The 114364-nt window shown below is 72.8% G+C and carries 106 protein-coding genes (2 of these 106 cut by a window edge); 47 read left to right on the top strand and 59 right to left on the bottom strand.

Annotated features, from left to right (window positions below; genetic code table 11):
• Nucleotides 1-670, top strand: the 3' portion of a protein-coding gene (locus ACK8HX_RS12835) for a HipA family kinase (protein WP_411941100.1). The gene continues 95 nt to the left of window position 1, outside the view; 670 of the gene's 765 nt are visible here — the last part of the coding sequence; its start codon lies beyond the left edge, outside the window; the stop codon is at nucleotides 668-670.
• A complete protein-coding gene (locus tag ACK8HX_RS12840) occupies nucleotides 667-1044 on the top strand; it encodes a DUF3037 domain-containing protein (protein ID WP_411941101.1) in 378 nt (125 codons plus the stop codon). The genes ACK8HX_RS12835 and ACK8HX_RS12840 overlap by 4 nt, the downstream gene beginning before the upstream one ends.
• 13 nt (nucleotides 1045-1057) lie before the next feature.
• On the opposite strand, the gene ACK8HX_RS12845 is transcribed toward ACK8HX_RS12840, so the two are convergent.
• The 6 genes from ACK8HX_RS12845 to glgA all read right to left on the bottom strand — a co-directional run bounded on the left by ACK8HX_RS12845 (nucleotide 1058) and on the right by glgA (nucleotide 6439).
• The gene (locus ACK8HX_RS12845; RefSeq protein WP_411941102.1) at nucleotides 1058-1870 is read right to left on the bottom strand and encodes a TrmH family RNA methyltransferase; all 813 of its coding nucleotides are present in this window, start codon (nucleotides 1868-1870) and stop codon (nucleotides 1058-1060) included.
• A 7-nt stretch (nucleotides 1871-1877) separates the two neighbouring features.
• Nucleotides 1878-2654, bottom strand: a complete 777-nt coding sequence (locus tag ACK8HX_RS12850) for a sulfite exporter TauE/SafE family protein (protein ID WP_411941103.1) — start codon at nucleotides 2652-2654, stop codon at nucleotides 1878-1880.
• Nucleotides 2655-2657: 3 nt separating this feature from the next.
• The gene (locus ACK8HX_RS12855; RefSeq protein WP_411941104.1) at nucleotides 2658-3857 is read right to left on the bottom strand and encodes an SPFH domain-containing protein; all 1200 of its coding nucleotides are present in this window, start codon (nucleotides 3855-3857) and stop codon (nucleotides 2658-2660) included.
• A gap of 34 nt (nucleotides 3858-3891) precedes the next feature.
• Entirely contained in the window at nucleotides 3892-4356 is a 465-nt protein-coding gene (locus tag ACK8HX_RS12860; protein WP_411941105.1) for an NfeD family protein, read from the bottom strand.
• A 72-nt stretch (nucleotides 4357-4428) separates the two neighbouring features.
• Nucleotides 4429-5211 (bottom strand): ABC transporter ATP-binding protein, encoded by a 783-nt coding sequence (locus ACK8HX_RS12865; RefSeq protein ID WP_411941106.1) that lies wholly within the window; start codon nucleotides 5209-5211, stop codon nucleotides 4429-4431.
• A 19-nt stretch (nucleotides 5212-5230) separates the two neighbouring features.
• The gene (gene glgA, locus ACK8HX_RS12870) at nucleotides 5231-6439 is read right to left on the bottom strand and encodes a glycogen synthase (protein ID WP_411941107.1); all 1209 of its coding nucleotides are present in this window, start codon (nucleotides 6437-6439) and stop codon (nucleotides 5231-5233) included.
• 63 nt (nucleotides 6440-6502) lie between these two features.
• On the opposite strand from glgA, the gene glgC reads away from it, so the two are divergent.
• The 5 genes from glgC to cphA all read left to right on the top strand — a co-directional run bounded on the left by glgC (nucleotide 6503) and on the right by cphA (nucleotide 13622).
• A complete protein-coding gene (glgC, locus tag ACK8HX_RS12875; RefSeq protein ID WP_411941108.1) occupies nucleotides 6503-7756 on the top strand; it encodes a glucose-1-phosphate adenylyltransferase in 1254 nt (417 codons plus the stop codon).
• Nucleotides 7753-8577: an LLM class F420-dependent oxidoreductase gene (locus ACK8HX_RS12880; RefSeq protein WP_411941109.1), complete on the top strand. Its 825-nt coding sequence runs from the start codon at nucleotides 7753-7755 to the stop codon at nucleotides 8575-8577. Before glgC ends, ACK8HX_RS12880 begins: the two co-directional genes overlap by 4 nt.
• 10 nt (nucleotides 8578-8587) lie before the next feature.
• Nucleotides 8588-9823: a phosphoserine phosphatase SerB gene (serB, locus tag ACK8HX_RS12885; RefSeq protein ID WP_411941110.1), complete on the top strand. Its 1236-nt coding sequence runs from the start codon at nucleotides 8588-8590 to the stop codon at nucleotides 9821-9823.
• 4 nt (nucleotides 9824-9827) lie between these two features.
• Nucleotides 9828-10685, top strand: a complete 858-nt coding sequence (locus ACK8HX_RS12890; protein WP_411941111.1) for a cyanophycinase — start codon at nucleotides 9828-9830, stop codon at nucleotides 10683-10685.
• A gap of 75 nt (nucleotides 10686-10760) precedes the next feature.
• On the top strand, nucleotides 10761-13622 hold the full coding sequence (cphA, locus tag ACK8HX_RS12895; protein ID WP_411941112.1) for a cyanophycin synthetase: 2862 nt from the start codon (nucleotides 10761-10763) through the stop codon (nucleotides 13620-13622).
• Nucleotides 13623-13635: 13 nt separating this feature from the next.
• Here the strand turns inward: cphA and ACK8HX_RS12900 are convergent, their stop codons facing one another.
• The 3 genes from ACK8HX_RS12900 to fabG all read right to left on the bottom strand — a co-directional run bounded on the left by ACK8HX_RS12900 (nucleotide 13636) and on the right by fabG (nucleotide 17426).
• Nucleotides 13636-15843, bottom strand: a complete 2208-nt coding sequence (locus ACK8HX_RS12900) for a tetratricopeptide repeat protein (protein ID WP_411941113.1) — start codon at nucleotides 15841-15843, stop codon at nucleotides 13636-13638.
• Nucleotides 15844-15883: 40 nt separating this feature from the next.
• The gene (gene fabI / locus ACK8HX_RS12905) at nucleotides 15884-16642 is read right to left on the bottom strand and encodes an enoyl-ACP reductase FabI (protein ID WP_411941114.1); all 759 of its coding nucleotides are present in this window, start codon (nucleotides 16640-16642) and stop codon (nucleotides 15884-15886) included.
• Between the two features lie 70 nt (nucleotides 16643-16712).
• Nucleotides 16713-17426, bottom strand: coding sequence for a 3-oxoacyl-ACP reductase FabG (fabG, locus tag ACK8HX_RS12910; protein ID WP_411941115.1), 714 nt, complete (start codon nucleotides 17424-17426; stop codon nucleotides 16713-16715).
• Nucleotides 17427-17486: 60 nt separating this feature from the next.
• Here fabG and ACK8HX_RS12915 point away from each other — a divergent pair, with 60 nt between their 5' ends.
• Nucleotides 17487-17816 (top strand): DUF3099 domain-containing protein, encoded by a 330-nt coding sequence (locus ACK8HX_RS12915; RefSeq protein WP_411941116.1) that lies wholly within the window; start codon nucleotides 17487-17489, stop codon nucleotides 17814-17816.
• A gap of 8 nt (nucleotides 17817-17824) precedes the next feature.
• Here ACK8HX_RS12915 and moaA read toward each other — a convergent pair whose 3' ends face one another.
• Nucleotides 17825-18826 (bottom strand): GTP 3',8-cyclase MoaA, encoded by a 1002-nt coding sequence (gene moaA, locus ACK8HX_RS12920; RefSeq protein WP_411941117.1) that lies wholly within the window; start codon nucleotides 18824-18826, stop codon nucleotides 17825-17827.
• 32 nt (nucleotides 18827-18858) lie between these two features.
• Between moaA and ACK8HX_RS12925 the strand changes: the two genes are divergently transcribed.
• Together ACK8HX_RS12925 and ACK8HX_RS12930 are read left to right on the top strand one after the other, a co-directional pair.
• Nucleotides 18859-19650 (top strand): SURF1 family cytochrome oxidase biogenesis protein, encoded by a 792-nt coding sequence (locus tag ACK8HX_RS12925; RefSeq protein WP_411941118.1) that lies wholly within the window; start codon nucleotides 18859-18861, stop codon nucleotides 19648-19650.
• An 82-nt stretch (nucleotides 19651-19732) separates the two neighbouring features.
• Nucleotides 19733-19900 (top strand): hypothetical protein, encoded by a 168-nt coding sequence (locus tag ACK8HX_RS12930; protein WP_411941119.1) that lies wholly within the window; start codon nucleotides 19733-19735, stop codon nucleotides 19898-19900.
• Nucleotides 19901-19912: 12 nt separating this feature from the next.
• On the opposite strand, the gene ACK8HX_RS12935 is transcribed toward ACK8HX_RS12930, so the two are convergent.
• Nucleotides 19913-21817, bottom strand: coding sequence for an ABC transporter ATP-binding protein (locus ACK8HX_RS12935; RefSeq protein WP_411941255.1), 1905 nt, complete (start codon nucleotides 21815-21817; stop codon nucleotides 19913-19915).
• A gap of 156 nt (nucleotides 21818-21973) precedes the next feature.
• Between ACK8HX_RS12935 and ACK8HX_RS12940 the strand changes: the two genes are divergently transcribed.
• Entirely contained in the window at nucleotides 21974-23359 is a 1386-nt protein-coding gene (locus ACK8HX_RS12940; RefSeq protein ID WP_411941120.1) for a TrpB-like pyridoxal phosphate-dependent enzyme, read from the top strand.
• 4 nt (nucleotides 23360-23363) lie between these two features.
• Nucleotides 23364-24242: an alpha/beta hydrolase fold domain-containing protein gene (locus tag ACK8HX_RS12945; protein ID WP_411941121.1), complete on the top strand. Its 879-nt coding sequence runs from the start codon at nucleotides 23364-23366 to the stop codon at nucleotides 24240-24242.
• 28 nt (nucleotides 24243-24270) lie between these two features.
• Here ACK8HX_RS12945 and ACK8HX_RS12950 read toward each other — a convergent pair whose 3' ends face one another.
• Complete coding sequence (locus ACK8HX_RS12950; protein WP_411941122.1) at nucleotides 24271-25869, bottom strand: ABC-F family ATP-binding cassette domain-containing protein; 1599 nt, start codon at nucleotides 25867-25869, stop codon at nucleotides 24271-24273.
• A 130-nt stretch (nucleotides 25870-25999) separates the two neighbouring features.
• Here ACK8HX_RS12950 and ypfJ point away from each other — a divergent pair, with 130 nt between their 5' ends.
• Nucleotides 26000-26914: a KPN_02809 family neutral zinc metallopeptidase gene (gene ypfJ, locus ACK8HX_RS12955; protein ID WP_411941123.1), complete on the top strand. Its 915-nt coding sequence runs from the start codon at nucleotides 26000-26002 to the stop codon at nucleotides 26912-26914.
• 24 nt (nucleotides 26915-26938) lie between these two features.
• Here ypfJ and ACK8HX_RS12960 read toward each other — a convergent pair whose 3' ends face one another.
• The gene (locus ACK8HX_RS12960) at nucleotides 26939-27388 is read right to left on the bottom strand and encodes a phage tail protein (RefSeq protein WP_411941124.1); all 450 of its coding nucleotides are present in this window, start codon (nucleotides 27386-27388) and stop codon (nucleotides 26939-26941) included.
• Between the two features lie 1116 nt (nucleotides 27389-28504).
• Here ACK8HX_RS12960 and ACK8HX_RS12965 point away from each other — a divergent pair.
• On the top strand, nucleotides 28505-29524 hold the full coding sequence (locus tag ACK8HX_RS12965; protein ID WP_411941125.1) for an HNH endonuclease signature motif containing protein: 1020 nt from the start codon (nucleotides 28505-28507) through the stop codon (nucleotides 29522-29524).
• 68 nt (nucleotides 29525-29592) lie between these two features.
• Here ACK8HX_RS12965 and ACK8HX_RS12970 read toward each other — a convergent pair whose 3' ends face one another.
• The 12 genes from ACK8HX_RS12970 to ACK8HX_RS13025 all read right to left on the bottom strand — a co-directional run bounded on the left by ACK8HX_RS12970 (nucleotide 29593) and on the right by ACK8HX_RS13025 (nucleotide 38478).
• Nucleotides 29593-29787 (bottom strand): hypothetical protein, encoded by a 195-nt coding sequence (locus tag ACK8HX_RS12970; protein ID WP_411941126.1) that lies wholly within the window; start codon nucleotides 29785-29787, stop codon nucleotides 29593-29595.
• 26 nt (nucleotides 29788-29813) lie between these two features.
• Nucleotides 29814-30335, bottom strand: coding sequence for an acVLRF1 family peptidyl-tRNA hydrolase (locus ACK8HX_RS12975; protein WP_411941127.1), 522 nt, complete (start codon nucleotides 30333-30335; stop codon nucleotides 29814-29816).
• A gap of 1 nt (nucleotide 30336) precedes the next feature.
• Nucleotides 30337-30669 (bottom strand): metal-sulfur cluster assembly factor, encoded by a 333-nt coding sequence (locus ACK8HX_RS12980; RefSeq protein WP_411941128.1) that lies wholly within the window; start codon nucleotides 30667-30669, stop codon nucleotides 30337-30339.
• Nucleotides 30669-31100: a Fe-S cluster assembly sulfur transfer protein SufU gene (gene sufU / locus ACK8HX_RS12985; RefSeq protein WP_411941129.1), complete on the bottom strand. Its 432-nt coding sequence runs from the start codon at nucleotides 31098-31100 to the stop codon at nucleotides 30669-30671. The genes ACK8HX_RS12980 and sufU overlap by 1 nt, the downstream gene beginning before the upstream one ends.
• Complete coding sequence (locus tag ACK8HX_RS12990) at nucleotides 31100-32395, bottom strand: cysteine desulfurase (RefSeq protein WP_411941130.1); 1296 nt, start codon at nucleotides 32393-32395, stop codon at nucleotides 31100-31102. Before ACK8HX_RS12990 ends, sufU begins: the two co-directional genes overlap by 1 nt.
• 1 nt (nucleotide 32396) lies before the next feature.
• A complete protein-coding gene (gene sufC / locus ACK8HX_RS12995) occupies nucleotides 32397-33170 on the bottom strand; it encodes a Fe-S cluster assembly ATPase SufC (RefSeq protein ID WP_411941131.1) in 774 nt (257 codons plus the stop codon).
• Nucleotides 33171-33178: 8 nt separating this feature from the next.
• Entirely contained in the window at nucleotides 33179-33520 is a 342-nt protein-coding gene (locus tag ACK8HX_RS13000) for a non-heme iron oxygenase ferredoxin subunit (protein WP_411941132.1), read from the bottom strand.
• Nucleotides 33517-34692 (bottom strand): Fe-S cluster assembly protein SufD, encoded by a 1176-nt coding sequence (sufD, locus tag ACK8HX_RS13005; protein ID WP_411941133.1) that lies wholly within the window; start codon nucleotides 34690-34692, stop codon nucleotides 33517-33519. The genes ACK8HX_RS13000 and sufD overlap by 4 nt, the downstream gene beginning before the upstream one ends.
• Nucleotides 34692-36113, bottom strand: a complete 1422-nt coding sequence (sufB, locus tag ACK8HX_RS13010) for a Fe-S cluster assembly protein SufB (protein WP_411941134.1) — start codon at nucleotides 36111-36113, stop codon at nucleotides 34692-34694. The genes sufD and sufB overlap by 1 nt, the downstream gene beginning before the upstream one ends.
• Entirely contained in the window at nucleotides 36110-36826 is a 717-nt protein-coding gene (locus ACK8HX_RS13015; protein WP_411941135.1) for a helix-turn-helix transcriptional regulator, read from the bottom strand. Before ACK8HX_RS13015 ends, sufB begins: the two co-directional genes overlap by 4 nt.
• Before the next feature lie 66 nt (nucleotides 36827-36892).
• Complete coding sequence (gene pssA, locus ACK8HX_RS13020) at nucleotides 36893-37810, bottom strand: CDP-diacylglycerol--serine O-phosphatidyltransferase (protein WP_411941136.1); 918 nt, start codon at nucleotides 37808-37810, stop codon at nucleotides 36893-36895.
• Entirely contained in the window at nucleotides 37807-38478 is a 672-nt protein-coding gene (locus ACK8HX_RS13025; RefSeq protein ID WP_411941137.1) for a phosphatidylserine decarboxylase, read from the bottom strand. Before ACK8HX_RS13025 ends, pssA begins: the two co-directional genes overlap by 4 nt.
• Before the next feature lie 25 nt (nucleotides 38479-38503).
• Here ACK8HX_RS13025 and ACK8HX_RS13030 point away from each other — a divergent pair, with 25 nt between their 5' ends.
• From ACK8HX_RS13030 to ACK8HX_RS13045, 4 genes are all read left to right on the top strand, one after another.
• Entirely contained in the window at nucleotides 38504-39214 is a 711-nt protein-coding gene (locus ACK8HX_RS13030; RefSeq protein WP_411941138.1) for an ABC transporter ATP-binding protein, read from the top strand.
• Nucleotides 39211-39954 carry an ABC transporter permease gene (locus tag ACK8HX_RS13035; protein ID WP_411941139.1) on the top strand — a complete coding sequence of 248 codons (744 nt, stop codon included), beginning with the start codon at nucleotides 39211-39213 and terminating at the stop codon, nucleotides 39952-39954. Before ACK8HX_RS13030 ends, ACK8HX_RS13035 begins: the two co-directional genes overlap by 4 nt.
• Nucleotides 39955-40125: 171 nt before the next feature.
• Entirely contained in the window at nucleotides 40126-41391 is a 1266-nt protein-coding gene (locus ACK8HX_RS13040; protein ID WP_411941140.1) for a glycoside hydrolase family 6 protein, read from the top strand.
• Nucleotides 41392-41468: 77 nt separating this feature from the next.
• Nucleotides 41469-42395, top strand: a complete 927-nt coding sequence (locus tag ACK8HX_RS13045; RefSeq protein ID WP_411941141.1) for a COX15/CtaA family protein — start codon at nucleotides 41469-41471, stop codon at nucleotides 42393-42395.
• 6 nt (nucleotides 42396-42401) lie between these two features.
• On the opposite strand, the gene ACK8HX_RS13050 is transcribed toward ACK8HX_RS13045, so the two are convergent.
• The 3 genes from ACK8HX_RS13050 to ACK8HX_RS13060 all read right to left on the bottom strand — a co-directional run bounded on the left by ACK8HX_RS13050 (nucleotide 42402) and on the right by ACK8HX_RS13060 (nucleotide 46711).
• Complete coding sequence (locus ACK8HX_RS13050; protein ID WP_411941142.1) at nucleotides 42402-45257, bottom strand: helix-turn-helix transcriptional regulator; 2856 nt, start codon at nucleotides 45255-45257, stop codon at nucleotides 42402-42404.
• A 38-nt stretch (nucleotides 45258-45295) separates the two neighbouring features.
• Nucleotides 45296-45520, bottom strand: coding sequence for a hypothetical protein (locus tag ACK8HX_RS13055; RefSeq protein ID WP_411941143.1), 225 nt, complete (start codon nucleotides 45518-45520; stop codon nucleotides 45296-45298).
• Between the two features lie 261 nt (nucleotides 45521-45781).
• Nucleotides 45782-46711, bottom strand: a complete 930-nt coding sequence (locus ACK8HX_RS13060; protein ID WP_411941256.1) for a heme o synthase — start codon at nucleotides 46709-46711, stop codon at nucleotides 45782-45784.
• Nucleotides 46712-46869: 158 nt separating this feature from the next.
• Between ACK8HX_RS13060 and tkt the strand changes: the two genes are divergently transcribed.
• From tkt to ACK8HX_RS13095, 7 genes are read left to right on the top strand one after another with little or no spacing between them, the layout of a single operon-like run.
• A complete protein-coding gene (tkt, locus tag ACK8HX_RS13065) occupies nucleotides 46870-49155 on the top strand; it encodes a transketolase (protein ID WP_411941144.1) in 2286 nt (761 codons plus the stop codon).
• Nucleotides 49156-49162: 7 nt separating this feature from the next.
• On the top strand, nucleotides 49163-50275 hold the full coding sequence (tal, locus tag ACK8HX_RS13070) for a transaldolase (RefSeq protein ID WP_411941145.1): 1113 nt from the start codon (nucleotides 49163-49165) through the stop codon (nucleotides 50273-50275).
• Nucleotides 50272-51900, top strand: coding sequence for a glucose-6-phosphate isomerase (locus tag ACK8HX_RS13075; protein WP_411941146.1), 1629 nt, complete (start codon nucleotides 50272-50274; stop codon nucleotides 51898-51900). The genes tal and ACK8HX_RS13075 overlap by 4 nt, the downstream gene beginning before the upstream one ends.
• A complete protein-coding gene (gene zwf / locus ACK8HX_RS13080) occupies nucleotides 51897-53441 on the top strand; it encodes a glucose-6-phosphate dehydrogenase (protein ID WP_411941147.1) in 1545 nt (514 codons plus the stop codon). Before ACK8HX_RS13075 ends, zwf begins: the two co-directional genes overlap by 4 nt.
• On the top strand, nucleotides 53438-54583 hold the full coding sequence (opcA, locus tag ACK8HX_RS13085) for a glucose-6-phosphate dehydrogenase assembly protein OpcA (protein ID WP_411941148.1): 1146 nt from the start codon (nucleotides 53438-53440) through the stop codon (nucleotides 54581-54583). Before zwf ends, opcA begins: the two co-directional genes overlap by 4 nt.
• On the top strand, nucleotides 54580-55326 hold the full coding sequence (gene pgl / locus ACK8HX_RS13090; RefSeq protein WP_411941149.1) for a 6-phosphogluconolactonase: 747 nt from the start codon (nucleotides 54580-54582) through the stop codon (nucleotides 55324-55326). Before opcA ends, pgl begins: the two co-directional genes overlap by 4 nt.
• 1 nt (nucleotide 55327) lies before the next feature.
• Nucleotides 55328-55813, top strand: a complete 486-nt coding sequence (locus ACK8HX_RS13095; protein ID WP_411941150.1) for a DUF3806 domain-containing protein — start codon at nucleotides 55328-55330, stop codon at nucleotides 55811-55813.
• A 1-nt stretch (nucleotide 55814) separates the two neighbouring features.
• On the opposite strand, the gene ACK8HX_RS13100 is transcribed toward ACK8HX_RS13095, so the two are convergent.
• The 10 genes from ACK8HX_RS13100 to ACK8HX_RS13145 form a co-directional block, all read right to left on the bottom strand.
• A complete protein-coding gene (locus ACK8HX_RS13100; protein WP_411941151.1) occupies nucleotides 55815-56165 on the bottom strand; it encodes an RNA polymerase-binding protein RbpA in 351 nt (116 codons plus the stop codon).
• 13 nt (nucleotides 56166-56178) lie between these two features.
• Nucleotides 56179-56421: a preprotein translocase subunit SecG gene (gene secG / locus ACK8HX_RS13105; protein ID WP_411941152.1), complete on the bottom strand. Its 243-nt coding sequence runs from the start codon at nucleotides 56419-56421 to the stop codon at nucleotides 56179-56181.
• Nucleotides 56422-56500: 79 nt separating this feature from the next.
• Nucleotides 56501-57298, bottom strand: coding sequence for a triose-phosphate isomerase (tpiA, locus tag ACK8HX_RS13110; RefSeq protein ID WP_411941153.1), 798 nt, complete (start codon nucleotides 57296-57298; stop codon nucleotides 56501-56503).
• A gap of 3 nt (nucleotides 57299-57301) precedes the next feature.
• Complete coding sequence (locus ACK8HX_RS13115; protein ID WP_411941154.1) at nucleotides 57302-58507, bottom strand: phosphoglycerate kinase; 1206 nt, start codon at nucleotides 58505-58507, stop codon at nucleotides 57302-57304.
• Between the two features lie 24 nt (nucleotides 58508-58531).
• Complete coding sequence (gene gap / locus ACK8HX_RS13120; RefSeq protein WP_411941155.1) at nucleotides 58532-59536, bottom strand: type I glyceraldehyde-3-phosphate dehydrogenase; 1005 nt, start codon at nucleotides 59534-59536, stop codon at nucleotides 58532-58534.
• A 134-nt stretch (nucleotides 59537-59670) separates the two neighbouring features.
• Complete coding sequence (gene whiA, locus ACK8HX_RS13125; protein WP_411941257.1) at nucleotides 59671-60651, bottom strand: DNA-binding protein WhiA; 981 nt, start codon at nucleotides 60649-60651, stop codon at nucleotides 59671-59673.
• 20 nt (nucleotides 60652-60671) lie between these two features.
• Nucleotides 60672-61628, bottom strand: a complete 957-nt coding sequence (locus ACK8HX_RS13130; RefSeq protein ID WP_411941156.1) for a gluconeogenesis factor YvcK family protein — start codon at nucleotides 61626-61628, stop codon at nucleotides 60672-60674.
• Complete coding sequence (rapZ, locus tag ACK8HX_RS13135) at nucleotides 61625-62515, bottom strand: RNase adapter RapZ (RefSeq protein ID WP_411941157.1); 891 nt, start codon at nucleotides 62513-62515, stop codon at nucleotides 61625-61627. Before rapZ ends, ACK8HX_RS13130 begins: the two co-directional genes overlap by 4 nt.
• Nucleotides 62516-62549: 34 nt before the next feature.
• A complete protein-coding gene (gene uvrC, locus ACK8HX_RS13140) occupies nucleotides 62550-64559 on the bottom strand; it encodes an excinuclease ABC subunit UvrC (RefSeq protein WP_411941158.1) in 2010 nt (669 codons plus the stop codon).
• Between the two features lie 57 nt (nucleotides 64560-64616).
• On the bottom strand, nucleotides 64617-65120 hold the full coding sequence (locus tag ACK8HX_RS13145; RefSeq protein ID WP_411941159.1) for a Rieske (2Fe-2S) protein: 504 nt from the start codon (nucleotides 65118-65120) through the stop codon (nucleotides 64617-64619).
• A gap of 261 nt (nucleotides 65121-65381) precedes the next feature.
• Here ACK8HX_RS13145 and ACK8HX_RS13150 point away from each other — a divergent pair, with 261 nt between their 5' ends.
• From ACK8HX_RS13150 to ACK8HX_RS13170, 5 genes are all read left to right on the top strand, one after another.
• On the top strand, nucleotides 65382-66611 hold the full coding sequence (locus ACK8HX_RS13150; RefSeq protein WP_411941160.1) for a branched-chain amino acid ABC transporter substrate-binding protein: 1230 nt from the start codon (nucleotides 65382-65384) through the stop codon (nucleotides 66609-66611).
• 208 nt (nucleotides 66612-66819) lie between these two features.
• On the top strand, nucleotides 66820-67767 hold the full coding sequence (locus ACK8HX_RS13155; protein WP_411941161.1) for a branched-chain amino acid ABC transporter permease: 948 nt from the start codon (nucleotides 66820-66822) through the stop codon (nucleotides 67765-67767).
• Nucleotides 67764-69443 carry a branched-chain amino acid ABC transporter permease gene (locus ACK8HX_RS13160; RefSeq protein ID WP_411941162.1) on the top strand — a complete coding sequence of 560 codons (1680 nt, stop codon included), beginning with the start codon at nucleotides 67764-67766 and terminating at the stop codon, nucleotides 69441-69443. Before ACK8HX_RS13155 ends, ACK8HX_RS13160 begins: the two co-directional genes overlap by 4 nt.
• A complete protein-coding gene (locus tag ACK8HX_RS13165; RefSeq protein WP_411941163.1) occupies nucleotides 69440-70270 on the top strand; it encodes an ABC transporter ATP-binding protein in 831 nt (276 codons plus the stop codon). Before ACK8HX_RS13160 ends, ACK8HX_RS13165 begins: the two co-directional genes overlap by 4 nt.
• Before the next feature lie 5 nt (nucleotides 70271-70275).
• Entirely contained in the window at nucleotides 70276-70980 is a 705-nt protein-coding gene (locus ACK8HX_RS13170) for an ABC transporter ATP-binding protein (protein WP_459349935.1), read from the top strand.
• Nucleotides 70981-71092: 112 nt separating this feature from the next.
• Here the strand turns inward: ACK8HX_RS13170 and uvrA are convergent, their stop codons facing one another.
• Nucleotides 71093-74077, bottom strand: a complete 2985-nt coding sequence (uvrA, locus tag ACK8HX_RS13175; protein ID WP_411941165.1) for an excinuclease ABC subunit UvrA — start codon at nucleotides 74075-74077, stop codon at nucleotides 71093-71095.
• A gap of 62 nt (nucleotides 74078-74139) precedes the next feature.
• On the opposite strand from uvrA, the gene ACK8HX_RS13180 reads away from it, so the two are divergent.
• The 3 genes from ACK8HX_RS13180 to ACK8HX_RS13190 are packed head-to-tail and all read left to right on the top strand — an operon-like array spanning nucleotide 74140 to nucleotide 75994.
• Nucleotides 74140-74835, top strand: a complete 696-nt coding sequence (locus tag ACK8HX_RS13180) for a maleylpyruvate isomerase family mycothiol-dependent enzyme (RefSeq protein ID WP_411941166.1) — start codon at nucleotides 74140-74142, stop codon at nucleotides 74833-74835.
• Nucleotides 74832-75497 (top strand): MBL fold metallo-hydrolase, encoded by a 666-nt coding sequence (locus ACK8HX_RS13185; RefSeq protein ID WP_411941167.1) that lies wholly within the window; start codon nucleotides 74832-74834, stop codon nucleotides 75495-75497. The genes ACK8HX_RS13180 and ACK8HX_RS13185 overlap by 4 nt, the downstream gene beginning before the upstream one ends.
• A complete protein-coding gene (locus tag ACK8HX_RS13190) occupies nucleotides 75494-75994 on the top strand; it encodes a hypothetical protein (protein ID WP_411941168.1) in 501 nt (166 codons plus the stop codon). The genes ACK8HX_RS13185 and ACK8HX_RS13190 overlap by 4 nt, the downstream gene beginning before the upstream one ends.
• Nucleotides 75995-75999: 5 nt before the next feature.
• Here the strand turns inward: ACK8HX_RS13190 and ACK8HX_RS13195 are convergent, their stop codons facing one another.
• Together ACK8HX_RS13195 and ACK8HX_RS13200 are read right to left on the bottom strand one after the other, a co-directional pair.
• On the bottom strand, nucleotides 76000-76650 hold the full coding sequence (locus ACK8HX_RS13195; protein ID WP_411941169.1) for a hypothetical protein: 651 nt from the start codon (nucleotides 76648-76650) through the stop codon (nucleotides 76000-76002).
• A 444-nt stretch (nucleotides 76651-77094) separates the two neighbouring features.
• The gene (locus tag ACK8HX_RS13200; RefSeq protein ID WP_411941170.1) at nucleotides 77095-78231 is read right to left on the bottom strand and encodes a phage major capsid protein; all 1137 of its coding nucleotides are present in this window, start codon (nucleotides 78229-78231) and stop codon (nucleotides 77095-77097) included.
• 259 nt (nucleotides 78232-78490) lie between these two features.
• Here ACK8HX_RS13200 and ACK8HX_RS13205 point away from each other — a divergent pair, with 259 nt between their 5' ends.
• The gene (locus tag ACK8HX_RS13205) at nucleotides 78491-78787 is read left to right on the top strand and encodes a DF family (seleno)protein (RefSeq protein ID WP_411941171.1); all 297 of its coding nucleotides are present in this window, start codon (nucleotides 78491-78493) and stop codon (nucleotides 78785-78787) included.
• 279 nt (nucleotides 78788-79066) lie between these two features.
• On the opposite strand, the gene ACK8HX_RS13210 is transcribed toward ACK8HX_RS13205, so the two are convergent.
• From ACK8HX_RS13210 to ACK8HX_RS13250, 9 genes are all read right to left on the bottom strand, one after another.
• Nucleotides 79067-79552: a phage terminase small subunit P27 family gene (locus tag ACK8HX_RS13210; RefSeq protein ID WP_411941172.1), complete on the bottom strand. Its 486-nt coding sequence runs from the start codon at nucleotides 79550-79552 to the stop codon at nucleotides 79067-79069.
• A gap of 121 nt (nucleotides 79553-79673) precedes the next feature.
• Nucleotides 79674-79934 (bottom strand): hypothetical protein, encoded by a 261-nt coding sequence (locus ACK8HX_RS13215; protein ID WP_411941173.1) that lies wholly within the window; start codon nucleotides 79932-79934, stop codon nucleotides 79674-79676.
• Nucleotides 79935-80212: 278 nt separating this feature from the next.
• The gene (locus ACK8HX_RS13220) at nucleotides 80213-81556 is read right to left on the bottom strand and encodes an AAA family ATPase (protein ID WP_411941174.1); all 1344 of its coding nucleotides are present in this window, start codon (nucleotides 81554-81556) and stop codon (nucleotides 80213-80215) included.
• Nucleotides 81553-81837, bottom strand: a complete 285-nt coding sequence (locus tag ACK8HX_RS13225) for a hypothetical protein (RefSeq protein WP_411941175.1) — start codon at nucleotides 81835-81837, stop codon at nucleotides 81553-81555. The genes ACK8HX_RS13220 and ACK8HX_RS13225 overlap by 4 nt, the downstream gene beginning before the upstream one ends.
• Nucleotides 81834-81974 (bottom strand): hypothetical protein, encoded by a 141-nt coding sequence (locus ACK8HX_RS13230; protein WP_411941176.1) that lies wholly within the window; start codon nucleotides 81972-81974, stop codon nucleotides 81834-81836. Before ACK8HX_RS13230 ends, ACK8HX_RS13225 begins: the two co-directional genes overlap by 4 nt.
• Nucleotides 81975-82108: 134 nt before the next feature.
• Entirely contained in the window at nucleotides 82109-82348 is a 240-nt protein-coding gene (locus ACK8HX_RS13235; protein ID WP_411941177.1) for a hypothetical protein, read from the bottom strand.
• A gap of 244 nt (nucleotides 82349-82592) precedes the next feature.
• A complete protein-coding gene (locus tag ACK8HX_RS13240; RefSeq protein WP_411941178.1) occupies nucleotides 82593-84095 on the bottom strand; it encodes a recombinase family protein in 1503 nt (500 codons plus the stop codon).
• A 222-nt stretch (nucleotides 84096-84317) separates the two neighbouring features.
• A complete protein-coding gene (locus ACK8HX_RS13245; RefSeq protein WP_411941179.1) occupies nucleotides 84318-85517 on the bottom strand; it encodes an NAD(P)-binding domain-containing protein in 1200 nt (399 codons plus the stop codon).
• Between the two features lie 89 nt (nucleotides 85518-85606).
• Complete coding sequence (locus ACK8HX_RS13250) at nucleotides 85607-86386, bottom strand: GNAT family N-acetyltransferase (RefSeq protein ID WP_411941180.1); 780 nt, start codon at nucleotides 86384-86386, stop codon at nucleotides 85607-85609.
• A gap of 157 nt (nucleotides 86387-86543) precedes the next feature.
• Between ACK8HX_RS13250 and ACK8HX_RS13255 the strand changes: the two genes are divergently transcribed.
• Entirely contained in the window at nucleotides 86544-87419 is an 876-nt protein-coding gene (locus ACK8HX_RS13255; RefSeq protein WP_411941181.1) for an EamA family transporter, read from the top strand.
• 24 nt (nucleotides 87420-87443) lie between these two features.
• Here the strand turns inward: ACK8HX_RS13255 and ACK8HX_RS13260 are convergent, their stop codons facing one another.
• Nucleotides 87444-88484 (bottom strand): TerC family protein, encoded by a 1041-nt coding sequence (locus ACK8HX_RS13260; RefSeq protein WP_411941258.1) that lies wholly within the window; start codon nucleotides 88482-88484, stop codon nucleotides 87444-87446.
• An 82-nt stretch (nucleotides 88485-88566) separates the two neighbouring features.
• On the bottom strand, nucleotides 88567-90678 hold the full coding sequence (gene uvrB, locus ACK8HX_RS13265) for an excinuclease ABC subunit UvrB (RefSeq protein ID WP_411941182.1): 2112 nt from the start codon (nucleotides 90676-90678) through the stop codon (nucleotides 88567-88569).
• A gap of 111 nt (nucleotides 90679-90789) precedes the next feature.
• On the opposite strand from uvrB, the gene ACK8HX_RS13270 reads away from it, so the two are divergent.
• The 6 genes from ACK8HX_RS13270 (at nucleotide 90790) to ACK8HX_RS13295 (ending at nucleotide 100114) form a co-directional block, all read left to right on the top strand.
• On the top strand, nucleotides 90790-92073 hold the full coding sequence (locus tag ACK8HX_RS13270) for an ROK family transcriptional regulator (RefSeq protein WP_411941183.1): 1284 nt from the start codon (nucleotides 90790-90792) through the stop codon (nucleotides 92071-92073).
• A gap of 157 nt (nucleotides 92074-92230) precedes the next feature.
• Nucleotides 92231-93589, top strand: a complete 1359-nt coding sequence (locus tag ACK8HX_RS13275; protein ID WP_411941184.1) for an extracellular solute-binding protein — start codon at nucleotides 92231-92233, stop codon at nucleotides 93587-93589.
• 1 nt (nucleotide 93590) lies between these two features.
• A complete protein-coding gene (locus tag ACK8HX_RS13280; protein WP_411941185.1) occupies nucleotides 93591-94535 on the top strand; it encodes a carbohydrate ABC transporter permease in 945 nt (314 codons plus the stop codon).
• Nucleotides 94535-95455 (top strand): carbohydrate ABC transporter permease, encoded by a 921-nt coding sequence (locus tag ACK8HX_RS13285; RefSeq protein WP_411941186.1) that lies wholly within the window; start codon nucleotides 94535-94537, stop codon nucleotides 95453-95455. The genes ACK8HX_RS13280 and ACK8HX_RS13285 overlap by 1 nt, the downstream gene beginning before the upstream one ends.
• 16 nt (nucleotides 95456-95471) lie before the next feature.
• The gene (locus tag ACK8HX_RS13290; protein ID WP_411941187.1) at nucleotides 95472-98537 is read left to right on the top strand and encodes an alpha-mannosidase; all 3066 of its coding nucleotides are present in this window, start codon (nucleotides 95472-95474) and stop codon (nucleotides 98535-98537) included.
• Nucleotides 98538-98578: 41 nt separating this feature from the next.
• Nucleotides 98579-100114 carry a pyridoxal phosphate-dependent decarboxylase family protein gene (locus tag ACK8HX_RS13295; RefSeq protein WP_411941188.1) on the top strand — a complete coding sequence of 512 codons (1536 nt, stop codon included), beginning with the start codon at nucleotides 98579-98581 and terminating at the stop codon, nucleotides 100112-100114.
• On the opposite strand, the gene ACK8HX_RS13300 is transcribed toward ACK8HX_RS13295, so the two are convergent.
• The 4 genes from ACK8HX_RS13300 to ACK8HX_RS13315 are packed head-to-tail and all read right to left on the bottom strand — an operon-like array spanning nucleotide 100056 to nucleotide 103903.
• On the bottom strand, nucleotides 100056-101057 hold the full coding sequence (locus ACK8HX_RS13300) for a magnesium transporter CorA family protein (RefSeq protein ID WP_411941189.1): 1002 nt from the start codon (nucleotides 101055-101057) through the stop codon (nucleotides 100056-100058). The two genes, ACK8HX_RS13295 and ACK8HX_RS13300, sit on opposite strands and share 59 nt — an antisense overlap.
• A gap of 11 nt (nucleotides 101058-101068) precedes the next feature.
• Nucleotides 101069-102265, bottom strand: coding sequence for a dephospho-CoA kinase (gene coaE, locus ACK8HX_RS13305; RefSeq protein WP_411941190.1), 1197 nt, complete (start codon nucleotides 102263-102265; stop codon nucleotides 101069-101071).
• A 10-nt stretch (nucleotides 102266-102275) separates the two neighbouring features.
• A complete protein-coding gene (locus tag ACK8HX_RS13310) occupies nucleotides 102276-103430 on the bottom strand; it encodes a serine hydrolase domain-containing protein (protein ID WP_411941191.1) in 1155 nt (384 codons plus the stop codon).
• Nucleotides 103431-103435: 5 nt separating this feature from the next.
• Nucleotides 103436-103903, bottom strand: coding sequence for a PPOX class F420-dependent oxidoreductase (locus ACK8HX_RS13315; RefSeq protein ID WP_411941192.1), 468 nt, complete (start codon nucleotides 103901-103903; stop codon nucleotides 103436-103438).
• A gap of 77 nt (nucleotides 103904-103980) precedes the next feature.
• Between ACK8HX_RS13315 and ACK8HX_RS13320 the strand changes: the two genes are divergently transcribed.
• Nucleotides 103981-105153: an acyltransferase family protein gene (locus tag ACK8HX_RS13320; protein ID WP_411941193.1), complete on the top strand. Its 1173-nt coding sequence runs from the start codon at nucleotides 103981-103983 to the stop codon at nucleotides 105151-105153.
• A complete protein-coding gene (locus ACK8HX_RS13325) occupies nucleotides 105150-106337 on the top strand; it encodes an acyltransferase family protein (RefSeq protein ID WP_411941194.1) in 1188 nt (395 codons plus the stop codon). Before ACK8HX_RS13320 ends, ACK8HX_RS13325 begins: the two co-directional genes overlap by 4 nt.
• An 82-nt stretch (nucleotides 106338-106419) precedes the next feature.
• Here the strand turns inward: ACK8HX_RS13325 and rpsA are convergent, their stop codons facing one another.
• A complete protein-coding gene (rpsA, locus tag ACK8HX_RS13330) occupies nucleotides 106420-107913 on the bottom strand; it encodes a 30S ribosomal protein S1 (RefSeq protein WP_411941195.1) in 1494 nt (497 codons plus the stop codon).
• A gap of 169 nt (nucleotides 107914-108082) precedes the next feature.
• Between rpsA and ACK8HX_RS13335 the strand changes: the two genes are divergently transcribed.
• Nucleotides 108083-108883, top strand: coding sequence for a class I SAM-dependent methyltransferase (locus ACK8HX_RS13335; RefSeq protein WP_411941196.1), 801 nt, complete (start codon nucleotides 108083-108085; stop codon nucleotides 108881-108883).
• 10 nt (nucleotides 108884-108893) lie between these two features.
• On the opposite strand, the gene ACK8HX_RS13340 is transcribed toward ACK8HX_RS13335, so the two are convergent.
• Nucleotides 108894-109832, bottom strand: coding sequence for a PorA family protein (locus ACK8HX_RS13340; protein WP_411941197.1), 939 nt, complete (start codon nucleotides 109830-109832; stop codon nucleotides 108894-108896).
• Nucleotides 109833-110036: 204 nt separating this feature from the next.
• Here ACK8HX_RS13340 and ACK8HX_RS13345 point away from each other — a divergent pair, with 204 nt between their 5' ends.
• Nucleotides 110037-111212, top strand: a complete 1176-nt coding sequence (locus ACK8HX_RS13345; protein WP_411941198.1) for an acyltransferase family protein — start codon at nucleotides 110037-110039, stop codon at nucleotides 111210-111212.
• 18 nt (nucleotides 111213-111230) lie between these two features.
• Here the strand turns inward: ACK8HX_RS13345 and ACK8HX_RS13350 are convergent, their stop codons facing one another.
• Nucleotides 111231-112073 carry a 2OG-Fe(II) oxygenase gene (locus ACK8HX_RS13350; protein WP_411941199.1) on the bottom strand — a complete coding sequence of 281 codons (843 nt, stop codon included), beginning with the start codon at nucleotides 112071-112073 and terminating at the stop codon, nucleotides 111231-111233.
• A 108-nt stretch (nucleotides 112074-112181) separates the two neighbouring features.
• Between ACK8HX_RS13350 and ACK8HX_RS13355 the strand changes: the two genes are divergently transcribed.
• Together ACK8HX_RS13355 and ACK8HX_RS13360 are read left to right on the top strand one after the other, a co-directional pair.
• Nucleotides 112182-113639 carry a bifunctional glycosyltransferase/class I SAM-dependent methyltransferase gene (locus tag ACK8HX_RS13355; protein ID WP_411941200.1) on the top strand — a complete coding sequence of 486 codons (1458 nt, stop codon included), beginning with the start codon at nucleotides 112182-112184 and terminating at the stop codon, nucleotides 113637-113639.
• Nucleotides 113636-114364: the beginning of a hypothetical protein gene (locus ACK8HX_RS13360; protein ID WP_411941201.1), read on the top strand. The gene runs 1323 nt beyond the window's last position; only the first 729 of its 2052 coding nucleotides appear in the window; it begins with the start codon at nucleotides 113636-113638; its stop codon lies off the right edge, out of view. Before ACK8HX_RS13355 ends, ACK8HX_RS13360 begins: the two co-directional genes overlap by 4 nt.

Raw genomic sequence — 114364 nt, forward strand, 5'->3', positions numbered from 1 at the left:
CGTCGTGAAGTTCTCCGGCGCGGGGCAGGGCCGCAAGGTCCTCGTGGCCGAGGTCCTCGTCGGCGAGATCGCGCGGCGCGTGGGCATCCACACGCCCCGGCTGGCGGTCGTCGACCTCCCCGCCGCCATCGCCCGCTACGAGGCCGACGAGGAGGTCCAGGACCTGCTCAACGCCTCCCCGGGCCACAACCTCGGCGTCGACTTCCTCCCCGGGTCCTTCGGGTACGACGGCTCCCGGCCGCCGTCGACGGAGGAGGCGGGCGCCATCCTCTGGCTCGACGCGTGGACCGCCAACGTCGACCGCACCTGGGCCAACCCGAACCTCCTCGTCTGGCATGGGCGCACGTGGGCCATCGACCACGGTGCCTCGCTGTGGTTCCACCACTCGTGGCCGAGCCGCCCGCCGGACGTCCGCCGCTTCGTCGGCCAGCCGTTCGACCCGACGGGACACGTCCTCGCCGCCGTCGCGGAGCCGGTCGCGGCCACGCACGAGCGGCTCGGCCCGCTCGTGACACCGGAGGTGGTCGAGGAGGTCGTGGGTCTCGTCCCCGACGAGTGGCTCGAGCCCACGGCGAGCCTGCCCGACACCGCGAGGGTGCGGGCCGCGTACGTGGAGCACCTGACCCTCCGCCTCGAGAACCCCGCCGCATGGGCCGGAGGTGCCGCATGAGCCACCCGTACCAGTACGTCGTGCTGCGCTTCGTGCCCCGGGTCGACCGCGGCGAGTGCCTGAACGTCGGCGTCGTCGTCCACTCGCAGTCGGCAGGCGTCCTCCGGTGCGCCTGGCACGTCGACGACGACCGCATCCGCGCGGTGGCGCCCGACGCCGACCTCGACGGCCTGCGGGCCGCGCTCGAGGCGGTCGGCACGATGTGCGACCGTCCGCCGTCCGAGGTCGACACCTCTCTCTCGACGCCCGGGAAGCGGTTCGGCTGGATCACCGCGCCGCGCTCGACCGTCCTCCAGCCGGGTCCGGTGCACGGTGGGTCTGTCGCCGACCCCGCCGCCGAGGTCGAGCGCCTCCTCGACCGCCTCGTCCGCTAGGGAAGGTCGGCCCTCACGGGGCTCGGAGCGCCCAGGCTGCGACCGCGCCCGCAGCCGCGACGTTGAGCGAGTCGACGCCCCCGGCCATGGGGATCCGGACGGTGAGGTCGACCGCCGCCAGGGTCCGCCGGGAGAGGCCGTCGCCCTCGGTCCCGAGGACGAGGGCGAGCCGCTCGGGCGGGTCCGCGGCGAGCTCGTCGAGGCCGACCGACTCGTCGGTGAGGGCCAGGGCGGCCGTCGTGAAGCCGAGCGAGCGCAGCACCTCCACTCCCCCCGGCCACGGGTCGATCCGGGTCCACGGGACCTGGAACACCGTGCCCATCGAGACGCGGATCGACCTGCGGTACAACGGGTCCGCGCACCGCGGGGTGACGAGCACGGCATCGACGCCCAGCGCCGCGGCCGACCGGAACACGGCTCCCACGTTGGTGTGGTCGACGACGTCCTCGAGGACGAGGACTCGCCGCGCCCCCTCGAGGACGGCCGCGACGGGGGGCAGCTCGGGTCGCTGCATCGACGCCAGCGCGCCACGGTGCAGGTGGAACCCGGTGAGCGCCTCGATGACGTCGTGCTCGCCCACGTACACGGGCACCCCGTCGGCGGCTGCCGCCTCCACGAGGTCGGCGAGGTCCGTGAGCCACCGCTCGGCCATGAGGTAGGACCGCGGACGGTGGCCGGCCCGCAGCGCGCGCCGGATCACCTTCTCGGACTCCGCCAGGTAGAGGCCGCGCTCGGGCTCGGTCCGGCGCCGGAGGGCGACGTCGGTGAGCCCGACGTAGTCCTCGAGCCGCGGGTCTTCGGCGGCGGTGACCCGCTCGACGCTCATCGCCCGTTCACCCCGCCACGACCATCCGCGTCACGGCCACGAGCCCGATGGCGACGATGACCGCGCGCAGCACCGTGGGGTGCAGCCGGCGCCCCACCGTCGAGCCGATGACGCCGCCGATCGTCGACCCGACGGCGATGAGGACGACGACGACCCAGTCGATGCGCCCGAACGCGACGAGGACGAAGACGAGCGCCGCGACGGCGTTGACGACCGTGGCGAGGACGTTCTTGTAGCCGTTGAGCCGCTGGAGGGGCTGGGGTGACAGGGCGCCGAGGATCCCCATGAGGATGATCCCCTGTGCCGCACCGAAGTAGCCCCCGTAGACGCCGGCGCCGAACGTCCCGGCCTGCATCGCCGCCCGGTGGTTCGGCTCGCCCTCGTGACCGGCCTCCTCGCGTCGTCGCACGGTCCAGGCGTTGATCCGCGGGCCGAGGACGACGAGCACGATCCCGACGACGATGAGCACGGGGACGACCGCCTTGAACACGGCCGGGTCGAGGACGAGCAGCAGGACCGCACCCAGGGCGCCCCCGGCGAACGACATCGGGGCGAGCCGGCGCAGCTCGGGACCGGCGCCCTCGAGCTCCTTGCGGTAGCCGATGGCGCCCGTCAGCGAGCCGGGGACGAGGCCGATGTTGTTCGAGATGTTCGCCGTCACCGGCGGCACGCCGAGGAGCAGCAGGGTGGGGAAGGTGATGAGCGTGCCCGACCCGACGATGGTGTTGATGGTCCCTGCGCCGATCCCGGCCAGCAGGACGAGGAGGGCGTCGGACCACGGCACCCGTCAGCGAGCCGCCGGCGGGGCCGGCGGCTCGGTGCCCGGGACCGGAGGGGGCGGCGGGGCGTCCTCGGCCGGCGGGGCCGGCGGCGCGGGCGGCGGGGTCGTCGAGGGCCGCGGCGGCACGGCGTCGGCGGGCGGCTGGATCGGCGGCTGGACCCGCGAGGCGGGCGAAGCGTGCTCCTCGGCCTCCTTGCTCGCGAGGCCCGCCTGGCCGCGTGCCCGGGCCAGCGCCTCGGCCGGGTCCTCGAGCGTCGTCTCCTCGAAAGCGTTGCCCAGCCCGTCCCCCGGGTCGACCCACTCGTCGCCGCCGTCGTCGAAGCCGCCCTGGCCGCGGCCGAGCATCCCGCCGATCCCCTTGAGGGCGTCGGTGAGCTCGCTCGGGATGATCCACATCTTGTTCGCGTCGCCTCGCGCCAGCTGCGGGAGCACCTGGAGGTACTGGTAGGCGAGCAGCTTCTGCGTCGGGCGGCCGCGGTGGATGGCGTCGAAGACCTGCTGGATGGCGCGCGCCTGGCCCTGCGCCTCGAGGATGCGGGCCTGGGCCGAGCCCTCGGCGCGCAGGATCTGGCTCTGCTTCTCGCCCTCGGCCGTGAGGATCTGGCTGGCCTTGATGCCCTCGGCGTTGAGGATGGCGGCGCGGCGGTCGCGCTCGGCCTTCATCTGCTTCTCCATCGACTCCTGCACCGAGTGCGGCGGGTCGATCGCCTTGAGCTCGACGCGGTTGACGCGGATGCCCCACTTGCCCGTGGCCTCGTCGAGGACGCCACGCAGCTGGGCGTTGATCTGGTCGCGGCTGGTCAGCGTCTGCTCGAGGTCGAGGGAGCCGATGACGTTGCGCAGCGTCGTGACGGTCAGCTGCTCGATGCCCTGGATGAAGTTGGCGATCTCGTAGACCGCCGACTTCGGCTCGATCACCTGGTAGTAGATGACCGTGTCGATGCTGACGACGAGGTTGTCGCTCGTGATGACCGGCTGGGGCGGGAAGGAGACGACCTGCTCGCGCAGGTCGATGTTCGCGCGGACGAGGTCGACGAACGGGACGAGGATGTGCAGCCCGCCCTCGAGCGTGCGCGAGTAGCGACCCAGCCGCTCGATGATGAGGGCGGTCTGCTGCGGGACGATCCGCACGGTGCGGACGAGCACGAGGATCGCGAACGCCGCGAGCAGCAGCAGGACGATGATGGCGAAGGTTCCGTCGGGCATGGGTTGGGCCTTTCACGCGGCGCCGGGGCGCAGGTCAGCTGGACGGGTCGTGCTGGACGGGCTCGACGACGGCGGTCGCGCCGTGGATCGCGATGACACGGACCTCCTCGCCCGGGGCGATCGGGGTGCTGCCCGCGGCCAGCCGGGCCGACCACGTCTCCCCCGCCAGCTTGATGCGGCCGTCCGTGTCCGTGACGGCCTGGATGACGCGGGCGTCGCGCCCGACGAGCCCCGCCGGGCCGATGTGGTGGTCGACGAGCCCGTCGGTGAACTGCCGCTTGATCATCGGCCGCACGACGACGAGGAGCAGCAGGGCCACCGCCACCGCGACGACGACCTGGAGCGGGAACGGCACCCCGAACCCGGCCGAGACGGCGCCCGCGACGGCCCCTCCCGCGAGCATGAGGAAGACGAAGTCGACCGTCGCGACCTCGATGGCGCCGAGGACGAGGGCGACCCCGAGCCAGAACAGCCACCAGTTCTCCGTCAGCCAGTCCATGGGCTGCTCCCCTTCCCTCCGTGGGTCCTCACCGCGTCGACGTCCGACCGGCGCGGCCAGTTCCGCGCGGCCTCAGCGCGCGCGGGCTGCATAGCGGTCCCCCCGGACCTCGAGCTCGAGCGGGAGGCCGAAGGTGGCCTCGAGGTTCTCGGCCGTCAGTGTGATCTCGAGCGGTCCCTGGGCGACGACCCGGCCCTCGCGCAGCAGGAGCACGTCGGTGAAGTGCGGCGGCACCTCCTCGACGTGGTGGGTGACGAGGACCATCGCCGGTGCGGCGAGGTCGGCGGCGAGCGTGCCGAGCCGCCGCACGAGGTCCTCGCGGCCGCCGAGGTCGAGGCCCGCAGCCGGCTCGTCGAGGAGCATCAGCTCGGGGTCGGTCATGAGGGCGCGGGCGATCTGCACCCGCTTGCGCTCGCCCTCGGAGAGCGTGCCGAACCGGCGACCGGCGAGGTGGCTGGCGCCGAGGGCCTCGAGCAGCTCGGTCGCGCGGCCCTCGTCCATCCGGTCGTAGGCCTCCCGCCACCGGCCGATGACGCCGTAGGAGGCGGTGACGACGACGTCGCGGACGACCTCCTGGGGCGGGATCCGGTCGGCGAGCGCGGCCGACGCGAGGCCGATCCGCGGACGCAGCTCGAAGACGTCGACGGCGCCGAGCACCTCGCCGAGGACGCCCGCGACCCCGGTGGTCGGGTGGATGCGTGCCGACGCGAGCTGGAGCAGGGTGGTCTTCCCGGCGCCGTTGGGGCCGAGCACGACCCAGCGCTGGCCCTCCTCGACCTCCCAGGTGACGTCGTCGAGGATCGTGGTGTCCCCGCGCACGACGCTCACACCCGCCAGCGCCAGGACGTCACTCATGTCCCGAACCCTAACGGAGTCAGGGCGAGAGCATCCGGCGCCGCAGGACGTCGAGGTACACCTGGTGCGTCTGCTCGCCGATCCGGCTCCACGAGAACGACTCCACGGCCCGCTTCCGCCCCGCGAGACCCATCCGGTCGGCCCGCGCGGGGTCGCTCACGGCGTCGGTGAGGGCGGCCGCGAGGTCGGCGACGAAGCGGTCGGGGTCGACCGGCGTGCCGGTGCCGTCCTGGACCTGCTCGATCGGCACGAGCCACCCGGTCTCGCCGTCGACGACGACCTCCGGGATGCCCCCGGTCGCCGTCGCGACCACCGGCAGCTCGCATGCCATCGCCTCGAGGTTGACGATGCCGAGGGGCTCGTACACCGAGGGGCAGACGAAGACGGTGGCACTGGAGAGGAGGGCGACGACCTCGCCCCGGGGCAGCATGGTCGGCACCCAGACGACCCCGTCGCGCGTCTGGCGCAGGCCGTCGATGAGGGACTCGACCTCGGCGAGGATCTCGGGCGTGTCCGGCGCGCCGGCGAGGAAGACGAGCTGGACCTCGGGCGGCAGCTCGGCCGCCGCGCGCAGGAGGTAGGGCAGGCCCTTCTGCCGCGTGATGCGGCCGACGAAGATGACGCTCGGCCGGTCCGGGTCGACGCCGTGCCGCCGGACGACGTCCTCGTCGCGCTCGCGCTGCCAGAGCTGGCTGTCGATGCCGTTGTGGACGACCTTGACCTTGTCCGGGTCGACCTGCGGGTAGGAGCGCAGGATGTCCTCGCGCATGCCGGCGCTGACCGCGATGACCGCGTCCGCGGCCTCGTAGGCGGTCTTCTCGACCCACGAGGACAGGCGGTACCCGCCGCCCAGCTGCTCGGCCTTCCACGGGCGCATCGGCTCCAGGCTGTGTGCCGTGAGGACGTGCGGGACGTCGCCCAGCAGGCTCGCGACGTGCCCGGCGAAGTTGGCGTACCAGGTGTGCGAGTGGACGATGTCGGCCCCGTCGCAGGCCGCCGCGATCGACAGGTCGACCCCGAGCGTGGTCAGCGCCGCGTTGGCGCCGGACAGCTCGGCGAGGTCGGGGTGCCCGGTCGTGCCGTCCTCGTCCCTCGGGTCGCCGAAGGCGTGGACGCGCACGTCGAGGTCGCCGCGCCCGCGCAGTGCCCGGACGAGCTCGGCGACGTGGACTCCGGCACCGCCGTAGATGGCCGGGGGGTACTCCTTGCTGAGGATGTCGATGCGCACGAAATTCACCCTAGTGACGACACGGTCTCCCGGCGAGGGTGCGGAGCCAATAGCGTGGGGGCCATGGCGTACCGCAGCGGAGGTCCCAAGGTCCTGGCAATCGTGCTCGCGGGGGGTGAGGGGAAGCGCCTCATGCCACTCACGGCCGACCGCGCCAAGCCCGCCGTGCCCTTCGGGGGCATCTACCGGCTCGTCGACTTCGCCCTGTCGAACGTCGTCAACTCCGGCTACCTCAAGGTCGTCGTTCTGACCCAGTACAAGTCGCACAGCCTGGACCGGCACGTGACGAAGACGTGGCGGATGTCGACGATGCTCGGCAACTACGTCGCGCCGATCCCGGCCCAGCAGCGCATCGACAAGTCCTGGTACCAGGGCAGCGCCGACGCGATCTTCCAGTCGCTCAACACGATCACCGACGAGAAGCCCGACATCGTCGTCGTCGTCGGGGCCGACCACGTGTACCGGATGGACTTCTCCCAGATGGTCGACCAGCACATCGAGTCGGGAGCCGGGGTCACGGTCGCCGCCATCCGGCAGCCGATCGACATGTCCGACCAGTTCGGCGTCATCGAGGTCGCCGACGACGACCACACGAGGATCAGCGCGTTCCGCGAGAAGCCGACCGACCCCGCCGGGCTCCCCGACTCCCCCGACGAGATCCTCGCGAGCATGGGCAACTACGTCTTCTCGGCCGACGCCCTCATCGAGGCGGTGACGAAGGACTCCACGCTGGAGGGCAGCAAGCACGACATGGGCGGCGACATCGTCCCGGCGCTCGTCGAGCAGCGGGCGGCCTACACCTACGACTTCCAGAAGAACGTCATCCCGGGCGGTACCGAGCGGGACATGGGCTACTGGCGGGACGTGGGGACCATGGACTCCTACTTCGACGCGCACATGGACCTCGTGTCGATCCACCCGGTGTTCAACCTCTACAACTACGACTGGCCGATCTACACCTCGCACGGGCCGTACCCGCCGGCGAAGTTCGTCCACGGGTCGCACGGACGGTTCGGCGAGGCGCTCAACTCGGCCGTCTCCCCCGGCGTCGTCATCTCCGGGGCGCGGGTCAACGGCTCGGTCATCTCACCGGACGTCAGGGTGCACAGCTACACCGAGGTCGACAGCAGCGTCATCCTCGACGGCGTCGAGATCGGCCGGCACTGCGCCATCCAGCGTGCCGTCATCGACAAGAACGTCGTCGTCCCCGACGGGGCGAAGATCGGCTTCGACCGCGAGCACGACCTGGAACGGGGGTTCTCGGTCACCGAGTCGGGCATCACCGTCGTCGGCAAGGGCCAGACGGTGGTCGCGTGACGGACCGGCCCATCCGCATCGGCGTCCAGCTCCAGCCGCAGCACGCGTCGTACACCGACATCCGCCGCGCCTGCGCCCGGCTGGAGGAGATGGGCGTCGACATCCTCTTCAACTGGGACCACTTCTTCCCGCTCTACGGCGACGCCGACGGTGCGCACTTCGAGTGCTGGACGATGCTCGGCGCCTGGGCCGAGGCCACCGAGCGCGCCGAGATCGGTGCCCTCGTCACGTGCAACAGCTACCGCAACCCGCAGCTGCTCGCCGACATGGCCCGCACCGTCGACCACATCAGCGCCCGCGACGGCGGCACGGGCCGGCTGGTCCTCGGCATCGGGTCGGGCTGGTTCGAGCGCGACTACGACGAGTACGGCTACGAGTTCGGGACTGCCGGTGACCGGTTGGACGACCTCAGGCGCGACCTGCCCCTCATCAAGGACCGGTGGGCGAGGCTCAACCCGGCGCCGACCCGCCGGATTCCGGTGCTGATCGGCGGCGGCGGCGAGCGCAAGACCCTGCGGATCGTTGCCGAGCACGCCGACATCTGGCACGGCTTCGGGCGCCCCGAGTCCATCGCCCACAAGCACGCCGTCCTCGACGAGTGGTGCGCGAAGGTCGGACGCGACCCCGCCGACATCGAGCGCTCGGCCGGGGTCTCCCCCAAGCCGGGGCGGCTGCCCGAGGACGTCGCCGACTACGCGGGCGGGGCGGAGGCGCTGCACGAGGTCGGGACCCGGCTGTTCACGGTGGGCCTCGACGGCCCGCGCTACGACCCGGGACCGATCCGCGACCTCGTCGCGTGGCGCGACGCCCGGCAGGGTTAGCCTGCGAGGCGTGCCCGACACCTTCGAGCCCGACCTTCCCCCGCTGCCGGACCCCGAGCAGCGCACGCTCCTCGTCACCCTCGACGGACCCGACCGTCCCGGCGTGACGAAGGCCGTCTTCGAGGCCGCGTCGACCGTCGGTGCCGAGGTGCTCGACCTCGAACAGGTCGTCGTCCGTGGGCACCTCGCGCTCTCGGTGCTCCTCGGCCCCACCCATGACGAGAACGTCCTCACCGACCGCCTCACCCGCGCCGGCGAGGCCCTCGGCCTACGGGTGGGGCTCCAGGCGGGACGGGGCGACAACGCGCGGCGGCGCACCGGGCGCGCGGCCGTCGTCGTCATGGGATCCCCGCTCGAGACCCGTCACGTGGCCGGCGTGGCCGGGGCCGTGGCCGCGCACGGCGCCAACATCGACCGCATCAGGCGTCTCTCGCGCTGGCCGGTGACGACGGTCGAGCTCGACATCTCCGGCGCCGACGTCCCCGCGCTGCGCGCCGACCTCGCCCTCGTGTCGGCCGAGAGCGGCGCCGACATCGCGGTCGCGCCGGCGGGGCTGGCGCGTCGTGGGGGCCGGCTCGTCGTCATGGACGTCGACTCCACGCTCATCCAGGACGAGGTCATCGAGCTCCTCGCGGACCACGCCGGCCGCGGTCCCGAGGTCGCCGCGGTCACCGAGGCCGCGATGCGCGGCGAGCTCGACTTCACCGAGAGCCTCCACGCGCGCGTCGCGACCCTCGCCGGGCTGCCGGCCTCGGTGCTCGACGACGTGCGCGCCGCGGTCCGGCTCACCCCCGGTGCCCGGACCCTGGTCCGCACGCTCAAGCGGCTCGGGTTCACCGTCGCCCTCGTCAGCGGTGGCTTCGAGGAGGTGGTGGCCCCGATCGGTGCGGACCTGGGGGTCGACCACGTGCGCGCCAACCGCCTCGAGGTGGAGGACGGCCGGCTCACCGGTCGGGTCGTCGGCGAGGTCGTCGACCGAGCGGGCAAGGCCGCTGCCCTGCGCGAGTTCGCCGCCGTCGAGGGTCTCCCCCTGACCCGCACGGTCGCGATCGGCGACGGCGCCAACGACCTCGACATGCTCGCCGCTGCCGGGCTCGGCGTGGCGTTCAACGCCAAGCCCCTCGTGCAGCGCCAGGCCGACACCGCCCTGAACGTCCCGTACCTGGACGCGGTCCTGTTCCTGCTCGGCGTGTCGCGGGAGGAGGTCGAGGACGCCGATGCCGCGGGCGACGCCCCACTAGGCTGACGGCGTGCCGCGCTACCCCACGACCACGCCCACCCTGTTCGTCATCGGAGGGGCCGAGGACCGGGTCGGCAAGGCCTCGCTCCTGCGCCACTTCCTCAAGCTCGCCGGCGGCCGGCGGGCCGCCATCGTCGTCGTGCCGACCGCGTCCTCCTTCCGCGAGGAGGTCGCCGCCTCCTACACGGAGGTGTTCACCCGCCTCGGGGCGCGCGAGGTGACCGTCGTCGACCCGGAGACGCGCGACGAGGCCCACGACACCCGGCTCGTCGACGCGGTCGACGCGGCCACGGGCGTGTTCATGAGCGGGGGCAGCCAGCTGCGCCTGTCCCAGCTCCTCCCCGGCACCCCCCTGGGCGACGCGATCCACCGCGCGCACGACCGTGGCGCCGTCATCGGCGGGACCTCGGCGGGGGCCTCGATCGTGTCCGACTTCATGATCTCCATGGGCGACGAGGGCGTCACCCCACGTCAGCGGGCCAGCCAGGTCTCGGCGGGACTGGGCCTGCTCCGCGGCGTCGTGGTCGACCAGCACTTCGACCAACGGGCACGCTACGGTCGCCTGATGTCCGTCATCGCCCCGTCGCCGCACCTGCTCGGGGTCGGGATCGACGAGGACACCGCGATGGTCGTCTCCGACGGACGCACCTTCGAGGTGCGCGGGTCCGGCGCCGTGTTCGTCCTCGACTGCCGCCGGGCCGTCACCGATGCCGCGGACGCGCGCGCGGGTGCCCCCGTCCTCGTGTCCGGCGCGACCGTGCACACCCTCCCCGCCGGGGCCACGTTCGACCTCGCCGAGCGCCGGCTCACCGGCTTCGTCGAGCAGCACCCCGACCTGCTCGTCTCGGTCGCCGCCGCCAAGGCCTGACCACCCGGTCGGGCCCGGCCCGCCCGGCCCTCCCGCCCCACCCGTCCCCGCCCGAGCCCTCCAGGAGAAGCGCCGATGGACCGCCCCACCCCGACCGGACCCGCCGCCCCCGAGCTCCGCATCGTCGAGTCACGGGTCTACCGCGGCGGCAACATCTGGTCGTACGACCCGTCGGTCCACCTCGTGGTCGACCTCGGCGTCCTCGAGGGCTACCCCACCGACACCCTGCCCGGCTTCACCGACCGCCTCCTCGAGCTGCTCCCGCGCCTGGAGAACCACACGTGCAGCAAGGGGGTCAGGGGCGGGTTCGTCCAGCGGCTGCGCGAGGGCACCTGGCTCGGACACGTCACCGAGCACATCGCCCTCCAGCTCCAGCAGGAGGCCGGCCACGACCAGCGCCGCGGCAAGACGCGCATGGTCAAGGGCCGGCCGGGTGTCTATAACGTCATCTACGGCTACACCAACGAGGACGTCGGCGTCGCCGCGGGCCGGCTCGCCGTGCGGCTCGTCAACCACCTCGTGCAGGAGGAGGAGGGCTTCGACTTCGCCGAGGAGCTCGAGGCGTTCCTCACCCGCGCCGAGCGCACCGCCTTCGGGCCGTCGACCGCCGCGATCCTCGAGGAGGCCGTGAGCCGGGACATTCCGTTCATCCGCCTCAACACGGGCTCGCTCGTCCAGCTGGGGCAGGGGGTCCACCAGCAGCGGATCCGCGCGACGATGACGTCGAAGACCGGTGCGCTGGCCGTCGACATCGCCGGCGACAAGGACATGACGACCCGGCTCCTGGGGTCGGCCGGCCTGCCCGTGCCGAAGCAGGAGACGGTCCGCTCGGCCGACGGGGCCGCGGCGGCCGCCCGCCGGATCGGCTTCCCCGTCGTCGTCAAGCCGCTCGACGGCAACCACGGACGCGGTGTCGTCCTCGACCTGCAGTCCGAGGACGCGGTCCGCGAGGCGTTCGTCGTGGCCGAGGAGCAGTCGCGGCGCGGCTACGTCATCGTCGAGTCGTTCGTCACCGGGCGCGACTACCGCTGCCTCATCGTCGGCGGGAAGATGCAGGCCATCGCCGAGCGCGTCCCGGCGCACGTCATCGGCGACGGCGCGCACACGGTCCGCGAGCTCGTCGACATCACCAACGCCGACCCGCGGCGCGGCGTCGGCCACGAGAAGGTGCTCACGAAGATCAAGGTCGACGCGGCGGCGGAGGAGCTCGTGCGCGATCAGGGGCTCGCGCTCGACGACGTGCCGCCGGCCGAGCAGATGGTCAAGCTCGCCCTCACGGGCAACATGTCGACCGGCGGCATCTCGATCGACCGCACCTTCGACGCCCACCCGGACAACATCGAGATCGCCGAGGAGGCCGCGCGCCTCATCGGCCTCGACGTCGCCGGCATCGACTTCATCTGCCCCGACATCGCCTCCCCCGTCCGCGAGACCGGTGGCGCGATCTGCGAGGTCAACGCCGCCCCGGGGTTCCGGATGCACACCCATCCGACGGTCGGCGAGCCGCAGTTCATCGCCAAGCCGGTCGTCGACCTGCTCTTCCCGCCGGGGACGCCCTCGCGCGTGCCGGTCGTCGCCGTCACCGGCACGAACGGCAAGACGACGACGTCGCGGATGATCGCGCACATCATGAAGGGCCTGGGCCGCCAGGTGGGGATGACCTCCACCGACGGCATCGTCATCGACGAGCGCCTCGTCGTGCGCGCCGACGCCTCCGGCCCCCGCTCCGCCCGGATGGTGCTGCAGAACCCGCGCGTCGACTTCGCGGTGATGGAGGTCGCCCGCGGCGGCATCCTGCGCGAGGGGCTCGGCTACGACCGCAACGACGTCGCGGTCGTCACGAACATCGCCCCCGACCACCTCGGGATGCGGGGCATCGACACCCTGGAGCAGCTCGCCGACGTCAAGGCGGTCATCGTCGAGGCCGTCCCGCGCGACGGGTTCGCGGTCCTCAACGCCGACGATCCCCACGTCCGGCGGATGCGGCGGCGCTGCTCCGGGTCGGTCGTCTGGTTCTCCCTCGAGGAGGCCGGGACCCCCGTCCGCGACCTCATCGACGACCACTGCCGGCGCGGCGGGCGGGCGGTCGTCCTCGACCGCACCGACCGCGGCGACATGATCGTCATCCGGCACGGGCGCCGCTCGATGCAGCTGGCCTGGACCCACCTGCTCCCCGCGACCTTCGGCGGCACGGCGCTGTTCAACGTCGCCAACGCGATGGCCGCCGCCGGCGCGGCGTTCGCGAGCGGCGCCGGGCTGCACGAGATCCGCCAGGGCCTGCGCACCTTCACGACCTCGTACTACCTCTCCCCCGGGCGCATGAACCAGGTCAACGTCCACAACGTCGACGTCATCGTCGACTACTGCCACAACGCCCCCGGCATGAAGGTCCTCGGCCAGTTCGTCGAGCGCTACGCGGCCTCGAAGTCCGGGGCCACCGACCTCGGCAAGATCTCGCGGATCGGCATGATCGCCACCGCGGGCGACCGCCGCGAGGACGACATGCGCGAGCTGGGCGCCGTCGCGGCCGAGCACTTCGACGTCGTCGTGGTCCGTGAGGACGCCCGGCTGCGCGGGCGCGAGAAGGGCTTCACGGCGGAGCGGGTCGCGGAGGGCGTCCGGTCGCGGATCGGCCAGGAGGGGGTGCGCTGCCGCCAGCTCGAGGTCGTGCTCGACGAGGCCGAGGCCGTGCGCCACGTCATGGCCCGCGCCAACCCCGGCGACATCGTCGTCCTGTGCGTCGACCAGCACGCCGAGACGATGGCCGAGCTCGAGCGGATGACGAAGCAGGCCCAGCCCGGGACGCACAGCGGCAACACCGTCGGCGACCCCGACCTCGACCCCGAGGCGCTCACGGTCGAGGCGGCCGAGACCGGGGACGAGGCGGCCCGGGAGGTCGAGGCGGCAGAAACCCCCGCGGCGACCTCCGCCGGCTGAGGCCGACGGCCCGTCAGCGACCGAGGTCGGCGGCGTACGCCGTGAGGGCGCGCCGGTAGCGCTCGACGTCGGGGTCGGTGCTCGTCGCGACGACGGCCGAGAGCAGGTCGCGCAGCGCCTCGCTCGGGTGACCGGCGTCGTGTCGCACCAGGGCACGGAAGGCGGCGACCCCGAGTGACTCCGGATGGCGCGCCGCGACCTCCTCGATGACGGCCTCGGCCTCCTCGTGGCGGCCGAGGACCCGCAGGCTGGAGGCGAGCTGGACCTGGGCCCGCGCCCGCAGCGGGTCGCGCAGCCCGCCCGCGAGGGCCTCCTCGTACAGCGGCACCGCCGCGGCCTCGTCGCCGGCGGCGTCGAGGGTGCCCGCGTACTCGAAGGTGATCCGCGGGTCGCCGGGGTGCGCGGCATGGAGCGCCGCGCCGCGGCCCACCCGCTCGGTGGCGTCGTCGGCCTCCCAGAGCGCGGTGATCTCGTCCTCGGCCTCGTGCTCGCCCCGGGCCCGGACGACCTTGCGCCGCACCGTGTCGGGGTCGTCGGACACCGCGCCGCGCTCGGCGAGCCAGGCGGCGATCTCGGCCCGCTCGGCGTGGCACATGACCGCGCAGACGTCGCCGTCGCCGGCGGCCTCGACGAGGGCCTCGAGGCCGGACAGCTCGGTCGGGTACGAGGCGATGTCGCTGACGCCGGCGCGAGCGAGGCCGATCCGCAGGTGGTGCTCGAGGTCCTCCATCGAGCGCCCGCGCAGGTAGTGCGCCTTGTGCGCCGCGACGACGTGGTCGGCCCGGAGGCCTGCCATCTCCCCGAGGGTCTCGAGGATGTCGTCGGTGCGGTCGCCGCCGGTGCCGAGACCCAGGTGCACGCGTCCCCACGGGGCCACGAGGCCCCGGCAGACGTCGAGAAGCGCTTCGAGCCCCGCCTCGTTGTGGGCGAGGTCGACGATGACGGTGGCCGAACCGCCTTCCACCGCAACGGAGTACGTGTTCATGCGGCCGGGGTTGTCGACGTCGTCGGGGCGGAACGTCCGCAGGCCCTCGACGACGTCCGACCGGTCGAGACCGAGCCCGAGCGCGGCGGACGCTCCTGCGAGGGCGTTGAGGACGTTGTGGTGCGACAGGCCGGAGAGCGCCATCGGGAGGTCGACGACCTTGAGCAGCCGGTCGGGGGCGCCGTCGGGAGTGAGGACGGTGACGTGCCCGTCGAGGATCGTCGTGGCCCTGCCGCCCGCCCCGAGGGCCTCGCGGACGGCGGGGGCGTTCGGGTCGGCGGCGAAGACCCACGGGCGTCCGCGGGCGCCGGCCCGCATCGCCCACACGCGCGGGTCCTCACCGTTGAGGACGACCCACCCCGAGGGCTTCGTCACCCTGGTGATGATCGCCTTGACCTCGGCCAGCTGGTCGACGGTGTCGATGCCGTGGAGGCCGAGGTGGTCGGCCGAGACGTTCGTGACGACCGAGACGTCGTTGTGGGTGACTCCCATGCCGCGCAGCAGCATCCCGCCGCGAGCGGTCTCGAGGATGCCGATCTGCACGCCGGGTGACTCGAGCACGGCGCGCGCCCCGGCCGGTCCGGAGTAGTCGCCGGTCTCGACGACCTCGCCCTGGACGAGCACGCCGTCGGTGGAGGACCACCCGGTGCGGAACCCCGCCGTCATCGCGATGTGTGCGAGCAGCCGGGTCGTCGTCGTCTTGCCGTTGGTGCCGGTGACCGACACGACGGGGATCCGCGGCGTCAGGAGCCGCGGTGGGCCACCCGGCTCGGCCTCGGACACGGTCGCGGCGTGCACGGCGACGGCCTCGTCCCAGGGTCGGCCGTCGTGGACGTCGGCGAGGAGACGCCCGAGGGCCGCACCCAGCGCCTCCGCCCGACCACGACGGCGCCACACGAAGGCGCACACGACGACGTCGGGCTCGGCCGCGGCCCGGGTGCGGACCCCGAGGCGGCGGGTCCCGGCGGTGACGGCGAGGGCGCGGACGGCGCGCTCGACGACGCGGAGGAGGACGCGTTGGCGCTGCTCGCTGCCCGGCGCCCCGACCTGTCCCCCGCGGCGCAGGCCGGCCGCCGAGGCGAGCGCCCTCATCGAGTCCTCCGGGGCGCTGCTCAGCCCCGGCAGGGCGAGGGTCACCTTCGCGGCGGGCCGCGGGAAGTAGAGGTTGGGCCCTTCGAGAAGGCGGACCTCGCGGGTCTGCACGCCGGGCTCGGGGGCGGCGGTGTCGCTGGTCACGATCGGCGAGCCTAGTGGGCAGGGCGCTGCGACCCGGAGGTCAGACCCCCATCGCGTGGAAGCCGCCGTCGACGTGGACCATCTCCCCGGTCGTGGCCGGGAACCAGTCGGACAGCAGCGAGACGCACGCGCGAGCCGTGGGGACGGGGTCGTTGACGTCCCAGCCGAGTGGGGCGCGGGTCCCCCACTCCTCCTCGAACCGCTCGAAGCCGGGGATCGACTTCGCGGCCGTCGTGCGGATCGGGCCCGCCGCGACGACGTTGCAGCGCACGCCCTTCGGCCCGAGGTCGCGGGCGAGGTAGCGGTTCGTGGACTCGAACGCGGCCTTGGCCACGCCCATCCAGTCGTAGACCGGCCAGGCGAAGCGGGCGTCGAAGGTGAGGCCGACGACGCTGCCGCCCTCCGACATCAGGGGCAGTGCGGCCTTCGCCAGGGCCGCGAGGGAGTAGGCGGACACGTGGACCGCCGTCGAGACGTCCTCCCACGAGGCCTCGAGGAAGGTGAACGCCCCCTGCGGCGCGAAGCCGATCGAGTGCAGCACGCCGTCGAGGTGCGGGACGTGCTCGCGGACGCGGTCGGGCAGTGCGGCGAGGTCCTCCTCGCTCGTGACGTCGAGCTCGATGACCGGGGGGGTCTGCGGGAGGCGGCGCGCGATGGCGGACGTGATCTTCATCGTCCGGCCGAACGAGGTGAGCACGACCTCGGCGCCCTGCTCCTGCGCGAGCTTCGCGACGTGGAAGGCGATCGAGGAGTCCATGAGGACCCCCGTGATGAGGAGCTTCTTGCCCTCGAGCAACATGACGGGCCCTTTCGCCGGGGTGGTGGGTCGGTCGGTGGTGCGAGCCGGTGGTGCGAGCTGGTCGTGCGGGTCAGTGGCCCATGCCGAGGCCGCCGTCGACGGGGATGACGGCGCCGGAGATGTACGCGGCCTCCGGGCTCGCGAGGAAGCGGACGGCGGCTGCGACCTCCTCCGGGCTGGCGAAGCGGCCGGCCGGGATGGCGGCCTTGTAGGTCTTCTGGGTGTCCTCGGGCAGCGCGGCGGTCATGTCGGTCTCGATGAAGCCCGGGGCCACGACGTTCGCCGTGATGCCGCGACCGCCGAGCTCGCGGGTGATCGAGCGGGCGAGCCCGACGAGTCCGGCCTTGCTCGCCGAGTAGTTGGCCTGGCCGGGTCCGCCGTAGAGGCCGACGACGCTGGAGATGAGGATGATGCGTCCGCGGCGCAGGCGGATCATGCCCTTGCTCGCGCGGCGGGCGCAGCGGAAGGCCCCGGCGAGGTTGGTGTCGACGACGGAGTTCCAGTCGTCGTCGGTCATCCGCATGAGGAGCGTGTCCTTGGTGATCCCGGCGTTGGCGATGAGGACCTCGACCGGACCGCCCAGCTTCTCCTCGGCCTCTGTGAACGCGGCGTCGACGGAGGCGGTGTCGGTGACGTCGCAGCGCACGCCCTCCAGGCCCTTCGGTGGCTCCCCCGAGCGGTGGGTGACGACCACCTTGTCGCCGGAGTCGGCGAAGGAGCGCGCGATCGACAGGCCGATGCCGCGGTTGCCACCGGTGACGAGGACGGTGCGTGGCTCGCTCATGCCGTCGAACCTAGTGGACTACCGCTGGGTAGCCGGAAGCGGGCGACATACAGTGGACGGGTGCCCTTGACCCGCCACCGCCACGACTCCCCGCAGTCGGTGACCAGCGCCGCGGAGTCGCGCACCGAGGACCAGGCGCGCCGCCTCAGGCAGTACCTGTTCACGATGTCGATCCGCACCCTGTGCTTCATCCTGCTCGTCGTCATCGACCACCCGATCCGGTGGCTCTTCGCGGTGCTCGCCGTGTTCCTGCCGTTCATCGCGGTGGTCGCGGCCAACGCCGTGCTGCCGCGTGTCCCGGGGCGGGTGCGGCCCGTCGTGCCGACCGTCGACGACACGCGGCAGATCACGCCGGCGCCCCACGAGGACGACCGCCCGACGACGCCCTGAGCCCGCGGTCAGCCGCCGATGGCGGACATCGGGCGCTCGGGCTGCTCGAAGTCGGGGCGGTCGATGCCGTGGCCGGCGGCCTTGGCCCACATCTCGTCGACCACGAGGTCGGCGAGCTCGGTGTCGGTGGCGCCGGCGCGCAGGGGTCCGCGGAGGTCGACCTCGCGGCGGGCGAACAGGCAGTTGCGCAGCTGGCCGTCGGCGGTGAGGCGAACCCGGTCGCAGGCGGCGCAGAACGGCGCCGAGACGCTCGCGATGACGCCGACCGTCTCGGGGCCCCCGTCGACGAGGAACAGCTCGGCGGGGGCGCTCCCCCGCTCCTCCACCGGCGTGAGGCGGAACCGCTCGCCGAGCCGCTCGAGGATCTCGGCCTGGGACACCATCTGCGACCGGTCCCACGCGTGCTGGGCGTCGAGGGGCATCTGCTCGATGAAGCGCAGCTCGTAGCCGCGGTCGAGGCACCACCCCAGGAGGTCGGCGACGCCGACGTCGTTGACCCCGCGCATCGCGACGGCGTTCACCTTCACGGGCGCGAGCCCGGCGTCGGCGGCGGCCTTGAGCCCGGCCTCGACGTCGCCGAGCCGGTCGCGCCGGGTCAGCTCGCGGAAGCGCTCGCGGTCGATGGTGTCGAGGCTGACGTTCACGCGGTCGAGCCCGGCCGCGGCGAGGGGCGCCGCCAGGCGGTCGAGGCCGATGCCGTTCGTCGTCATCGCGATCCGGGGACGTGGCTCGAGCCCGGCGATGCGGCGCACGACGTCGACGAGGCTGCGGCGCAGCAGCGGCTCCCCGCCCGTGAGCCGGACGTTGGTGACCCCGAGGCCGACCATGATCCCGACGAGACGGACGAGCTCGTCGTCGGTGAGCATCTCCGGCTTCGCGAGCCAGTCCAGGCCCTCCTCCGGCATGCAGTAGCTGCAGCGCAGGTTGCACCGGTCGGTGACCGACACCCGCAGGTCGCGGCCGACCCGACCGAAGCGGTCGAGGAGGCGCGGGACGGGGAGGTCGGTCACAGTGCCCAATGTACGACGGCTACGGTGACCGCGTGACCAGGCGCGTGCTCACCCCCCGGTGGCTCGGCGCCCTCCTCCTCGCGGCGCTGTTCGCCGTGGCCTGCTACCACCTGGGCTGGTGGCAGTACCACCGGCACGAGGCCAAGGCCGAGCGCAACGCCCGGCTCGACGCCCACTACCGGGCCGACCCGGTGCCGGTCGAGTCCGTCCTCACCCCGGCGGGACTGTCCGTGGAGGACGAGTGGACCCGCGTGCGGGTTCGTGGCACGTACGTCGGCGGGCCGGTCTACGTGCGCGGGCGGGTCAACGAGCGCCAGAACGGGCTCGAGGTGCTGTGGGCCCTCAGGCCCGACAGGGGTGGCCCGGACCTCGTCGTCGACCGCGGGTGGGTCCCGCCGTCCGACCGGGGCGCGAGCACGCTGCCGCCCGTGGCCGCCGCCCCCTCGGGTCCCGTCGAGGTCACCGGCTGGGTCCGCCGCGGTGAGGCGTCCCGCGACAAGCGGATGCCTCCGGGCCAGGTCGCGAGCCTGAACGTGCGCGAGGCCGCGGCCGCCCTGGGCGCGCCGTCGGTGCTCCCGGGCTACGTGCTGCTCCAGTCCGAGCGGCTGCCCGACGGCTCCTCGCCCGAGCGACCCCAGCCGCTGGGCCCGCCCGACCGCAGTCTCGGCCCGCACCTCGCGTATGCGTACCAGTGGTGGCTCACGACGGTCGTGGGCTTCGTCCTCGTCTGGTTCGGGGTCCGCCGCGAGCTGCGCGCCGAGGACCCGGTGCGCTACCCGCCGAAGCGGAGGAAGACCCGGATCTGGGACGAGGAGGACGGGTGACGCGGATGGTCACGACGGGCCATGGACCGCGGGCCGGGTCCGCAGGACACTGGGAGGAGCCGAGGGGTCGGGAGGTCGTGTCATGCCATGGGGAGCCGCCGCTGCGGGAGCCGCCGCCGCGCTCGCACTGATCTACGGGCTGAAGTGGCTCAAGGAGCACTCCTCGCACGAGGAGCACGCGCCGGCGCCGCACGAGCCGCCACCGCAGCCGGTGGACCTCGGCGGCGACGCCGGGGCGCCGCACGGCTGAGCCGCGCCGACGTCAGCCGCGGGCGGGCTCGTCGACCGGGTCGGCGGTGTCGAGGACCTCGGTGAGCTCCTCGGAGAACTGGGTGCGGTACAGCTCGGCATAGAGCCCACCCGCGGCGACGAGCTCGGCGTGGGTGCCGCGCTCGACGATGCGACCGTCGTCGACGACGAGGATGAGGTCGGCGTGCCGCACGGTGGACAGCCGGTGCGCGATGACGAGCGCCGACCGGTCGCGCAGCGCCTCGTCGAGCGCCCGCTGGAGCGCGTGCTCGGACTCGCTGTCGAGGTGCGCCGTCGCCTCGTCGAGGACGATCAGCCCCGGCCCCTTGAGGAGCAGGCGGGCGATCGCCAGGCGCTGCTTCTCGCCGCCGGACAGGCGGTGGCCGCGGTCGCCGACGACGGTGTCGAGGCCGGACGGGAGCGCCTCGACGAGGGACCAGACCTGCGCGGCGCGCAGGGCGGCCTCCATCTCGGCGTCGCTCGCCCCCGGCGCGGCGTAGTCGAGGTTGGCGCGGATCGTGTCGTGGAAGAGGTGCGCCTCCTGGGTGACGACGCCGACGACGTCGTGCAGCGAGGAGAGCGTCGCGTGGCGCAGGTCGACGCCGTTGATGCGGACGACCCCGCCGGTGGGGTCGTACAGGCGGGCGACGAGCGAGGTGATCGTCGTCTTGCCGGCACCACTGGGCCCGACGAGCGCCACGAGCGAGCCGGGCTCGACCGAGAAGGACACGTCGCGCAGGACCGGGCCGCTCGCCCGCCGGTCGCCGTTCGCGGTGGACTCGAGGGAGGCCAGCGACACCTCGTCGGCGGAGGGGTAGGAGAACGCCACGTGCTCGACGTCGACGCGGACCGGACCGCCGGGTACGTCACGGGCGTCCGGCGACTCGGCGACGAGCGGCTCGAGGTCGAGGACCTCGAAGACCCGCTCGAAGGAGACCAGGGCGGTCATGATGTCGACGCGCACGTTGGACAGCGCCGTGAGCGGGCCGTAGAGGCGGGCCAGCAGGGCCGTGAGGGCGAGCAGCGTCCCGACCGTGAGGGTGCCCCCGACCGCCATGACGCCGCCGACGCCGTAGACCATCGCGGTGGCGAGCGAGGCGACGAGGGTGAGCGCGACGAAGAAGACCGAGCGCGTCATCGCGATGCGGATGCCGATGTCTCGGACCCCGGCCGCACGCTCGGAGTACTCGGCGTCCTCGGTCTCGGGTCGGCCGAAGAGCTTGACGAGGAGGGCTCCGGCGACGTTGAAGCGCTCGTTCATGCGGGTGCCGAGGTCGGCGTTGAGGTTCATCTGGTCGTGGGCGAGGCCGGCGAGGCGCTTGCCCATCCAGCGGGCGGGCACGAGGAAGAACGGGACGAGGGCGAGGCAGGCGAGGGTGAGCGGCCACGACAGGGCCAGCATGGCGCCGACGATGAGGACGAGGGAGACCGCGTTGCTCACCGTGCTGGACAGGACGGAGGTGAACGCCTGCTGGGCGCCGATGACGTCGTTGCCGAGGCGGGTCACGAGCGCGCCGGTCTGCGCCCGGGTGAAGAAGGCGATCGGCTGGCGCAGCACGTGGCCGAACACCTGGGTGCGGAGGTCGTAGATCAGCCCCTCGCCGATGCGGGCCGAGAACCACCGCTGGACGAGGGTGAGCACCCCGCTCGCCACGGCGATCAGCGCGACGAGGAGGGCGAGGCGGACGACGACGCCGGAGTCGCGCGGGATGACGCCGTCGTCGACGAGGGACTTCAGGAGCAGCGGCGTGGCGACGACGAGGCAGGCGTCGACGACGACGAGGACGAGGAACGCCGCGATCGAGCGCTTGTAGGGGCGCGCGTAGCCGAACACGCGCCGGGTGGTACCCGGCGCGAGGCGTCGCTGCTTGACGTCGCTGTCGCGGCTGAGGCTGTGCATCGCCTGCCACGTTGACATGCTCACTGGTGTGGTCCTCCTGGGTTCCCCGCAGTCAACCACCGCCCACCGACAGGTGTTCCACATCGCGTGGGACCCCCTTGTGACCGGCCCGCGCCCGCCGCGAGGATGGCGACGCACCCGCCGACGAGGGCGGGCCCACAGGGAGGAACACGCGTGCCCGCACCGCTGCGCCACAAGGTCCTGCTCGACGAGGACGAGATGCCGACCCGGTGGTACAACATCCTCCACGACCTGCCCGTCCCTCCCCCGCCGCCGCTGCATCCCGGCACCGGGCAGCCCGTCGGTCCCGAGGACCTCGCCGCGATCTTCCCGATGGACCTCATCGCGCAGGAGGTGACGACCGAGCAGTACGTCGACATCCCGCAGGAGGTCCAGGACGTCTACCGCCTCTGGCGGCCCTCCCCCCTGTTCCGGGCACACCGCCTCGAGAAGGCGCTCGGCACGCCGGCCCGCATCTACTACAAGTACGAGGGCGTGTCCCCCGCAGGCTCGCACAAGCCGAACACCGCCGTGCCGCAGGCCTACTACAACGCCAGGGCCGGCGTGCGGAAGCTCACGACGGAGACCGGCGCGGGTCAGTGGGGCACGGCACTGGCCTTCGCCTGTGCGCAGTTCGGTCTCGAGTGCGAGGTGTGGCAGGTGCGCGCCTCGTACGACGGCAAGCCCTACCGCAGGATCATGATCGAGACGTTCGGCGGCACGATCCATCCCAGCCCCTCCGACCTCACCGAGGCGGGACGGGCGGCCCTCGCCGCCGACCCGGACTCCCCCGGCAGCCTCGGCCTGGCCATCAGCGAGGCCGTCGAGGTCGCCGCCCAGGACCCCACCGCCAACTACGCGCTCGGCTCGGTCCTCAACCACGTCCTGCTCCACCAGACGGTCATCGGCGAGGAGGCGCTGCGCCAGCTGGCCAAGATCGGCGAGAGCGTCGACCTCGTGGTCGGCTGCACCGGCGGCGGCTCGAACTTCGGCGGGCTCACCTTCCCCTTCCTCCGCGAGAAGCTCGCCGCGGGCGGCGCCGGGCCCGTCATCCGGGCCGTGGAGCCGGCCTCGTGCCCGTCGCTGACCCAGGGCACGTACGCGTACGACTTCGGCGACGTCGCGGGCCTCACCCCGCTGCTCAAGATGCACACGCTCGGGCACGACTTCATCCCGGACCCCATCCACGCCGGCGGCCTGAGGTACCACGGGATGAGCCCGGTCATCAGCCACCTCTACGACCAAGGGCTCATCGAGGCGGCAGCCAAGACCCAGAAGGACTGCTTCGCGGCCGGGGTGCTCTTCGCGCGCACCGAGGGCATCGTCCCGGCTCCGGAGCCGACGCACGCCATCGCGGCGGCCGTCGAGGAGGCGATCCGGTGCACCGAGACCGGTGAGGAGAAGGTCATCCTCACCGCGCTCTGCGGTCACGGGCACCTCGACCTGCCGGCCTACGACGCCTACCTGCGCGGCGGGCTCGTCGACCACACGTGGGAGGACAGCGAGCTGCGCGAGTCGGTCGCCGCGGCCCTGACCCGGCTCCCCGCCATCCCGGGCTGAGCCGGTGGCGAGCTGGCAGACGCACGTCGTCTGCGCCTACCTGCGGGCCACCCGCAAGGGTCGGTACCGAACGGAGGAGCGAGGACGCCACAGCCTCGCCCACGGGCTCCCGGCGGTGCCGCCGCCCGAGGCGCTGGCGGGACGGTTCCGCTCGGAGCCGCTCGGCACCGGCGAGCTCGTGACCGTGCGCCCGGTCGAGGGAACGGCGCCGGAGCCGGGCGCACTGGTGTACCTGCACGGTGGGGCGTTCGTCAACGGGACGATGCCGCAGCACTGGGACCTCGTCGGGCAGCTGGCCGACCGGACGGGCCGAGAGGTGCACGTCGCGCGCTACCCCCTGGCCCCGGCCCACGACGTCGGTGAGGCGCACGCCTTCCTCGCCGCACTCCACGAGCGACTCGGGGCCTCGGCCCCCCTCCACGTCCTCGGTGACTCCGCGGGCGGCAACCTCGCCCTGCTCCTCGCGCAGGCCCGGGCGGGGGCCGGCACGATCGCGGGCCTCACGCTCATCGCCCCGTGGCTGGACCTGTCGATGGCCAACCCCGAGATCGCGCGGGTCGAACCCCGCGACCCGTGGCTGACCCGCGCGGGCATGCGGCCCATCGCCGCGCACTGGCTGGCCGGACGTGACCCCCGTGACCCCGGGGCCAGCCCGCTGTTCGGGGACCTGTCGTCACTGCCCCCGACCCTCGTGCTCGTCGGCTCCCGCGACATCTGCCGCCCCGACTGCGACCGGCTCCTGGAGCTCGCGCCCGACGGGGCCGAGCTCGTCCTCCACGTGGAGGAGGGCTCGCCGCACGACTACCCGCTGCTGCCGACGCCGGAGGGCGGCCGTGCGCGGGACCGGATCGTCGACCACGTCCGGGCGACGCTCGCCGGCTGATGCCGAGAGGGCCGGCGCTGACCCGGGCTCAGGCGAGCGTGACGAGGTCGCGGTAGTCCGCGCCCCAGAGGTCCTCGACACCGTCGGGCAGCAGGAGGATGCGCTCGGGCTCGAGGGCGTCGACCGCCCCCTCGTCGTGCGTGACGAGGACCACCGCGCCCTCGTACGTGCGCAGCGCCCCGAGGATCTCCTCCCGCGACGCGGGGTCGAGGTTGTTCGTCGGCTCGTCGAGGAGGAGGACGTTCGCGGACGACACGACGAGCAGGGCCAGCGACAGACGGGTCTTCTCCCCTCCGGAGAGCACCGCGGCGGGCTTGTCGACGTCGTCGCCGGTGAAGAGGAAGGACCCGAGCACCCTGCGGACGTCGGTCTCCCCGAGGTCGGGCGCCGCCGACTTCATGTTCTCCAGGACCGTCCGCGCGACGTCGAGGTTCTCGTGCTCCTGCGCGTAGTAGCCGATCTTGAGGCCGTGCCCCGGCTCGACCTGCCCGGTGTCGGGCTCGTCGACGCCCGCGAGCATCCGGAGCAGGGTCGTCTTCCCGGCCCCGTTGAGCCCCAGGACGACGACGCGCGACCCGCGGTCGATGGCCAGGTCGACGTCGGTGAAGACCTCCTGCGACCCGTACGACCGTGAGAGCCCGGTGGCCCGCAGCGGCGTGCGGCCGCACGGGGACGGCTTCGGGAACCGCAGCCGGGCCACGCGGTCGTGCCGGCGCTCGGCCTCCAGGCCCGACAGGAGCCGCTCGGCCCGACGGGCCATGTTCTGGGCGGCCACGGTCTTCGTCGCCTTGGCGCGCATCTTGTCGGCCTGAGCCATGAGGGCGGAGGCCTTCTTCTCCGCGTTGGCCCGCTCGCGCCTGCGGCGCCGCTCGTCGGTCTCGCGCTGCTGGAGGTAGGCCTTCCACCCGAGGCTGTACTGGTCGAGCTCGCCCCGGTTGGCGTCGAGGTGGAAGACCTTGTTGACGACGGCGTCGAGCAGGTCGACGTCGTGCGAGATGACGACGAGCCCGCCCTTGTAGCCCTTGAGGTGGTCGCGCAGCCACGCGATGGAGTCGGCGTCGAGGTGGTTCGTCGGCTCGTCGAGGAGCAGGGTCTCGGCGCCCGAGAAGAGGATGCGGGCGAGCTCGATGCGCCGGCGCTGACCGCCGGAGAGCGTCCCGAGCTCCTGCCCGAGGACGCGCTCGTCGAGCCCGAGGGCGGCGGCGATGGCGGCGGCCTCGGACTCGGCCGCGTACCCCCCGGCGGCGGTGAACTCCGCGTCCAGCCGGGCGTAGCGACGCATCGCCCGCTCGTGCTTCGAGGGGTCCTCCGAACCCATGGCGACCTCGGCGGCCCGCAGGTCCCGGACGATGGTGTCGAGTCCGCGGGCGGACAGGATGCGGTCGCGCGCGAGCACGGAGAGGTCGACACCGCGCGGGTCCTGCGGCAGGTAGCCGACGTCGCCACCACGGGTGATGGTGCCGGCGGCGGGCAGGGTCTCCCCCGCGAGCGCCTTGGTCAGCGTGGTCTTCCCGGCGCCGTTGCGGCCGACGAGCCCGATGCGGTCGCCGGGAGCGACCCGGAAGGTCGCGTCGTCGAGGAGCAGGCGGGAGCCCGCGCGCAGCTCGACGGCGGCAGCGGTGATCACGGTGGTTCCTTCGATGGGGGGCGGACACGCACGCTGACGTGCAGGGGGAGGGCCTGGTCCGCGGCGGTGCCCCCTAGTCTAGGTGCGCCGCGGGGTGCACGGTGCACCCACCCGGACGACGGAGGCCCGCATGAGCTTCAACGACAACGTCACGCTCGACACCTCACAGGTGCGCTCGGGCGGCGGCGGCAGGGGCGGCCCGGGCGGCATCGCCGTCGGCGGCGGGATCGGCGGCATCATCATGCTCATCCTCGCCCTGATCTTCGGGATCAACCCCGGCGAGCTCCCCGGCGGCGGAGGGAGCATCGACCAGGGGCAGGTCGAGCCCGGTGGTCAGACCGACCCCAACGCGTTCTCCGAGTGCAGGACCGGCGCCGACGCCAACCGGTCCGTCGAGTGCCGGATCATCGGCACGGTGAACTCGGTGCAGGCCTACTGGGCAGCCGAGCTCCCCCGCCACGGCAAGCAGTGGCGCGAGACGCAGACGGTCCTCTACAGCGGCTCCACCCAGTCCGCGTGCGGCACGGCGAGCAACCAGGTCGGGCCGTTCTACTGCCCCCTCGACCAGAGCGTCTACATCGACGCGACCTTCTTCGACATCCTCGAGAGCCAGTTCGGGTCCAGCGGCGGGCCGCTCGCCCAGGAGTACGTCGTCGCCCACGAGTACGGCCACGCGCTGCAGGACCAGCTCGGCCTGCTGGGTCGGGCCCAGCAGGACCCGCAGGGCCCGGAGTCCGGCGCGGTGCGGATCGAGCTGATGGCCGACTGCCTGGGCGGCGTCTGGGCCAAGCACGCCAGCACGGTCCCCGACGAGGACACCGGCCAGCCGTTCCTGAAGCCGCTCACGGAGACCGACATCAAGGACGCCCTCTCGGCCGCTGCATCGGTCGGTGACGACCGGATCCAGGAGAAGACCCAGGGCCGGGTCACCCCCGAGAACTGGACGCACGGGTCGGCGGAGGCGCGGCAGCGCTGGTTCCTCCAGGGCTACTCGTCCGGCGACCTCAACCGCTGCGACACCTTCGCCGTCGACTCGGTCAACTGACCGGCGGACCTGCTCACCCGGCGGTCAGGTCGTGTCGGTGAGGCAGACGTCGTACGACACCGTGAGGACCTCGAGCAGCCCACCGCCGCCCGCGACGGTCGAGCCGGTGATCTCGAGGGCGCGTGCCCACGCCCCGACGAGGCGGTAGCGGCGCACCGGTGCGCCGTGCACGTCGAAGAACCGCACGCGCAGGTCACGGGTGGCCACCGCGACCCCGTCCGGACCGGGACCGCGCACCCACGCCTCGAAGGTGGGGTCGGTCCTCAGCGCCCGGGTGAGGCGCAGGTCGCCACCCTCCTGTCGACCGGGCAGCCGCCGGGTGGCGCCGAGGGGGTCGTTGCCCTCACGGAGCTCGACGACCTCGCGGCCGAACCCGAGCCCCGCGACGCCCGTGACCCCGGGGACGGTCGCACCGTCGAGGAGGACGACGAGCGTGTGCGCCAGCCCGGCGTCATGTCGTCCTCCGGTCGGCACGGCGGCACCTCCTCGACATGGCGGGGCTGCCAGCCTCCCAAGAGCGCGGGTGGGCGGTCAATGGCCGAGTCCCTCGGAACAGGGGGCCGGTCACCACCTGCTGTGCCTCCTTCTCAGGCGGCCCGGATGGCGTGCCGCGTGCGACCGCTCGGAGCCCTCCGCTGTCGTCGCGCTCGGCCTCCCCTTTCAGGCGGCCCGGATGGCGTGCCGTTTCGGTCGCCTGTTGCCCGTCCGTCAGTTCCCGAACCGTTCGCCCAGCCTTTTCGCCGTGAGTGCGGAAGTGGTTGCCCCGGCCGCCACTTCCGCAATCACCGCTGGTCGAGGCGCGGGCACGATGGCGCGAATTTCGTTGCGAGATATCCACATTCGGCCCATCGAACACTTGTGCTAAGACTCGCTGACAGGTAGGCTCGGGGGTACAGGGGGAGGGGGACACATGAGCAGCACCGCACCAGCGACCAGCAGCCGCACCGGGCATCCGAACGAGCTGCTCACCGTCCTGCACGACACGCAGACCCTGCTCGCTGCGCTCCCCGCACCGTCACCGGCCTCGGGTTCCCGGCAGGCGTGGGCCGAGGTGATCCGGTCCTGCCAGCGGGTCGTCAACGCGGCCTCGGCGGTGCAGGACGAGGCGATCGTCGCCCTGGCCGCGATCGAACCGGTCACGCTGGAGGACGGCACCGACGCCGAGACCCACAAGGCACCCGGTCACGTGGCCCTGGACGCGGCCGCGGTCGTGTCCGGGGCGCTCGAGGTCACCGCGAACCACGCCAGCGACCGGGTCCGCGACGCGGTCCGGTGGGCCGCCGACGGGGAGGCCGGCACCAGCGCCTGTACTGGCCTGGGCGGGCTGCACGACGCGATGCGCACCGGCGACCTGGACCGGTACCGGGCCGGGGTCGTCGCGCACGAGCTGGAGGAGGCCCCGGCGCCGGTCGCCGAGGCCGTCATCGCCACCCTCGGCGGGTACCTCGCGTCCGAGACCGGCACCCAGCTGCGGCGCCGGACGCGGCGGCTGCTCGCGAGGGTCAGCCCCGACCTGCTGCGCCAGCGAGCTCAGCGTGCGCGGCAGGAGTGCGGGCTGCGCCGCCGGGTCGGCGAGCCGGGCGTGGACGTGTGGGACGGCTCCTTCCCTCCGAGGACGCGGCGAAGGCGTGGGCTGCGATCGACGCCCGCGCCCACCAGCTCCTCACCGATGGCACCGCCGAGCGGATCGACCGCGCCCTCGCCCAAGCGCTCATCGACTTCGTCATGCAGTCGGCGACCGTCACCACCGTCATCACCCTCACCGTCCCCGCGAACGACGTCGAGCCCGCGACGCCAGACGACGGCGGGTTCGTCGAGGTCGCCACCGCCCGCGGGACCGAGCAGGTCCTGGTCTCCGCCGCCTGGCTCACCGACCAGGTCAGCACCGCGAACGCCGTCACCAGCTGCAGCAGCTCACCCAGCAACGGCAGGAAGGGCACGCGCGGCGCAGTACGCACCGGCGACCCGGTGCGGGTCGAGACCCAGCACTGCGACCCGGTCACCGGCGCCTTGCTCAGCGACCTCGAGTCCGGCGCCTACCGGCCACCGCAACGGATCGCGGCGCTCGTCCGGCAACGCGACGGACGACGCAGGTTCCCCGGCTGCCACGTCGCCGCCCGCTTCTGCGATCTGGACCATGTCCGGCCCTGGCCCGACGGACCCACCACCCCGTGGAACCTCATCGCCCTCTGCCGGCGCCACCACCGGATCAAGCAACGACCCGGCTGGCGCGCCGTCCTGCACCCCGACGGCACCGTGGACTGGACCGACCCCACCGGCAGGGTCCGCACCACGCTGCCCGTCGACGCCCTCCACACCGTCACTCTCGCCGACACCTCGACGGAGGCTGCTCACTCGACGCCCGCCACGCCAAGGATCGGAGCGGAGGAGTCAGCGCCGTTCAGCCACCTCGAGCTCACCCTCGAACACCTCGTCCGACCCGACGCCACCACCCTCCGGCGCCCACGCGCCACCACGACCACCACCCGCAGCGGAGCCCCGGTGAGCGTCATCCGCCCCGCAGACACCTTCACCGTCAGCGGCGCCCGCCGCCCCTGCCGCCGACCCAGAGCGGCAAAGGACCGCTTCCCCGACGAACCCCCGTTCTGACGAGAACCGTTCCGAACTGGAGCCGTTGCGCGGCCGGCCCCGGTCAGACCCGGTCCACGCCGGAGGAGTCAGCGAGGCGGCTGCCCGCGCCCTCCGACGACCGCGAGGAACAGCCCGAGGAGGGCGACGAGTGGCCCGACGACGGCCCAGAAGGTCGAGCCCGTCATGACGCTGCCGCCGACGTACCCGAGCCCCTGGAGCGTCCACAGCACCCCGAGCAGGGACAGGACGACCCCGAGGACGACGAACAGCGTGCGGCTCATGGCAGGAGGCTAGCCGGGGCGTGTGGTCACTCCTCGATGGTGACCCGGACGGCGCGCCCGCGCTCGAGGGCGGTCCGCAGGACGTCGAGGCGGGGGTCGGGCAGGTCGAACAGCTCGCGCCGTGGGAGGGCTCGCAGCCCGGCGAGGCGGTCGTCCTCGAGCACGGTCGCCACGAGGGCGCGGTCCCCGCCGACGACGAGGCCCGACGCGTCGGTGCGCAGGAGAAGGCGCACGGCGTGGTCGGTGACGGCACCGACGAGCTCGTCGGCCTGGTTGGCGCGCCGGCGCGCGAAGCGCTGCTGGCTCCACCCGCCGGCAGCCGTGCGCGACTGCACGTACCGCGTCCCGACCTTGTGCTCGACGAGCGAGCCACCGCGCGCGACCCCGACGGCGTACCCACCGCGGCGCACCAGGAGCAGCGCGAGGGGCTCGTGGTCGAAGCGGTCGAGCCGGACGACCCGCTGCGGGCCGGCGACGTTGTTCTCGTCGAAGCGCGCCCGCCACCGGTCGTACCGGGAGGGCGCGATCTCGACGACGCGGTTGGTCACCTCAGATGTTGAACCCGAGGGCGCGCAGCTGCTCGCGGCCGTCGTCGGTGATCTTGTCCGGGCCCCACGGCGGCATCCAGACCCAGTTGACCCGGTAGCTCGACACGAGCCCCTCGAGCGACTGGGCCGTCTGGTCCTCGATGACGTCGGTGAGCGGGCAGGCGGCCGAGGTCAGCGTCATGTCGATGACGGCGTGGTTCTGGCCGTCGACCGTGATGCCGTAGACGAGGCCGAGGTCGACGACGTTGATGCCGAGCTCGGGGTCGACGACGTCGCGCAGGGCCTCCTCGACGTCCGCGACGTTCGCGGGGGTGGGCGTGGCGGTGTCGGTCATCAGGAGGCTCCTTCTGCCTGGTGCAGCGCGTCGGTGAAGGCCATCCATGGCAGGAGGCCGCACTTGACGCGCGCGGGGTACTTGGCGACGCCGGCGAGGGCGACACCGTCGCCGATGGCGTCCTCGTCGCCGGGGTCCTCGCCCTTGCTGGTGAGCATCGAGCGCATCGCCTCGACGGTGTCGCGGGCGTGCGAAAGGGACTCGCCGGTGACCTCCTCGGCGAGGATCGACGCCGACGCGACGCTGATCGAGCAGCCCATCGCGTCGTAGGAGACGTCCTCGACGGTGTCTCCGTCGAGGTGGACCCGCAGGGTCACCTCGTCGCCGCACGTGGGGTTGACGTGGTGCACCTCGGCCTCGAACGGCTCGCGCAGTCCCGCCCGGACGGGTCGCTTGTAGTGCTCGAGGATGAGCTCCTGGTAGAGGTCCATCAGACGGCCACCTCGAGCCCGAACATCGCCGGGACACGGTCGAGTGCCTCGAGGAGGGCGTCGACCTCGGCCGGTGTCGTGTACGCCGCGAACGACGCGCGCGAGCTGGCCTGGACGCCCAGGGCCCGGTGCAGCGGCCACGCACAGTGGTGGCCGACGCGCACGGCGACGCCGCGGTCGTCGAGGACCTGGCCGACGTCGTGGGCGTGGACGCCGTCGACGACGAACGCCACCGCTCCCCCGCGCTCGGAGAAGTCCTCAGGGCCGAGGACGGTCACCCACGGACGGGCCCGCAGGCCCTCGACGAGCCGGCGGGTCAGCGCCTGCTCGTGGGCGTGGACGCGGTCGAGCCCGAGCTCGGTGAGGACGTCGCACGCCGCCGCGAGCCCGACGGCCTGGGCCGCGACCGGGACCCCGGCCTCGAACTTCTGCGGGGCGGGGGCGTAGGTGGCGCCCTCCATGGTGACGGTCTCGATCATCGAGCCGCCCGTGAGGAAGACCGGCATCTCGTCGAGGAGGCCGGCGCGGGCCCACAGCACGCCGATGCCGAGCGGGCCGAACATCTTGTGCCCCGAGAACGCGAGGAAGTCGACGCCGAGGTCGGCCACGTCGACCGGCAGGTGCGGAACCGACTGGCAGGCATCGAGGACGACGAGCGCGCCGACCTCGTGCGCCCGGGCGGTGAGCTCGCGCACCGGGTTCAACGTCCCGAGGACGTTCGACACGTGGGTGAGGGCGAACACCTTGGTCCGCTCGGTGAGCAGCTCGTCGAGCGTCGACAGGTCGAGCCGGCCGTCGTCCGTGAGCGGCACCCAGCGCAGGGTGGCGCCGGTGCGGCGGCAGGCCTCCTGCCACGGGATGAGGTTGGCGTGGTGCTCCATCTCGGTGACGAGCACCTCGTCGCCGGGACCGAGGCTGAATCGCTCGCCCAGGCCGCCTCCCCCGCCGTGCGCGCCGTTCGTGAGGGCGTACGCGACGAGGTTGATGGCCTCGGTGGCGTTGCGGGTGAACACGACCTCGTGCGCCGGCGCCCCGATGAAGCGCGCGATGGTCTCGCGGGCCGCCTCGTAGGCGTCGGTGCCCTCCTCGGAGAGCTGGTGGGCCCCACGGTGCACCGCGGCGTTGGTGCGCTCGTAGAAGTCACGCTCGGCGTCGAGGACGCGGACCGGCTTGTGCGAGGTCGCACCCGAGTCGAGGTAGACGAGCGGGTGCCCCCCGCGCACGGTGCGCGCCAGGATCGGGAACTGGGCCCGGAGGGCGGTCAGCTCCGCGTCGGTGAAGGGGGCGGGCGTCATCTCAGGCCTCGACCGCCGCGGCGGGCTCGGGCAGGAAGCGGTCGTAGCCCTCGGCCTCGAGGCGGTCGGCGAGCTCGGGGCCGCCCTCCTCGGCGATCCGGCCGTCGACGAAGACGTGGACGAAGTCGGGCTTGATGTAGCGCAGGATCCGCGTGTAGTGCGTGATGAGGAGGACGCCCGCGCCGGTGTTCTCCTTGGCGCGGTTGACGCCCTCGGACACCACGCGCAGGGCGTCGACGTCGAGACCGGAGTCGGTCTCGTCGAGGATCGCCATCTTCGGCTTGAGCAGCTCCATCTGGAGGATCTCGTGGCGCTTCTTCTCACCACCGGAGAAGCCCTCGTTGACGTTGCGCTCGGCGAACGCGGGGTCCATGCGCAGGTCGGCCATGGCGCTCTTGACGTCCTTGACCCAGGTGCGCAGCTTCGGGGCCTCGCCGTCGACGGCGGTCTTGGCGGTGCGCAGGAAGTTCGACACCGTGACGCCGGGCACCTCGACGGGGTACTGCATCGCGAGGAACAGGCCGGCGCGGGCGCGCTCGTCGACGGACATCGCGAGGACGTCCTCGCCGTCGAGGGTGACCGTGCCGGAGGTGACCGTGTACTTGGGGTGGCCGGCGACCGAGTAGGCGAGGGTCGACTTGCCCGAGCCGTTCGGGCCCATGATCGCGTGGGTCTGGCCGGACTCGATGGTCAGGGTGACACCGCGGAGGATCTCCTTGGTGCCCTGCTCGGTCTCGACGGTGACGTGGAGGTCCTTGATCTCAAGGGTGGACATGCGTGGGGTCAGAGCTCCTCGGACAGGGCGACGTAGACGTCGTCGCCCTCGATGCGGACGGTGTGGACGGCGATGGGGAGGACGGCCGGCGGCCCGGTGGGCTCGCCGGTACGGAGGTCGAAGCGCGAGCCGTGCAGCCAGCACTCGAGGGTGCAACCGTCGAGCTCGCCCTCGGTGAGCGAGACGTTCGCGTGGCTGCACGTGTCGTCGACGCAGTGCACGTCGCCGTCCTCGGTGCGGACGATGGAGACGCGGCGTCCCTCGATCTCCGCGAGGGCGGCGCCCACGGCGGGCAGCTCGTCGAGGCGGCAGACGTAGGTGAAGTCGGTGTCGGTCAGCTGCTCGCTCACGCGGCACCCCCGGCGAGCTCGAGCTCGATGGCGGCCATGAGCCGGTCCTCGACCTCGGGGACCCCGATGCGGGCGACGACGCTCGCGAAGAACCCGCGCACGACGAGGCGGCGGGCCTCGTCCTCCGGGATGCCGCGGGCCATGAGGTAGAAGAGCTGCTGGTCGTCGAACCGCCCCGTGGCGGAGGCGTGCCCGGCCCCCTCGATCTCGCCCGTCTCGATCTCGAGGTTGGGGACCGAGTCGGCGCGGGCGCCGTCGGTGAGGACGAGGTTGCGGTTGAGCTCGTAGGTGTCGGTGCCCTCGGCGCTCGCGCGGATGAGGACGTCGCCCACCCAGACGGTGTGGGCGGTCTCGCCCTGGAGCGCACCCTTGTACTCGACGTTGCTCCGGCAGTGGGGTGCCTCGTGGTCGACGAAGAGCCGGTGCTCGAGGTGCTGCCCGGCGTCGGCGAAGTAGACGCCGAGGCCCTCGAAGGAGCCGCCCGGGCCGGTGTACGACGCGTTGGCGTTGAGCCGGACGATGCCGCCCCCGATCGTCACGGCGATGTGCCGGACGCGGGCGTCGCGCCCGACGACGACGTCGTGCTGGGCGAGGTGGTGCGCCTCGTCGGCCCACTCCTGGACCGAGACGAGCGTGACCTCGCTGCCGTCGCCGGCGAGGACCGAGACGAGCTCGGTGTACTCGGCGGAGCCGGCGTGCTCGAGGACGACGGTGGCCCGGGCGAAGCGGCCGACCCGGACGAGGAGGTGGCCGTGGACGACCTCGCCCTCGCCGGTGAGGCGGACGCGGACCGGCTCGTCGAGCTCGGCCTCGGCCGGGACGTCGAGGACGGCCACGCCACCGCTGTGCGCAGCGGCGACGGCGGCGGCGCGGTCGGCGGGTGGCCGGGCACCGGCGGCGCGGGCCTCGTCGAGGGAGATCGTCGAGAGCGTCACACCGGCGGGCAGCGACTCGTCCCACCGCAGGTGCGCGCCGGTGGCCTCGTCCCGGAACAGCACACCGAGCCGGTCGACGGGCGTGAACCGCCACTCCTCCTCGCGCCCGTGGGGCGTGGGGAAGTCGGCGACGGTGAACGACGTCGTCCGCTCGGCGCGCGACTGGTCGGGGACCATCGTCGCGGCGCTGTGGGTGTGCGCACCCTCGGTGGGGCGCTGGGGGGTCAGCAGCGACATCAGCCGACCGCTCCTTCCATCTGCAGCTCGATGAGGCGGTTCAGCTCGAGGGCGTACTCCATGGGGAGCTCCTTGGCGATCGGCTCGACGAAGCCGCGCACGATCATCGCCATGGCCTCCTCCTCCGACAGCCCGCGGGACATGAGGTAGAACATCTGGTCCTCGGACACCTTCGAGACCGTGGCCTCGTGACCCATCTGCACGTCGTCCTCGCGGATGTCGACGTAGGGGTAGGTGTCGGAGCGGGAGATCGTGTCGACGAGCAGGGCGTCGCAGACGACGCTCGACCTCGAGCCGTGCGCGCCCTCCATGATCTGGACGAGGCCGCGGTACGAGGTGCGGCCACCGCCACGGGCCACCGACTTGGAGACGATCGAGCTGCTCGTGTTGGGGGCGGCGTGGACCATCTTCGAGCCGGCGTCCTGGTGCTGGCCCTCCCCCGCGAAGGCGATCGAGAGCGTCTCGCCCTTGGCGTGCTCGCCGAGGAGGAAGACGGCCGGGTACTTCATCGTCACCTTGGAGCCGATGTTGCCGTCGATCCACTCCATCGTCGCGCCCTCGGCGCACGTCGCGCGCTTGGTGACGAGGTTGTAGACGTTGTTCGACCAGTTCTGGATCGTCGTGTACCGCACGCGGGCGTTCTTCTTCACCACGATCTCGACGACCGCGGAGTGCAGCGAGTCGGACTTGTAGATCGGCGCGGTGCAGCCCTCGACGTAGTGGACGTAGGAACCCTCGTCGGCGATGATCAGCGTCCGCTCGAACTGGCCCATGTTCTCGGTGTTGATCCGGAAGTAGGCCTGCAGCGGGATGTCGACGTGGACGCCCGGCGGGACGTAGATGAACGAGCCGCCCGACCACACGGCGGTGTTGAGCGCGGCGAACTTGTTGTCGCCGGCCGGGATGACCGACGCGAAGTACTCGCGGAAGAGGTCCTCGTGCTCGCGCAGGCCGGTGTCGGTGTCGACGAAGATGACGCCCTTCTCCTCGAGGTCCTCGCGGATCTGGTGGTAGACGACCTCGGACTCGTACTGGGCGGCGACGCCGGCGACGAGGCGCTGCTTCTCGGCCTCGGGGATGCCGAGGCGGTCGTAGGTGTTCTTGATGTCCTCGGGCAGGTCCTCCCAGCTGGCGGCCTGCTTCTCGGTGGACTTCACGAAGTACTTGATGTTCTGGAAGTCGATGCCCGACAGGTCCGAGCCCCAGCTCGGCATCGGCTTCTTGTCGAACAGGCGCAGCGACTTCTGGCGCAGGTCGGACATCCACTGCGGCTCGTTCTTGCGCGAGGAGATGTCGGCGACGACCTCCGGGTTGAGGCCGCGACGGGCCGAGGAGCCGGCGGTGTCCGAGTCGGCCCAGCCGTACTCGTAGGTGCCGAGACCCTTGAGGCCGGGGTTGAGCTCTTCGATGTGGCTCGTCATGACGAGGCCCTCTCGGTGGTGGGGGTCGGGGGGACGGCGGTCGGGGTGGGGACGAAGGTGGTGCAGACGTGGTCGCCGTGGGCGAGGGTGGCGAGGCGCTGGACGTGAACGCCGAGGAGCCTGGAGAAGGCCTCGGTCTCGGCCTCGCACAGCTCGGGGAACTCCGCGGCGACGTGCTGGACGGGGCAGTGCCCCTGGCAGAGCTGAACCCCGATGCCGGGGGCGCTGTTCCCCGGGGTGCCCACGGGGCGGGCGGAGGCGGCGTAGCCGTCGGCGGTCAGGGCGTCGACGAGGGCGTCGGTGCGGGCGGCCGGGGCGTCACCGACGGCGGCGAGCCGGTCGGCGTACCGGGCCTCGAGGGCGGCGACGCGGCGGGCGGCGAACTGCTGCACGGCGTCCTCCCCCAGCGTGTCGCGGACGAAGCGGAGGGCGTCGCCCGCGAGGTGGTCGTAGTCGCTGGCCAGGGCGCGGTGGCCCTGCTCGGAGACGACCCACGCCTTGGCCGGGCGGCCGCGGCGGCGCGGGCCGGAGGCCTCGCGCGGCTCGACGAGCCCGTCGGCGTGGAGGCCGTCGACGTGGCGACGGAGGGCGGTCTCGGTGAGGCCGAGCCGCTCGACGAGGGCCGGGATGCTCACCGGACCCTCCTGGCTCACGACGCGCAGCACCCGGTCGCGGGTTCGCGACTCGAGGACGTGCACGTCGGGATTAACCACACATCCATGTTAGGTAATTGACCGAGGCGGAGCCAAGGAAGGGTCACCTAACCGACCACCACGTGGTCAGTCCTCGTCGGTGGCCTCCTCGGCGTCCTCCTCGAGGGGCAGGAAGACCGAGGGCATCCGCGTGCGGGGTGGGGCGACCGAGTCGACACCGAGGAGCCGCTCGCGCAGCGGGGCGGTGAGCACCCCCAGCGGGGCCGTGGAGACGTACCCGTAGGCGACGACGAGGGCCGTCAGCCCCGGGGCGAGCACGAGGCCGGCGAGGACGAGCACCGCCACGGCGGCCGTCGCCGCCCGCGCCCGCGGCGTCGCGGGCTGGAGCAGGTTGCGAAAGGAGCGGAACCGCACCGTCATCACCATGAGGAGCGCAGGGACCACCGAGACGAGGAGCGGGAACCAGGCGAGCATCGCCCCGTTCCCGGGCCCGAAGTGGGGCGAGTCGAGCGCGAGGATCGTCGCCGCGACGACCATCGCCGCGCCGGGCGAGGGCAGCCCCACGAAGTAGCGCTTGTCGGCCAGCGGGTCGATCGTCACGTTGAACCGGGCGAGGCGGAAGGCCGCGCACGACAGCCACAGGAACGCGGCGAGCCACGCGAGCACCGGCCACTCGTCGAGCGCCCACGTGTGGATGAGGACCGCGGGTGCCAGGCCGAAGGAGATGAGGTCGGCGAGCGAGTCGAGCTGGAGCCCGAACGGCGAGGTCGCCCCCACGAGCCGGGCGACGAAGCCGTCGGCGATGTCGAGGACGATCGAGACGGCGATGAGGACGGCCGCCAGGGTGAAGTGGTCACGGAACGCCAGGAGCACCGACGACAGGCCGCTCATCATGTTCAGGGTCGTGAACGCGCTGGGTGCCAGGAGGCGGGCGCGCTCGCGCTTGGGGAGCTGCCGGAGCGAGACGACCTTCGCGCCCGTGGGCGAGACGAGGCGCCAGCGCCCCAGCAGCCGTCGTCGGCCGGGACTGGCCGGAGTGCTCACGAGCCGGCCCGCGCGGGCCGGGTCCAGCGGGCGATGACGGTCTCGCCGGCCACGACCCGCTCGCCCTCGCGGACGAGCAGGTCGCACTCGGGGGGCACGAAGACGTCCATCCGCGAGCCGAACTTCATCAGGCCCACGCGCTCTCCGGTCGCGAGCTCGTCGCCGACCGAGACGCGGGTGACGACGCGGCGGGCCATGAGCCCGACGATCTGGCGGAAGTGCACCCGGCGGACCTCGTCGCCGACCACCCGCTCGACGGTGATGTCGCTGCGCTCGTTGAGGTGCGCGCTCTCGTGCTTGTAGGCGGCGAACCACTTGCCGGGGCGCTCGACGACCTCCACGACCGTGCCGCCGTAGGGGGCGCGGTTGATGTGGACGTCGAACGCCGAGAGGAAGATGCTCACCTGCTGCCACGCGCCCTCCGGGGCCACGCCGTCCTGGCCGGCCCCGGCGTACATGACCTTGCCGTCGGCGGGCGAGAGGACGTCGTCGACCGGCACCGTCCGGGTGTCCGGGGTGCGGTCAGGGTCGCGGAAGAAGGCGGCGACGGCCGCGGGGAGGAGCGACAGGGCCACCGCCGTCCGGGGTCGTCCGAGCAGGAGGGCGAGGGCGGCGGGCGCGGCGGCCACCGCGGTTGCGGGGCCGGCCTCCCGGTCGATGCGTGGCATGGGCGCCAGCCTAGGATGTCCGACCATGGCGGGTGCAGTCGACGTGCGCGGGCTGCGCTGCACGTTCGGGGCGGTCACCGCCGTCGACGGCGCCACGTGGGGCGCTGCCGGCGGTGCCGTCACCGCCCTCCTCGGGCCCAACGGCGCGGGCAAGACGACGACGGTCGAGTGCCTGGAGGGGCTCACCCGGCCGGACGACGGCGAGGTGCGCGTCCTCGGCACCGACCCGTGGCGCGCCGGCCCCGACCACCGCTCGCGCGTCGGCGTGATGCTCCAGGACGGTGGGCTGCCCACGACCGTGCGGCCGCTCCGGCTGCTGCACCACCTCGCCTCCCTCTACGCCGCGCCGTCGCGCGTCGACGAGCTCGTGGAACGGCTCGGCATCGGCGGGTTCGCCGGCACGACGGTGCGCCGGATGTCGGGGGGCCAGCGCCAGCGGGTCGCCCTGGCCGCCGCGCTCCTCGCCCGCCCGGACGTCGCCTTCCTCGACGAGCCCACCGCCGGGCTCGACCCGCACGCGCGGCTCGACGTCTGGGCTCTGCTGCGCGAGGAGGCCGACCGCGGAGCCGGCGTCGTCGTCACGACCCACTCCTTCGAGGAGGCCGAGCGCATCGCCGACCACGTCGTCATCCTGGCCGCGGGACGCGTCGTCGCCGCCGGCTCGCTCGACGAGGTGCGCGGCGGGCGCTCGCTCGAGGACGTCTACTTCGCGCTGACCACCGGGGCCGGCCGGTGAGCACCGCCGCTCCCCCGCACCGGCGGGTCCTCTCACGCGCCGCCTTCGAGACGCGCACCCTGCTCGCGAACGGCGAGCAGCTGCTCGTCTCGCTCGTCCTGCCGGCACTGGCCCTCGCGGGCCTGGCCGTCACCGACGTCCCCGACCTCGGTCCCGGACCGCGCCCCGACCTCGCGACCGCGGGAGTCCTCGCCCTCGCCGTCGTGTCCACCGCCTTCACCGGTCAGGCCATCGCCACCGGGTTCGACCGGCGCGCCGGCGTGCTGCGCCAGCTCGGCTCCACGCCCCTGGGACGCGACGGGCTGCTCGCCGGCAAGGCCCTCGCCGTCCTGTCCGTGCTCGCGGTCCAGGTCGTCGTGCTCGGGGGGCTGGGCCTCGCGCTCGGCGCCCGCCCTCCGGTCGCGGGCATCCTCCCGGCGCTCGTCTCCCTCGTGCTGGGGTCGGCCGCGTTCGTCGCCCTCGCCCTCCTGCTGGCCGGGACGCTGCGTGCCGAGGCGGTCCTCGCGGTCGCGAACCTGCTGTGGGTCGTCCTCCTCGGCCTCGGGACGCTCGTCCCGACCGACCGGCTGCCAGCCGGCCTGGGCGGGGTCGCCGCCCTCCTGCCGTCGGGTGCCCTCGGCGACGCGCTGCGGGCCTCGGTCGTGGACGCCGGGTGGCCGTGGGCGGCGTGGGGCGTCCTCACCGCGTGGTCCCTGGTGGCCGGCGCCGCGGCGGTGCGCTGGTTCCGCTGGTCCGGGTGACCGCCCGCCGGAGCAGCGGCCCAGCAGGGTAAAGAGTTGGTCAGGAAGCGGCCGAACCGGGGGCGGCGACCCGGGCCCGTCCTCCACGCTGGTCAGGCGCCGACCGCGGCCCCGGCCGCTCCGTCCGGAGGCGCACCACGGGCAGGGGGGCAGACCCGTAGAGGACCCATCGTGCGCGCACCGCTCGTCCTGCGGCGACACCTCGTCGCCGTCGCGACCGCCTGCGTCGCCGTGGCCACGGCCGGTGTCGTCGCCGAGTCGGTGGGCGCACCGGTGGCGGCGGCCCAGCCGGCGAACGGGGTGACGAACGTGGTCGCCCCCGGGACGCCGCTGTGGGTCAACCCGGACGGCACGACGCACTCGGCCGCCGCGGGGCTCACCGGGCAGGCGCGCGAGGACGCCCTCGCCCTCGCCGCCCTCCCCGCAGCGACCTGGTTCACCGGCGGTACCCCGGCCCGGGTCCGGGCCGACGTCACCGAGGTGGTGACGGCGGCGAAGGCCGACGGTGCCGTCCCCGTCCTCGTCGCCTACAACCTCCCGCTGCGCGACTGCGGGGCGTACTCCGCCGGCGGGGCCCGCACGACCGACGAGTACCTCGCCTGGGTCGCGGCGTTCGCCAAGGGGATCGGGCGCAACCCGGCCATCGTCATCCTGGAGCCCGACGGCCTCGGCGTCGTCCCCTGGTTCACCTCGGTCACCGGTGACCAGAGCCGGTGCCGCCCTGCGGGGATCGACCCCGGGACGGCCGCGGCGGAGCGGTTCAGGGCGCTCAGCAAGGCGGTGTCGATCCTCGACCTGCAGGGGACCTCGGTCTACCTCGACGGCACGCACTCCGGGTGGCTCTCGGTCGGTGACGTGGCCGACCGCCTCGTCCGCGCGAACGTCGGTGGGGCCGACGGGTTCTTCCTCAACGTGTCGAACGTCGAGACCACCGAGCGGCAGCTGCGGTTCGGGCGCTGGGTCTCCGAGTGCGTCGACCTCGTGCGGCGCGCGGGCCTGCGCGCGGCGGACTGCCCGAGCCAGTACCACCCGGCCGACCCCGCGGACGAGTCGACCTGGCAGCGCACCGACGACGCCTTCGCGGCGCTGTACGCCGCGCGCGGCCTGGCGCCCGAGGCGTCGCGGATGCCGCACTTCGTCGTCGACACCAGCCGCAACGGCGTCGGCCCGTGGGTCCCGGAGGCCTCCTACCCGCAGCCGGAGACCTGGTGCAACCCGCTCGACCGGGGGCTGGGTGCCCGGCCGACGACGGTCACCGGCGACCCACTGGCCGACGCCTTGCTCTGGGTCAAGGTGCCCGGGGAGTCCGACGGCGAGTGCCACCGCGGCACCGCCGGTCCCGAGGACCCCGCCCGGGGTGTCGTCGACCCGCCGGCGGGCGCCTGGTTCCCGGACCTGGCCCGCGAGCTCGTCGCGAACGCCACGCCCGCCCTCTGAGGGCGCCGCGTCCGGCCCCCGCTCCCCCGTCCGGGCCGACGACGGGGCGGCCTGCGACGCGCCGTAGTCTGGTCGCCGTGACGAGCACGCGCACCACGCCCGCCCGGATCGCAGGCCGCGCCGGGGCCTCCTCGCACTGGCTCGCCCCCATCCTCCTGGCCAACCTCGTCGCCGAGGTCGGCATCGTCGTCACCGGCGGGCTCGTGCGGGTCACCGGCAGCGGCCTGGGGTGCCCCACCTGGCCCGAGTGCGTCGAGGGCTCGATCACCCCGACGGTCGAGCAGGAGGAGGGGATCCACAAGTACATCGAGTTCGGCAACCGCACCCTGACCGGCGTCCTCGGCATCCTCGCCCTCGCCACAGTCGTCGCCGTCCTGCTGTGGGCGGCCCGGCGGCCGATGAAGCTGGCGGCGGTCGCCGTGCTCGGCGGGGTCGTCCTCCAGGCCGTCCTCGGGGGGATCACGGTGCTCGCGGGACTCCATCCCGCCACGGTGGCCGCCCACTTCCTCGTGTCGATGGTCCTCGTCGCCGCCTCCGCCTACCTCTGGTTCGCCCGCGACGAGGAGGACGCGCCACGCCGCGTGCTCGTGCCCCCGCTCGTCGTGCGCCTCGCGTGGGCCACGACGGCCGCCGGGGCGGTCGTCCTCCTCCTCGGGACCATCGTCACCGGGTCCGGGCCGCACTCCGGCGACGCCGACGACCCGGCCCGCTTCGGGTTCGACGCCCGCACCGTCTCGTGGCTGCACGCCGACGTCGTCATGCTCTTCCTCGGGCTCGTCGTCGCGACCTGGCTCGCCGCCCGGCTCACCGCCGGTGACGACGCCCGCCCGGGCCGGGGCTGGCTCGCGGTGCTCGTCGTCACCGTCGCGCAGGGCGGCATCGGGTACGTCCAGTACTTCACCGGGCTGCCGGAGGCGCTCGTCGTCGCGCACATGCTCGGCGCGACGCTCCTCGTCGTGGCACTCACCCACGGCCTGCTCTCGCTGCGCGAACGCCGCGCCTGAGCGCGTTCAGCCGCCGAGGAGCCCCTCGGCGCGGGCGAGCGCGACGGCCTCGCCGCGTGAGGACGCCCCGAGCTTGGCGAGGATGTTGGACACGTGGACGCTCGCCGTCTTCGTGCTGATGAAGAGGGCGCGGCCGATCTCGCCGTTGGAGCGCCCCTCGGCGAGGAGCGCCAGGACCTCGGACTCACGGGCGGTCAGCCCCGTGGCGGCCGGACGGGTGGCGACGCGGTCGAGGGCGTCGAGGAGCGGGCGGGCGCCGAGGCCGCGGGCCAGGGAGCGCGCGCGGTCCGCGACGGCGGCGGCCTCGGGGTCGCCCGGCGCGGCGAGGACCTCGGCGAGGCGGAGCAGCGAGCGGGCCAGCTCGTAGGGCTCCGCGCGCTCCTCGAACATCGACACCGTCCGGCGCCAGGCGTCGACGAGGTCGTCGAGCGCGACGTCCTCCCCGCAGGCCCAGCGCACCCGCAGCCACTCGGCGCGCGCCCGCTGCTCCCAGGCCCGCCCCTCGAGGGTGGGCGCGGGGAGGGCGGAGCCGGGTCCCCAGACCGCGGCCGCGGCGTCCCGCAGGCTCGCGGCGCGCTCGAGGAGGGCTGCCCGGCGGGCCGCGGGGGCGCTGCGCAGCGCGGTCGCGAGGTGCCCGAGGGCGACGGCGGCGAGACGCACCTCGGCGGCGACGCGCTCGAACCCCCACAGCTCGCGAAGGAACGCGACGAGCTCGTCGTGGAGGGCGAGCATCGCGTCGAGGTCGCCGTCGCGGCCGAGCACCTCGAACGCGGCCGACCCGGCCTGCACGGCGATGCGGCCGTCCTCGCCCCACCACGGCCGGGAGGCGCCCAGCAGCTCGTCGGCGGAGACGACTCCCCGAGCCGCGCGCACGTAGGCGGCGGCCGCGTCGATGCCGGCCAGCGCGGACGACGGCAGCCCGGCCCCGGCGGCCTCGTCGGCGAGGCGGAGGGCGAGGTCCCAGTCGCCCATCTCGTAGGCCGTGGTGACGGCGAACGCCCGGGCGTCGCTCCCCCACACCGATGAGCCGAGGCCGACCCGGCGCGCCTCGGCCCACGTGCGCTCGAACCCGGCGAGCGCCTTGTCGTACTCGCCCTGGCGGTAGTGGACCCCGGCGAGCACGTGCATGGCGCGCAGGAGGGCGAGGTCGGGGACGTCGCGCCACTCGGCGACGGCGCCCTCGAGCCGGCGGATCGACTCCCCCGGGTCGCCGGCGACCTCGCTGAGCCGGGCGAGGATGGAGGACAGGTCGGTGCGGTCGACCCACAGGTCGTGCTCGACCGCGAGGGCCATCGCCTCGTCGGCGACCTCGACGGCCTCCGCGGTGGCGCCGGCGTCCATGAGGGCCTCGGCCCGGCGGGTCAGGACCGAGACGCGGAGCCCGACCGGCGCGTCGTCATCGAGGAGGTCGAGGGCCTCGGCGGTGACGGCGAGGCGGTCGACGCGCTCCTCGGTCATCCGGGCGGCGAAGGCGAGCGCGGCGAGGAGGGCGGCGCGCTCCAGCGGGGTCGGGAGGTCGGTGCCGAGCCGGGCCCGCAGCAGCGCCCCGGCCCGCATCGGGCGTCCGGCGGCGTTGGCGGCGGAGGCGGCGCGCAGGGTGAGGTCGTGCCCCTCGGCGCCGTCCGGCGGGAGGAGGGCGAGCGCCGACTCGTAGTGGGCCAGGGCCTCGGCGGGGCCGCCCATGCGACGTGCGCTGTCGCCGGCGCGGACGGCGGCCGTGAGGGCGAGCTCGCGGTCGCCGGAGGCGAGGGCGTGGCGGGCGAGGTCGGCCTCGGTCCCGAGGGACGGATCCTCCACCAGGGCCTCGGCGCAGGCCCGGTGCAGCTGGAGGCGCTCGTGCGGCAGGAGGTCGTCGAGGACGGCCTCGGCGAGGAGGGCGTGCCGGAACTCGTACCCGCGGTCGCCCCACGGTTCGAGGACGTGGTGCTCGACGGCCGCGCGCAGCGACGCCCGCAGGACCCCGGGGTCGACCCCCGCGACCCGTTCGAGGAGGACGTGCGGCACCCGCCGGCCGATGACCGCACCGACCCGGACCACGCCCTGGGCGGCGTCGTCGAGCTGGTCGACGCGGGTGAGGAGGAGTCGCTGGAGGTCCTCGGCGTCGCCGGTGCCGGACCGGGTGGCGGCGGCGAGCTCCTCGGCGAAGAAGGCGTTGCCCTCGGCCCGGCGGACGAGGTCGTCGACCACGCGTGGGGCGAGGGCCTCTCCCCCGCGGCCGACGATGCGACGCACGGCGGCGTCCGGCAGCGGGCCGAGGTCGACGCGGGTCAGGCCGGGCAGCCGCGACCACACGGCGAGGGCGGCCGACAAGGGGTGGCGGCGGTGGACGTCGTCGGAGCGGTAGGTGGCGAGCAGCCCGACGCCCTCGGGCCCGCCGCGGGTGAACAACAGGGTGAGCAGCTCGCGGGTGGACTCGTCGGCCCAGTGGACGTCCTCGACGACGAGGAGGACGGGGCCGCGGCGCCCGAGGTCGCTGAGGGCGCCGTGCACGGCCTCGACGAGGTCGGCCCGGACGGCGTCGCCCCGGGCGCCGGCGGCCAGCCGGGGCACGAGGGGCACCAGGCCCGGGTGGACCTCGACGAGGTCGTCCACGACGTCGCGCTCGCGCGCGTCGAGCCCGGCGAACACCTCGACGAAGGGCAGGTACGGCAGGCTCGTGCCGACCTCGCCGACGCAGTGGCCGACGAGGACGCGGCGGTCCCCGGCGAGGGAGACCAGCCGGCCGACGAGGGCGGTCTTGCCGATCCCGGCATCGCCGCCGAGCAGGACCGCGCCGCCCTCGCCGTCGGTGCCGAGCGCTGCTCTGACGCGCTCGACCTCCTCGTCGCGACCGACGAGCTCGATGACGGGACGGGGCGGCACGGCCCCGATCATGGCACCCGCCACCGACGCGACGGCGGTCACGGGTGGCGGGGGCGGCGCGTCGCGAGGGCGCGGGGGGCGCGGCGCGTCGGCGACCCACCGGTGCGTCCGCCGACGAGACGGGCGACGAAGCCGGCCAGCGGGTGGACGGTGACCGGCGCCGGCAGGGTCGCGGGGTCGCGACCGTCGCGGGTGACGCCGGCGAGCTCGAGGCGTCGCTCGACCTCGGCCTTGATGAACAGCGGGTCCGCGTGGATGCTCACGGTTCTCTCCTTCTCGGTGGCCCCCGGGCTGCTCCCGACGACTGCATCCACCGTCGCTCCCTGAGGTGGCCCCGCACATCGGGCGCCTGCCGTATCTCCACCCCCGGGCGCTCGCCTGAGGTACCTCAGCCTCCCGGGCCTCCGACTCGCCTGACTCGCGACCTACCGCCTGGTCGGTGTCGTGATCGCGACGCTGACCAGGCGGTAGGTCGCGGGGTGGAGCCGGTCACAGGGAGCACCTCGGCATCCGCGGCCGGGCCGTCAGCGCAGGGGCAGGTGCAGCAACGGGTCGACGGCGACCGCGAGGAAGACCACCGTGACGTAGGTGATCGAGTAGTGGAAGAGGCGCATCGGCTTCAGGGCCGGGCCGGTGACGCCGCGACCGGCAGCGCGCAGCAGGCGGTGCGCCTCGGCGACGAAGACGACGCCCGCGAGCGCTGCCGTCACCGTGTAGACCCACCCCATCGCGGCGACCGGCACGAGGACGAGCGACGTCGCCACCATGACCCATGAGTAGAGGACGATCTGCCGGCCGACGGCCACCGGACCCTGCTGCACGGGCAGCATCGGCACGCCGGCCGCGGAGTAGTCGTCGCGGAACGCCATCGACAAGGGCCAGTAGTGCGGCGGCGTCCAGAAGAAGATGACGAGGAAGAGCACGACCGCGGCCCAGCCGACGGTGCCCGTGACGGCCGACCACCCGATGAGGGTCGGCATGCAGCCGGCCACCCCGCCCCAGACGATGTTCTGCGACGTGCGGCGCTTGAGGAGCACCGTGTAGCCCACGGCGTAGAGCGCGATGGCCGCCAGCGACAGCACGGCCGACAGGACGTTGACGACGAGGGCGAACCACACCGTCGAGACGACCGTGAGGGCGGCGCCGAAGAGGAGGCCGTCACGCGGGCTGATCTCGCCGGTGACCATCGGCCGCCCGCTCGTCCGGTGCATGAGCCGGTCGATGTCGCGGTCGTAGACGGAGTTGAAGGTGTTGGCGGCTCCGGCGCTCAGCGTGCCACCGACGAGGGTCGCGAGAACGAGCCAGAGAGAAGGGACTCCGCGCTCGGCGAGGAACATCACCGGCACGGTCGTGACGAGCAGCAGCTCGATGATCCGCGGCTTCGTGAGGGCCACGTACGCGGCCACCCGGCTGCGTCGCCGACGACCGGTGACCGAGGTCGTGTCGGTCGTCATCGAGGTGGTGGCCACGTCGTCCTTCGGGTCGGCCGGGAGGGTGCCCGGCGATTCTAGCCTCCGGCCGCTGGGCGGCCCCAACCGCCGGGTCGCGCGGCAGACTAGGGTTGGCGGCGGACCGTTCCCGTGGCGTGCACGACCCTGGAGGAGACGCACCAGTGAGCCCGAAGACCACCACCGCCCGCACCACGAAGCCGGCCCCGGGACGCAGTCCCGACCTGGCCCGCCCGAAGGCGCGGAAGGCCGGCTGGACCGACCTCGACGTCAGGGCCGTCGACACCGTCCGCGTCCTCGCCGCCGACGCCGTCCAGAGGACGGGCAACGGCCACCCGGGCACCGCGATGAGCCTCGCGCCGGTGGCGTACCTGCTCTACCAGAACGTCATGACCCACGACCCGTCCGACCCGGCGTGGCTCGGCCGCGACCGCTTCGTCCTCTCCTGCGGCCACTCCTCGCTGACCCAGTACATCCAGCTGTACCTGTCCGGCTACGGACTCGAGCTCGCCGACCTCAAGGCCCTGCGCACGTGGGGCTCACTGACCCCGGGCCACCCGGAGGTCCACCACACCAAGGGCGTCGAGATCACCACCGGCCCGCTCGGCTCCGGCCTCGCGTCGGCCGTCGGGATGGCGATGGCGCAGCGTCGCCAGCGCGGCCTCCTCGACCCCGACGCGAAGGCTGGCGAGTCGCCGTTCGACCACCACGTCTGGGTGCTCGCGTCCGACGGTGACCTCCAGGAGGGCGTGGCCTCCGAGGCCTCCTCGCTCGCCGGCCACCAGGAGCTCGGCAACCTCACCGTCGTCTACGACGCGAACCAGATCTCGATCGAGGACGACACCGACATCGCGTTCAGCGAGGACGTCGCGGCCCGGTACGCCGCGTACGGCTGGGAGGTCGTCGACGTCGACTGGCGCCGGTCCGACTCCCCCGCAGGCACGCCCGACTACGTCGAGGACGTCGACGCGCTCCTCACCGCGCTCGAGAGGAGCAAGAGGTCCAAGCGGCCCACGCTGGTCCGGCTGCACACCGTCATCGCCTGGCCCGCCCCGAACGCCCGCGGCACCGGGAAGTCGCACGGGTCGGCCCTCGGCGAGGCCGAGATCGCGGCCACCAAGGAGCTGCTCGGCTTCGACCCGAGGAAGACCTTCGAGGTCGACCGCGCCGTCCTCGCGCACGCCCGACAGGTCGTCAAGCGCGGCAAGGCCGCCCACAAGGCCTGGGACAAGGGCTACGCAGCCTGGCGGAAGAGGAACGGCGAGGCCGCCTCCCTCCTCGACCGCCTCGTGTCCGGCAAGCTCCCCGACGGGTTCGAGAAGGCGCTGCCGACGTTCGAGGCCGACGCCAAGGGCATCGCCACCCGCGCCGCCTCGGGCAAGGTCCTCGACGCCCTCGCGCCGGTCCTGCCCGAGCTCTGGGGCGGGTCGGCCGACCTCGCCGAGTCGAACAACACGACGATGGCGGGCGAGCCGTCGTTCGTCCCCCGGGGCAAGCAGACCCACGAGTGGAAGGGCGGCCCCTACGGCCGCACCCTGCACTTCGGCATCCGCGAGAACGGGATGGGCATGATCCTCAACGGGATCGCGCTCGAGGGGCTCACCCGCCCCTACGGCGGCACCTTCCTCGTCTTCTCCGACTACATGCGTCCCGCCGTTCGGCTGGCGGCGATCCAGCAGGTGCCGGTCACCTTCGTGTGGACCCACGACTCCATCGGCCTCGGTGAGGACGGCCCGACGCACCAGCCGATCGAGCACCTCGCCGCGCTGCGCGCCATGCCCGGGCTGTCCGTCGTGCGACCGTCAGACGCCAACGAGACCGCGCAGGCGTGGGCGGAGGTCCTGCGCCGTGGCCGTCCGGCGGGGCTCGCGCTCTCGCGCCAGCCGCTCCCCACGGTCGACCGCACGGAGCACGCCAAGGCCACCGGTGTCGCCAAGGGCGCCTACGTCCTCGTCGACACCTCCAAGGGCGGCGACCCCGACGTCATCGTCATCGCCACCGGGTCCGAGGTGTCCCTCGCGCTCGAGGCGCGCGTGCGGCTCGAGAAGTCGGGTATCGGGACCCGCGTGGTGTCGATGCCGTGCCGGGAATGGTTCGAGGACCAGCCGCGCTCCTACCAGGACAAGGTCCTGCCGCCCTCCGTCCGCGCGCGCGTCAGCGTGGAGGCGGGAGTGGCGATGGGGTGGCACGACCTCGTCGGTGACTCCGGTCGGTGCGTCAGCATCGAGCACTTCGGCGCATCCGCCGACGCGGCAACCCTGTTCCGCGAGTTCGGGTTCACGCCCGAGGCCGTCGTCAAGGCGGCGAAGGACTCGCTGGCTGCCGCCAGGAAGGCGGGCCGGGTTCCCGCGGTGAACGACACCGCACCCCGCGCCCGCAAGGACACGGGTACCGACGTCGGGACGACCAAGGCGCCGAGCCGCAAGAGTGCGGCCTCGGCGAGGAAGTGAGCAACCGATGACCAGCACCGCCCTGAAGGACCTCGCCGCCAACGGCGTCTCCGTGTGGCTCGACGACCTGTCGCGCGAGCGGCTGCGCTCGGGGAACCTCCAGCACCTCATCGACGACAAGGGGGTCGTCGGCGTCACGACCAACCCGTCGATCTTCCAGGCCGCGCTCGCCGAGGGCGACGCCTACGACGAGCAGCTGCGGGAGCTCGCCGACGCCGGGACGACCCTCGAGGAGACCGTGTTCACGCTGACGACGCGCGACGTCCGCGACGCCTGCGACGTCTTCCTCCCGGTCCACGAGGCCACGGGCGGCCGGGACGGCCGGGTGTCGATCGAGGTCGACCCGCGCCTCGCGCACGACACGGCCAAGACCGTCGCGGAGGCGAAGGCCCTTGCGGCAGAGGTCGACCGGCCCAACGTCCTCATCAAGATCCCCGCGACCGTCGAGGGCCTCCCGGCCATCAGCCAGGTCCTCGCCGAGGGGATCTCGGTCAACGTCACGCTGATCTTCAGCCTCGACCGGTACCGCGCGGTGATGAACGCCTTCCTCACGGGCCTGGAGCAGGCGCGCGAGAACGGCAAGGACCTCTCGCTCATCCGCTCGGTCGCGTCGTTCTTCGTGTCGCGGGTCGACACCGAGATCGACAAGCGGCTCGACGCCCTCGGCACCGACGAGGCGAAGGCGCTGCGCGGCAAGGCCGGCGTCGCCAACGCCCGGCTCGCCTACCAGGCCTTCGAGGAGGTCTTCTCGACTCCGCGCTGGGCCTCGCTCGCCGACGCCGGGGCACACCCGCAGCGGCCGCTGTGGGCGTCGACCGGCGTCAAGGACCCCGCGTACCCGGACACGCTGTACGTCACCGAGCTCGTCGCCCCGGACACCGTCAACACGATGCCGGAGAAGACCCTCGACGCCACGGCCGACCACGGAGAGATCACGGGCGACACCATCACGCCCTACTACGCGGAGGCCACCGAGGTCCTCGACAGCCTCGAGCGGCTCGGCATCTCCTACGCCGAGGTCACCGCCCTCCTCGAGAGGGAAGGCGTCGACAAGTTCGAGAAGTCGTGGGAGGAGCTCCTCGCGGGTGTGTCCCGCGAGCTCGAGAAGGCCTCGGCATGAGCACTCTCGACGTTGCCGCGACCGGGGCCGCGGCGGACGCCGTCGCGGCCCACGTACCGACCCTCGTCGCCGACCGCGTCGCGAGCCGGCTCTTCGCGCAGGACCACACCCTCTGGGGAGAGGCCGCGGAGGAAGAGTCGGCGAAGCGCCTGTCGTGGACCGGGCTCGCCCGATCCTCGCGTCACCTCGTCGGTGAGATCGAGGCCCTCAAGGGCGAGCTCGACGCCATCGGCTACGACCGGGTCGTCCTCTGCGGGATGGGCGGATCGTCGCTGGCGCCGGAGGTCATCTGCGCGACGGCCGGGGTGCCGATCGTCGTCCTCGACTCCTCCGACCCCGATGTCGTCCGCGGTGCCCTGACCGACCTCGACCGCACCGTCGTCGTCGTGTCGAGCAAGTCGGGCTCCACGGTGGAGACCGACAGCCAGCGCCGGGCCTTCGTGGCGGCGTTCACCGAGGCCGGCATCGACGCCACGGCCCGCCTCGTCGTCGTCACCGACCCGGGCAGCCCCCTCGACCGCGACGCCCGCGCGGGCGGGTTCCGGGTCGTCAACGCCGACCCCGACGTCGGTGGCCGGTACTCGGCGCTCACCGCCTTCGGCCTGGTCCCCAGCGGGCTCGCGGGCGTCGACGTCGAGGCCCTGCTCGACGACGCAGACGCGGTCGCGGACCTCCTCGGGGCGGACGACGACGCGAACCCAGCGCTGCGCCTCGGCGCGGCGATGGGCGGCACGTCACCGTTGCGCGACAAGCTCGTCCTCGTCGACGCCGGCACGGAGAACGTCGGGTTCGGCGCCTGGGCCGAGCAGCTCATCGCCGAGTCGACCGGCAAGGACGGCACCGGCATCCTCCCCGTCGTCGCCATCGGCGAGGAGCCGGCCGACCTCTACGACGACGGCACCGTCGTGCGGCTCGTCGCGACCGACGACGAGGGGGACGACGACGCCGGGCGCGCCACGGCCGCCTCCCTCGTCACGGTGGCCGGCCCGCTGGGCGCGCAGTTCCTCCTCTGGGAGGCCGCGACCGCCGTGGCCGGGCGCCTGCTCGGCATCAACCCGTTCGACCAGCCCGACGTCGAGAGCGCCAAGGCCGCGGCCCGCGAGCTGCTCGACGCCGGCATCGGCGCCGGTGACGCACCGGCGTTCACGGACGGTGCGGTCGAGGTGCGGGCCCTCGGCGGCGACTGGCTCGGCGACGCCACGACGGTCGACGCCGCCGTCGACGCCCTCCTCGCGCGGCTCGACCGCTCGCACGGGTACGTCGCCGTCATGGCCTACCTCGACCGCGAGTCCGACGCCGACCTCGAGCACGTCGCCCGCGACCTGTTCGACCGGACCGGTCGCCCGGCGACCTTCGGCTGGGGACCGCGGTTCCTGCACTCCACCGGCCAGTACCACAAGGGCGGCCCGGCCACGGGCGTGTACGTCCAGGTGACGACGACACCGGCGGCCGACCTCGAGGTCCCGGGGCGGGAGTTCACCTTCGGGCAGTTCATCGCCGCCCAGGCCGCCGGCGACGCGAACGTCCTCGCCGACCACGACCGCCCGGTGCTGCGCCTCCACCTGACCGACCACGACGCCGGGCTGGTGCAGGTGCGCGCCGCGCTCGGCCGGGCGACCGGGTGAGCCCGGCACGCGTCGGCGCGGGCCAGAACCCGCTGCGCGACCCGCGCGACAAGCGGCTGCCCCGGATCGCCGGGCCGTGCTCGATGGTGATGTTCGGCGTCACCGGTGACCTGGCGCGCAAGAAGCTGATGCCGGCGATCTACGACCTCGCCAACCGCGGCCTGCTGCCCCCCGGCTTCTCGCTCGTCGGGTTCGCCCGTCGCGACTGGGAGGACCAGGACTTCGGGAAGATCGTCCACGAGTCGGTCCGCGAGCGGGCGCGCACGCCGTTCCGCGAGGAGGTGTGGCGCACCCTCGCCGAAGGCATCCGGTTCGTCCCGGGCACCTTCGACGACGAGGCGGCCTTCGACCTGCTCGCCGCCACGGTGCAGCAGCTCGACGAGCAGCGCGGCACGGGTGGCAACCACGCCTTCTACCTCTCGATCCCGCCGTCGTCCTTCGCCACGGTCTGCCAGCAGCTCGAGCGGTCCGGGCTCTCCACGCCGCAGGCCGGGTCGTGGCGGCGGGTCGTCATCGAGAAGCCGTTCGGGCACGACCTCGCCTCGGCACGCGAGCTCAACGAGATCGTCGAGAAGGTCTTCCCGCAGGACGCCGTGTTCCGCATCGACCACTACCTCGGCAAGGAGACGGTGCAGAACCTCCTCGCGCTGCGGTTCGCGAACCAGATGTTCGAGCCGGTGTGGAACGCCAACTACGTCGACCACGTGCAGATCACCATGGCCGAGGACATCGGCATCGGTGGCCGCGCCGGCTACTACGACGGCATCGGGGCGGCGCGCGACGTCATCCAGAACCACCTCCTCCAGCTGCTCGCGCTCACCGCGATGGAGGAGCCGGTCTCCTTCGACGCCCAGGGGCTGCGCTTCGAGAAGGAGAAGGTGCTCTCGGCCGTCCGGCTGCCCGACGACCTCGCGCGCGGCACCGCACGCGGGCAGTACGCCGGCGGCTGGCAGGGCGGTGAGGAGGTCGTCGGCTACCTCGACGAGGACGGCGTCGCCAGGGGCAGCTCGACCGAGACCTACGCGGCGCTGCGCCTCGACATCGACACCCGCCGCTGGGCGGGGGTCCCCTTCTACCTGCGCACCGGGAAGCGGCTCGGGAAGCGGGTCACCGAGATCGCGGTCGTCTTCAAGCAGGCGCCGCACCTGCCGTTCACGCACACGGCCACCGAGGAGCTCGGCCAGAACGCCGTCGTCATCAGGGTCCAGCCGGACGAGGGTGTCACGCTGCGGTTCGGTGCCAAGGTGCCCGGGGCGCAGATGGAGGTCCGCGACGTCACGATGGACTTCGGCTACGGCCGGGCCTTCACCGAGTCCTCCCCCGAGGCGTACGAGCGGCTCATGCTCGACGTGCTCCTCGGCGAGCCGCCGCTCTTCCCCCGCCACGAGGAGGTCGAGCTGTCCTGGCAGATCCTCGACCCCGTCGAGCGGTTCTGGGCGTCCAAGGGCGGCAAGCCGGAGCAGTACACGAGTGGCGGGTGGGGTCCCTCCTCGGCCGACGAGATGATGCGCCGCGACGGGCGCGAGTGGAGGTTGCCGTGATCGTCGACCTGCCGAGCACCTCGACCGCCGAGATCTCCAAGAAGCTCGTCCGGCTCCGGGCCGACACCGGCTCGATGGCGCTCTCGCGCGTCCTCACCCTCGTCGTGGTCGTCGGCGAGGACGACGCGGAGGAGGCCATCGAGACGGCCAACGACGCCAGTCGGCAGCACCCCTGCCGGATCATCGTCGTCGTCACGGGCAACCGGCGCGGCGCGGCCCGGCTCGACGGGCAGATCCGGGTGGGCGGGGACGCCGGCGCGTCCGAGGTCGTCGTCCTGCGGCTCTACGGGCCGCTCGCCGACCACGGGAGGGCCGTCGTGACCCCCCTCCTCCTCGCCGACTCCCCCATCGTCGCGTGGTGGCCGACCACGGCGCCCCGCAACCCGGCCCGCGACCCCATCGGGGTGATGGCCCAGCGCCGCGTCACCGACGCGGCCCGCAGCGCCGGCGCCCCCCGCACCGTGCTCAAGCGCTTCGGCGAGGCCTACGAGTCCGGCGACAGCGACCTCGCGTGGTCACGCATCACCCTGTGGCGGGGGCTCCTCGCGGCCGCCCTCGACCAGCCGCCGTACGAGCAGGTGAGCGCGGCGACCGTCGTCGCCGGCGGCGACTCGCCCTCGGGTGAGCTGCTCGCCGGATGGCTGGCCGTGCGCCTGAAGTGCCCCGTCTCGCTCGCACGGGCCCGCAACCGCAGCGGCATCATCTCGGTGCGGCTCGAGCGCGCGAGCGGCACCGTCGACCTGGTGCGTCCCCAGGACGGCAACACCGCGACGCTCTCGCAGCCGGGCCAGCCCGACCGCACCATCGCCCTGCCCCACCGTGGCGACGCCGAGTGCCTCGCCGACGAGCTGCGCCGCCTCGACGCCGACGAGGTCTATGCCGACGCGCTGACCCGAGGGCTGCCCAAGGTGGGCCTCTCGCGCCAGACGGCGAGCGAGGCGGTCAAGGCCGGCAAGGCGCCCTCGGTCGCGGAGGCCGAGCGAACGGCGACCCGGATCCGCCGGGCGGCCCGCGCCAGCGCGAGCAGCGCGATGGTCTCGGCGATGCCCCTGCCCCCGAAGGCCGACGACACCGCCCAGGTGAAGAAGGCCGCCACGAAGAAGCTCGCGCGGGTGCGCGCGGACCGGAAGGAGGGGTCGTGACCGACGCCCAGGTCGTGGTCCACCCCACGAAGCAGTCCCTCGCCGATGCCGCCGCGGCCCGGCTCGTCGTCGCCGTCCTCGACGCGCAGGCCGCGCGGGGTGTGGCCCACGTGAGCATGACCGGCGGCTCGATGGGGTCGGCGATCGTCCGCTCCGTGACGCAGGCCCCGGGCCGGGACGCCGTCGACTGGTCGGGGGTGCACGTGTGGTGGGGCGACGAGCGCTACCTGCCCGCCGGTGACCCCGACCGCAACGACACCCAGAACGACGAGGCGGGGCTGAGCACCCTCGGCCTCGACCCGGCGAACGTCCACCGCGTGCCCGGCCCGGACACCAGCGGCTCGCCCGAGGAGAGCGCCGCGGCCTACTCGGCCACGGTGCGCTCGGCCGGCGCCGGGGCGTTCGACGTCATGGTGCTGGGCGTGGGACCCGACGGCCACATCGCCTCGCTCTTCCCCGGCCACCCGGCCTCCGGCACCACCGACGCCATCGCGATCGCCGTCCACGACTCCCCCAAGCCGCCGCCGACGCGGGTGTCGCTCACGGTCGAGTGCCTCGAACGCTCACGCGAGGTGTGGTTCCTCGTCGCCGGTGCCGACAAGGCCGACGCCGTGCGCCGCGGGGTCGGGGGTGCGCCCTTCGAGACGACACCGGCCGCACACGTGCACGGCGAGGAGCGCACCCTCTGGCTCGTCGACGCCGCGGCAGCGAGCGCGCTGCCCGGCCGCGGGGACAGGGGCTGACATGGGCTTCCTCGACCGGTTCAAGGGACGCGACGACGCCGACGCCGCGTCGGCAGCCCACGAGCCCGACGCCGGCACGGCGTTCGACGACGAGCCGGTCGAGGAGATCGGCACCCGCCCCCTGACCCCCGAGGAGGACGCGGCGCTCGAGGCCGTCCGCGCGCGGTACGCCGAGCACGGCATCGACCCGCCCGACCTCGCGAGCGTCGAGGCCGCCTACGACCGCGCCCTCGCCGCGCACACCGACGGCGACGAGGCGTCCGCCGTCGAGGTCGTCGGCACGGCGATCGGCGACCACCTCGTCGCGGTGGGCGGCTACCGCTGGTGCGTCAGCAGCGACCCGTTCGGGACCGACCTGGCCGTCGAGCCGCCGCGCAAGGGCGTGCCTGTCGTGACCCGGATGCTCGTCGCCGTGCGCTGGATGGCGCGCGAGACGGGCTGGGTCACCGGCGTCGTCGAGCACCTGGCCCGCGCCGGCCGCCGCTGACCTACTGGATCAGCCCCCGGTCGCGCAGGGTCTGCAGCGCCTCCTCGAGGATGGCGGCGCCGTCCTCGTCGGAGCGGCGCTCCTTCACGTAGGCGAGGTGGGTCTTGTACGGCTCCACCTTCGGCGGGGCCGGCGGGTTGTCGCGGTCCTGGCCGGCGGGGAAGCCGCAGCGCGGGCAGTCCCACTGCTCGGGGATCGCCAGGCCGGGCTCCTCGGCGAAGCTCGGACGCGTCTCGTGCCCGTTGGAGCACCAGAACGAGATGTGGACGCGCGGGGCGACCTCGCCGCGCTCGGCCTCACCCATGGGGCCCGCGCCGACGCGCGAGCCACGGATCGCATTTCCTCCAGCCATGGTCCCGGCCCCGTCAGGCGAAGCGCTCGAGGACGCCGAGGCCCACGACGCACGTGAACCAGACGAGCGCCACCGCGACCGTGATGCGGTCGAGGTTGCGCTCGGCGACCGAGGACCCACCGAGCGAGCTCGACATCCCACCGCCGAACATGTCGGACAGGCCGCCACCCTTGCCCTTGTGGAGCAGGATGAGGAGGGTCAGGAACAGGCCACCGAGGACCAGGAGGACCTGGAGGCCGATGCGAACCGCGTCCACGGGCAATCCTTACTGCGGGGTCGGGGGGAGAACCGGTACAGGATAACCGCTCGTGGCGGCAGCGCCCGACAGGCTCGGGTCAGGCCGTGGCGACGTGGTCGCGGAACCGGCAGATGGCCGCGAACTCGGCCGGGTCGATCGACGCGCCGCCGACGAGGGCGCCGTCGACGTCCTCCTTGGCCATGATCGCCGCGATGTTGCCGGACTTCACCGAACCGCCGTAGAGCACGCGGATGCCGTCGGCGACGTCGCCGCTGTAGAGCTCGGCGAGCTTGGTGCGGATGGCGGCGCACACCTCCTGCGCGTCGTCGGGCGTGGCGACCTCACCGGTGCCGATGGCCCAGATGGGCTCGTAGGCGATGACGACGGTGCGCGCCTGCTCGACGGGCAGGCCCGCGAGCCCGGCCTCGACCTGGGCGAGGACGTGCTCGACGTGGCTGCCGGCCTGCCGGGTCTCGAGGCCCTCGCCGCAGCAGAAGATCGGGGTGAGCCCGTGCCGGAAGGCGGCCTTGACCTTGGCGTTGACCGTCTCGTCGGACTCCTGGTGGTACTCGCGCCGCTCGCTGTGCCCGACGACGACGTAGGTGCAGCCGAGCTTGGCGAGGAAGGCCCCGCTGACCTCGCCCGTGTACGCGCCGCTGTCGTGGACCGAGAGGTCCTGGGCACCGTGCTTGAGCTCGAGGCGGTCGCCGTCGATGAGCGTCTGCACGCTGCGGATGTCGGTGAAGGGCGGGAGGACCGCGACCTCGACGGCGCCGTGGTCGTGACGGCCGTCCTTGAGGGTCCAGTCGAGCTTCTGCACCAGGTGCGTCGCCTGGAGGTGGTCCAGGTTCATCTTCCAGTTGCCCGCCATGAGCGGTGTGCGGCCGGAGGCCATGGGTCAGTGCTCCTTCGTGAGGATCGCGATGCCGGGCAGCTCCTTGCCCTCGAGGTACTCGAGGGAGGCACCGCCGCCGGTGGAGATGTGGCCGAACTGGTCGTCGGAGAAGCCCAGCTGGCGGACGGCCGCGGCGGAGTCGCCACCGCCGACGACGGTGAGCGCACCCTTGGACGTGACGTCGACGAGCGCCTCGGCGAGCCGCTTGGTGCCCGCGGCGAACGGCTCCATCTCGAACGCGCCCATCGGGCCGTTCCAGAAGACGGTGCGGGCGTCGGCGAGCTTCTCGGCGTACAGCTCGGCCGACCGCGGGCCGATGTCGAGGCCCATCGAGTCGGCGGGGATGGCGTCGGCGTCGACGACCGCGGTCTCGGTGTCGGCCGAGAACTCCTTGCCGACGACGACGTCGACCGGCAGGACGATCTCGACGCCGGTCTTTTCGGCCGTCGCCAGGTAGCCCTTGCACGCCTCCAGCGAGTCGGCGTCGAACAGGCTCGTGCCGATCTCGTGACCCTGGGCCGCGAGGAAGGTGAAGAGCATGCCGCCGCCGATGAGCAGGCGGTCGGCCGTCTTCATGAGGTTGTCGATGACGGCGAGCTTGTCGGCGACCTTGGCACCGCCGAGGACGACGGCGTACGGCCGCTCGGGGTCCTCGGTGAGGCGCTGGAGCACGTCCACCTCGGCCTTGACGAGCCCGCCCATCGCCGAGGGCAGCCGCGTCGCGACGTCGTAGACCGACGCCTGCTTGCGGTGGACCACGCCGAAGCCGTCGGAGACGAACGTGTCGGCCAGGCTCGCCAGGGCGTCGGCGAACTCGGCGCGCTCCTCGTCGGTCTTGGCGGTCTCCCCGGGGTTGAACCGCAGGTTCTCGAGGAGGACGACGTCGCCGTCCTCCATCGCGTCGACCGCCGCGCGGGCGCTCTCGCCCACCGTGTCGGTGGCGAAGACGACCTCGCGGCCGAGCAGCTCGGAGAGGCGGCCGACGAGCGGGCGCAGCGAGTACCTCTCCTCGGGAGCGCCCTTCGGCCGCCCGAGGTGGGCGCACACGATGACGCGTGCGCCCGCCTCGGACAGTGCCCTGATCGTCGGGACCGAGGCCCGGATGCGGCCGTCGTCGGTGATCGTCGTGCCGTCGAGCGGCACGTTGAGGTCGGACCGGACGAGGACGCGCTTGCCGCGCAGGTCGCCCAGGGCGGCGATGTCAGCCATGGTGCTCCGCTCGGTCCCGCCCGCTCAGAGCTTCGAGCCGACGAGGGCCGTGAGGTCGATGAGGCGGTTGGAGTAGCCCCACTCGTTGTCGTACCAGCCGACGACCTTGACCTGGTTGCCGATGACCTTCGTCAGGCCCGAGTCGAAGATGCACGACGCCGGGTCGGTGACGATGTCGGCCGAGACGATCGGGTCCTCGGTGTACTTGAGGAAACCCTTGAGCGCGCCCTCGGCGGCCGCCTTGACGATCGAGTTGACCTCCTCGACCGACGTCTCGCGGCCGGCCTCGAAGGTGAGGTCGGTGGCCGAGCCCGTGGGGGTCGGCACGCGCAGGGCGTAGCCGTCGAGCTTGCCCTTGAGGTCGGGCAGGACGAGGCCGATCGCCTTCGCCGCGCCGGTGCTCGTCGGGATGATCGAGAGGGCGGCCGCGCGGGCGCGACGGAGGTCCTTGTGCGGGCCGTCGAGGAGGTTCTGGTCCTGCGTGTAGGCGTGGACCGTCGTCATCAGGCCCTTGACGATCGTCAGCTCGTCGTGGAGCGCCTTGGCCATCGGGGCGAGGCAGTTCGTCGTGCACGACGCGTTGGAGATGACGTGGTGCGCGTCCGGGTCGTAGGACTCGTGGTTGACGCCCATGACGAACGTCGCGTCCTCGTTGGAGGCCGGCGCCGAGATGATGACCTTCTTGGCGCCGCCGTCGATGTGCGCCTTGGCCTTCGTGCCGTCGGTGAAGATGCCGGTCGACTCGATGACGATGTCGGCTCCGGCGTCGCCCCACCTGATGTCGGCGGGGTTGCGCTCGGCGAAGACCTTGATCTCCTTGCCGCCCACCGTGATCGCGTCGTCGGTCGAGCTGACGTCGTCCGCGAGGACACCGAGGACGGAGTCGTACTTGAGGAGGTGGGCGATGCTCTTGTTGTCCATCAGGTCGTTGGCGGCCACGATCTCGATGTCGGCGCCCGACGCCTGGACGGCCCGGAAGAAGTTGCGGCCGATCCGGCCGAAGCCGTTGATCCCTACGCGAACGGTCACGGGGGTGCTGCCTTCCACTCATACGGGGGTACCGCGGGACCGCGGTACAGGGGTTCGCCACCCACCCTAGACCCCAGCGAAACGCGCCTGCGAGGCGTCCGAGGTACGGGCGAGTAACCGCTTCCGCAGGCTCGTCAGCCCTCGAGCATGTCCGGCGTGAGGACGGCCTCGGTGTTGGGGATCCCCTCGTCGGACGCGCGCTTGTCGGCCATGGCGAGGAGGCGGCGGATCCGCCCGGCGACGGCGTCCTTCGTCATCGGCGGGTCGGCGAGCTGGCCGAGCTCCTCGAGGCTGGCCTGTTTGTGCTCCAGGCGCAGGCTGCCGGCCTCGCGGAGGTGGTCGGGGATCTCGTCGCCGAGGATCTCCATCGCCCGCTCGACGCGCGCGCCGGCGGCGACCGCGGCCCGGGCCGAGCGGCGCAGGTTGGCGTCGTCGAAGTTGGCGAGCCGGTTGGCGGTGGCCCGGACCTCGCGGCGGATGCGGCGCTCCTCCCACGCGAGGACGGCGTCGTGCGCCCCGAGCCGGGTCAGCATCGCGCCGATGGCGTCGCCGTCGCGGATGACGACGCGGTCGACACCGCGGACCTCGCGGGCCTTGGCCGAGATGCCCATCCGCCGGGCGGCCCCCACGAGTGCGAGGGCGGCCTCGGGTCCGGGGCAGGTGACCTCCAGGGCCGAGGAGCGCCCCGGCTCGGTGAGGGAGCCGTGCGCGAGGAAGGCGCCCCGCCAGGCGGCCTCGGCGTCGCACACCGACCCGCTGACGACCTTCGGGGGCAGCCCGCGCACCGGTCGGCCGCGGCTGTCGATGAGCCCGGTCTGGCGGGCGAGCGCCTCGCCGTCCTGGACCACCCGCACGACGTAACGGCTCCCCTTGCGCAGACCACCGGCCGCGAGCACGAGGACCTCGGGGGTGTGGCCGTAGACCTCGGAGAGCTCGCGCCGCAGCCGTCGCGCCGCGTTCGCGGTGTCGAGCTCGGCCTCGACGACGATGCGCCCCCCGATGATGTGCAGCCCCCCGGCGAACCTCAGGGTCGCGGCGACCTCGGCCTTGCGGCAGCAGGGTTTCGTCACGGCGAACCTGCTCAGCTCGTCCTTCACCTTCGCCGTCATCGCCATGGCCGTCATCCTGCCACGCGTCATCGGGGCCCTCCTGTGGTGGTGACGACGTCCCGCAGGGCCGCCGCGAAGCGCAGCGGGTCGTGCTCCCCGGGCCGGTCGCGACGCCCCACGGGCAGGACGAGGAGGGTGGCGCCGAGCCGCGCGCAGTGCTCGGCGAGGCGCGCCCGGTCGTCGACGACGGCGGGGTCGGCGAGCACGACGTCGAGCCGCAGGCGGGGTGCGACCTCGGAGAAGGTCTCCAGGTGCCGCTCGGCGCTGAACCCGGCGGTCTCCCCCGAGCCGGGGTCGAGGTTGAGGACGAGCATCCGCCGCGCCCGGGTGACCTCCAGCGCCTCGCGGAGCTCCGGGACCATCAGGTGGGTCATCACCGAGGTGAACCAGGACCCCGGGCCGAGCACCACCCAGTCGGCGCTGCGGATCGCGGCCACCGACTCGGGGTAGGCCGGGGGGTCGGCGGGGTCGAGCCGGACGGCCTCGACGGTCCCGGGGGTCACGGCCACCTGCGCCTGGCCCCGCACGACGGTGCTCGCCTCGGGGTGTGCGGGGTCGAGCCCGCTGACGTCGGCCTCGATGGCGAGGGGCACGGCGGCCATCGGCAGCACCCGCCCCTTGGCCCCGAGCAGCCGACCGACGAGGTCGAGGCCGGCGACGGGGTCGTCGTGCAGCTCCCAGAGCGCGACGATGAGCAGGTTGCCGAGGGCGTGCCCGCCGAGCGGGCCGTCACCGGCGAAGCGGTGCTGGAGGACGTCGCGCCAGGTGTGGCCCCACTCGCTCTCCCCGCACAGGGCAGCCAGCGCCATCCGCAGGTCGCCGGGCGGGAGGACGCCGAACTCGTCGCGCAGCCGCCCGCTGGACCCGCCGTCGTCGGCCACGGTGACGATGGCGGTGATCTCGTCGGTGACGAAGCGCAGCGCGGTGAGGGTCGCGGCGAGACCGTGCCCACCCCCCAGCGCCGCGACGACCGGCCCGCTCACTCGCGCCCCAGGTCGCGGTGCACGACGAAGGTCGCGACCCGGTCGGTGGCGAGCCGGGCGGCGAGGGCCTGGGTCATCGCGACCGAGCGGTGCTTGCCCCCGGTGCACCCGATGGCGACCGTGGCGTACCGGCGGCCCTCGCTGAGGTACCCGGCCGTGACCGGCTCGAGCATCGCGACGACGCGGTCGAGGAAGCTCACCGCACCCTCCTGCCCCATGACCCAGTCGGCGACCGGCTGGTCGGCGCCGGTGAGGGCCTTGAGCTCGGGCACCCAGAACGGGTTGGGCAGCCAGCGCATGTCGAAGACGAAGTCGGCGTCGAGCGGCACGCCGTACTTGAACCCGAACGACATGAGGGCCAGGCGCACGCTCGGCCCGCCCTCGGCACCGAGCAACGGGGTGACCTTGCGGCCGAGCTGGTGGACGTTCAGGCCGGAGGTGTCGATGACGACCTGCGCCTCGGCCCGCAGGTCGCGCAGCATCTCGCGCTCGGCCTGGATGCCGTCGAGCAGGCGGCCCTCGCCCTGGAGCGGGTGCGGCCGGCGCACGCTCTCGAAGCGGCGGACCAGCGCCTCGTCGGTGGCGTCCAGGAAGATCAGGTGGGGGCGCCAGCCCGCCTCGCGCAGTGCGGCGAGCCCGGCCTCGAGCTGCGAGCGGAACGCCCGCGCTCGCACGTCGACGACGGCGGCGATCTTGAGGTCGGGGACCCCGGAGTCGCGCACCCGCCCGGCGAGCTCGGCCATCGGGGAGAGCAGCTGCGGGGGGAGGTTGTCGACGACGTACCAGCCGCGGTCCTCGATGACGTTCGCGGCGGTCGAGCGGCCGGCACCGCTCAGCCCCGTGACGATGACGAAGTCGGTGTCGGCAGGGGTGGCGGTCGGTGCCACGGCGGCGGGCGAACCGTCCTCCGCCCGGCCGGCGTCAGGTCCTGGCGTCGTCCCCGGCTCCGCTGGCACCTGCTGCTCCTTCGTCGTCGACGACCTCGCCCGTCGCGAGGTTGACCGCTGGCGCGCTCTCGGCGGCCGAGCCCAACTCTGCCGCAACGACCGCCGCGAGCGCAGGCCCGATGCCCGGAACGGCTGCGAGCTCGTCGACGGAGGCCGACCGGATCCGCTTCACCGAGCCGAACGCCCTGAGCAGCGCCTTGCGCCGTTTCTCCCCGAGACCGGGAATGCCGTCGAGCGCGCTGGTGGTCATCGCCTTGCTCCGCCGCTGGCGGTGGAAGGTGATGGCGAACCGGTGGGCCTCGTCGCGCAGCCGCTGGAGGAGGTAGAGCCCCTCGCTCGTGCGCGGCAGGACGACGGGGTGCTCCTCCCCCGGCAGCCAGACCTCCTCGAGGCGCTTGGCGAGGCCGACGACCGCGACGTCGACGACACCCACCTCCTCGAGGGCGCGGGCGGCGGCGTTGACCTGGGGCAGGCCGCCGTCGACGACGACGAGGTTGGGGCGGTAGGCGAACCGCGCCGGACGGGCGCCCTCGTCGGCGGGTGCGTCGCCGTCCTCGAGGCGGTGGCGGTCGCGTTCCTCGGCCTCCTCGGCTCGGCCCCGGCGGAACCGGCGGGTGAGGACCTCGTGCATCGCGGCGGTGTCGTCGGTCGCGCCGGTCTCGTCGCCGCGGACGATGAACCGGCGGTACTCGCTCTTGCGGGGCAGGCCGTCCTCGAAGACGACCATCGACCCCACGACCTGGGTGCCCTGGACGTGGCTGATGTCGAAGCACTCGACGCGCAGCGGGGCCTCCTCGAGGTCGAGCGCCTCCTGGAGCTGCTGGAGGGCCTGGCTGCGCGTCGTGAGGTCGCCGGCGCGCTGGACCTTGTGCCGCGCCAGGCTCTGGGTGGCGTTGCGCCCCACCGTCTCCATCAGCGTGCGCTTGTCGCCGCGCTGCGGGACGCGGAGGCGGACCCGACTGCCGCGCAGTCCCCCGAGCCACTCCTCGAGGGCGTCGGCGTCGTCGGGGAGGACCGGGACAAGCACCTCGCGCGGCACGGCGTCGCCGGTCTCGCCGCCGTAGACCTGCTGGAGGAGGTGCTCGACGACCTCGGGGGTCGTCTCGGCGTCCCGTTCGGCGACCCAGCCGCGCTGTCCGCGTACGCGCCCCCCGCGGACGTGGAAGAGCTGGACGGCGACCTCGAGCTCGTCCTCGGCGAGGGCGAAGACGTCGGCGTCGGTGGCGTCCGGCAGGACGACCGCGGACTTCTCGAGGACGCGCTCGAGCGCCCCGATGTCGTCGCGGAGGCGGGCGGCGCGCTCGAAGTCGAGCTCGGCGGCGGCCTCCTTCATCTCGCGGGTGAGCCGGGTGAGGAAGCGACCGGTCTCGCCGGCCATGAAGTCGCAGAAGTCGAGGGCGATCTCGCGGTGGGTCTCGGCGTCGACGCGGCCGACGCACGGCGCGCTGCACTTGTCGATGTACCCGAGGAGGCACGGGCGGCCGACCTGGGCGGCGCGCTTGAAGACCCCGGCGCTGCAGGTCCGGACCGGGAAGACGCGCAGGGCGAGGTCGAGGGTCTCGCGGATGGCCCAGGCGTGGGCGTACGGGCCGAAGTAGCGGGTGCCCTTGCGCTTGGCGCCGCGCATCACCTGGGCCCGCGGGAACTCCTCGCCGAGGGTGACCGCGAGGTAGGGGTAGGACTTGTCGTCGCGGTAGCGGACGTTGAAGCGCGGGTCGAACTCCTTGATCCACGCGTACTCGAGCTGGAGGGCCTCGACCTCGGTGGAGACGACGGTCCACTCGACGCTCGCGCCGGTGCGCACCATCGTGGCGGTGCGGTGGTGCAGGGCACCGATGTCCTGGAAGTAGGAGGACAGCCGCTGGCGCAGGCTCTTCGCCTTGCCGACGTAGATGACCCGGCCGTCCTTGTCGCGGAACCGGTAGACCCCCGGCTCGGCGGGGATCTCGCCCGGCCGAGGGCGGTACGTCGACGGGTCGGCCACACCGAAACCCTAAGCCCGCCTCCCGACACCCTCCGGCGGGGGCCGACGGGTGCGGCGTCAGCTGACGGTGATGCCGTCCGCGCCGACGCTCACCGACTTCGCCTCGAGGGGTCGGGTGGCGGGGCCCTGCTTCACCTCACCCGTGGCAGCGTCGAAGGTGCTGCCGTGGCAGGGGCAGGTGATGGTGTTGTTCGCGACGCTCTCGACGGAGCAGCCCTGGTGTGTACAGGTGGCGGAGAACGCCTTGTACTCGCCCGCGCTCGGCTGGGTGACCACGACCTTGAGGTCGGGGAACACCTTGCCGCCGCCGACCGGGATCTGGGCCGCCTCGATGAGCTCGCCCGCGGCCGAGGAGGCGGCGGACGACGCGGCGGAGGCAGCGGAGGAGGCCGCGTTCTGCACCGCGTCCTCCGCGGCGCCGCACGCGCCGAGCCCTGCGGTGCCGACGACGGCTGCCCCCGCGACGGCGAAGGACTGGCGGCGCGAGACGCACCCGCAGGCGTGGCCCGACCCGGTCGTCTCGGCGGGGTCGTGCTGGTCGGTCCGGTGCTGGCTGCTCATCGCAGTCCTCCTGGGTCGTCGGTGCCGGGGCGCGGCAGCGCCACACGGCCGTGAATCCGGTGAGCGAACGGGCTCTGCTCCATCGTTCCCGACCGGCCCGGACCCACAGAGCATCCACAGGTCACCGTGAGGTAACAACTCGGCCGCACTCTCCGCGAGGTGCTGGGCGCGGTGTGGGCCCTGTGGTTACAGTGCCGATGCTCGCCACACGTGCGGGCACGAGCACACCTGCTCACATTTCAGGACATCTCAGGAGGAAACGTGCCTCAGCGTTCCGTGGTTGCCGCTGGCGCCTCGCTGCTCGTCGCCTCGCTGGCTCTCTCCGCGTGCGGTACGCGCGGTGGCGACGGCGGGACCGAGACCGGCGGTGGCTCGAGCGAGAACAAGGTCGCCAAGATCGGCGTCATCGCGCCCCTGTCCGGCGACCTCGCTGCTCTCGGCAAGGGCATCGAGCACTCGGTCGACCTGGCCATCAAGCAGGCCAACGAGTCCAAGGCCATCCCGGGCTGGACCCTCGAGCTCGCCGCCGAGGACGACCAGGCCACCCCCGACGTCGGCAAGAACGCCGCCACCAAGCTCGCGTCCGACAAGGACGTCATCGGTGTCGTCGGCACGCTGAACTCCAGCGTCGCGCAGAGCGTCCAGCCGGTCCTCGCGGCCGCCAACATCACCCAGGTCTCGCCGGCCAACACCAACCCGGCGCTCACCCAGGGTGCCGACTTCGCAACCGCGCCGAAGCGCACGTACCCGACGTACTTCCGCACCTGCACCACCGACTCGATCCAGGGCCCCTTCGCGGCGCGCTACCTGTTCGAGAAGGCCGGGATCAAGGAGATCGCCACCGTCCACGACAAGAAGACGTACGGCCAGGGCCTGGTCGACGCCTTCACGGCCGAGTACGAGAAGCTCGGCGGCAAGGTCGTCGCGGCGGAGACGATCAACCCCGACGACGACAAGTACGACGCCGTCATCTCCAAGATCAAGCCCTCGAACCCCAAGGCCGTGTACTACGGCGGCGAGTTCCCGCAGGCCGGTCCGTTCTCGCAGCAGATGAAGGCCGCCGGCCTCAACGTCCCGCTCATGGGCGGCGACGGCATCTTCTCGGGTGAGTACGTCAAGCTCGCCGGTGCCACCGCCGACGGCGACCTCTCCACCTCGGTCGGCGCACCGACCGACACCCTCGAGTCGGCCAAGAGCTTCGTCGACGCGTACAACGCCGGTGGCTACGCCGAGCCGTACGAGGCCTACGGCGCGTACGCGTACGACGCGGCCAACGCCATCATCAACGCGCTCAAGACCTCGCTCAAGGACGCCGACTCCGCCGAGGCGGCCCGCCAGGCGACCGTCCAGGCGATGAGCTCGGTCTCGTTCGACGGCGTCACCGGCAAGGTGGCCTTCGACGAGTACGGCGACACCACCTCGCGCGTCCTCACCGTCTACGGTGTCAAGGGCGGCAAGTGGGAGGCCGTGAGCACGGAGGAGTTCAAGTAAACCCTTCCGTGACGGCCCGTCCGTGACGCAGTGACGCCGACGGCGGGGGTGGACCCAGGTGGACCACCCCCGCCGTCGCACGTCCGCGGACCGGTCTCGAGCAGGCCCTCGGCCGACGCACCCGTCGGCCGCCCCCGCGTGGTGGGAGACATCGCTCCCCCGCACCACTACGCTCCCCCCAGCCCATCCCCACACACAGGAGGTCGCGGTGGATGCCTTCGCCCAGCAGCTCGTCAACGGGCTGACCCTGGGATCGCTCTACGCCCTGATCGCCGTCGGCTACACGGTCGTCTACGGCATCGTCCAGCTGATCAACTTCGCCCACGGCGAGATCTTCATGATCGGCGCGTTCGGTGCCCTCTCGACCTGGCTGCTCTTCTTCGAAGGAGAGACGGCGGTCTGGACCCTGCCGATCATGCTCGTCGGTGCCATCGCGGCGTCCGTCGGCACGGCGGTCCTCATGGAGCGCATCGCCTACCGACCGCTGCGCAACGCGCCGCGGCTCGCCCCGCTCATCACCGCCATCGGCATCTCGGTGTTCCTCCAGGAGCTCGTGCGCCTCTTCTACGGGCGGGTCCCCTTCGCCGACTTCCCGGACGCCAAGCAGCGCGTGCCGTTCCCGCAGATCGAGGTCGTCACCGGCCCCGCCTTCAACGTCGCGGGCATCACGATCCAGCGCTCGGCCCTGTTCACCATCGGCGCGCTCGTCATGTGCGCCGCAGGCCTGTGGTACTTCGTCAACCGCACGAAGACCGGACGCGGCATGCAGGCCGTGAGCCAGGACCCCGACACCGCGCGCCTCATGGGCATCAACGTCGACCGGATCATCGTCGTCGCGTTCGCCGTCGGCGCCACGCTCGCCGCGATCGCCGGCGTCGCGCAGGGCCTGCAGGTCACGAACATCAACTTCAAGATGGGCTTCCTCGCGGGCCTCAAGGCGTTCACCGCCGCCGTCCTCGGCGGCATCGGCAACGTCTGGGGCGCCGTCGTCGGCGGCCTCACCCTCGGCCTCGTCGAGGCGATGGCGGTCCAGTTCATCCCGGGCACCTTCGGTGGGTCCCCGTGGAAGGACGTCTGGGCGTTCGCCCTCCTCATCCTGGTCCTGGTCTTCCGACCGCAGGGCCTCCTCGGCGCGAAGGTGGTGGACCGGGCATGAGCAAGCTCGCCCTCCCGGACGACGTCCGGTCCCGGCACGGCGCGAAGGCGCCGTTCATCGCCATCGCGGGCGGTGTGCTCCTCGTCCTCAGCGGCCTGCTGTCGTGGTCCTACGACGACCGCATCCTCGACGACATCTCGGTGCGCTTCTTCCCCCTCGGCATCCAGATCTTCGCGATGCTCTTCGGCGTCGTCGCCGTGGTCCTCGGCGTCCTGCTCCTGCGCCGCCCGCCGTGGCTCAGCCCGGCGCGCGGCCTGCGGGTCATGGGCGTCACGTGCGTCGTGTTCGTCCTGTGGGTCCTCGCCTCGATCGCGAACCTCGCGGGTGGCCTCGTCAACGCGAACGAAGGCGTCTACGTGGCCCTCGTCGGCGCGGTGCTGGTCGCGCTCGCCGGGTTCGTCTCCCCCGAGGTCGAGCTCGACGTCCGCACCTGGCCCCGCCTGAGCAGCACCCTCGAGATCCTCGTCATCGTCGTGCTCATGGCCATCGTGCTGTTCACGACGGCCTACACCCTCGACATCGAGGACGGCGTCGTCTTCGCGGCCTTCCTCATCACCCTCATCGGTGTCGCCGGCGGGGCCCTCGGCTCCGGCTTCGGCGGCTACCTCGGGTTCATCGCCCAGAACAACCGGCGGCCGATCATGCTCGCCGCGTTCGTCGTGGCGTTCCTGTTCCCGTTCACCCAGGACGGCTCCGACGCGAACATGTCGATCGCCACCCAGATCCTCATCTTCGCGGCGACCGCCCTCGGCCTGAACATCGTCGTCGGACTCGCCGGCCTGCTCGACCTCGGCTACATCGCCTTCCTCGGGACCGGTGCCTACGTGGGGGCGACGCTGTCCGCGTCGGCGTTCGCCACGATCGGCTGGAAGCCTCCGTTCGTCGTCGTCATGCTCCTGGGCATGCTCGTGGCGTCGATCTTCGGCCTCATCATCGGCTCACCGACGCTGCGGGTGTCCGGCGACTACCTCGCCATCGTCACCCTCGGCTTCGGTGAGATCTTCCGGCTCGCGATGTTCAACCTCGACGGCAACAACGGCCCCGAGCTGACGAACGGCCCGAACGGCATCCCCGCCATCCCGGACCTGAACTTCTTCGGGTTTGACTTCGGGACCGTCCACACCGTCGCGGGCATCCCGCTCGGCCGGTTCAGCAACTACTACTTCCTGCTGCTCCTCCTCATCGCGCTCGTCATCCTCGTCTTCGTCCGGCTCAACGACAGCCGGATCGGGCGCGGGTGGGTCGCGATCCGCGAGGACGAGCGCGCGGCCGAGGCCATGGGCGTCAACGTCTTCGGCCTCAAGCTCCTCGCGTTCGCCGTGGGCGCCTCGCTCGCCGGCCTCGCCGGGACGATGAAGGCGCACCAGGACACCTCGGTCAGCCCGGACCAGTACATCTTCCTCGAGTCGGCGTTCCTCCTCGCGGCGGTCGTCCTCGGCGGCATGGGCACCGTTGTCGGTGTCCTCGTCGGCGCGACGATCCTCAAGCTCCTCCCCGAGAAGCTTCGCGAGGTCAACGACTACCGGCTGCTCGTCTTCGGTCTGCTCCTCGTCGTCATGATGCGGTTCCGCCCGGAGGGCCTCATCGCCAGCAAGCGGCGCCAGCTCGAGTTCCACGAGGACGACGAAGAGCTCAGTGAGATCGTCCAGTCCCAGCACCTGCAGGAGGCGAAGTGACCGTCACCGAGACCCCCCGCGCCAAGCACGTCGTCGGCGAGAAGGTCGTCCTCGAGGCGGCCGGCGTGACGATGCGCTTCGGCGGCCTCACGGCTGTCGACGACGTGTCGATGAAGGTGCACGAGGGCGAGATCGTCGGGCTCATCGGGCCGAACGGCGCCGGGAAGACCACGTTCTTCAACTGCCTCACCGGCATGTACATCCCGACCGAGGGCCGCGTCACGCTCAACGGCGCGACCCTGCCGCCGAAGCCGCTCAAGGTCGTCCGCGCCGGCATGGCGCGCACGTTCCAGAACATCCGGCTCTTCGGCAACATGACGGCGCTCGAGAACGTCATGGTCGGGCGGTACTGCCGCACCTCCTCGATGGCGGTGACCTCGATCCTGCGCGGACCGAAGTTCCGCCGCGAGGAGGAGGCCACCCGGGCGCGCGCCCAGGAGCTGCTCGACTACGTCGGGCTCGGGAAGTCGACCGAGATCCTCGCGCGGAACCTCCCCTACGGCGACCAGCGGCGGCTCGAGATCGCCCGCGCCCTCGCCACCGACCCGCAGCTGCTCCTCCTCGACGAGCCGACCGCGGGGATGAACCCCAAGGAGACCGAGGCGACGATGCACCTGATCTTCAAGATCAGGGACAGCGGCCTGGCCGTCGTCGTCATCGAGCACGACATGCGGTTCATCTTCAACCTGTGCGACCGCGTGCTGTGCCTCGTGCGCGGCGCCCTCCTCGTCGAGGGCACCCCGGGTGAGGTCCAGTCCGACCACCGGGTCATCGAGGCCTACATCGGCGGCGACGACCAGGACGACGACGAGGAGGAGCAGGCGTGACCGCCATGTTGGAGGTCAAGGACCTCGAGGTCGCCTACGGCAAGATCAAGGCCGTCAAGGGCATCAGCTTCACGGTCGAGGAGGGCGAGGTCGTCACCCTCATCGGCACCAACGGCGCCGGGAAGACGACGACGCTGCGGACCATCTCCGGGCTGCTGCGCCCGACGAAGGGCTCGATCACGTTCCAGGGCCGGGACCTCACGACGGTCGCGCCCCACGAGATCGTCCCGCTCGGGATCGCGCACTCCCCCGAGGGCCGGCGCATCTTCCCGCGCCTCACCGTCGAGGAGAACCTCAACCTCGGCGCGTTCTCGCGCAAGGACAAGGGGATCGCCGCCGACCTCGAGGCCGCGTATGAGCTGTTCCCCATCCTCAGGGAGCGCCGCTCGCAGCCCGCGGGCACGTTCTCCGGTGGTGAGCAGCAGATGCTCGCCATGGGCCGCGCGATGATGAGCCGCCCCAAGCTGCTCATGCTCGACGAGCCGTCGATGGGGCTCTCCCCGCTGATGATGAAGCGCATCATGACGACCGTGAGCACCCTGCAGCAGCAGGGCACGACGATCCTCCTCGTCGAGCAGAACGCCCAGGCGGCGCTCAAGCGCGCGTCGAAGGGCTACGTCCTCGAGGTCGGCAAGATCGTCCTCTCGGGGTCCGGCAAGGAGCTCCTCGAGAGCGAGGACGTCCGCAAGGCCTACCTCGGCGAGGACTGAGGCCGGGTCCCACGCTCTGCGTGGGGCGCGGGTCCCACGCGTCGCGCGGGCCTGACGGAGGACTGACGGACGAGGGCCGGGTGACCGTGGTGGTCACCCGGCCCTCGTCGTCTCAGCCCGCCTTGCGGGCCGGGGCCTTCTTCGCGGCCGGGGCCTTCCTCGCCGGAGCTGCCGCCTTCGCCGCCACCTTGCGCCGCGTCGCCGGCGACCGGTCGGGCGTGCGCGCGGTGCGGGCGAGGATCGGCGCGAGGAAGCGCCCGGTGTGCGAGTGCTCGAGCCCGGCGACGTGCTCGGGTGTGCCCTCGGCGACGACCCGACCGCCTCCCGAGCCGCCCTCCGGCCCGAGGTCGACGACCCAGTCGGCGCTCTTGATGACGTCGAGGTTGTGCTCGATGACGATGACGGTGTTGCCCTTGTCGACGAGCCCCTGGAGCACCTTGAGCAGCTTGCGGATGTCCTCGAAGTGCAGCCCGGTCGTCGGCTCGTCGAGGACGTAGATCGTGCGGCCGGTGCTGCGCTTCTGCAGCTCGGAGGCGAGCTTGACGCGCTGCGCCTCTCCACCGGAGAGGGTGGGCGCGGGCTGGCCGAGGCGCACGTAGCCCAGGCCGACCTCGTTGAGCGTCTTCATGTGCCGCGCGATCGCGGGGACCGCGGCGAAGAACTCGGCGGCCTCCTCGATCGGCATGTCGAGGACGTCGGCGATCGTCTTGCCCTTGAAGTGGACCTCGAGCGTCTCGCGGTTGTACCGGGCCCCGTGGCAGACCTCGCAGGGGACGTAGACGTCGGGGAGGAAGTTCATCTCGATCTTGATCGTGCCGTCGCCGGAGCACGCCTCGCAGCGGCCGCCCTTGACGTTGAACGAGAAGCGCCCGGGCTGGTAGCCGCGGACCTTGGCCTCGGTCGTCGTCGCGAACAGCTTGCGGATGTGGTCGAAGACGCCGGTGTAGGTGGCCGGGTTGGACCGCGGCGTGCGCCCGATCGGGCTCTGGTCGACGTGGACGACCTTGTCGAGGTGCTCGAGGCCGGTGACGGTCTTGTGCCGCCCCGGCACGTGGCGGGCGCCGTTGAGCTTGTTGGCGAGGACGTTGTAGAGGATGTCGTTGACGAGGGTCGACTTGCCGGACCCCGACACCCCCGTGACCGCGACGAGGTTGCCGAGCGGGAAGGACACCGACACGTTGGTGAGGTTGTGCTCGTTCGCGCCGACGACGGTGACCTCGCGCCCCTTCTCCCGGGCGCGGCGCACCGGCGGGACCGCGATCTCGCGGCGCCCAGAGAGGTACTTGCCGGTGAGCGAGTCGGGGTGCTCGAGCAGCCCCTTCACCGGCCCCGAGTGGACGACCTGGCCACCGTGCTCCCCCGCGCCCGGGCCGATGTCGACGACCCAGTCGGCGGTGGCGATGGTGTCCTCGTCGTGCTCGACGACGATGAGGGTGTTGCCGAGGTCGCGCAGCCGGGTGAGGGTCTCGATGAGCCGGTGGTTGTCGCGCTGGTGGAGGCCGATGCTCGGCTCGTCGAGGACGTAGAGGACGCCGACGAGGCCGGACCCGATCTGGGTCGCGAGCCGGATGCGCTGGGCCTCACCGCCGGAGAGGGTGCCGGCGGGGCGGGACAGGCTGAGGTAGTCGAGGCCGACGTCGAGGAGGAACCCGAGGCGGGCGTTGATCTCCTTGATGACGCGGGCCGCGATCTGCCGCTCGCGCTCGGTGAAGTCGACGGTGTCGAGGAAGTGCGCGGCCTCGGCGATCGCCAGGTTGCTGACGTCGGCGATGGAGCGCCCGCCGACGAGCACCGACAGCGACTCCGGCTTGAGCCGGGCGCCCTTGCAGACCGGGCACGGAACCTCGCGCATGTATCCCTCGTAGCGCTCACGGCTCCACTCGGAGTCGGTCTCGGAGTGCCGCCGCTTGACGAACGGGACGGCGCCCTCGAAGCCGGTGGAGTAGGACCGCTCGCGGCCGAACCGGTTCCGGTACCGGACGTGGACCTTGTGGTTCTTGCCGTGGAGGAGGGCGTCGCGGGCCCGCTGGGGCAGCGCCCGCCAGGGCACGTCCATCGAGAACTTCAGGTCGTCGGCGAGGGCCGACATCACGCGCTGGAAGTAGTCGGCGGCACCCGAGCCGGCCGCCCACGGCGCGATCGCGCCCTCGGCGAGCGAGAGGTCGTCGTCGGGGACGATGAGCTCGGGGTCGACCTCGAGCTCGGTCCCGATGCCGGTGCACTCGGGGCAGGCGCCGAAGGGGCTGTTGAACGAGAAGGAGCGCGGCTCGACCTCGTCCATCGACAGCGGGTGGTCGTTGGGGCAGGCCATCTTCTCGGAGAAGCGCCGCTCGCGGTCGGGGTCGCCCTCGTCGAGGTCGACGAACTCGACGACGAGGACCCCGCCGGCCAGGCCGAGGGCGGTCTCGACCGAGTCGGTCAGCCGGCGCTTGGCGGAGGCGTCGTCGGCACCCTTGGCGACGAGACGGTCGACGACGACGTCGATCGTGTGCTTGACCTGCTTCTCGAGCTTCGGCGGGTCGGTGAGCTGGACGACCTCGCCGTCGACCCGGGCGCGAGCGAAGCCCTTGGACTGCAGCTCGGCGAAGAGGTCGACGTACTCGCCCTTGCGGGCCCGCACGACGGGGGCGAGCACCTGGAAGCGGGTCCTCTCCGGCAGCTCGAGGAGCCGGTCGACGATCTGCTGCGGCGTCTGGCGGCCCACCGGCTCGCCGCACACTGGGCAGTGCGGGCGCCCGGCGCGGGCGAAGAGCAGGCGCAGGTAGTCGTAGACCTCGGTGATGGTGCCGACCGTGGACCGCGGGTTGCGGTTCGTCGACTTCTGGTCGATGGAGACCGCCGGGGACAGCCCCTCGATGAAGTCGACGTCGGGCTTGTCCATCTGTCCGAGGAACTGCCGCGCGTACGCCGAGAGCGACTCGACGTAGCGCCGCTGGCCCTCGGCGAAGATCGTGTCGAAGGCGAGGCTGGACTTGCCCGAGCCGCTCAGGCCGGTGAAGACGACGAGGGCGTCGCGGGGCAGCTCGAGGCTGATGTCCTTGAGGTTGTGCTCGCGGGCACCACGGACGACGAGGTGGTCATGACTCACGCCCGCCATGCTAGGTGGACCCACCGACAGACCCCTCATCGTGGACGGAGGGACCGGTAGCGTCTGCCTGCATGGACCCCCGCTCCCCCGCCATCCTCGACCTCGTCGTCTCCCACACCGACCGCCTGCTCGCCACCGCACGCGAGCTCGACGACCCCGCGGCGCCGTCGCTGTGCGAGGGGTGGAGCCGCGGGCACGTCCTCAGCCACGTGGCCCGCAACGCCGACGGTCTCGTGCGCCTCGTCCGCTCGGCGGTCGAGCGCACCGGGGAGACGATGTACGACAGCCGCGAGAAGCGCAACGCCGACATCGACGCGGGCGCCGACCGCCCCGCCGACGAGCTGGCCGCCGATGTCGAGGCCTCCGCGGCCGCGCTCGCCGCCGAGCTGCCGCGCCTCGGCCCCGAGCACGCCGACCACCCCCTCGAGCGGACACCGGGCGACATCCGCGGCACCGGCTCCGAGATCCCCCTCATGCGCCTGCGCGAGCTGACCTGGCACCACGTCGACCTCGACGCGGGCTTCGGCTTCAGCGACCTCGAGCCCGAGCTCGTCGCCCTCTTCGTCGAGGAGGAGGTCGAGCGGGTCCGGGCGGCCGACGACGCCCCCGACGTCACGATCCGGTCCACCGAGGGCGACGAGTGGACCATCGGCCTCGGCACCGCCCAGGTGTCCGGTGACCGCGCCGCCCTCCTCGGCTGGCTGGCCCGCGGGCTCACCGACGGCGTGACCGGCGACCCGCTCCCCCGCCTCCCGGCCGGGCGATGAGCACGGTGGGGTACACCGGGCGGGTGACCCCCGGGGGGCCGACCGACGTCCGCGGGCTGCGGCGGGCGACGATCCGCAAGATGGCGGTGTCGGAGATGAGCAACAACGTCTACCTCGTGACGTGCACGGCCACGGGCGAGCAGCTCCTCGTCGACGCCGCCGACGACCCCGAGCGCTGCCTCGCCCTCGTCGCCGAGGGTTCCGGCCGGCTCGACCACCTCGTGACGACCCACCAGCACTGGGACCACCACCGCGCCCTCGCGGCCGTGGCCGCCGCCACCGGGGCCACGACCTACGCCGGGGCCGACGACGCCGACGGGCTGCCCGTCCCCCCGGACGTGCGCCTGCACCACGGTGACGTCGTCACGGTGGGTGAGCTCGAGCTCGACGTCATCCACCTGCGCGGGCACACGCCCGGCTCGGTCGCCCTGTCCTGGGCCGACCCCGACGGCACCACGCACCTGTTCACCGGCGACGCCCTCTTCCCCGGGGGTCCAGGGCGGGCAATAGGTCCGGATCACACGACGCTGATGGACGACCTAGAGGAGCGGGTCTTCGGGGTGCTGCCAGACGATACGTGGTTCTACCCGGGACACGGCGACGACTCGACGCTCGGGGCGGAGCGGCCCTCCCTCGCCGAGTGGCGGGAGCGCGGCTGGTGACGCCCCTCCCCCGAGGACGCCGGCCCGACGACCGGGGGGCCTACCGCTACTTCGCCGCCCTAGAGCGGTTCGACCTCACCCGCAACCCGGCGACGGGCCTGCGCGAGGAACGGCTCCCGGACGAGCTCGGGGCCATCCACGCGATGCGCCTCCGGGAGACGCCGGACACTCGACGGGAGGCCTACTTCGAGGCCCGCGGCCCGTTCGCCCTCTGCGGCACGCACGTCAAGGTCCGCCTACCAGTCACCTTCCGCGGCGAGGAGGACGAGGCCTGCCCGGGCTGCGCGAAGAGGGTCGCCGAGGGTGCGACCCGGGCCCCTCAGGCGGAGGGGTACTACGCCTGCGAGGCGGTCGTCCTACCGGACCTCCCGGGCTTCTCCGGGGCCGTGTCCTGCTTCCTGCCCGACCGCCACGACGGCCCGCACCGGACCCGCGAGGGCGGGACGTGGACGTCCGGGCCGGAGGACTTCACGCCGACGGGGAACTACTCGACCTAGGCCGCCTACTGGCGGTTCCAGGTCCCGCAGCCTTGGCTGGTGAACACGACGGCCGCCCTCGTCACCTTCGCGACGACTCGTGGCGCGGCGAGTACGAAGTTGTTGGCGAGGATCTCGCCCTCATCGTCCCGCGTCTCCCAGTAGCAGTCCTCGACGTCCTTGACGACCCACGTGCCCCGCTTCATCTCGTTCGGGACCTTGTAGGTGTCATTGCCGACCCGGGTGCCGTTCTCCTCGGCCTCGATGGCTTGCCCGGTCGCGGCGATGCCCTTCCTCCACTTCGCGGCCTGAGGGTGCTTCGGGCAGAGGGTGAGGTAGGCGCGTAGCTCTAGGACTTGGGCCCGGCTGTACTCAGACTCCGTGGCGTAGTAGTCGGCGGGGTCGTTCGCCCCGCAGCCCTCGTAGATGGAGTAGACGTTCCCTGCGTCGCCACTGCTGTAGTCGGCCACTCGGGCAGCGGCCGCGACTGCCTTCTGCAGGGGCGTGGTTACCGGCACGCTCTCGACTACTTCCCCCGTCATCCCGGCGTCGCAGTTCAGCTTCCGGGCCCAGAGCTCGCGGAAGTCCGGGGATCCGTCGGCAGCTACGCGAACCGAGTGGACGGTGAAGTCAACGCCCGTGTCGAGGTTGCCGCACACGAGGTCGACGCTGCCCAACGTCGAGGGTGTCGGGGTTGGTGTAGCTGTAGGCGACGCCGAGGGCGAGGCGCTCGTCAGCGAGGGGGTCGGCGACGCCGAGGCGGCCGGCGAGGGAGATGCCGGGGCCGGATCCGCGTCGGAGGCGCAGGAGCTCAGAAGCAATGAGCCAGCCACGAGGGCGATGCTCACCACTGAGTGCTTGACCTGCATAGATTCCCCTTCCCCTCTGGGTGCATCGTGGCACGAGCCCTCCCGCGTCCGCAGGCGAACCGCGGGAGGGTCACGGATGCCGCCCCCGATTCGCGTCAGGGGCGGCATCCGGTTGGCGCTGGGCGGCTGTAGGAGTGCCGGCCCATCGGTTCCCGCAGGAGCGTGACAGCGCGGGAGGCCGTTTACGCCTCGCCGTCGACGAGCGGGCCGGGCCCTCTACCTCGGCCCGCCCGCCGAACGGACAGTTGCGGGTCAGGCGGCGGTCATGTCGATCACGACGACGCCGGCGGGGCGGAGCGTCCCGGCGGCGAAGCGGCCCTCCGCGCGGCAGCGGACCTGGTTCTTGCCGAAGTCGTCGCCGATGAGGCCCCACTTGACCTCGACCACGCCGTCCGTGAAGAGGTTCACGCTGTCCCGGGCGACGACGTAACCGACGCCGACGGGGACGGCCGTCGAGAGGCCGACGGGGACGCCCCAGAGCTGGCGGCGAACTCGGTCGATCGGCGCACCCGCGTTCTCCATGACGAAGCCACCCGACCCGCCGCTGAGGCGCATCGTCTCGATGCTCATCCAGTCCGTGGGGTTCAGGACGAACGCACCGCCCTCCATGCCGAGCGTCTCGACCTTCCCCAGGGCCCGGCGGGCGGTCTCGACGGCATCGACCGTCCACGCCTGCGTCTGCACGCCGGATGCGTTTGCGAAGCCGAGGAGGTTCTCCCCGACGCCGCTACCGCCGATCAGCTGGGCGATCACGGCGTCCTGCAGGCCGCCGACCATCTCGTCCCGGACGAACTGGTCGAGGGCCGTCGAGTCCTTCAGCCAGTACTCGGGGATCGGCTCGGAAAGGTGCGCGATCACGCGGAGCCGGTCCTCGACGCGCTCCAGCGTGAAGATCGACGTCGGCTTCAGAGCTCCGACTGCGACCGGGGCCGCGTTGTTCGTCCGGACCGTCTGCCGGAGGTAGGAGAAGTTCTCCGCGACCTCCCGGGCGGGGATCGCGTCCATCAGCGAGGTCGCCGGCCGGCCCATCACCGCGGTGATATCCGTCGCCTCCGTCGCCACGGCCTGCGAGCCGGCGGCGATCAGTGACTTGACGTTGCGGGACTCCCCGCCGTCCGGGCCGTGCAGGATCCGGTCCGCGACCCCCTTGAACGAGAGGGCCCCGATGCTCCGGCCCTCGCCGCCGTCCGGGGAGTCGAAGGCCGCGAAGAGCTTCGCGTCCGCGTCGGCCTGCTCGATCTTCGAGGAGAGGGCCTGCACGTCCGCGTTCTTCTGGGCGAGGGTCGCCCGCTCGCTCGTGGTCAGGTCGCGGCCCGCGGCCTGCGCCTTCCCGATGATGTCCTGCGCGGCCTTGATCGCCGCCGCGCGCTGCTCTCGAAGAGTTGCCATGATCGTTCTGCTCGCTTCTCCGCCCCGACCGGGGCGGCATCGAATGGAAGTCGGAGCCTGCTGGGGGAGACGGACCGGGACGGCTGGCCTCCGCGCGCTGCTGGCATCTTCGGCGCTTCGCGTGCGGTGGATCCGCTCGGCTCCTCGGCTCCTTGGCCCTAACGGGCTCCTCGGGACCTTGGCTCTGCGGCCGCTAGCGGCGCTTCCTCGATGCCTCCAGTTGACCATGCGGGTCCGACAGGAGGCGCATGATGGCTGCATGGAGGTACGCCTGCTGTATTTCGAGGGTTGCCCGCACTGGACGGTTGCTGATGAGCGCCTTCGGGCCGCGATGGCCCAGATAGGCGACACCTCCTTGGTCCACCACGTCCTGATCGAGACGCCAGAGGACGCGGCGGCCAACGGCTTCGTCGGATCCCCCACTATTCAGGTCGACGGCCGAGACCCCTTCGCGCGCGGAGACGAACAGGTCGGACTTACCTGTCGGCTCTACTCGACGCCCGAGGGGCTCGCCGGCTCGCCAACGGTTGCTCAGTTGATCGAGGTCCTGTCATGAAGCGACTCGCAACGATCCTGGTCGGTGCCTTCCTCGCCGCGGCAGCGGTGGGCCTTGTGCGCGAGCGGTTAGGGTTCATCGCCTGCGGTTGCGCCGAAGACTGCTGGTGCCACAAGCCGGGGCTGAGTCTCTTCCGATGGGTGTTCCCGCGGGGCCACAAGAGCGCGTGGGCGGGTCGTCCCAAGCCGACAATCTGAAGACGTCACATCACCCCCGTGCGGACCGACTCCTCCGCTCCTCGCACGATGAGGGGACCCAGCCAGACAAGGCTCCCCCGCCTTAGTGGTCCCGCGGCGGAGCCGCAAACGGGTTGCCCTCCCCGACGACGCCCGGCTCGGCGATCTTCATCCGATACCGCGCCGACGGCGACAACCCGAGCTCGTTACTCCACTGCCGGACCTGCGTCGAAGCGTCCCGCCACATCGCCCACGCCGGGGACCGGACCGGGCGCTTCCCCTCGTCGGAGTTCGAGCGGCCGTCGACGAGGACCCCATGCTCACGCAGGGCGGCCGCAGCGGCGGCTGCCATCTCGACGGCGGAGCAGTACGCGGCGACGGCTCGCCGGTCCGCCTCACGGAACCGGGTCGGGTCGTTCGCGAACGTGGTCCGCAAGTGCTCCCACGACTCGCGACCGACGCCTTCGAGGTCGCCCGGGACGACCCACCAGTCGAGGCCGTTCCCGCCGAGGGTCGCGTCGACGACGAGACGCTCCGGGTCGAGCACGCGCAGCGGTGAATCGTTGAGGAGCTTCAGCTTCGGGCCCATGACGGGGCCTCCTTCCGGGTTACCGAGAATAGGTCGGGCAGCAGGCATGTACGGACGGCTACCGGCGCGAGGCTTCGGCTGCTGCTGCTTCGCGATCGGAACGCCCCATCCCGTCGCGGGGTCACACCTGGTCCCGCTGATCGTCGAGGAGGAGGGCTCGGAGGCCGTCGGCGGGGGGTGTCCCCTCGGGTGCGGCGGTTTCGGCGAGGAGGGCGGCGGTATGGGTGATCGCGAAGAGAAGGCCGGCGGTCCCGGCTGGGTCTCGGTTCGCTTCGTCGAGGACGTAGGCGACCGCGAGCTCGTCGCCGTCGAGCCACGCGATCAGGAGTCGTGCGCCGCGCTGGGTGTCTACGGGGCGGAGGGTCGGGGTGGTCTTCGGCATGGCGGGTCGTTCTCCTTCGGTCATGCTCTACGGGCCGTAGAGCGTGCGGGGGTTGGGTGGGGACGGTCGGGCGCGGGTAGCGGGCTCCGCACGTGGAGAGGCCTGCTCCCGCTGACCGTCGGGGGGCTTCGGGCTGCTCGGTCGCCAGCGGGGTCGGCGGGCCGGGTTTGCAGGCACCCTCCGGCGGAGCTCCTCGTGCGCGGAGATCGTGTAGGCGACCGATAGGTCAAGGACGGCGAGGAGGCTGAGGACGAGGAGGAACGCGAGGACGGCAGTGGTCACGAGGCCGCCCTCCGCTCTGAGAGCCCCCGGCACTCCATGCAGACCGAGGGGATGAGGCCTGCTCCGTGCTTCGAGCAACGGCGGGAGACGGTCGTACCTTCGGGGTCCTCCTCGGGAGCGTGCGACCGTCTCCTGTCTCTATAGACGGGAGACAGGGAGACGGTCGTCTCACCGTCTCCGGGCGACGGTGGGGAGACGGTGGGGAGACGGTCGTCTAGGGGTGGTTCGTAGGTGTCGGAGAGCGGGTCCTGCCGTGCCCGGTAGGCCCGGATGGAGCGGTGGAGGTGGCTGTTCCGCGGGCCGTCCTCGCGGGAGATCCAGCCCTCGACGACGAGGACCTCGCAGGCGTTGCGGACGTCCTTCTCCTTGCCGCGGATCCCGCCGGTGATCGTCCGGAACGTCGCGGGTGTCGTCGAGCTCTCGACGAGCCGCGAGACCTTCTCCATCAGCGTGGTCGGGCGGAAGAGGCTACCCCCGCCGTCCTGCTCCTCGGAGGACCCGGTAGGCGGCTGCACGGTGAGCGTGAGCACCGGCCCGGTGGAGTCGACGAGGACCCGCGCGACCTCCTGCGTGCGGTCGTGGCGCATCGGGCCGCCGTGGGCGCGGACGTAGCCGGGTCGGTCCTTCGCTACGCGCAGGGCGATCTCCCCGAGGAGCCCACGGCCGAGCGGTCGCTTGACCTCGACCGTGTAGGCGGCACCCGTCAGGCCTGCGAGCTTCGCCTGCCCGCCGATAGCGAACCTGCCTCGGCTCTCCCCGTCCTTGGTCACGTGGTCGACGAGGGCGACGGCGGCTCCCGTGCGCGCTGCGAGGCTCCGCGGGATCAGCCGCATCCACGCGGCGATGTCGTCGTTGGACTGCTGCGAGTAGCCGAAGAGGCCGAGGGCATCGGTCACGCCGTCGATCACCGCGAAGGTGGTAGGTCGGGCGAGGTGGTCCTCCCACGCGGCCCGGTCCCAGAGAGCTCCGTGCCCAGTCTCGGGGTGGACGTAGTGGAACCGCTGACGGATCCCGGCGGCCTCCGCACCGAAGAGGAGGAGGCGGGCGACTACGGAGGCCCCGTCGCTCTCGTGGTCGAGGTAGAGCACGGTGCCGCCATCGAGGAGGACCTGCGCGGCGAGCCATTGCATCGCGAGGGACTTACCGCTCTCGGGCTCCCCGTGGAAGGAGTGGATCAGGCCGGGGTACAGCAGCGAGATCCCGTCCGTGCGGGTGAAGAGAGTCGGCTCGGGGACGACCAGGGTGCCGTCGAGGACTGGCCCAAGGTCCTGCTCGTCCCACGAGGAAACGATGGGCTCGCCGGCCTCGCCGTAGCGGGCTGCGTCGTCGCTGTCGTTCATGCCACGTCTCCTCGACGGTTGGCCCACCACTCCTCGCGGCGTGCGGCGGCTGCCCGGTCTGCTTCGTGGTCGCGTTCGGGGATCGAGGCCATAGCGCGGACGACGCGCACGGCTCGTCGGTGTAGGGCTGCGGCGTGCTGATCGGCCGCCTCCCACCCCTTCTCGTGCCCGGCGAGGTAGCCGGACAGGTAGGCGGCGTCCCAGACGTCCCGCTCGCGCGGGGTGAGGGCGAGGAGGTCAAGGGCCCGGCCGGCGCGGTCCGGCCCGACGGCGGCGGTCACGACGACCACTCCTCGGACCCGTCGCGAGGGACGGGCGTCCACTCGCGGATCTCGGTGGAGAAGATGCTCGCGGGCCCGCGTCCTCGCGAGTCGAGGTCGCCGGCGGCCCGCTGGGCGGCGGGGAGGGTGAACCTCACGACCGTGACGGTCTCTCGGCCTCCGCGGACGGGGCGGGTCCCGCGCACCACGTAGATGACGGTGGCCCTCGGTAGAATCGCCGTAGTCGTCGTGGAAGAGGACTCGGGAGCCGCCTTCGGGCGGCTTCTGTCATTCATGCCGACCTGCTCGCCGGCGGCTTGCTGCCGCGCAGGATCCGGGCGAGCTCGGCCCGCTGGGCGCCCGTGAGGGGCGGGGCCTCGTCGACGACTCGCTTGACGTAGTCCGCGAGGTTCGCGAGCTTGACCTCCCGTTCGAGCTCCGTGTGGTCCTCGTCGGGGCGGTATCGCCGGGCTGCGCCTAGCTTCCCGTTAAGGACGAAGGCCGGGTTCTTGCAGTCATCGGGCCGCGGCATGGTGCCTCCTCGTGTGCCTGCCCGGCCTTTGTTTCGGCTTGGTCCCTCTGGACCTGTCTACGGCCTCGACTCTATGGAGGCGGGCCGACGGGGTGAGCGACGCGCGGCGAGCCCGAACCGTTGCGAGAGAGGCACTTTCGCGATCCGCGCCGGTCGAGGGCGCACGATTCGAGCGTGAAAACTAGTGTGACTCGTGGGGGTGAGCGTCTTCAGTACGCGCGTAGAGGTCCACTCGCCTGATTCCTCAGACGGCGGCCCTCCCCCACGCGAACCTCACCGATGCCGGGTCGAAGCCGGGCCCCCGCCGAGCCCGGTCGATGACCACCCGGACGCGGAGGACCTCTAGGACGGCCCGCTGTTGCGTGACGCTCATCCGGTCCCACGCCGCCTCCGCGGCCGGCCCGACGAGCTCGGTGAGCACCGCTAGGTCCCGAGAGCCGATCGCCCGGTCCCGCTCGGCCGTAGCGGCCTCGATCTCCGGGCGGAGCTCGGCCGTGATCGCCTCTAGGGTTCCCTGCGTGATCGCCCCCCGAGCGAACATCACGCCGGCCGCCGAGAGTCGCGCCTGGTACTCCCGGACCCGCTCGTCAGCTGCCCTCGCGGCGTCCTCGTCGCCCATCAGCCAGTCGAGGGCGTCGGGGCGGGAGAGCCGCTCTAGGACGACGGCCCGGACGAGCTCGTCGACTCGCTGCTGGTTCCGGCCGACGCACTCCTTCGACTCGCAGAGGTAGAGCACCTGCGTCGTGTGCGTCGCGTGTCGCCGGCCCTTCCGGACGACCCGGAGCCTTCCGCCGCAGACCCCGCACTCCCCGACCCCCCAGGTGAGTAGGTGACGGCGGGCTCCGGGTCGGGCGACGCCGTTCGTCCGGCGCTCGGGAGCGGTGAGGATCTTCCGGGCGGCCTCCCACGCCGGCTTCTCGACGAGGGCGGGCCACGTTCCGTCGACGACGCGCTCGTCCGGGGCCCCCTTATGGTGGACGCGGAGGCCAACGTTCGAGTGCCGGATCGCGAGCTTCTTGACGGAGGTCTTCCCCCAGAGGCCCGAGGGTTCGCGGCGGCCCTTCGAGAGCCGGCGGGCCCGCTCCTCCTCGTCGAGGCGGGCCCACATCGCGGCCTCCGGGGAGGGGATCTCCCGGTCGTTAAGGTCCGCGGTGACCGCCTTGAGGGCCTCCCTGTTCGCGAGCCGCTCGACGACCTCGCGGACGACGGCCGCCTCGACCGGCTCGACCTGCCACCGGCCGTCGACCTTGACCCACCCGTAGCCGAGGCCGCCGTTCGGTTCGCCCGCGCGGGCTCGACGTTCGGCCGCCGCGGTCACGCGCTCGGACTTGATCTCGGACTCCATCGTGTCCTGCTCGCCCATGATCCCGGCCATCCCGCGGCCCTGCGCGGTCGAGAGGTCGAGGTCAAGGCCCTGCACGCTAGTGACGCTCACCCGTTGCCGGCCGAAGAGGCCGATCGCCGCGGCCCGCTCCTCCCGGTTACGCCAGAGCCGGGAGGACTGCCAGACGACCACCCGGTCGACGGCCCCGTCCCGCACGAGGTCGAGGACGCGCTCGTAGCCGGGCCGGACCTTCCCGGCCAGCGCCGAGATGTCGTTGTCCGAGACCTCCTCGACGACGACGAGGCCGCGGAGCTCGGCGAGGGTCCGGCAGTTCCGGAGTTGGTCCTCGACGCCGAGCCGCTTCCCGCTCGTGTCCTCGCTGATCCGCGCGTAGATGACGGCCCGGTCGCTCTTGTCGTTCATATTCCCACTTTAGCCCCTCCCCTCTTCCCCGGTGGGGTCGGCAACACCAGGCGCCCCGAGCAGGACTTCGACGCGCTGTACCGCGACGTCACCGAGCGGATCTTCGCCACGCACGACGACGCCACGTGGTTCTACCCCGGCCACGGCGACGACTCGACCCTCGGCGCCGAGCGCCCGCACCTCGAGGAGTGGCGCGCCCGGGGCTGGTGACCCGCGGCGTCCTCAGCCGCGCAGCCGGACGATGGTGCGCACGACCGCCTGCGCGTCGTCGCCCACGCCCCACAGCAGGGACGAGCGGCGGTTGCGCAGGAAGTGCACGCCGCAGAAGAACAGCCCGGGCACCGCGGTCGACAGGTCGTCGTGGGTCAAGGGGAAGCCGGCGGCGTCGAAGACGGGGAACCGCACCCAGCGGGCGTGGTCCGGCCGGAAGCCGCTCGTGACGAGGACGGCGGCGAGGTCGGCCAGGCGCAGGCTGCGCGGCGGGTCGGCGACGAACCGGGCGGGCACCGGGACCGTGGGCGCCTCCGGCCCGAGCCGGTCGTGGAGGAGGCGGCCCATGTCCGCGAGCCGGGCGTCGCCGAAGGCCACCGAGTCGGCGAGGTCGTCCGCGAAGGTCACGACGCCGTCGGCCACCCCGGCGACGTGACCGGTGAGGCCGACGCCGAGGTCCTGCAGGACGCGGTAGTGCAGGTCGTGGCCGCCCCCGGCGCCGGTGGCCTGCACGTTGCCCCACAGCCGGGCTGCGGGCGTGGGCAGGGCGGAGAGTGGCTGGTCGAAGAAGCCGGCCCGCTCGAGCCACGTGACGACGTCGACGCCCTCCAGCCGGCGCGGTGCCCACGGCGCCCGCCCGCAGGCCAGCACGACATCGCGTCCGGCGAGGTGCAGCTCCTCGGCGAGCTGGACACCCGACTGACCGGACCCGACGACGAGGACCCGTCCCTCCGGGAGGTCGTCCGGACGGCGGTAGCCGGTGACGTCGAGGACGGGCGGACCGTGCGTCAGGGCGGCGAGGACGTCGGGGTGGTGCGGGCGCGGGAAGGCCCCCGTGCAGACCACCACCGTGTCCGCGGCGAGCTCTCCCTCGCTCGTCACGAGCCGCAGCCGGCTCGTGGTGCCGCGGGCCAGCGCGACGACGTCGACGCCCTCGCGGACCGTCCCGGCGTGCTGCTGGGCGTAGGCCTCGAGGTGGGCGACGAGCGCGTCACGGCCGACGTGGCCCTCCGGGTCCGGTCCGTCGTACGGGCTGCCCGGCAGGCGCATCGTCCAGTTGGGGGTCACGAGCGTGAAGGAGTCCCACCGGGTCCGCCACGAGTGGGCGACCCTCTCCCGCTCGAGCACGACGTGGTCGATCCCGGCCTGACCGAGCTCCCGGCTCACGGCCAGCCCGGCCGGGCCCGCTCCGACGACCACCGTTCCCGCCATGGCGCGTCTCCTGCCTCCACCCACGACGGTCGTCCTCGGGGCGCGTCCGCGCAATGGCCCGGTCGAGCCCTCCGCGGCACCCGACCGGGTCACGCCCCGGGGTAGTGGCCCCGCCAGGTCTCGGCGGTGCGGAACCCCATCCGCTCGTACACGGGGTAGCCCATGGCGCTCGCCTGGAGGTAGGCGGTGTGCGCGCCCGCCGCGACACCGGCCGCCACGGTCTGCGCCGTCACGGCACGGCCGTACCCGCGGCGACGGTGCGCCTCCGGCGTCGCGATGTTGAAGACCCCGACGTGGCCGGCGCGGACGGCGCCGAACCCCACGGTGACCGCCGCTGCGTCGACCCGGCCGATCCACCCGGTGTTGCCCGGGATCCGCAGCACCTCGGCCGCCATGAGCGGCCCCAGGACCTCGACCGGTCCGCCGAACCCGTCAGCGAAGACGAGCTGTCCGGTCGCCACGTCCTGTGGGTCGTCGGGGTCGATCGGCTCGATGACGGGCGTGGCCGGCACCGTGACCGATGCGGGGTCCTCGTGGAGCATCAGGGGCTCCCGGTCGACGTCGGTGAGCCCGTGCCGGGCCGCCAGGTCCCCCACCCAGTCGGGCGCGGTCGGTCGCGCGAGGATGCAGCGTGGGGTCCCCGCGTCGGCGAGGTCGGCCAGCCACGCCGCTGCCCGCTGCTCGTCGGCCGACGGTCCGAGGACGCACAGCCCGTTGAACCGTGGCGCCCGGAGCCCGGTCGAGTACCGGACGAGGTCGCGGCCGTCCTCCCACCGCCCGTGCGGGATGACGGAGAACAGCTCGCGCATCGACCCCATGTAGGCGTCGACGGCGGCCTCGGTGCGCGCCTGCGTGGTGTCGATGGTCACGGCGCTCCGCCTCCGTCCGTCGTCGCCGCAGGTCGGACGGTGTGACGCTAGCGGCGACCGGCCCTGCCCGCCATGGCCCGACCGGGCCACCTCCCCTGGTTCGGCCCGGCCGCGGACCCGGCGCGGGGACGTCGGTGCGGCTGGCTAGCCTGACCCGGTGACGAACGCCGCCGACAGGGTCCCCGCGCCCGTGCTCGTCCTCGCCGGGATCGTGTCGGTCCAGTTCGGCGGGGCGCTCGCGGCGACCCTCGTCCCCGAGATCGGTGCCGGCGGCTCGGTCGTCATGCGCCTGCTCTTCGCGACCGCGCTGCTCCTCGCGTTCGTCCGGCCCCGGTGGCGCGGGCACTCCCGCAGGGCGTGGCTCACGGTCCTCGCCTTCGGCGTCGCCCTCGGCCTGATGAACTACACCTTCTACGGCTCGCTCGCGCACCTGCCGATCGGCGTCGCGGTGACGATCGAGTTCATCGGCCCGCTGGCGCTCGCGGCCGCGCTGTCCCGCCGCGTCCTCGACGGTGTCGCCGTCCTGGCGGCGGCCGGTGGTGTCGTCCTCATCTCGGAGGCCGTCCACGTCCCCGTCGCCGACCTGCCGTGGACGGGCATCGCCCTGGCGCTCGCGGCGGGCGTCTTCTGGGCGGCCTACATCGTCCTGTCCGGGCGCACCGGGGCCGAGTTCCCGCAGCTCGAGGGACTGGCCCTCGCCATGGTCGTCGCCACCCTCGTGACCCTGCCGCTCGGCATCGGCAGCGTGCCCCAGTGGACCGGTGAGACCCTGCTCAAGGGACTCGGCATCGCCGTGCTGTCCTCGGTGCTGCCCTACTCGCTCGAGCTGCTGGCGCTGCGCCGGCTCAGTGCCAAGGTGTTCGGCATCCTGCTCAGCCTCGAGCCCGCGTGCGCCGCGCTCGCGGGGCTCGTCGTCCTCGGCCAGGTGCTCGGCGGGAGCCAGCTCGCCGGCATGGCGCTCGTCGTGGGCGCGTCGGCCCTCGTGCTCGGCCTCGGGGCCCGCAAGGACCCGGCCGAGGCCGCGTCGACCTGACCCCCGTCGGGTGACCCGGCGGCCTCAGCCCGCGTGGCCGTCGCCACCCGGGCCGGGGATGTGCTTGACGGCCTCGGGGTCGCGCTTGGTCTTGACGAGCGAGGCCACGGTCGTGACACCGAGGATCACGACGATCGCGCCGAGCGAGACCGCGATCGGGATGTCGGGGACCGGAACCTTGTCGCCGCCGTTGATGAACGGCAGCTCGTTCTCGTGGAGCGCGTGGAGGAGCAGCTTGACCCCGATGAAGGCGAGCAGGACGGCCAGGCCCAGGCTCAGGTAGACGAGCTTCTGGAGCAGGCCGCCGAGGAGGAAGTACAGCTGCCGCAGGCCCATGAGGGCGAACAGGTTCGCGACGAGGACGATGTAGGGCTCGCGGGTGAGGCCGTAGATCGCCGGGATCGAGTCGAGGGCGAAGAGCAGGTCGGTGGTGCCGAGCGCGAGGATGACGAAGAACAGCGGGGTCGCGAGCCGCTTACCGTTCTCGCGCGTGAAGAGCTTGGTGCCGACGAACTCCTTCGTCGCCGGGAAGCGCGCCTCCATGGCCCGCATGAAGGCGTTCTCCTCGTACTCGTCGTCGTCGCTCTCCCCCTCTCGGGCGAGCTTGACGGCGGTGTAGATGAGGAAGGCGCCGAAGATGTAGAAGACCCAGCTGAAGTTGTTGATCGCCGCGGCGCCGAGCCAGATGAACAGGCCGCGCAGCACGATGGCGATGATGATGCCGACCATGAGGGCGAACTGCTGGAGCTTCTCGGGAACGGCGAACTTGGCCATGATCAGCAGGAAGATGAAGAGGTTGTCGACCGAGAGCGAGTACTCGGTGAGCCATCCCGCGAAGTACTCGCCGGCCAGCTGACCGCCCGCGAAGGCCCACATCCCCAGGCCGAAGAGGATGGCCGCGCCGACGTAGACCCCGAGCGCGAGGCCGGTCTCCTTGTTCGACGGGCGGTGCGGGTTGCGAGCGATCCACACGACGTCGAAGGCGAGGACGGCGATGGCGACGCCGATCGTCACCCACCACACCCAGAGCGGCAGGTCGAGCGAGGGCGTCGCGGCAGGGAGCATGGTCGGAATCACCGCGCCAGCCTACTTGCGCCCCGGAACGGTCAGCCCGCGGTCCACCCCGTGGGCCGGGCGGGGCACTGCCTCACCGGGTGGCCTCGCTCATCTGGCGCAGCTCCTTCTTCAGGTCGCCGATCTCGTCGCGCAGGCGGGCCGCGAGCTCGAAGTGGAGGTCACCCGCGGCCTGGTGCATCTGGGCCGTCAGCTCCTGGATGAGTCCGGCGAGGTCGGCCGCGGCGACCGGCTCGGACCGCCGCGCCCCGAGGGCGATGTCGGCCGCCGCCGCTCCCCGGCCACCACGCCCACCGTCGCTCTTGCCCCGCGAGCGGGCGCGGCCCGAGCCGAGGAGGGCCTCGGTGTCGGCGTCCTCGCGCTGGAGCATGTCGGTGATGTCGGCGATCTTCTTGCGCAGCGGCTGCGGGTCGATGCCGTTGGCCCGGTTGTAGGCGAGCTGCTTCTCGCGCCGGCGCGAGGTCTCCTCGACGGCCTCGGCCATCGAGGGGGTCACCTGGTCGGCGTACATGTGCACCTGGCCGGAGACGTTGCGGGCCGCTCGACCGATCGTCTGGATCAGCGAGCGGCTCGAGCGCAGGAAGCCCTCCTTGTCGGCGTCGAGGATCGCGACGAGCGAGACCTCGGGCAGGTCGAGACCCTCGCGGAGCAGGTTGATGCCGACGAGGACGTCGAACTCACCGAGTCGCAGCTCGCGGAGGAGCTCGACGCGGCGCAGGGTGTCGATGTCGGAGTGGAGGTAGCGGACCCGCACGCCCTTGTCGAGGAGGTAGTCGGTGAGGTCCTCGGCCATCTTCTTCGTCAGCGTCGTGACGAGGACGCGCTCGTCCTTGTCGGCGCGGGTGCGGATCTCGTGGAGCAGGTCGTCGATCTGGCCCTTGGTCGGCTTGAGGATGATCTCGGGGTCGACCAGCCCGGTGGGCCGGATGATCTGCTCGACGACGCCGGACGCCTTCTGCAGCTCGTAGGCCCCCGGCGTCGCCGAGAGGTAGACGGTCTGGCCGATGCGGTCGAGGAACTCCTCCCAGCGCAGCGGCCGGTTGTCCATGGCCGACGGGAGACGGAAGCCGTGGTCGACGAGGGTGCGCTTGCGCGACATGTCGCCCTCGTACATCGCACCGATCTGCGGGACCGTGACGTGGGACTCGTCGATGACGAGGAGGAAGTCCTCCGGGAAGTAGTCGAGGAGGCAGTTCGGCGCCGTGCCGCGGGCGCGACCGTCGATGTGCATCGAGTAGTTCTCGATGCCGGAGCAGGAGCCGACCTGGCGCATCATCTCGATGTCGTACGTGGTGCGCATCCGCAGGCGCTGCGCCTCGAGCAGCTTGCCCTGCTTCTCGAACAGGGCGAGCTGCTCCTCGAGCTCGGCCTCGATGCCGGCGATCGCCCGCTCCATCCGCTGCGGCCCCGCGACGTAGTGCGATGCCGGGAAGACGTACATCTCCTTCTCCTCGCGGACGACCTCACCGGTGACCGGGTGGAGCGTGTAGAGCGCCTCGACCTCGTCGCCGAAGAACTCGATGCGGACCGCGAGCTCCTCGTACATCGGGATGATCTCGACCGTGTCGCCGCGGACGCGGAAGGTGCCCCGGGTGAAGGCGAGGTCGTTGCGGGTGTACTGCATGCCGACGAACCGCCGGAGCAGGTCGTCGCGCGGGACCTCGTCGCCGACCTTGAGCCGCACCATCCGGTCGACGTACTCCTGCGGCGTGCCGAGGCCGTAGATGCACGACACGGAGGCGACGACGATGACGTCGCGCCGGGTCAGCAGGCTGTTGGTGGCGCTGTGCCGGAGCCGCTCGACCTCGTCGTTGATCGAGGAGTCCTTCTCGATGTAGGTGTCGGTCTGCGGGACGTACGCTTCGGGCTGGAAGTAGTCGTAGTAGCTGACGAAGTACTCGACGGCGTTGTGCGGCAGGAGCTCGCGGAACTCGTTGGCGAGCTGCGCCGCGAGCGTCTTGTTCGGCGCCATGACGAGGGTGGGGCGCTGCACCTGCTCGACGAGCCAGGCCGTGGTGGCCGACTTGCCGGTGCCGGTGGCGCCGAGGAGCACCGTGTCGGTCTCGCCGGCGTTGACGCGCCGGGCGAGGTCGGCGATCGCGGTCGGCTGGTCACCGGCGGGCTGGAAATCGGAGACGACCTGGAACGGTGCCACGCGGCGCTGGAGGTCGGTGGTCGGGCGCATGGGACTACGGTATGCCGCGCCACCGACAGGCCGCGGCGCGCGGCCGCGTCCGAGACACGACGGGCAGGGACGGGCCACCCGGCCGGCGCGCGCCGTGCCACGATGGCGTCCGTGTCCGCTCCTCCGTCCACCCGGCGCGGCTCGAACCTGCCCCGGGTCGGCGACTACAACCAGGTCGTCGTCCTCGACGCGATCCGTCGCCACCCGGAGGGCGTGAGCCGCACCGAGGTGGCGACGCTCACCGGCCTGTCGCCCCAGGCGGTGTCCAACATCTGCCGGCGGCTGATCGACCTCGACCTCGTCGTCGAGACCGACCGCCGCGCCCAGGGCCCCGGCAAGCCCCGCACCCCCCTCACCCTCAGGCCCGGGGGCCGGTTCGCCGTCGGCGTGCACCTCGACCCCGCCGTGGTCAGCCACGTCCTCCTCGACCTCACCGGCGCCCCCATGGGGCGCTCGGACCGTCCGCTGCGGCCCGGTGCGACGCCCGAGGAGGTGCTCCGCGACGTCGTCACCGACGTCGAGCGCCTCGTCAGGGACTCGGGCGTCGACCGGGCCCGGCTCGTCGGTGTGGGCGTCGCGGCCCCCGGGCCGGTCGACCACGCCGCGGGCGCCCTCGTCCGTCCGCCGAACCTCCCGGGCTGGGACCGTGTGGAGGTGCGCGGGTCGCTCGCCCGGTCCCTCGGGCTGCCCGTGCTCCTCGACAAGGACGTCGTCGCGGCGGCCGTCGGGGAGGTCTGGGCCGGTGGGGTCGGCCACACCTCGACCGCGGTCTTCCTCTACCTCGGGACCGGCGTCGGGGCCGGGCTCGTCGTCGGGGGCGAGGTCCACCGGGGCGTCTCCGGGAACGCCGGCGAGGTCGGCCACCTGGGCACCGGCGCCACGGAGCCGGCCTGCTGGTGCGGCCTCGGCGGGTGCCTCGGGGAGATCTGCTCGCCGGGGCAGGTCGTCCGACGTGCCGTGCGCGACGGCATCGTCCGCGAGGACGCCGCCGTCGACCACGCCGTCGCACCCGCCGCCCCCGCCGGCGACCCCCGACACCCGGACCAGTCGGTGCTCGACGCCTTCGCCGCCCTGTGCGACCTCGCCGACGCGGGCGACACCCGCGCGACGGGGCTGCTGGAGGGCTGGGCGGCCCACGTGGCCAAGGCGGTCGCCGACCTGGTCGACCTCCTCGACGCCGACCAGGTCGTCTTCGGCGGCCCGCTCTGGGAGCGGCTGACCCCGACGTTCCTGCGCGTCGTCCCGGGCCTGGTCCGGGGCCGGGCCGTCGGCGCCGCCATCCACCCGATCACGGTGCGCGGCACCGGTCTCGGACCGGACGTGGCCGCCCTCGGCGCCGCGAGCCTGGCCCTCGACGACGCGTTCACCCCACGGTCGGCGCGACTCCTCCACTGAGGGCGCGCCCGCGACGTGGCCCCGCACGGTGTCCCGCCCACGAGACAGTCCTCAGAACCCGTCGGGTCCTCGGCGCGCCCCCATAACTCCATTTGATGTATAAACCCATGACTAAGGCCGGGTCGACGTGGACCCGCCGGACGCGAAGGGGCATCACATGCAGCGCACACGACGCGCCGCGGCGCTCGGAGCCGCCGTCGTCTCGATCGGACTGGTCCTCGCCGGTTGCGGCTCGGGCTCCTCGGGGGCCGGGGACCCGGACACCATCACCGTGGCCTACCAACGCACCGCGCAGTTCACCCAGCTCGACGCCGTCCTCAAGAAGGCCAAGACGGAGTACGAGGCGGCCAACGCCGGCAAGAAGGTTGAGCTCGTCGCCATCGAGGCCGAGCAGGACCAGTACTTCACCAAGCTCGCGCTGATGAACCGCTCCCCCTCCACCGCTCCCGACGTCATCTACGAGGACAGCTTCCAGGTGCGGTCCGACGCCGCCGCGGGCTACCTCGCGCCCATCGACGACCAGCTCGCCCGGTGGGAGGACTGGAGCCAGTTCGACGACACCGCGAAGCAGGCCGGCCTCGGCGACGACGGCAAGACCTACGGGGTCTCGATGGGCACCGACACCCGGGCGCTCTACTACAACAAGAAGATCTTCGCCGAGGCGGGCCTCCCCGCCGACTGGCAGCCGAAGACCTGGGACGACGTGCTCACCGCCGCGCGGACCGTCAAGGAGAAGGTCCCCGACGTCACGCCCATCAACGTCTACGCGGGGAAGGCCCAGGGCGAGGCCACGTCGATGCAGGGCTTCGAGATGCTTCTGTACGGAACCGGGTCGACGCTCTACGACACCGACGCGAAGAAGTGGGTCCGCGGGTCGAAGGGCTTCGTCGACTCCCTCGGCTTCTACGAGACGATCTTCACCGAGAAGCTCGCCCCGTCCCTCGACGTCGCCCTCGACGCCGCCGCCGGGGCCCGTGTGGCGACCGAGCTGCTGCCCAAGGGCCAGCTCGCCATCGCCCTCGACGGCTCGTGGCTGCCCGGCCAGTGGATCTCCGGCGAGAACCAGTGGCCGGAGTGGGAGGAGACGATGGGCTTCGCGCCGATGCCGACCCAGACCGGCGCCGAGCCCGGCGCGACCTCCATGTCGGGCGGCTGGCTGCTCTCGGTCGGCTCGCAGGCCTCGGACAAGGACGCGGCGTTCGACTTCATCGCCGTCGCGCTGAACCGGGAGAACTCGCTGAAGTACGACACCGAGAACAGCCAGATCGCGGTCCGCAAGGACGTCGCGACCGACGAGAAGTACCTGTCGTTCAACCCCTCGTTCGAGTTCTTCTCCTCGCTCGTGCCGGTGACGACGTTCCGGCCGGCGACTCCCGACTACTCGCAGATCTCGGGCAACATCCAGGTCGCCGTGGAGTCGGTCGCCACCGGCTCGGCCAGCCCGGAGGAGGCCGCCCGCACCTACGACGAGGGGCTCGTCGGGATCGTGGGCGAGGACAAGGTCACCGGCGGCTGAGGTGGCCACCGTCGACACCGCCACCCCGGCCCGCCCCAGCGGCGGGCCGGGGCCGGCGCGCCCCGGGAAGGGCGACACCGGCCGCCGCGGCCTGCTCCGCCTCATGCCGCTGACACCGGCGGTCGTGCTCATGGGGATCTTCCTCGTCGGCCCGATCGGCTACGCGCTCTACGGGTCGCTGACGAACGCCGCCCTGACCGGCTACCGCGCCGCCTCCCCCGAGTTCGTGGGGCTGGAGAACTACGAGAAGCTCTTCACGAGCGGCCAGTTCTGGCAGTCGGTCTGGCTCACCCTCGTCTTCGTCGTCGGCTCCGCCGTCATCGGCCAGAACGTCCTCGGGATGTCGCTGGCGGTCCTCGTGCGCAGCGGCCCGAGGCGGCTCGGCTCCGCGGTCACCGCCCTCGTCGTCACGGCGTGGGTCCTGCCCGAGATCGTCGCCGCGTTCGCGCTCTACGCCTTCTTCGCGACCGACGGCACCCTCAACGAGGTGATCTCGTGGTTCGGCCTCGAGGGGCCGACCTGGCTGCTGACCTTCCCGATGCTCTCCGTCGTCCTCGCGAACGTCTGGCGCGGGACGGCCTTCTCGATGATGGTCTACGGCGCGGCGCTCGCCGAGGTCCCGCCCGAGCTCACCGAGGCCGCCGAGATCGACGGCGCCCGATGGCACCAGCGCTTCCTGCGCATCACCCTCCCGCTCGTCCGCCGCTCGATCGCCACGAACATGATGCTGACGACGCTCCAGACGCTCGGCGTGTTCACCCTCATCTGGGTCATGACCGGCGGTGGTCCCGGGACGAAGAGCTCGACCCTCCCGGTCCTCGCGTACCAGCAGGCGTTCAAGTTCGCGCAGGTCGGCTACGGGACGGCGATCGCCACGGTGACCCTCCTCGTCGGCGCGATCTTCGCCGTCGTCTACGTCCGCGTGCTCAAGCCGGAGGTCGACTGATGACCGCGCGAACCTCGTCCGCTCCCGCCGTCGACGCGGTACCGGCGCCGCCTGCCGCGGGTCGCCCGCGCGCACCGCGCCCGCGGCGGGCCACCTCGCCCTCGCGGCACGGAGCGCGGCTCGCCTCCGCCGCGGCCCTCGTCGTCGTGGCGCTCGCGTTCGTCGTGCCGCTGGCGTGGATCCTCCTCGCGTCGGTCGACCCGGACGCCACCGTGTCGGTGGGGCTCCCCTCCGAACCGACGGCGGACAACTACCGGGCGGTCCTCACCCCCGAGCTCACGGCGCGCCCCCTCCTCAACTCGCTCGTCGTCTCCGGGGCGACCGCGCTCGTGACGGTGCTCGTGGCCACGCTCGCGGCGTACCCGCTCTCCCGGTACCGGATGCGCTTCAACCGGGCCTTCATGCACACGATCCTCTTCGGCAGCTGCCTGCCGGTCACGGCCGTCATGGTCCCGGTCTACGCGCTCTTCGTCGCGCTGGGGATGCTCGACTCGATCCCCGGGACGGTGTTCTTCCTCGCGGCGACCTCGCTGCCGATGGCGGTGTGGATGACGAAGAACTTCATGGACTCGGTGCCGATCTCCCTCGAGGAGGCGGCCTGGGTCGACGGAGCGGGGTCGATGCAGGCCCTGCGCCGCATCGTCATCCCCCTGATGCGCCCCGGCCTCGCCGTCGTGTTCATCTTCGTCTTCACCCAGGCGTGGGGGAACTTCTTCGTCCCGTTCGTCCTCCTCCTCGACCCGGCCAAACAGCCTGCGGCCGTGTCGATCTACACGTTCTTCGGGACGAACGGTGCCGTGGCGTACGGGCAGCTCGCCGCGTTCTCCGTCCTCTACTCGCTGCCCGTGCTCGCCCTGTACCTCGTCGTCCAGCGCCTCGCCGGAGGGTCCTTCGCCCTCGCCGGTTCCGTCAAGGGTTGAGAAGGGATCACCACCCGTGCACGACAACAGCCACCTCGTGACGATGCGTGTCGACCGGTTCGTCCGGGAGCGCCTCCTCCCCCACACCCACCGACGCCGGCACCCCCTCGAGGTGCGGCAGTGGGTGGTGCCGGGCGAGCCGGTGCCGTTCGCCGAGGCCGTCTCGGAGCACTTCGAGCCGGTCTCCCCCGGCACCGCGTGGGGCCGGCCGTGGGGCACGACCTGGTTCCGCGCCACCGGCACCGTGCCCCAGGGGTGGGGCGGGGACGGGACCCGGCTCGAGGTCGTCGCGGACATCGGCTACAGCGAGGCGCACCCCGGCTTCCAGGCCGAGGCGACCGCGTACCGACCCGACGGAACCGTGGTCAAGGGGCTCCACCCCCGCAACCGGTACCTCGCGGTCCCGGACGTGTCCGAGGACGGGGCGGTCGACGTCCTCCTCGAGGCGTCGTCGAACCCCGACGTCGCCGGAGGAGGGTCGTTCACCTTCGAGCCCACGCCGTTCGGCGACCTGCGCACCGCGGGGGACGCCCCCCTCTACCGGCTCGGCCGGGTCGACGTCGTCGAGCTCGACATCGCCGTCTGGGAGCTGCTCCAGGACGTGGTGGCCCTGCGCGGGCTCGTCGACGAGCTGCCCCGGGAGGGCAGCCGGCGCGCCGCCGTCCTCCGCGCGCTCGAGGACGCCGTCGACGCGGTCGACCCCGACGACGTGAGCGGCACGGCCGCCGACGGACGGGCCGCCCTGGCCCCCGCCCTCGGTGCTCCCGCCGACGCCAGCGCCCACCGGGTCCTCGCCGTCGGGCACGCCCACATCGACTCGGCGTGGCTGTGGCCCACGCGCGAGACGGCGCGCAAGTGCGCCCGCACCTTCGCCAACGTCCTCGCCCTCATGGACGAGGACGACGACCTCGTCTTCGCGTGCTCCTCGGCGCAGCAGTACGCCTGGGTCCGCGACGCCCAGCCCGAGCTGTTCGAGCGGATCAGGGAGCGCGTGCGCGAGGGGCGCTTCGTCCCGGTCGGTGGCATGTGGGTGGAGTCGGACACGAACATGCCCGGCGGCGAGGCCCTCGCCCGGCAGCTCGTCGCGGGCAAGCGCTTCTTCCTCGAGGAGCTCGGCGTCGAGCCGGAGGACGTCTGGCTGCCCGACTCCTTCGGCTACACCGCCGCGATGCCCCAGATCGCCCTCGCCGCCGGCTCGCGGTGGTTCCTCACCCAGAAGCCGTCGTGGAACGAGACGAACCGGATGCCGCACCACACCTTCTGGTGGGAGGGCATCGACGGCTCGCGCGTCTTCACCCACTTCCCGCCGGCGGACACGTACAACTCCGACGTCTCGGCCACCGACCTCGCCCGCGCGGAGCGGAACTTCGCGGAGAAGGGGAGGGCCTCCCTCTCCCTGCTCCCCTTCGGCTACGGCGACGGCGGCGGTGGCCCCACCCGCGAGATGCTCGCCGCGGCCCACCGGACGGCAGACCTCGAGGGGTCGCCGCGCGTCGAGCTCGGCGACCCGCACGACTTCTTCCGCCGGGCCGAGGAGGAGTACCCCGGCGCCCCGGTCTGGACCGGGGAGATGTACCTCGAGTTCCACCGGGGGACCTACACCTCCCAGGCTCGCACCAAGCGCGGCAACCGGCGCAGCGAGCACCTGCTCCGCGAGGCCGAGCTGTGGGCGACGACCGCTGCCGTGCACACCGGGGCCGCGTACCCGTACGACGAGCTCGAGGGCGCGTGGCACACCGTGCTGCTCCAGCAGTTCCACGACATCCTCCCGGGGTCCTCGATCGCGTGGGTGCACCGGGAGGCCGAGGCGAACTACGCGCGCGTCGCCGAGACCCTCGAGGGCCTCATCGCCGCATCGCTCGGCGACCTCGCCGGCCCCGGGGAGGCGACGGTCGCCTTCAACGCCGCTCCGCACCGGCACGGCGAGGTGCCCGCGCTCGGGGCGACGGTCCGGCCCGAGGGCGGGTCGCCGACCGTCCCCGTCCGGGTGGAGGACGCGTCCGACTCCGCCACGGGTGGGTGGGTCCTCGACAACGGCCTGGTCCGCGTGGTGGTCGACCGCGACGGCCTCCTCGCCTCGGTCCTCGACCTGAGGGCGGGTGGTCGTGAGGTCCTGGCCCCGGGGGCCCGCGGTGCGCTGCTCCAGCTGCACCGGGACACCCCGACGCAGTGGGACGCCTGGGACGTCGACGAGCACTACCGGCGGCACACGACCGACCTCACCGACGCCGACTCCGTCGAGCTGCTCGAGAAGGGTCCGCACCGCGCGGCGCTGCGGGCGATCCGGCGGTTCGGGTCCTCCCGTGTCGAGCAGGTCATCGCCCTGGAGGCCGACAGCGCGGTCGTGGGGGTCGAGCTCGACGTCGACTGGCGCGAGCGCCAGAAGCTGCTCAAGCTCGCCTTCCCCCTCGACGTCCACGCCGACCGGGCCGCGTCCGAGATCCAGTTCGGCCACGTCGTGCGCCCCACGCACGCGAACACCTCGTGGGACGCCGCCCGCTTCGAGACGTGCGCGCACCGCTGGGTGCACGTCGGCGAGGCCGGCTACGGCGCCGCCGTCGTCAACGACTCGACGTACGGGCACGACGTCGGCCGCTCGGCCCGCTCCGACGGCCGGGCCGCGCCGGGGACCACGACGACGGTGCGGCTCTCCCTGCTCCGAGCCCCGCTGTACCCCGACCCCGAGGCCGACCAGGGCGGTCACCGCCTCAGGGCCGGCCTCGTCGTCGGGGCGCAGGTGCCCGAGGCCGTCGTCGAGGGCTACCGGGCCAACCTCCCGGTCCGTGAGGTCCGGGGCGGCTCCGCTCCCGCGCCGGTCCTCACCGTCGAGGGCGACGACGGCATCGTCGTCGAGGCGGTCAAGCTCGCCGAGGACCGCAGCGGGGACGTCGTCGTCCGCCTGTACGAGGCGCACGGCGGCCGGGCCGCGGGCCGCGTCGTCCCCGGCTTCGCGTGCTCCGGCATCGAGGAGACCGACCTCCTCGAGCGTCCGCTCGAGGAGGCCGGCGCGCTGACCGGCGCGGACGGCGACCTCGTCCTGCGGCCGTTCCAGATCGTCACCCTGCGCCTGCGGAGGGCCTGAGACGTCTGGCCGGTGTCGGTGCCGGGTGGGAGGATCCGGCCATGACACCGGTCGACGAGCGCGCACTGCCCGCCCCCGACGGCAGCACCGGGCTCGACCCGGACGACTGGGACTCCTTCCGCTCGCTCGCGCACCGGGTCGTCGACGACCTCGTCGACCACCTGGCGACGCGGCGGGACCAGCCCGTGTGGCGTCCCATGCCCGACGACGTCCGGGCGTCGTTCGACTCCCCACTCCCCCGCGCCGCAGCAGGGGCGGCGGAGGCGTACGCCGCGGTCAGCGAGCGGGTCGTCCCGTACTCGATGGGCAACGACCACCCCCGGTTCTGGGGCTGGTACATGGGGGCGGGCAACCCCGTCGGCAACCTCGCCGACCTCGTCGCGAGCGTCCTCAACCCCAACCTCGGCGGGGCCGACCACGCGCCCGTCCTCGTCGAGCAGCAGGTCGTGCGCTGGTGCGCCGAGGCGGCGGGCTACCCCACGTCGGCCAGCGGACTGCTCGTCGGCGGGGCGTCCGAGGCGAACATGGTCGGCCTCGCGGTGGCCCGTTCGGCCCGGATCGGCCCCTCCCTGCGCCAGGTGGGCCTCCCCCGCGACCGCCGTTTCGCGGTCTACGCCTCGAGCGAGGTGCACAGCTGCCACCGCAAGAGCTGTGAGCTCCTCGGGTTCGGGGCCTCGGCCCTGCGCACCGTCCCCGTCCGCGCCGACTTCACCCTCGACGTCGACGCCGTCGCCGCGGCCATCGCCGCCGACCGAGCCGCCGGCATCGAACCGCTCGCGGTGGTCGCCAGCGCGGGCACGGTGAACACCGGGGCGGTCGACGACCTCGAGGCCGTCGCCGACCTGTGCGAGCGGGAGCACCTCTGGTTCCACGTCGACGGCGCCATCGGCGGGTTCCTCGCGCTCAGCGGCTCGGGCGACGCGGTGCGCGGCATCGAGCGGGCCGACTCCGTCGCCCTCGACCTCCACAAGTGGATGCAGGCCCCCATCGACGTCGGGCTCGTCCTCGTCCGCCACGAGCCGGACCACCGGCAGGCGTTCTCCGTCGTCCCCGACTACCTTGCCCACGCCCAGCGCGGCATCGCGGCCGGCGAGGTGTGGTTCTCCGAGTACGGCCTCGCCCTCTCGCGCGGGTTCCGCGCCCTGCGGGTCTGGATGGCGTTCACGGCCTACGGCGCCGACGCGTTCGGGGCGGTCATGGACCGCACCACCGCCCAGGCCCACCGGCTGGCCGGGCTCGTCGACGACCACCCCGAGGTCGAGCGGCTCGCGCCGGTCGGGTGCGACATCGTCTGCCTGCGCTACACGGCACCCGGGCTCGACGACGCCGCCCTCGACGCGGTCAACCACGAGGTCGTCATCCGGGTGCAGGAGAGCGGCGTCGCGATCGTCACCGACACGGTGCTGCGCGGGGTCGTCGCCGTGCGCGTCGCCATCGGCAACCACCGCACCCGCGACGACGACCTCGACCTCTTCCTCGCCGAGCTCGTCCGGCACGGGCGCGACGTCGTCGCCGGGCTCACCACCAGCCCTGCTTCCGCGCCCAGCGCAGGAGGTACAGCGACAGACCGGTCATGACGGAGACGATGGCCAGCACCCAGGGCCAGTGGGTGCGGTCGTTGACGATGACGTTCATGCCGAAGACGCTCGAGATCGCGGCCACCGGCAAGGTGATGGCGGCGATGACGGCCAGCCGTTCCGCGGCGATGAGCATCCGGGTGTCGGTGCGCGCCCGGTAGAAGTCGGTCACCCCTGCGAGGAACTCCAGCTGGCTCGAGGTGATCCGGGCGAGGCGGTCGTACTGGTCGCGCAGGTCCTCCAGCAGCCGCGGGTCGGCGCCCTCGGACCGGGAGGTGAGGGTCACGGCCCGCGCGAGGACCTCGGCGCCCTGGGTGGCCATGGTCCGCACGGTGAGCAGCGTGTGGCGGGTCGTGAAGAGCTCGTCGAGGAACTCCTGCGGGTGGTCGTCGTCGGCCTGCGCCATGACCCGCTGCTCGAGGGTCCCGACCTCCTGGGCGAACTGGTTGACGAGCCGCTCCTGGACGTTGGTCAGCGACGACACGAGCGCGTAGACGAGCGCGACGGGTCCGTCGGGCCGCAGCCGGCCGGCGTCGAGCCGCGCGGCGACCTCCTCGGTCTCGCGGACCATCGAGGCCAGCGGGACGACCGGGTTGCGGGGACCGTGGAGGGTGACGAGGAACCCGGGCCCGAGGTAGAGGTCGAGCTCGAGGTAGTGGACGTGCCCGCCCGCCCCCGGCTCGGGCCGGTGCAGCGCGAGGTAGAGGACGTCCCCGTAGTGGTGCAGGCGGGCGATGTGGTTGCGCGACAAGCCGTCCTGGGCCGCCTTGGGGTGGACGCCGAAGACCTCGCGCAGCATCGTCGCGGTCGAGTCGTCCGGCTCGGGGACGTCGACCCACACCCACCGGGACCCTGCTGCGAGGACGTCGGGTACCGCGTCGACGTCACCCGTCGTCACCGCTCCGGTGCTCGCGTCCACGACGCGCACCGACATCCCGGTCATGACACCGAACGCTACTGCCCGGTGACCTCGGGGGGCTGCCAGCCGGAGGCCGCCGCCCAGGCGCGGGCCCGCGCGCCTGCCGCCTCGAACCAGGGCTCCTTGGCCTCCGCGTAGCGGTCGGTCGTCGCGACCCGGCCGGCGAGGGAGGTCTTCATCGCGGCGTAGGCGTCGCGCTCCTCGGCGTCGGCGCGCAGCCAGTCGCGGAAGACGAGCGCCCACTCCCAGCCCGGGGAGCCGACCTCGCGGACGTGGACGTGGGCCACGCGACCGGGGTCGCAGGAGCCGTGGAACCGCTTCGGCCACGTCGTGCCGTCGCCGCCGTTGTCGTGCCACTCGCCAGGCAGGCGGACGAACCCCGCGGCCGCCATCGCGTCGACGAAGTGCGGATCGTCGGCGTCCTCGAGCGACCGGACGCCGAGCTGGAGGTCGACGACGTCCTTCGCGACGAGGTTGGGCACCGCCGTGGACCCGATGTGGTCGAAGGTGACGGCGACGTCGCCGACCGCGTGGCGCAGCCGCGCGAGGAGCCGCTTCGCCTGGGCGGGCCACGTCGGGTCCGGCGGGGCGAGGGTCGGGTGCGCGAGGCGCGACCGGATGCCGTGGCGCAGGTTGGCCTCGAAGGGTTCGAGCCGCTCGTGCCACAGCCGCAGCACGGCGGCGCGCAGCGCCGGGACGGTGCCCTCGTTGTCCAGCCACACGTCGGCCGCCGCCCGGCGGGCGTCGTCGTCGGCCTGGGCCACGATGCGGGCCCGGGCGTCGTCCTCGGGCATCCCGCGCTCGTCGACGAGACGGCTCAGGCGGGTCTGCTCGCCGGCGCCGACGACGACGACCAGGTGGTACTGGGCGCCCATGCGCTTCTCGACGAGCAGGGGCATGTCGTGGACGACGACCGCATCCGCGGGAGCCGCCGCGACCAGCTGCTCGGTGCGCGCCCAGATGGCCGGGTGGGTGATGCGCTCGAGGTCGCGCAGCGCGTCGGGGTCGCCGAACACGAGGCGGCCCAGCGCCGGTCGGTCGAGGGTGCCGTCGTCGGTGAGGACGCCGGTTCCGAAGCGCTCGACGACCGCAGCGAGCCCCGGGGTGCCCGGCTCGACGACCTCGCGCGCCACGACGTCGGCGTCGACGACGACGGCGCCGAGGGAGGCCAGCTGCGCGGAGACGGTCGACTTGCCCGACCCGATTCCCCCGGTGAGGCCCACGCGCAGCATGCGCCCGACCCTAGTGCGGCGACACGCCGGACCCGACCTCTGTCCGGACGTCGGCCCAGAGGTCGGCGAGGGCCGCGTCGAACGCCCCGGTGCCGAGCGGTCCGTCGAGACCGCGGTTGGTCAGGAGGACGACCGTGCGCTCGGCCGCGGGCTCCGCGATCCCCAGGGTGCCGGTGCCACCGCTCCACCCGGCCGACCCCGCGCGGGGGCCCCGCGGGTCGTCGGCGGTCCCGACCGAGACGTGCCAGCCGAACGAGTAGCCGTGCGGCACGACCCGCCGGCTCGCCGTGAGCTGGACCTCGTCGAGGGCAGCGGTCCGGACGCGGCGAGCGGCCGCGTCGCCGAGCACGGACGGGGCCACGAGCTCCGCGAGGACGCGGGCGGTGTCGGCGGCGGTCCCCCAGAGCCCGCAGGAGAGGGTGAGCATCCCCGGTTCCTGTGCCCCGTCCGGCTCGATGGCCGTCCACCCGTCGCCGTCGTCGTACCAGGCGTCGGCGCGCTGCTCCGCCGGCGGGACGGAGAACCGGAGCGAGGTCGCGCCGAGCGGTCCGGTGAGGCGGTCGGCGACGAGGCGGTCGAGGGGCACCCCGGTGGCGCGCGCCAGCACGACCGACAGCACGTCGGTCGACGTGTGGTACGCCCAGCCCTCCCCGGGCTGGAAGCCGAGCGGCAGCTCAGCGAGCCGGGCCAGGAAGGTCGCGTCGTCGATGCCGGGCGCCACGGGCCCGGGGTGCACCCCGGCCTCCCGCATCGCCCGCGCCAAGGGGGTGTCGTCGAACCGCGTCCCGAGGCCGCTCGTCATCGTCAGGAGGTCGTGGACCGTCACGGGACGGGTGGCCGCGACGGTGTCGTCGAGGGGGCCGTCCGCAGTGCGCAGCACCCGCACCGCGGCGAGCTCGGGCACCCAGCGCCGGACCTCGTCCTCCGGCACGAGCACGCCCTCGTCGACGAGCACCGACGCGAGCAGCCCGGCGACGGGCTTGGACAGCGAGGCCAGCCGGTACGAGGTGGACGCCTCGACCGCCCGCCCGCCGTCCGGGGCGGTCACCCCCCGCGTCGCGACCTCGAGGTCCCCGTCGCGCCCGACGACGGCCACCGAGTAGCCGAGGAGGTCTCCGTCGTCGACGAGGCGGTCGAGGTGCACCAGCGCCGGCAGGAGACCCACGCCGCTCAGCCCTCGGCCAGCCGTGCCGGGAAGCCGCCCGTCGCGACCGGGCCCCAGCGGGTGGGGGTGATCCGCAGCAGCGACTTGCCCTGCGTCACCATCGCCGCGCGGTACTCGTCCCAGTCGGGGTGCTCGCCCGAGATGTTCCGGAAGTACTCGACGAAGGGCTCGACGTCGTCGACCGCGTCGACGACCTCGGCCTCCCCGTCGACCTGGACCCACGGACCGCCGAAGTCGTCGGAGAGGACGACGACGCTGACCCTGGGGTCGCGCCGGGCGTTGACCGTCTTGGCCCGTTCGGGATAGCTCGTGACGACGATCCGCCCGGCGTCGTCGACACCTCCCGTGACGGGCGAGGCCTGGGGCCTGCCGTCGGCCCGCGTCGTGAGGAGGACGAGGTGGTGGCGGGGGCGGACGAACTCGAGCAGCTCCTCGAGCTCGACGGCGGTGGTGGTCGCGATGGTCCGTGGCATGCCCGCCACCCTGCCACGGGGCACCGCGCGGCGGAGCCGCACGCTCCGGCTGGTGACCAGCGGGTAGCCTCCCCTGCGTGACGAGCCCGCCCGCGCCTGCCGCCGCCGACACGAGGGTCTCGGCCCTCGACGGGCTGCGGGGCGTGACGATCGTCCTCGTCGTCCTCGGCCACGCCGGGAACCTCGTCTGGCCGACGGCCGCCCTCGACGAGGTCCCCGTGCTGCGCAGCTTCCTCCACGGTGGGGCGGTCGGCGTGTTCTTCGTCGTCGGCGGCTACATCGTCACGCGGGGCCTCCTGCGGGAGCTCGACCGAGGCACGAGCGACCCCGTGCGCTTCTACCTGCGCCGGCTCGTGCGCCTCGGCGTCCAGGTCGTCCCGCTGGCCGGGGCCGTCCTCCTCGTCCACGCCGTCGACCCGATCGACCCGTTCAGCACGCGCGCGACCGTCGAGTCGAGCATCAACCTCGTGACGCACACGACGAACCTGCACGCGGCCACCGACCTGTTGAGCACCCGGTCCGATCTCGGGCACATGTGGTACCTCGCCGTGCAGCAGCAGGTGTACCTCGTGCTCCCGCTCCTCGTCGTCCTCCTCGGCGGGCGCCGGTGGCTGCTCGCGAGCGTGCTCGTCGAGGGCGCGGTGGCAAGCGTCCTGTGGCGCCACCACGTCCTGGACACGGCGGGGTGGATCGAGGCGACCGTCTCGACCCTGTGCCGGGCCGACGCCGTCCTCGTCGGCGCCCTCGTCGCGATCCTCGCCGAGGCGCTGCGACGACGGCGCGGCCTCGGGGCGGGCACCATCGCGGTCGGCGCGCTCGCCCTCCTCGTCCTCATGGGCACCCTGGGCGAGCTCGGCCAGGAGTTCCTCTACCTGCGGTGGTGGGGCGTGCTGTTCACCATCGCGGCCGCGACCACCGTGCTCGGCATCGCCCTCGTGGACCGCCCGACCGTGGTGACGAGGATCCTCTCGCTGCCGGCGCTCACCTGGTTGGGTCGGGCCTCCCTCGCGATCTTCATCTGGCACCTCCCCCTGTTCTTCCTCGTCCAGCGCCACACGACCGAGTGGACCTGGCCGCCGCGCGCCATCACGACGTTCGCCCTCCTCGCCGGCGTCGTGTGGGTCGCGCACCGCTACCTCGACGAGCCGGCCCGCAGGTGGCTGCGCGTCCACCTGCGACCAGAGCCCCCGCCGGAGGCCGCCGCGCCTCCCGTCGCCCCGGAGCCGGCCACGACGGGGACGCGGTCGTGAGCGGGGACGAGGTCGTCGTGTCGCGGCAGAGGGCCCGGGGCTCGGGCCGCTCGTCGGTCCTCGACGGCGTCCGCGGCGTCGCGATGCTCCTCGTCGTCCTCTCCCACTCGTGGACGGTCTGGCCCGCCGACCGTCGCGGGACCCTCGGCTCGCTCGAGGCCCTGTTCTCCAGCGGCAGCGTCGCGGTCAGCATCTTCTTCGTCCTCACCGGCTTCCTCGTGACCCGGACCTTCATGGCCCGCCACGACGCCGCGGGCCCGGTCGGCCCGCTCGCGTGGTTCACCGGCCGCATCCTGCGGATCTCGGTGCAGGTCTGGCTCCTCCTGGCCGCGGTGTACGCGATGGCGCGCCTCGACCCCACCGATCTCACCCCGCCCGCGGTCACCGAGCGCTCGCTCGTCGCCGCGGCCACCTACACGTGGAACACCTACGTGCGCGACAACGCCCTCTCGGCCCGCTCCGACATCGGCGCGCTGTACTTCCTGTGCATCGACGTCCAGGTGCTCAGCGCCTTCCTCGTCGCGTTCCTCCTGCTCGCCCGCGCCCGGCGGCTGCTCACGGGCGGCGTGCTCGTCCTCCTCGTCGGCTCGTCGGTGTGGCGGGCCCTCGTGTTCGAGCAGGAGGGCTGGTTCCACGCCACGCTCACGACGGTGAGCCGGATGGACGCCATCCTCTGGGGCATCGCGGCGGCGCTCCTTGTCGAGCGGCTCGTGGCCGTCCGGCGGCGGGGTGCCGCGGTGCTCGGCGCGGCGACCCTCGTGGTCCTCGGCTGCATCGCGAGCACGGCCTTCTGGGGCCTCGAGGCGTACTTCACCGTCGTCGGCCCGCTGGTCGGGTTCGCCACCGCGCTGCTCGTCCTCGGCGACGCCGCACCGCGCTCGCACGGCACGTACGCCGACCGCTTCTGGGGCTGGCGCCCGTTCGCCGTGGTCGGGCGGGCCTCGCTCTCGGTGTTCCTCTGGCACATCCCGGTCTTCGAGGCCGTCGCGCGCCACACGCCGACGTGGCACCCGTTCCCGCGCAGCGTCGTCGCGCTCGTCGTCCTCGCCGCCGTCGTCGTCGTCGTCGAGCGTCTCGTGGGCCGTCCGGTCACCGCCTTCGTCGGGCGGCTCGCGGGCCACAGCGCCCGCCGGCCGCGTCGAGTGCACCTGCCGTCCGAGCGCCCGCTCGTCCCCACCGCCTGACCCCCGATGCACCGAGGCCCGGCCCCCTCGTGGGGGCCGGGCCTCGGTGCGGTGAACCGGTGCGCCGTGACGGCGCGGTGGCTCAGTTGCCGGTGAGCTTCTCGCGCAGCGCGGCCAGCGCCTCGTCGGAGGCGAGGGTGCCCTCGCTCGCCGGGGCCGGCGGACGCGGGGCGCTGCCGGTGTCGGACGAGGCGGCGCCGGACTCCGAGGAGTACGAGGTCTCGTTGCTGCCGCCGGCGGCCTCGGCGTCGGCCTTGGCGGCCGCGTCGACCTGGGCGCGGTGCGCCTCCCAGCGGGCGTGGGCCTCGGCGTACTGCTTCTCCCAGGTCTCCCGCTGCGACTCGAAGCCCTCGAGCCACTCGTTGGTCTCCGGGTCGAAGCCCTCGGGGTACTTGTAGTCACCCTTCTCGTCGTACTCGGCGGCCATGCCGTACAGGGTCGGGTCGAACTCGACCTGGTTGGCGCCGTCCTCGTTCGCCTGCTTGAGCGAGAGCGAGATGCGGCGACGCTCGAGGTCGATGTCGATGACCTTGACGAAGATGTCGGTGCCGACGGTGACGACCTGCTCGGGCAGCTCGACGTGGCGCTCGGCCAGCTCGGAGATGTGCACCAGGCCCTCGATGCCGTCGTCGACGCGGACGAACGCACCGAACGGGACGAGCTTGGTGACCTTGCCCGGGACGACCTGACCGATCGCGTGGGTCCGGGCGAAGTGCTGCCACGGGTCCTCCTGGGTCGCCTTCAGCGACAGGGAGACGCGCTCGCGGTCCATGTCGACGTCGAGGACCTCGACGGTGACCTCGTCGCCGACCTCGACGACCTCGGACGGGTGGTCGATGTGCTTCCAGGACAGCTCGGAGACGTGGACGAGACCGTCGACGCCGCCGAGGTCCACGAACGCACCGAAGTTGACGATCGAGGACACGACACCGGAGCGGACCTGGCCCTTGCCGAGCTCCTTGAGGAAGGTCGTGCGGACCTCGCTCTGGGTCTGCTCCAGCCACGCACGGCGCGACAGGACCACGTTGTTGCGGTTCTTGTCGAGCTCGATGATCTTGGCCTCGATCTCCTTGCCGACGTAGGGCTGGAGGTCGCGGACGCGGCGCATCTCGACGAGCGAGGCCGGGAGGAAGCCCCGCAGGCCGATGTCGAGGATGAGGCCACCCTTGACGACCTCGATGACGGAGCCGGTGACGACGCCGTCCTCCTCCTTGATCTTCTCGATCGTGCCCCAGGCGCGCTCGTACTGGGCGCGCTTCTTGGACAGGATCAGGCGACCCTCCTTGTCCTCCTTCTGGAGGACCAGGGCCTCGACCTCGTCGCCGACGGAGACGACCTCGTTCGGGTCGACGTCGTGCTTGATGGACAGCTCGCGCGAGGGGATGACGCCCTCGGTCTTGTAGCCGATGTCGAGCAGGACCTCGTCGCGGTCCACCTTGACGATGCGGCCCTCGACGATGTCGCCGTCGTTGAAGTGCTTGATCGTCGCGTCGATCGCGGCGAGGAGGTCTTCCTCGGTGCCGATGTCGTTGATGGCAACCTGAGGGGCGGTCGTGTCGACCGTGCTGGCAGTCATGTAGTAGGAACTCCGATGTGGACAGATGGCTTCGATGGGTTGGTTCGGGCGCGCGCGTGAGCCACAGAGGTCACACGAATGCTGTCCCAGCCTACCCGTGCGCGCACGCGCCGGGCAAAACGGCCCGGCTCGCCGCGACCGCGGGCCCTGGCGCCCCCCGGGTCCGCCCGTGAGCGAGGCCGCCCGCCGTCCCGTCGGTGACCGGGAGACCCGCGCGGCCAACCGTTCGTGGTGGGACGGCGAGGCCGACGACTACTACGCCGAGCACGGCGGCTTCCTCGGTGACGCCTCCTTCGTCTGGGGGCCCGAGGGGTGGACCGAGGACGAGCTCGACCTCCTCGAGGTCCGCGACGGGATGACGGTGCTCGAGATCGGCGCCGGCGCGGCCCAGTGCTCGCGGTGGCTCGCCCGGGCGCACGACGTCCGCGTCGTCGCGACCGACCTGTCGATGGGGATGCTGCGCCGGGCCCGCGTGCTCGATGCCGCCGCCCCCGACCACGCGCCCCTCCCCTACCTCCAGGTCGACGGCACGGTGCTCCCGCTTGCCGACGCCAGCGTCGACCGGGTCTTCACCGCCTACGGGGTCGTTCCCTTCGTCGCCGACAGCGGCGCCGTCCTCGCCGAGGCGGCCCGCGTCCTGCGCCCCGGCGGGCGGTTCGTGTTCTCGACGTCGCACCCCGTGCGCTGGGCCTTCCCGGACGACCCGGGCCCGCACGGGCTGACCGCGAGGACGTCCTACTTCGACCGCACGCCCTACGTCGAGAGCGAGGCGGGGGTGGTCACCTACGCCGAGCACCACCGCACCCTCGGCGACCTCGTCCGCCAGGTCCACGCCGCGGGGCTCGTCCTCGTGGACCTCGTCGAGCCCGAGTGGCCGGCACGCAACGAGGCCACGTGGGGCGGCTGGTCGCCCCTGCGGGGGCGGGTCCTGCCGGGCACGGCGATCCTCGTCTGCGACCGTCCCTCCTGACGGGTGCCGCTCAGCGAGCGGTGGCCACCGCGCCGCCGCGGCCCGGGGACGTCGTGCGGCCGTCCTCGCTGCGTCGGCTGGTGCGGGCGAGGAGGATACCGACCGCGAGGGCGACGAGCCCGACGAGACCGCCGACGAGCGGGACGGTCGAGGTCAGCAGCGCGAGGCGCGAGCCGTTGTCCTTGGCGGCCGCGACGTTGGCGGCGACCGTCTCGTCGGTGAAGCCGTAGTCGAGCTGGAGGAACGTGTCGCCGGTGTCGGCGACGGTGCGGGTCTGGCTCTCGTTCTGGTCGATGATCGACCCGGTGCGCGGGTCGACCCACATCGTCTTCTCGGTCGAGTACTTGCCGGCGACGCCGTCGGTGATCTCGATGTCACCGTCGGTCACGGTGATGAGGAAGCGGTAGGTCTCGAGGCCGTCGATGTCCTCGGCGTCCTGGAAGACGGCGTCGACGGCCTGCCCGACGTAGCCGTCCCAGAACCTGTAGGTGCGCTGCTCGACGTCGAAGGGGAACTTGTTGACCAGGCCCTCCTTCGGCTCCGCCTCGGCCGGGAGGTTCTCGAAGTCGGCCACGGCCTCGGCGGTGCGCCGGTCGACGGCGAAGGTGTCGGTGCCCGCCGAGACGAGGCGCTTCTCCGGGTCGTCCGCCGACACGCAGTCGGGGGCGTCGCCGGTGGGGTCCTTGAGCAGGCAGGTCGAGTTCTGGAAGAGCACGACGTCGTCGGTGCTCAGCTCGGAGTCGGCGTGCGTCGTGCTCGTCGCCCGCACCTTGATCGAGTCCAGGCTCGTGCCGTTGGAGATCTGGGCGTCGCCGGTGAGCCGGGTGACGCTGTCGACGTCGAGGGGGGTCTTCTTCACCTGACCGGGCGCCCACAGCGCGGCCAGCGCGGCGACTGCCACGAGGAACGCGCCGATGAAGACGAGCAGCTTGGTCACGACACCGCGCACAGGGACCCTCCGTTGGATGTGAAGTGCTGCCGCAGCGTAGCAGTGACGAAACTCGCCGGTAACCACAACGTGGGGTGTCGGCGAGCCACGTGCGTCACACCCTTCCGGGGGGCCGGACAGTGCTTCCCCGACCCTTCCGGAGGGCCGACCCGGCACCCCCGGAGCGGCCCGGCGGGCTCGCGTCCTCGACTACGATTCGGCCCCATGGCGAACGGGGGCACGCACCGTGCACGTCCCCGCACCGCGGCCCTCGACGGGCTGCGCGGTGCGGCGATGCTCCTCGTGCTGCTCTCGCACGGATGGGCCCTGTGGTCCACCGCCCCCCTCGAGGGCTTCCCGCCGCTGCTCCACGTCCTGCAGAGCGGCAACCTCGCCGTCTCGGTCTTCCTCGTCGTCGCCGGCTTCCTCCTCACCCGCTCGCTCATCGGGCCCGGGACCGAGGAGGACGACGCGGGCCGGGTCGGCACCATCGCCGCCGCCCGTCCCCTCGAGGCGGTGCTCTCCCGCGTGGTCCGGGTCAGCGCCCAGGTCTACGTGCTCCTGGCCGTCGTCGTCGTCGTCGCCCTCGTCGACCCCAAGGAGCTCCTCACCCTCGACATGACGTTCGCGACCGTCGTCGCCGTCGCCACGTACACGTGGAACTGGTACCTCCAGACCAGCTCCCCCGTCGCCCGCCCCGACCTCGGGCACCTCTGGTACACGGCCGTCTACGTGCAGGTGACCATCGTCCTCGTCCTCCTCGTCCGCTCGCTGCGGCACCGGCGCCTCGTCCTCCTCGCGCTCGTGGCGGCGCTGCTCCTCGCGTGCACCGCATGGCGTGCGCACGTCGGGGTCTCCGAGGGCGCCTACTTCTCGCTGCTGCGCACGACGACGCGGATGGACGGGATGCTGTGGGGGGCGCTCGTCGCCCTCGCCTGGCCGTGGCTGGTCCGTGCCCGGGCCCACGCGACGACCATCGCCGGCTGGTCGCTCCTGGGGCTGCTCGGGCTCGTCCTCGCCATCGGCAACTCGATGACGTACATGGGCTGGGGCGGCGTGGGCGTCAACCTCTGCGTCGCCGCGTTCGTCGTCGCGACCCCCGGGCTGGCCGAGCACCCGCGGTGGGAACGGCTGGTCGCGTGGTCCCCCCTCGTCGTCCTCGGACGCAGCTCGCTCGCTGTGTACGTCTGGCACTACCCCGTGTTCTTCATGATCGCCCGGCACGGTGGCGCATGGCCCACGGCCGCGAAGGTCGGGCTGGCCGTGGCGGTCATCGTCGTGGCCGTGCTCCTCACGACCCGATGGGTCGAGCGACCCGCGGCCCGCGCCATGGACCGGCTGCTCCGCCGGGAGGGCGCGCTGGCGCCGGCCGGGGAACCCTTCCGCGAACCACGTCGCTGAGGGTCCGCGTCCCCGCGGTCAGCCGCGGCGGCGCAGGCGGGCGAGGCCGCCGAGGACGCGCTGCACCGCGGCGTCCGAGATGCCGAGGCGGCGCTTGGCCCGGTCGTAGAGGTCGAGGGCGCTGCGGTCGGCCCAGATGGCGACCCGCTTCACACCGTCCCCGGGGCGCGCCCGGTAGTTGGTCGAACGGCGGACCGGTTCGTCCTCGACGGTGAAGTAGTAGAGCGCGAGCGACCGGCGGGCCTCCCCCTCCGGGCAGGTCAGCGGGTCGGGGTGTCCGTGGAAGCTGTCGAGCGAGGTCGTGAAGACGAGCATCCGGTTGCCCCGAGGGGTGACCCGGGCCCGGCACGCGGTCATGCCGGCGTCCCAGAGCTCGAGCTGGCCGCCCCACTCCTGCGGCCACTCCTCGTTGAGGTACAGGAGGATGTTGACCCGCCGCGCCCAGGTCTCGTGGACGTGGTGGGTCGAGAAGTCCGCGTGGATGTTGAGGTGCCCACCGCGCAGGGTCTGGTGCAGACCCCCGCCGTCCATCGACCAGTCGGCGATGAGCCCCCGGATGCCTGTGAGGCCCTCGAGGTAGGTGACGAACTCGGGCGAGCACAGCTCCTTGGCGACGGCCGACAGCGTCGAGCCCCACGTGTCCGGCGCGGTGTTGCTGTACTTCGTCTCGTTGACGTGCAGGTACCCGCGCCAGAACGGGTCGTCGACCCCCGGGAACTCGGCCACGGCCGCCTCGAACGCCTCGGTCGTGAGGACGTCGTCGACAACGGTGTGCGGGAACGGGACCGCCGCGGCGTACTCGGCCGAACGCCGCGGGAGCTCGGCGCGAAGGCGCCCGAGGTCGACGAGGGAGCCGGACATGGCGCCTACTATGACACGACGGCTGCGCAGGTTACCGGTGAGTCACCTACACTGCCTCCGATCCCCTCCGTCGTACCTGGTCGGCACCGCCGCCGAGAGGACTGCTCCATGACCGTCGAGCCCGCCGACGTCATCGTCTCGCCCCGCGTCGGCGTCCTCGTCGTCGCGTACAACGCCGCGACGACCCTCGTCCGCACCCTCGACCGGCTGCCGGCCTCCTTCCGCGCCACCGTCGACCACGTCCTGCTCTCCGACGACGCGAGCCAGGACGACACCTACGCGGTCGGCCTCGACTACCGGAACACCACCGACCTCCCGCTCACGGTCGTCCGCCACGACAAGAACCTCGGGTACGGCGGCAACCAGAAGGCCGGATACGCGTGGGCGATGAGCCACGGGCTCGACGTCGTCGTGCTGCTCCACGGCGACGGCCAGTACGCCCCGGAGGTCATCGAGGACCTCGTGTCGCCGATCCTCGAGGGCCGCGCCGACGCCGTGTTCGGGTCCCGGATGATGGTGCGCGGGGGTGCCCTCAAGGGAGGGATGCCGCTGTACAAGTTCGTCGGCAACCGGATCCTGTCGACGTTCCAGAACGCGATGACGGGGTCGCGCCTCTCCGAGTGGCACAGCGGCTACCGGGCCTACCGGGTCGACGCGCTGCGTGACCTCGACCTCGCCTCGTACGCCGACGCCTTCGACTTCGACACCGAGATCATCCTCGGGCTCATCGCGGCCGGGAAGCGCATCGCCGAGGTCCCGATCCCCACGTACTACGGCGACGAGATCTGCTACGTCAACGGCCTGGGGTACGCCAAGGACGTGGCGAAGGACGTCATCCGCTACCGCGTGACCCGGATGGGCTTCGGTCAGGGGTCGACCGGCGTCGACCCGACCGCCTACGAGCTCAAGCCGTCGGTGCACTCCAGCCACGGGCGCCTCCTCGCCTGGCTGGCGGCCGCCCCGCGTGGCGAGGTCCTGGACGTCGGCTGCTCCGACGGACGGTTCGGCGCCCTCGTGCGCGAGCAGGGCCACCGCGTCCACGGCGTGGACCTCGTCAAGCACGACGGCGTCGGGGAGCGCCTCGACGGCTTCGTCGAGGCGGACCTCAACACCGGGCTCCCCCGAGAGGTCGGCGGCGGCTTCGACCGGGTCGTCGCGGGCGACGTCCTCGAGCACGTCGTCGACCCCGCCGCCCTCCTCAGCGACATCGCCGCGCGCCTCGCGCCGGACGGCGAGATCCTCGTGTCGGTGCCGAACTTCGGCCACTGGTACCCCCGCGGCAGGACCGCGCTCGGGCTGTTCGACTACGACACCCGCGGGCCCCTCGACCAGGGCCACGTCCGCTTCTTCACGCGCCGCAGCTTCGAGCGTCTCGTGCGGTCCTGCGGCCTGCGGGTCGTCGAGCGCGACGTCGTCGGGGTGCCCGTCGACGTCATCGAGCGCGGCGGCCCCGGAGGCCGCGTCGCCGACGCCGTGCGCGTCGCGAGCCGGGCCGAGCGGGCCGCGGCCCACGCGTGGCCGACGATGTTCGGCTACCAGCTGCTCTACCGCCTCGCTCCGGCGTGACCGCTGCGGCGACGAGCGCCCGCCGCGTGCGGGTCGCCTCGGTCCTCGGCTGCCTCGTCGGAGCCGTCGCCCACCTCTCGGTGCTGCTCGACCTGCGCTGGGCGCCGGGCCGGACGGCCATCGAGCTGCGGTACGCGTCGAACTTCTTCGAGCTCCAGGCGGCCTCGCTGCTCGAGGGACGGCTCGACGTGCCGGAGGGCAGCCTGGGCATCGAGGGCTTCGTCGTCGGCGGCCGCACCTTCATGTACTTCCCGCCGTTCCCGGCCCTCGTCCGCATGCCCGTCATGCTCGTCACCCGCGAGTTCGACGGGCGGCTCACGGTCCTGTCGATGGCGCTGGCCTGGCTCGTCCTCGCCGTCGTCGCGACCCGTCTCGTGTGGCTGTGCCGTCGGGTGGTCCACGGGCCCGACCGCCCTGTCGGCCGGCTCGAGGCCGCGCTCGTCGGCGTCGTCCTCGCCGCGATGACCGGAGGCACCGTCCTCACCTTCGACGCCTCGCTGCCGTGGGTCTACCACGAGGTCTACACCTGGGCCGTGGCGACGGTCGTCGGCGCCCTCTACTGGCTGGCGCGCGTGCTCCACGAACCGTCGCGCCGCGCGCACGGCTGGCTCCTGGCCTTCGCGGCCGCTGCGGCGCTGACCCGCACGACGGGTGGGCTGGCCGTCTGCGGGGCGATCGGGCTGGCCGCCCTGTGGCGCTGGGCCGCCGGGCGTCGAGTGCGCCCG

It is taken from the genome of Oryzobacter faecalis, from assembly GCF_046764005.1.
GTDB lineage: Bacteria > Actinomycetota > Actinomycetes > Actinomycetales > Dermatophilaceae > Oryzobacter > Oryzobacter faecalis.

Excerpts from the sequence above, each read along its gene's own strand:
- ACK8HX_RS13285 (WP_411941186.1), top strand. The coding sequence starts at position 94,535 with ATGACCGCGCGAACCTCGTCCGCTCCCGCCGTCGACGCGGTACCGGCG.
- sufU (WP_411941129.1), bottom strand. The coding sequence starts at position 31,100 with ATGGACCTCTACCAGGAGCTCATCCTCGAGCACTACAAGCGACCCGTC.
- ACK8HX_RS12970 (WP_411941126.1), bottom strand. The coding sequence starts at position 29,787 with ATGAGCCGCACGCTGTTCGTCGTCCTCGGGGTCGTCCTGTCCCTGCTC.
- ACK8HX_RS13170 (WP_459349935.1), top strand. The coding sequence starts at position 70,276 with ATGTTGGAGGTCAAGGACCTCGAGGTCGCCTACGGCAAGATCAAGGCC.
- tal (WP_411941145.1), top strand. The coding sequence starts at position 49,163 with ATGACCAGCACCGCCCTGAAGGACCTCGCCGCCAACGGCGTCTCCGTG.
- ACK8HX_RS12840 (WP_411941101.1), top strand. The coding sequence starts at position 667 with ATGAGCCACCCGTACCAGTACGTCGTGCTGCGCTTCGTGCCCCGGGTC.
- fabI (WP_411941114.1), bottom strand. The coding sequence starts at position 16,642 with ATGTTGCTCGAGGGCAAGAAGCTCCTCATCACGGGGGTCCTCATGGAC.
- ACK8HX_RS13355 (WP_411941200.1), top strand. The coding sequence starts at position 112,182 with ATGACCGTCGAGCCCGCCGACGTCATCGTCTCGCCCCGCGTCGGCGTC.
- rpsA (WP_411941195.1), bottom strand. The coding sequence starts at position 107,913 with ATGACTGCCAGCACGGTCGACACGACCGCCCCTCAGGTTGCCATCAAC.
- ACK8HX_RS13245 (WP_411941179.1), bottom strand. The coding sequence starts at position 85,517 with ATGGCGGGAACGGTGGTCGTCGGAGCGGGCCCGGCCGGGCTGGCCGTG.
- ACK8HX_RS13300 (WP_411941189.1), bottom strand. The coding sequence starts at position 101,057 with ATGACCGGGATGTCGGTGCGCGTCGTGGACGCGAGCACCGGAGCGGTG.
- ACK8HX_RS12865 (WP_411941106.1), bottom strand. The coding sequence starts at position 5,211 with ATGAGTGACGTCCTGGCGCTGGCGGGTGTGAGCGTCGTGCGCGGGGAC.
- ACK8HX_RS13160 (WP_411941162.1), top strand. The coding sequence starts at position 67,764 with ATGAGCAAGCTCGCCCTCCCGGACGACGTCCGGTCCCGGCACGGCGCG.
- ACK8HX_RS13240 (WP_411941178.1), bottom strand. The coding sequence starts at position 84,095 with ATGAACGACAAGAGCGACCGGGCCGTCATCTACGCGCGGATCAGCGAG.
- ACK8HX_RS12980 (WP_411941128.1), bottom strand. The coding sequence starts at position 30,669 with ATGACCGACACCGCCACGCCCACCCCCGCGAACGTCGCGGACGTCGAG.
- fabG (WP_411941115.1), bottom strand. The coding sequence starts at position 17,426 with ATGAGCGAGCCACGCACCGTCCTCGTCACCGGTGGCAACCGCGGCATC.
- ACK8HX_RS13220 (WP_411941174.1), bottom strand. The coding sequence starts at position 81,556 with ATGAACGACAGCGACGACGCAGCCCGCTACGGCGAGGCCGGCGAGCCC.
- ACK8HX_RS13180 (WP_411941166.1), top strand. The coding sequence starts at position 74,140 with ATGGACCCCCGCTCCCCCGCCATCCTCGACCTCGTCGTCTCCCACACC.
- ACK8HX_RS13235 (WP_411941177.1), bottom strand. The coding sequence starts at position 82,348 with ATGCCGCGGCCCGATGACTGCAAGAACCCGGCCTTCGTCCTTAACGGG.
- ACK8HX_RS12990 (WP_411941130.1), bottom strand. The coding sequence starts at position 32,395 with ATGACGCCCGCCCCCTTCACCGACGCGGAGCTGACCGCCCTCCGGGCC.
- ACK8HX_RS13060 (WP_411941256.1), bottom strand. The coding sequence starts at position 46,711 with ATGACGACCGACACGACCTCGGTCACCGGTCGTCGGCGACGCAGCCGG.
- ACK8HX_RS13260 (WP_411941258.1), bottom strand. The coding sequence starts at position 88,484 with ATGCTCCCTGCCGCGACGCCCTCGCTCGACCTGCCGCTCTGGGTGTGG.
- uvrB (WP_411941182.1), bottom strand. The coding sequence starts at position 90,678 with ATGCGCCCGACCACCGACCTCCAGCGCCGCGTGGCACCGTTCCAGGTC.
- ACK8HX_RS13115 (WP_411941154.1), bottom strand. The coding sequence starts at position 58,507 with ATGGCTGACATCGCCGCCCTGGGCGACCTGCGCGGCAAGCGCGTCCTC.
- ACK8HX_RS13075 (WP_411941146.1), top strand. The coding sequence starts at position 50,272 with ATGAGCACTCTCGACGTTGCCGCGACCGGGGCCGCGGCGGACGCCGTC.
- glgC (WP_411941108.1), top strand. The coding sequence starts at position 6,503 with ATGGCGTACCGCAGCGGAGGTCCCAAGGTCCTGGCAATCGTGCTCGCG.
- whiA (WP_411941257.1), bottom strand. The coding sequence starts at position 60,651 with ATGGCGATGACGGCGAAGGTGAAGGACGAGCTGAGCAGGTTCGCCGTG.
- sufD (WP_411941133.1), bottom strand. The coding sequence starts at position 34,692 with ATGTCGCTGCTGACCCCCCAGCGCCCCACCGAGGGTGCGCACACCCAC.
- ACK8HX_RS13100 (WP_411941151.1), bottom strand. The coding sequence starts at position 56,165 with ATGGCTGGAGGAAATGCGATCCGTGGCTCGCGCGTCGGCGCGGGCCCC.
- ACK8HX_RS12935 (WP_411941255.1), bottom strand. The coding sequence starts at position 21,817 with ATGTCAACGTGGCAGGCGATGCACAGCCTCAGCCGCGACAGCGACGTC.
- ACK8HX_RS13025 (WP_411941137.1), bottom strand. The coding sequence starts at position 38,478 with ATGCCACGCATCGACCGGGAGGCCGGCCCCGCAACCGCGGTGGCCGCC.
- ACK8HX_RS13215 (WP_411941173.1), bottom strand. The coding sequence starts at position 79,934 with ATGCCGAAGACCACCCCGACCCTCCGCCCCGTAGACACCCAGCGCGGC.
- ACK8HX_RS12855 (WP_411941104.1), bottom strand. The coding sequence starts at position 3,857 with ATGCCCGACGGAACCTTCGCCATCATCGTCCTGCTGCTGCTCGCGGCG.
- ACK8HX_RS13095 (WP_411941150.1), top strand. The coding sequence starts at position 55,328 with ATGGGCTTCCTCGACCGGTTCAAGGGACGCGACGACGCCGACGCCGCG.
- sufB (WP_411941134.1), bottom strand. The coding sequence starts at position 36,113 with ATGACGAGCCACATCGAAGAGCTCAACCCCGGCCTCAAGGGTCTCGGC.
- tpiA (WP_411941153.1), bottom strand. The coding sequence starts at position 57,298 with ATGGCCTCCGGCCGCACACCGCTCATGGCGGGCAACTGGAAGATGAAC.
- ACK8HX_RS12930 (WP_411941119.1), top strand. The coding sequence starts at position 19,733 with ATGCCATGGGGAGCCGCCGCTGCGGGAGCCGCCGCCGCGCTCGCACTG.
- sufC (WP_411941131.1), bottom strand. The coding sequence starts at position 33,170 with ATGTCCACCCTTGAGATCAAGGACCTCCACGTCACCGTCGAGACCGAG.
- ACK8HX_RS13030 (WP_411941138.1), top strand. The coding sequence starts at position 38,504 with ATGGCGGGTGCAGTCGACGTGCGCGGGCTGCGCTGCACGTTCGGGGCG.
- ACK8HX_RS13145 (WP_411941159.1), bottom strand. The coding sequence starts at position 65,120 with ATGAGCAGCCAGCACCGGACCGACCAGCACGACCCCGCCGAGACGACC.
- ypfJ (WP_411941123.1), top strand. The coding sequence starts at position 26,000 with ATGAGCTTCAACGACAACGTCACGCTCGACACCTCACAGGTGCGCTCG.
- ACK8HX_RS13210 (WP_411941172.1), bottom strand. The coding sequence starts at position 79,552 with ATGGGCCCGAAGCTGAAGCTCCTCAACGATTCACCGCTGCGCGTGCTC.
- ACK8HX_RS13200 (WP_411941170.1), bottom strand. The coding sequence starts at position 78,231 with ATGGCAACTCTTCGAGAGCAGCGCGCGGCGGCGATCAAGGCCGCGCAG.
- ACK8HX_RS13205 (WP_411941171.1), top strand. The coding sequence starts at position 78,491 with ATGGAGGTACGCCTGCTGTATTTCGAGGGTTGCCCGCACTGGACGGTT.
- ACK8HX_RS13275 (WP_411941184.1), top strand. The coding sequence starts at position 92,231 with ATGCAGCGCACACGACGCGCCGCGGCGCTCGGAGCCGCCGTCGTCTCG.
- ACK8HX_RS12845 (WP_411941102.1), bottom strand. The coding sequence starts at position 1,870 with ATGAGCGTCGAGCGGGTCACCGCCGCCGAAGACCCGCGGCTCGAGGAC.
- uvrA (WP_411941165.1), bottom strand. The coding sequence starts at position 74,077 with ATGGCGGGCGTGAGTCATGACCACCTCGTCGTCCGTGGTGCCCGCGAG.
- ACK8HX_RS13295 (WP_411941188.1), top strand. The coding sequence starts at position 98,579 with ATGACACCGGTCGACGAGCGCGCACTGCCCGCCCCCGACGGCAGCACC.
- ACK8HX_RS13350 (WP_411941199.1), bottom strand. The coding sequence starts at position 112,073 with ATGTCCGGCTCCCTCGTCGACCTCGGGCGCCTTCGCGCCGAGCTCCCG.
- ACK8HX_RS13345 (WP_411941198.1), top strand. The coding sequence starts at position 110,037 with ATGGCGAACGGGGGCACGCACCGTGCACGTCCCCGCACCGCGGCCCTC.
- ACK8HX_RS13185 (WP_411941167.1), top strand. The coding sequence starts at position 74,832 with ATGAGCACGGTGGGGTACACCGGGCGGGTGACCCCCGGGGGGCCGACC.
- ACK8HX_RS13315 (WP_411941192.1), bottom strand. The coding sequence starts at position 103,903 with ATGCCACGGACCATCGCGACCACCACCGCCGTCGAGCTCGAGGAGCTG.
- coaE (WP_411941190.1), bottom strand. The coding sequence starts at position 102,265 with ATGCTGCGCGTGGGCCTCACCGGGGGAATCGGGTCGGGCAAGTCGACC.
- ACK8HX_RS12860 (WP_411941105.1), bottom strand. The coding sequence starts at position 4,356 with ATGGACTGGCTGACGGAGAACTGGTGGCTGTTCTGGCTCGGGGTCGCC.
- cphA (WP_411941112.1), top strand. The coding sequence starts at position 10,761 with ATGGACCGCCCCACCCCGACCGGACCCGCCGCCCCCGAGCTCCGCATC.